Genomic DNA, 105,754 nt, shown 5'->3' with positions numbered 1-105,754 from the left:
TAATGCCGATCAGTTAAGAATATTTTCATGATCGGTTGACCGATCTTTTAAAGGCTTCAAAATCCGATATCAGAAACTGATATCGGATTTTTTTATGTCTTTACTCACAAACCTCGATGAAACATTTAGTCATGCGGAAGACTTGAAGGCTGTCGATAAGCTTATGTCTTTTGTCGACCCTGAACTTCTTCAGCAAGCCTATACACTATCGGGCGTAGCAACTATCAGACGTCGCCGGTTACCTCTGGATTCGGTCGTATTTACTATCGTGGGTATGAGTCTTTTTCGTAATGACCCTGTCTGGGACATCGCAAATAAACTTGATATCTCATTACCAGGTAAAAATCGATTTGTTGCCCCCAGTGCGGTAGTTCAAGCTCGGCAACGACTAGGTGATGAAGCTGTCGGTCACGTCTTTAAGCTGATGGCACAACGGGCCTTTGGTGATTTTGCCTTTGAACAGTGGTGTGGTTTAAATGTGTTAGCAGTTGATGGCGTGATGTTTCGTGCTCAGGATACCGGTGAGAACCTTACTGCATTCGGTTGTGACCGTAATGCTAAAGGCGATAATCCGTATCCACAGGTACGCATGTGTAGTCTGATGGAAACCTCCAGCCACCTTCTACTGGCCAGTGAGTTTGACAGTCGGGATGTGGGGGAGATGTCTCTTGCGCAGCGGCTTATTCCTTCGGTTCCCAATAACTCTCTGACTCTTTTCGACAGAGGATATTATTCGCTGGGGTTATTGTACTTATGGATGACTAAAGGCGTTAATACGCACTGGATGCTCCCTGCCCGTAAAGATCTACAGTACACAGTAAAACACCGACTAAGCGAACATGATGCTGTTATCACTCTCAAGACTTCGCCTCAGGCTCGGAAAAAATTTGATGGTCTACCAGAAACCATCGACGCGAGGCTAACCAGTTACAAAGTAGACGGGAAAAGCTACCATGTGCTCAGTTCAATGGTCGATGTATTGCAGTTTCCCTACGAAGAAGTTGTTGATGTGTACGTTCAACGCTGGGAAATAGAGCTAGGGTTCAGGGAAATGAAACAGACGCTAAATCAGGCCAAGCTAACACTTCGTAGCAAGAAACCTGAGATGGTACGACAGGAGCTCTGGGGACTACTACTGGCCTACAACCTGATTCGGATGATTATGCTGGATGCCGTTAAAGATATGCCTGAGCTATCCCCATCGCGGCTTAGCTTCGGCCTCTGCATGAGACACATCATCGTGTTCTTCCTAACCACTTTACCGGAAACAGTAACCAAGTTGCCCGTTCACTATGAATACCTGATGGAATCGTTAAGGATGATGAAATTACCTGACAAACGGCCTGATAGGTATTACCCAAGAGTTGTGAGGAAAAGACCGACTAAATACCCCACAAAGAAAAAAGCCAGTCAGCTTAACTGACTGGCATTAGGTATAAAACCGGCCTTTAATCTTTACTATTTTACTACTTATCTAAGTAGGTATTTAAAAACTCAAGGTATGCGTTTGAGGCTTTTATGCGGTTTTCCTTTTTAGTAAAACCATGGCCTTCATCATCAAATAACACATAGTCGACAGGCACACCATTTGCCTTTACAGCGGCAACAAGTTCATCGCTTTCAACTTGTAAAACCCGTGGGTCGTTAGCACCTTGGATCACCATTAATGGTTTAGTGATGTTTTTAGCGTGAAAGAGTGGCGAAATTGCACGGTGACGTTCGCCGTCTGTAGCTGGATCGCCCATTTCATCATACAGCGCCTTTTTAAAACTTTCCCACCATGGTGGAATCGAGTTTAAGGTTCTAACCCAGTTTGTCACACCAAAGATATTGATGCCTACTTTGAATTCTTCAGGTTCGAAGGCAAGTGCTGCAGCGGTCATAAAGCCACCGTAACTCCCTCCCATGATGCCAATTTTGTCTGCATCAACCCAATCTAGGCTTTGCAGGTGCTTTTTACCATAAACGATATCTTGTAAATCGTCAGTGCCATGTTTTTTGTCATCTAAATGGAAGAAGGTTTTACCGTAACCTGAACTGCCACGGTTATTGACTGCAAAAATGGCATAACCATGATTGACTAGATGCTGCTGCATCGCACTATAACCTGTGCGGCTTTGTCCGCCAGGGCCGCCATGCACCCAAACTAAAGCTGGTACTTTGTTGTTGCTGTTTGCTTGCTTAGGCTTGTATAAAACCCCTGGGATTTCTAAACCATCAAAGCTTTTAAAGCGCACAATTGTGCTTTCAACTAAGTCACTTTGATCAATTGCATCACTTAGTGTGTTAGTTAACTGTTTCGCTTTCGACTCACCGAGTTGCCACACAAATAAGTTGCTTGGTGAGGTATCTGAATTCAAGTAAAACGCCATGGTTTTTTCATCAGCAGAGAAGTTTACACCTCGTAAATTACCAGCAGGCAGCGATGGCATAGCAATGCCTTTACCTGTGGTGGTATCGATTATCGACACCTTAGTGCTTGCGTCCGCATTAACACCACTTACTTGATAACGGCCAGATTTAGAGAAATAAATAAAGCTCACATCCCATTCATCTTTGAGGGCAGGGCTATGCTCGCCAGTGGTTAAATCATAGCGCCAAATTTCTGCAAACTCACCTTTGGCATCGGTTGAGTAATACAGTGATTTACTGTCCCTTGAGAAGGTTTCAGGACCGAACTTGGCATCGTCGTCATGATGAGTGATGAGTTCAGGTTTAAGCGTTTTTTTGCGAGTATCAAGAATGAATACATCGCTGTCTTTGTTAGAATTGTTTTTCGATAAAGCAATAAAACGGCCATCAGGGCTGATTGCACCGACATCAAGCCCCATAGTATTTTGATAAACAGGGGTCACTTCATAGCTGCTAGTATCAACGCGGTACAGATCCATAAATTTAGCGTCGCGTTGGTTGCTGGTTATAAAGAAGTGTTTACCATCTTCAGTAAAGCCAGCAAATCCTGCACGGGTTTCTTCACCAGGGGTGAGGTCTTTAACTGTGCCATCGGTTTCGCGAACATAGATGTGATAACGCTCGTTACCCCCTGAGTCTTTAGTAAATAGCACGCGCTCATCGTTAGGGAAATAAGCGACTGCATAAGTACTGTCTTCAAAATCTGTTAAACGGGTTTTCTTGGCGGTTTTAATATCGACTTCGTACAAGCTATAAATACCGCTTTCGTCGCTGCTTATTAGTACTTTGTCGCCCTTCGGCGAAAAGCTACTGCCCATAATTGAGGTTGTATCAAAAAAGGTCTCAGCATCATATTGTTTAACTGTTTGCACTTGCTGTTGGTTGTTAGTACTGGTTGTTGATTGGTTTGACTGTGAACATCCTGCTAATGCAAGGCTGAGCGCACAAGCAATGGCTGCTAATTGGAAACTCGGTTTCATTGTAATTATTCCTTTTTATTTTTCCGCAATAGAGTCTTACTTGTTCAATTTATAAACGCAAGCCTTCGAGCGTCGATATTTGTTACAAATCGTGTAACTAAATGTGGACACTAGTGTGTTAGTATTTTTCCAGAATTAAAGTAATAATCATGATAGAAATTAAAGACCTCAATAAGCGTTTCGCTTCGGCTCAAGTTTTTAAAAATTATAATAAGCAGTTCAACGGCAAAAAAACTTGTTTACAAGCAGCTAATGGCAAGGGCAAAACAACATTACTGATGATCATTGCAGGCCTCGAAAGTTCACAATCAGGGTATGTTTTATTCAATAGTGAAACAATAGAATCTGTTCAAAATTATGTTTCGATTGCCAGTGACCGTATTGCGCTGCCCGATTTTTTAACCGCGCGACAAATTATTGAACTTAGTTGCAAGGCGTTAAAGAAAGAAATGCCAGAGCAACTTATTACTGGATTTAGGTTTGATGAGCATCTGAACACCCGTTTCAGGGCTTTGTCGAGTGGTAATCAAAAGAAGTGCCAGCTTATTATTGCTTTTTTAAAGCAAGCCCCATTTTTGTTGTTAGATGAACCGAGTGCAGCATTAGACCAAGAAAGCATTCGATTTTTACTGACTTTACTTGATGACTACCTCAATGATAAACCTAATGGGCAGATCATCATAACAAGCCATGAACCGGAGGTATTTTTACAGCACGGTTTTGAGTGTTCATCATTATGATTGACTACTTTGCCAGATACATCTCATTTCTCTCTTTTCGATATCTAGCATATACGACTACCCTTAAAAGTATGCTGTCTCAGCTAAAGAGTTTTAGCTTGCTGTTCGCACTCGTACTAGGTCCTGCATTTCTTGGTTTGGTTTTACTGTTGTTTTTAGGGCTTGGAAAAATAGTTGATAGCCATGCAGCACCCGCTTACGGTGCAAAATTAGCAGTGGTTTATCTTTTACTTGAATCGGCGATGTTATGGGCCATGACCCCAGCTATTAAAAATGCGCAAAACAGGGCATTTCAGCGCAGTTTATTTAAATCTTCTTGGCGAGTGTGTGTTGACTGCAAATTACTATTTTTAAGTAATGCTTGGCTTATTGCGAGTTTATTAATAGCAATGGATCTATCGCTAAAGCAATGGCTACAAGTGCCTCATTTCCTTTTGTTCATGTTGTTGCAATGGTTTTGCGGGGTATTTGTTCTTTATAGGCCACTTGCGCTCTTTTATAGCTTCTTAATAAGTTTTGTATTGGTACTACTGCCTGTTAGTTTAACTTTGCTGCAATACTTTTTGGGGTTTGTAGCTATTTTCTGCTGTTCGACTTTAATTCCCCCTGTGAGAATAAGTCATAAGTTAAAAGTACACTCGCTTGCCTTATTTTGGCTTAGTTACTTTTTACAGAACAGCTGGAGCTTAATATGGCGTGGCTCAGTATTGCTAGCATGCTTGCTCGCTTTATTACAGCTAATTGCAGTTCGTAGTGACTTTAGTGACTTGATACAAGCTGTGGCTTTTTCAGTATGCGTGTTGCTAGCTAGTTCATTACACTTCGATTGCTTGGCTGTTTTTAAAAAATATCGGTTGTTCTTTCAAAGCAATAACCAAGACAAGCAGTTTTACATAAGCCAGTTTTTACCCAGCCTTATATTTTTTGCTGTGGCTCTAGTGGTACTTATAAGCATGCTTGGCACTAACTTGAGTTACATCCCCATTGGGGCAGTATGGTGTGTATTACAGCAATATTTAGCGCAAAAAAAACCAGCGCATTATGCGCTGGTTTGGTTTGTTATAACAATTGGAATAATGTTTATTGCTTAAGTGGCATCCGCTTTTTTATTGCCTTCGCCACGAGCAACTTTACCAGCAACTAAGTCAGCAGGGTCAAAGTCGTCAACGTTAATAACGTCAAGACGGGCTTTTTCAACTGCGGCTAGTTTGTCGGCTTCTGCTTGGCTTAAAATGCCTGCTTCTAAGCCCATTTGCGCTACTTTATCAAGTTGGAAGAAAGGTAGTTTTACGCCTTTTTCACGGCATACCTTATTAAACAGCGGTTCAACTTCGAGTACGTCTTTAAGCGTTTGCTCTTGACGACCAACAAGATTAAGCGGCTCGTTTTTAAGGTAAATGTAGTTAGCTAAACGGTTACGAGTTTCGCTTGGTACTTGTAATAAGTGAGCAAGTTTGTGCTCAAGCTTATCAGTAGGCTTACGAACAGGACGACCGAATGGGAATAACATGATTTTTAGCATCGCACGAAGTGGTGCAGATGGCATGTTATTGATTAAGTCAGCCAGCGCGCGTTGGCAGTGGTAAAGGTGATCTTGGCAGCTCCATTGAACAAGCGCAAAATCTTCTTTTTTACGGCCTTCATCGTTGTAGCGTTTAAGTGTTGCAGATACAAGGTATAAGTAACTTAGTAAGTCACCTAAACGTGCCGAGATACGCTCTTTACGCTTCAATGAACCACCAAATACCGCCATGCTAATATCTGACATTAATGCTAATGACGCACTGAAACGAGATGCAATACGGTAGAATTCCGCTGTTTCGTCTTTGTATGGTGTGCTTGTGAAGCGAGCATTAGTAAAGGCTAACCACTTAGTACGAACTAGGTTCGAAATAGTAAAGCCAATGTGGCCCATTAACGCTTTATCGAATACTGACAGTGCTTCTTCACGGTCTTCAATCGCACAAGCACCTAGCTCAGTTAACACGAATGGATGACAGCGAATTGCACCTTGACCATAGATGATCATATTACGCGTTAAGATGTTTGCACCTTCTACGGTAATTGCAATTGGCGCACCTTGGTAACCACGGCCTAAGTAGTTGTTTGGACCAAGCATAATGCCTTTACCACCGTGAACATCCATGCCGTGAATGGTTGCTTCACGCATTTGCTCAGTTAAGTGGTATTTAATAATCGCAGAGACAACTGATGGTTTTTCACCAAGGTCAACAGCACCTGTTGACATGCTTACAGCTGCATCAGAGCTGTATGCGTAACCTGCCAGTTTTGCTAATGACTCTTCAACGCCTTCCATTTGACCAATAGGTAAACGGAATTGACGACGAATACGGCTGTAAGAGCCTGTTGCAAGCGCAATTGTTTTAATGCCACCTGTTGAGTTAGACGGCAATGTGATTGCACGACCAACAGATAAACATTCAACAAGCATACGCCAGCCTTGACCTGCCATTTTCGGGCCACCAATGATGTAATCAAGTGGCACGAAAATATCTTTACCACGAGTAGGACCATTCTGGAATGGAACATTTAGCGGGAAGTGGCGACGGCCAATTTCTACTCCTGGAGTATCTGTTGGGATAAGTGCACAAGTAATACCTGGTTCTTTGTCTTCACCGAGTAAACCATCTGGATCTTGTAGTTTAAATGCAAGTCCAAGTACAGTGGCAACAGGGGCAAGAGTGATGTAACGCTTGTTCCACGTTAGGCTAATACCGACAACCTCTTCACCGTTCCATTGACCTTTACATACAACACCGTAATCAGGGATAGCACTTGCGTCAGAACCTGCTTCTGGTGATGTTAAAGCAAAACATGGAATTTCGTGACCACTTGCAAGGCGTGGTAAGTAATGATCTTTTTGCTCTTTAGTTCCATAGTGCTGAAGTAGCTCACCTGGGCCTAACGAGTTAGGTACACCTACGATAGAAGATAGTAACGTTGATTTACTGGTTAGCTTTTGCAGTACACATGATTGTGCATAAGCAGAAAACTCTAAACCGCCGTATTCTTTTTTGATGATCATGGCAAAGAATTTGTTATCTTTCAGGTATTGCCAAACATCTTGCGGTAAATCAGTTAGTTCGTGCGTTGCGTGCCAATCATCTAGCATGCTACATACTTCTTCAACTGGACCATCAATAAACGCTTGCTCTTCGATAGTCAGTTTCGGGGCAGGGTACTGATGTAATTTGTTCCAGTCAGGACGGCCACAAAATAGATCCGCTTCCCACCATGTAGTACCAGCATCAATGGCTGATTTTTCAGTATCCGACATAGTCGGTGTTACTTTTTTAAACGCAGCAAAGATTGGTTTAATGATGTATTGTTGACGAATGCTAGTCACAGAAAGTGGCACAGCAATAAGTAAGAATAGTAGCCAACTAATTGCGCCAAACGCGCCAGCAAATGTGCCAACAAGTAAAGTCGCAATGGCAATACCTAAACAGGTATTCCAGCTTGATCTGTGGTAACTCGCAACGCTAAGCAGCACGAGTAAACCTAGTAAAAATATGAGAGTCATTGATTATTCCTTAATAGAGGTCAGACCACCTCTTTTAGAGTAGCGCTAGAACAAGCAATTATCAAGAGGGGAACAAGGATAAAACAGTAATTACTGCTGGGTTTGTTTTCGAAAAGTAGAATAGTTTTAAATTAGGTGTATAGCGTCGCTTATTGAAAGTACTTGAAGAACACAAATGAGATATAGTTTGAACCGGCATTAACGAACATTTAATGTTGAATAAACTAAGCTCGCTCTTTTGTTTTTATGTTTTATTTTTCTCTATAACATGCTAATAATATTAACGAAGTTGGAACTAAATCTATAATAAGGAAATGAAATGCTCAAAAATATAATTAAATATACATGTTTAAGTGGGTCAATAATATCATTCAGTGCTCTTGCCAATATTTATTCTCCTCAACCGCATGAAGGAGTTTATGGTGGGACTAAACCTGGTTGGGAGGCTGCAAACTATATCAAGCTACCTGAGTTTGACTTAATGGATAGTTTGAGTGGGTACAGTTCAGATATGGAGTATTATGATGATATAAATGGGTATATCATTAACTCTCATCGTAGCTCTTTGTGTAAAGGAAATACAGAATCAAGCCGTTGTAGAAAGGGGATGGTCAGATTTAAAAGAAGCTTATATTCCCCGAGTAAAACGCGTGAACATGAATTTGTGTTTAATGTGAAACCAGGCACAGAGTTTCCAGACTTTGCAATAATTTTCCAAGATTGGGTGGATTTAGACGGTATACCGACCACTGGTCATAGGCCAATCACAACTCTGAAGCTTCGCAAATGTAATGATAATAAATATTATTTACAGCATTATGATAATTCATGGCAGCTCAATGGCTCAAATCAGCCTGCAATTCCAGATAATGAATGTGGATCACCTAATAGTACAAGAACAGATACGTTACATGGAAGTATGGAAATTGATACATGGCAGGGGAGTGGTTCTAGTATAGGTAACTACTACGTTAAGATAATTACTCGAGATGATAATTCTGCCCCACAGCCGTCTGTTGAGGTGTATGTTAACGGTACATTGTTCTCGACTGCTAATTATAAAACAACATTTCCCAATACTGAGCATGTGATTATGGAAGGGTTGTATTGGAGTAAAGGATATAACTCTGAACACAATCCAGAGAAAGCATTAAGCTTAACTATGTGGGGCTTTGACTATAGTGAATACTAAGATTGGTAGAAGTATTCATTATTAATTATATAAGCCTGAGTAAATTCAGGCTTTTTAGTCTAGGCTATGTCTTGTCTTGGAATGTGTTACATATTTAGGACTAATTATGACAAATTGCCATACTAAAAATAAAGAGCGATATACATAAGCTAAAGGAGTTTATAGATTTAGCATAAACATATGCTGCGCACGAGGGTTTACAGTGGTTAAGTAGAAATTTTCATTCATGTAAAACCTTGAACAAATAAAATTACATACTACATTTTAACAAATGTAACGTTCCTACTTAAATGACTTATTATGAAAAAAGTATTTATAGCTTCTTTTATAACAATATTATCTTCTGGATGTGAGACTGTAAACCACAATAAATACATTACCGAAAGCCACATTCAGAAAAAGAAAATTGAACTTAATGAGAGTGGTTATTACCCATCATACAACTCTATAGTGTCTTTATGTAAAACAGCCGAGACAGCAAATAAGGTTTGCAATGTTCCTAGTGAGCTCTTAAGTGAGTTTTTAAAAGAGGGCTTACTTTTAACTAAAGCAAATTGTATGACCACTTTAGAAGATATTAACCAAGGAAGTAAAAACTCTCGATGGTTAAAAGATGAATTTTTGATAGGTACAGTTCTCGCAACAGGGTTAATGAGTCTAAATGGTGCATCTTCAAATTCAATAGAAAAATTAGCCCTTTGGAGTAGCTTTTTAGTTAGTTCGAGTGAATTGTACAATAACTATTACCTTCTAGGGCCCGACTCTAAAAGTGTAATAAACTTAGTTGAGAGAGCTCTCCAAAAACAAGAAGAGTATGCTTTATCATCAAGACCTGCTAGTTTTACTGCAGCCGCTAAAGAAGTTTTAAATTATTCTATTGTTTGTTCTTCTTCTAAAATAGATGAATTGGTTCAGCAATCAATGGAAAAAGCGGATATCAAAGTGCCGGAAAAAGAGTCGTATTTACAAGATTTGGGTGAAAATCTTAGGAAAGTTTTAGGCGCACCTAAATTAAACTCTGAGCAAATAAGTGCAATTTATTATCTGGTGGAGATGCAAAATGATAAATATCAGCCTAGAAATTTTGATAGAAAAATTAATTCTTTGCTAGGTGATTATGAAAATGAAATAAATAACAATGCTCAAAAATTACTTTCTATATTATCCAACTATCCTCTTGATGTGCAGGATGCTTTAAAGAATAACGCTTTGTATTGGAAAGAAGTTCAGTTGCGTTATTCTATTAATAATGAATTAGACAATTTTAATAAGTTTGTAGATTCCAATATTCCTGATGATGATAAAAAACAAAGCTTAATAGATGTATTTACTAATAATGTTTTTGATGAAAAATCAACTGAGAAGCTTACTGAGCTTTTAGATAAAACTATTCTAGCTGAGTCTGAAAAGGGTATAATCATTGAAGAGTTTAACGCTCTTTCACCTCAAGCTAAACAAGCTGTATTTCATCACAATTTAGGTGTATTACCAGTACAAGAAAAACTGAATTTACCATACAAAGTCCGTGGGTCATCTATTGTTAGTATTGAGTAGTCCTATAACTTTAAGCTCAGTGTTGAAATAGCTTAGAAAAATATACTTTGAGCTAAAATATGTTAATTGAAAGTAGAGCAGGTGAGTTGTTTGAGGGAAGATCGCTATGATGACTTTGAACCTGTTGAGTTAGAGGTGCTTTTGAGTCTGCTACTGAAAAAGTAATTTCATATGTAATAATCAAATTATCTAGAAAAGGGACTGCAATGCCCTTTTCTTATTTTAGATGTATTGCCTTTATCTGGGTATTAATAAACAATAAGCGAAATAAATGAAAAATATTATTCACTTAGGTCCTTTCTTTTCAATATCAGACCAAAACTGTGACCTGTAAATCTATGTAGGGTTATTTTATTTTTCAACCAATTGATTTTTAATTAGGTTTCTTGTTATGTGTGAGTTGCTTGGCATGTCTGCCAATGTACCAACGGATATTTGTTTCAGTTTTTCAGGGTTATTAGAGCGCGGAGGCAATACTGGCCCACATAAAGATGGTTGGGGTATTACTTTTTATGAAGGAAAAGGCTGTCGTACGTTTAAAGATCCAGAGCCAAGTTGCCAGTCTGAGATTGCCAAGCTTGTTAAAGCTTACCCGATAAAGAGTATTTCGGTGATAAGCCATATTCGTCAGGGGAATCGTGGTCGTGTGTGTCTTGAAAATACCCACCCATTTACTCGTGAGCTATGGGGACGTGAAATTACGTATGCTCATAATGGTCAACTTTCTAATTATCATGATTTAAAACCTGAGCATTATAGACCGGTTGGAAATACCGACAGTGAATTAGCATTTTGCTGGTTACTTGATAAAGTGCGAGAAAAATACCCTAAACGTCCTTCAAATATGGCATCCGTGTTTCGCTATGTGGCTAAATTTGCGCATACTTTACGTGAAAAGGGCGTGTTTAATATGTTGCTCACTGACGGTGTGTATGTGTTGGCATATTGCACTAATAATCTGCACTGGATCACTCGTCGTGCGCCATTTGGTAAAGCGACTTTGATTGATGCTGATATGGTGGTTGATTTTCAAAAAGAAACTACACCGAATGATGTGGTTACTGTCATTGCAACAAGGCCGCTCACGAACGACGAACGCTGGCAAAAAATGGAGCCAGGTGAGTTTGCGTTATTTAAAATGGGCGAATTAATCTAAGTAGCAGCGGGTTCACCCCGCGACTTTTAAAAGATAATTTACCTAAACGCAGACACCTTCTCGTGATGCAAACGCTTTTCGCGATGTAAAATCGCGACTACTTATTACTAGCTATGGCAACTAAGCGTGATGCAAACGCTTTTCGCGATGTAAAATCGCGACTACTTATTACTAGCTACGGCAACAAGACGTGATGTAAACGCTTTTCGCGATGTAAAATCGCGACTACTTATTACTAGCTACGGCAACAAGGCGTGATGTAAACGCTTTGCGCGATGTAAAATCGTGACTACTTATCATTAGCTACGGTAACCGGTGTTGTAACTGTGAATGAGTTAAGTTGTACTTGAAACTGTTCGACACCTTTTTCGCCTTTCCACATGCGAACTAGCATGTAGTCCATTTCGGGTGCAAACCAAGCAAGGGCTTGACGTTTATCGTTATCGTATAAGCGTTTTACTTTAATGGCTTCAACATTGCCAATGGGTAAAGAAATCATTTCTGTGCCAATGACTTCAAAGTCATAACTACGCAGGTTGCCTTTTTTATCTACTAAAGGATAAGAAAGCTGCGTTTTACCTTGCTTTAATTCTTCGCGAACCTGTACTTGATACGATAACGAGTCTTGGAAATTGTCTGACCAATCGAATTTCAGCGGGTATTTACTTTGGTTACTGTTCACCTGCTTGTGAACAGGATCGAATTTGAGCGTGTATTCTTTATCTGGCCCTGTTCCTGTTCGCTCCATAGCGTAGCTAAGAGGTGATATTTTATGATCTTGGTAACTAAATTCGGAGGTTTCTTTTCGGGAGTCAGAAAAAATCATCCATTCAATTTCACTATGATAGGTAAGTACATAGTTGCCATCGTTGATTTTTTTTAGCTCACGTACCGCTTTACCATGGGTTTCACCTTTACGAAGTACATCGTATTTGGCTTGGTATTGAGTGAGGTCGCCAGCTAAAACACTGGTAGGAAGTAATAAAGTGCCCACACATGCGAGTAGGGCACTTCGTTTTTTATTCTGGGTAATGTGCGCCGTGTGCAGGAAGTTTCTTTTTGTCAAAAACTGCATAATCTGCTTCCATCTTGAGTCGTTGTTCACTGAACCACTTGACCACCAAAGGATAGATTATATGTTCTTGTTGATGAACACGTTGCGCAAGCGTGTCTGCGGTATCGTTTTCGAGTACCGGTACTTTGGCCTGAAGCACAACGGGACCGCCGTCTAGCTCCTCAGTTACAAAGTGAACACTTACGCCGTGAACCTCATCTTTTGCATCTATAGCTCTTTGATGGGTATTCAGCCCTTGGTACTTAGGCAACAAAGAAGGATGAATGTTCAACATTTTTCCTTTAAATTTTTGCACTAAGCTAGGTGTTAGAATACGCATAAAACCAGCTAATACAACCAGATTTGGTTCAAAACTGTCAATAATGTCCATTAACTCAGCATCATAGGCCTCACGCGAGTCAAAATCTTTATGGCTAAGTACACGTGTTTGTATACCTGCATTTTTAGCTCGCTCAAGGCCATAAGCGTCGGCTTTATTACTAATTACAGCGGCGATGTCGGCCTTGATTTCACCGCGCGCACAAGCGTCGATGATGGCTTGAAGGTTTGAACCGCTACCAGAAATTAATACAACAAGACGACAAGGGGTCATTAGTCACGACCACCTAAAATTTCTACTTGCTCTTCGCCTGCTTTCGCATCTTGGATCTCACCGATATGCCATGCATTTTCGCCAAGATCTTTAAGAATTGTTAAGCTTTGCTCAAGTTTGTCGGCAGGAACAACTAAAACCATACCTACACCGCAGTTGAATGTACGGTACATTTCGTGAGTTGTGATGTTGCCGTTTTCTTGTAACCAGTTGAAAACAACAGGCCATTCCCAGCTGTCGCCTTTGATTACTGCTTTTGCAGACTCAGGAAGTACGCGCGGGATGTTTTCCCAGAAACCACCACCCGTGATGTGCGATAACGCGTGAACGTCAACCTGCTTGAATAACTCAAGTAGTTGTTTAACGTAAATGCGAGTTGGCTCTAAAAGGTGATCGCCAAGTGTTTTGCCTTCAAGCTCTGCGCTTGTGTCTGCACCAGATACTTCAAGTACTTTACGAATTAATGAGAAGCCGTTTGAATGAGGACCACTTGATGCAAGTGCGATTAATTGGTCGCCTGCAGCCACTTTCGTACCGTCGATAATTTTTGATTTTTCTACAACACCCGTACAGAAACCAGCCATGTCGTAATCTTCGCCGTCGTACATACCTGGCATTTCAGCAGTTTCACCGCCGATTAATGCGCAGCCAGAAAGCTCACAGCCTTTACCAATGCCAGTTACAACATCAGCCGCAGTATCTACGTCTAATTTACCAGTTGCATAGTAGTCAAGGAAAAATAGTGGCTCAGCACCTTGTACGATAAGGTCGTTTACACACATAGCAACAAGGTCAATACCCACTGTGTCGTGCTTTTTAAGATCAATAGCTAAACGTAGTTTTGTACCAACGCCGTCTGTGCCAGCAACCAGTACAGGCTCTTTATAGCCAGTTGGTAGTTCGCAAAGTGCGCCAAAACCACCGATACCGCCCATTACTTCAGGACGTCTGGTTTTTTTAACTACGCCTTTAATACGCTCAACAAGTGCATTACCGGCATCGATATCTACGCCCGCGTCTTTATAGCTAAGAGACTGTTTTTGTTCGCTCACAGGTTTTCCTCAAAAAAGTTGCATGTGGGTTGCTTAGAAACGCGCGTATTTTACAACAATTGCAATGGCGCGGCTAGTTGAAAAATCACTTTAACCGACTTGACAAGGACAGTTGTCCGCTAAAAAAGGAATTAGCTACTGGGTTTTAGGCTCTTGGTTTGCTCAGAGCCTAAAACCGAGAGCCAAATTTGGCTTAAGCTTTCGCGGTTAAAATAGCGCGAAGAGGGGCAGGGTAACCTTCGATGGTTTTGCTGGTGTCATTTGGATCTAAAAAGTCGATGAGTGATTCGTTTTCCATCCACTCGGTTTTACGTTGTTCTTCAAGCGTTGTGATTGCGCAGTCTTTAACTTGTACATCTTTAAAGCCAACACGCTCCATCCATAGTTTTAATGCTGCGGTGCTTGGAATAAACCACACATTACGCATTTTGGCATAACGGTCGGTTGGCACTAAGACTGTATGCTCATCACCTTCAACAACCAGGGTTTCAAGTACCAGCTCACCACCTGGGCGAAGCTGCGCTTTTAACTGCGCTAAAAAGTCGATAGGTGAGCGGCGGTGATATAAAACACCCATCGAAAACACGGTATCGAATGCTTTTAGTTCAGGCAGAGCCTCTACACCTAGCGGCAATAAATGCACGTTTTCATCTTGGTGATAGTGTTTAATCGCTTGGAATTGGCATAAGAATAAATCGGATGGATCAATACCCACCACAAAATTGGCGCCTTCACCACGCATACGCCATAAGTGGTAACCCGAGCCACAACCAATATCAAGCACAGTGCGGCCTTTTAACGGTTCGATATGCGGCAGTAAACGATCCCATTTCCAATCACTGCGCCACTCAGTATCAATCTCAATACCGTGTAAGCTAAATGGCCCTTTACGCCATGGCATCATGCGCTTTAATAAATGCGTTAACTGTTTTTGCTGACCTTCAGATAGCTCGTCACCGGTGCCAATTTGTACTTTATTCTGAAGGTTTACATGGTTGGTGCTTACTTCAGGTAAGTTTTTCAGCACTTTTTGCCACTTAGGTAAATCGCCGTGGCTGGCTTCTAGTTCCCAGTGCTTTAATTGACCTGGCAAAGTTTCGAGCCAGTGACTAAGCGGGCTTTGTGCAATCGCAGCGTAAAATTGGTTAAACCATTGAGACATGAAATACTCTTTTATATCGTTGTGATGATTACTTGATTGCAATCATCGAGCAGAAGTTAAAACATTGATACCACACTTGCGTTTGGCTAAAACCAATTTCACTTAATCGGTTTAAGTGGGTAGATAAATGATCAGGGCGCATGACGTTTTCGATAGCCGTACGCTTTTGGCTGATCTCAAGCTCCGAGTAGCCGTTATGACGCTTAAAATCATGGTGTAAATCAATGAGCAAATTATCGCATTGCTCATCTTCACCTTTAATTTTTTCGCTAAGCAGCAAAACGCCGCCAGGTTTTAAATTTGCGTAAATCTTTTCAAGCACCGCGTGGCGTTTTTCAGGCGGTATAAACTGTAGAGTAAAGTTCATCGCTACCACAGAGGCATTCTCGATTACTAAATCGTTTATATCACCCAGCGTGACTGTGACCGGCACGTCAGAGCGAAAACCTTGTAAATGTAATTTACAGCGTTCAACCATCGCTTGTGAGTTATCGACCGCAATGATGTTACAGTTATCGGTGCGAATATTACGGCGCATACTTAACGTTACTGCACCAAGTGAACAGCCTAAGTCGTATAGGTTTGAATTGCTTTGCGCGTACTCGCCAGCCAGCTTACCCATGGTGCTTACTATGGTGGCATAGCCTGGCACCGAGCGCTGGATCATATCAGGGAAAACTTCTACTACATGTTGGTCAAAGCTAAAGTCTTTAACCGCTTGCTCAGTGGCATAAATACTGTCTTTTTGCGTCACGTGAACAGTCTCTTTAAAAAATAATACCGCTATTTTAGCATTTTTAACTGGATAGTCAGTGATAAATTCAGTAGCTTGGCTAGAATTATCAATAACAAGTACAAAAAAGAGAAGTTTAATGACTAAAAGCAAAGTGATCAGTACCGAAGATATCTTATCAACTCTGTGTCATTCAGTAACCGGCGTATTGTCATCAGCAAGTGGTAACAATATTAGTTATTCTGCGATGGTGCAAAAAATTACCCGTACCTGTATGCGCCCAGATATTGGCTGTTTTGTATTGTTCGATGGTGGCTTTACAGGCCTAGTTGTTACTAATTTCACAGCGCAAGCAGCTATGGAAATCTACCATGACTATATGCGTAATATGGGGATGCCAGAAGATGAAATTGCGCAAAGCCATTTATCAGATGATGTTGCTAATGTATTAGGTGAGCTGATGAACCAAATTGTGGGCGACTTTACCTCTAAGGTAAGAGAGCAGCTGCATACATCAATCACTCAAAACCAACCTAAAATGATGGCGATTAACAAGCAGGTGCAAATCTCTGTTGATACTACCATGGATAGACCACAAGCTCGCCGTGTAACATTCACTACAGCGAAGCAAAATATTTTCTATCTAGAACTAGCGATGGATAAAACAGAATTCATCAAACTACATGACTTTGATATTTCAGAAGCCGTTGACCCAGATGACATCATTGAAAACGAAGCTAAACAAAAAGCTGAAAAGCAAAAAGCATCATCACAAGTTGATGACGCAGATGATGATTTTATGGCAGAGCTAGGTTTGTAACTTAACGACTTTAGCTTTCAGCTGTCAGGTAAAATAGAGGCGCGGTCTAGACCGCGCTTTTTTGTGTTTTAGAGCAATTGATAACATCTTTGTCTGGGATCCCAATTAACGTAATAGTCTCATCGTCTATTTTTTTGATTTTTGATTTAACTGTCACTGAAGGCCCTCGAGTAAAGCTTTTCACAGACTCTGGTGAAAATAAATTTAGATCATCTTTGATTAGTTTTGTTTTATGGGTATGAGAATCAAAGCTGATCATGATATCACCCTCAAAATCCATTTTTTCTGAGGATTCTACAGAAATAATAGAGGCCAAATTAGGGTTTTGTTTGAAGTAAATTTTAAAAAAGCTTCTTGCGTATGAGTTTAAATCTTCGATTAGAAGTGGTTATGTGGCTATCAACTTCTAGTATTGCATCGTCTGGTAATACTGATTTCATTTTGCAATTCCATTCACCATTAAAAAAACTATAATCTTCAAATGCATTTGCAGTTATACACTTAGAGAGTAATAAAAGCATTATCAAGATCCTATATAACATTCCATTTGTTCCTTTTTGAAAATAATACTTAATGCTTGTTAGCTTCATCTAAATGTCTAACTGCATTGAACTAAAAGCTCGTTTTTAAAGCCTACATTCATCCAATTTATGCTTTAATCACATACTCTTAAACGGATTTTATGATTGCATGAATTACTTAAAAGACTTTATAACAAAATTTGTCATAGCAATGCAAAAGCGCCCTGGTCTTATGGCAGTGTTGGCTTTTTGCAGTGGGGTTGCAAGCTTTATATTCGTTGAGCGAAAAGAGTCATTCTCGCAAGTTATTTCTATACTTTTACTTGTAAGCTGGGTTTGGTTAATTCTAGATAACTGGTTACGGGATAAAGTTGAACAGCAATTTGGTTTGGCTGTGTCTCCCAATTTTATGCGTTTTGCATTACAGGTTGTGCAGCAAGAGAGTTTGTTTTTTGCTCTACCGTTTTTTTTAGCTGTGACAACGTGGGATCACCCACAGGCTGCATTTACTGGTTTAATTGCACTGTGCGCATTTATCTCTGTTGTTGATCCGCTTTATTATAAAAAACTCGCTAAACACAGTGTGTTATTTACTGTTTTTCATAACTTTTCGTTATTTGTTGTAATCTCAGTTACTTTACCTATTTTATTCCAACTTACCACCAGCCAGAGCTTTGAAATTGCGCTCATTACAGCTGTTATCTTTACCATACCAAGCTTAGGTAACTTAATGCCTAATGCAAAATGGTGGCGTTTTCCATTACTTGTCTTGCTATTAGGAGCGCTCAGTGCAGGTTTATGGCAGTTACGTAGCTTTGTGCCGCCTGCGGCACTGCGCTTAACCGATATGAGCATGTCGTATCAGCTTGACGAACAAGCTCGTAAACCAATAGAGCCGATTCAAAAATTAACCGAGCATGCTTTACATCAAAAAGGTCTATATAGCTTTAGCGCTGTTAAAGCCCCGAGAGGCTTGAATGAAAAAATTTACCATGTATGGGTGCATAACCGTAAAGAGGTTGAGCGTATTCCATTAGAAATATCGGGTGGACGGGAAAAGGGCTATAGGGCGTGGAGTCATAAAACGAATTTCCCTGCAGATTCATCTGGCAAATGGATAGTTAAAGTGGTTACAGAATCAGGACAGCTAATTGGTCAAATAAGGTTTGAAGTTGAATAAAGCGCTTCCGATTTCACTTAAACTAGGCACTCTAGTAAGGATTTTTTCCTTCACCTACTAATACACTGAATATTCTTAAATCCAGTTCTAGTTGATGGTATTGCGGCTCCATGTGACAACATAGTTGATAAAATGCTTTGTTGTGATCTTTCTCTTTAAAATGAGCCAGTTCATGTACGACGAGCGCTTTGAGTAATGGCTCAGGTGCGCGAAGTAAATCGCTATTAATCGCTAGGTCGTGTTTACGGGTTTTACCTTGCATACGAAAAGTATGGGTACCTAACGCATTGGTGACCATATCGCCTTGTTTTTTGAACGCGGCACGGCTAAAAGGTAGGGCGTTTTTAAGATAACGCTTTTTTAGCTCAGTGGCGTAACTGTATAAGGCTGTGTCGCTGGTAATACTATGTGCATCAGGGTATTTGCCCTTGAGGTAGTTTGCAGCTTTGTTGCCATTAAATAGTTGTAACACTTGCTCAATAATATGGGGTGGGTAACCTTGAAAATAACGGCTGTAATCTTTCATATGCACTCTGAGATTAAAATAAACTGCTTTGGCTTGCTTCGCGTTCACCTATAAAAGGCGCAAGCACGGGGTGATTGTAACCTAAATCTTGGCAAAACTGTCTTGCTAAAAGTGGCGACTGGCGATTATCTGCGGTATGAAAAAATACATAAGGTGATTTACCTTCTTCGAGCCACTGGTTTATTTTTTTTAGCCAAGGTTGGTAATAGGATTTGTATTCGTGCTCTAAGCTTGCAATAACAAAACGCACCAGTGGGTTATTGTTTGTAGCGATTGCATGCACAGGTAAATGAGGCTTTTTCTTTTGCGCATCAATGAGTGCATCGGTATCGGCGGGTACAGCAAATAAAGCGCGAGTATCCATGCTTATGCGGTCTATATTATTTTCAATTAATAGCTGATTTAAACGAATTTCAGCATCTCCTTTTTGGAAAAAGGCAGGGTGACGAACTTCTACGCCGTAATTAAGCTGTTTTGGTAACAGGGCAATAAAGTTAGTCAGTAGTGGCAGGGCATTCGGGCCAAAAGCACTGGGTAACTGCAACATAATTTGCCCTGTTTTGGCAAAAATTGGCTCAAATAAGCTTAACCATGCGTTCAACTCACTATTTACATTAGTCAGTTGTAATTCGTGACTAAATCGCCGATGAAACTTAAAAGTAAATTTAAAGTCTTCGGGTACTGCATCATGCCAGCGTAACAATGACTCGTGACTTGGGTCAGCATAAAAACTGGTATTACCCTCGACTGAATTAAAGCATTGCGCATACTCACTGAGCATGTCGGCGCTTTTACAGTGACTAGAGAGTAAGTTTCCTTTCCATGCGGTGCTAGACCACTGCGGACAACCTAAGTACAGCATTAAATCAACCAATAAATTTAAATTCGGGCTAGTGTACCAAAAGAAGTGTTTACTCAGAAGTCGGGACGTATATTTAGCCCCTGACAGGCACTGCTGGCACTCGCATTTTACGATGGTTTGGGTATAATGCTCTGCCTTAAATGATTACTTTGTATAGTGGCTTTTGCTCTCAAAATAGCGAACTCTTAAGAGCAGGCGGCTATAAGTCTTTAACTGACAGGAATACTATGCGCTCTATATATTGCGGACAGCTAAATAAATCTCACGTAGATCAAGAAGTTGAACTATGTGGTTGGATCAACAAACGCCGTGACCTTGGTGGCCTTATTTTCGTCGATTTACGTGACAGAGAAGGTTTAGTACAAGTTGTTTTTGATCCTGAAGTAGAAGGATTAATGGATACTGCGAATAAACTACGTCAAGAGTTTTGTGTGCAGTTAAAAGGTGTTGTTCGCGCACGCCCTGATAGCCAAGTAAATAAAGACATGGCAACAGGTGAAGTTGAAATTTTAGGCACAAGCTTAACTATCATCAACCGCTCAGAGCCATTACCACTTGATTTTAATCAGCAAAACTCTGAAGAGCGCCGTTTAAAATACCGTTACCTAGATTTACGTCGTCTTGAAATGAGCGACCGTATTAAACTTCGTGCAAAAGCGAGCAGCTTTGTGCGTCGTTTCTTAGATGACAACGGTTTCTTAGACATTGAAACACCGGTACTGACAAAAGCAACACCGGAAGGTGCGCGTGACTACTTAGTACCTAGCCGTGTTCACAAAGGTAGCTTCTACGCTTTACCTCAGTCGCCACAATTATTTAAACAATTATTAATGATGTCGGGCTTCGATCGTTACTATCAAATTGTTAAATGTTTCCGTGATGAAGACTTACGTGCTGACCGTCAGCCAGAATTCACGCAAATCGATTTAGAGACGTCATTCATGAGCTCTGACGAAGTGCGTGCAATGACTGAGAAAATGATCCGCGAAATGTGGCAGTCATTATTAGACGTTGATTTAGGCGACTTCCCAGTTATGCCTTACAGCGAAGCAATGCGTTTATATGGTTCTGATAAACCGGACCTACGTAACCCAATGCAACTTGTAGACGTTGCTGATTTAGTAAAAGACGTTGAGTTCAAAGTATTCTCTGGTCCTGCTAATGACGAGAAAGGCCGTGTTGCGGTATTAACTGTACCAGGCGGTGCTGAGCTTTCTCGTAAACAAATCGACGACTACACTAAATTCATCGGAATCTATGGCGCGAAAGGCCTAGCATGGATGAAAGTTAACGAGCGTGCTGCGGGCGTTGAAGGCGTGCAATCACCAATCGCTAAGTTCTTAAACGAAGAGGTGATTAACCAGTTACTTGAGCGTACGAACGCACAATCTGGCGATATCATTTTATTCGGTGCTGACAAGCGTAATGTTGTAAACGAAGCAATGGGTGCACTACGTCTTAAGATTGGTGTTGATTTAGGCATCACTGATCTAGATAGCTGGAAACCTTTATGGGTTGTTGATTTCCCAATGTTCGAAGAAGACGACGAAGGTACATTGCATGCGGTTCACCACCCATTCACTGCACCAAAAGGTATTTCTGCCCAAGAGCTTGAAGCAAACCCAGCAGGTGCATTATCAGATGCATATGACATGGTCTTAAACGGCTACGAAGTTGGTGGTGGTTCGGTACGTATTCACAATGCAGATATGCAAGAAACAGCATTCAGAATCTTAGGTATCGAAGCGCAAGAGCAACAAGACAAGTTTGGCTTTTTACTGGACGCACTTAAATACGGTACACCACCGCACGCAGGTCTTGCGTTTGGTCTTGACCGTTTAGTTATGCTGTTATGCGGTACTGATAACATTCGTGACGTTATTGCCTTCCCTAAAACAACTCAAGCATCATGTTTATTAACAGATGCACCAAGCAAAGCAAATGCAGATGCATTAACTGAGCTTGCCATTGATGTTGTAGCGAAAGACGCCGAATAATTTATAATAAACTGAATTATAAGGTTTAATGAAAACCCTAAGGTGTATGCCTTAGGGTTTTTTTGTGCTTAAATGTTTTTTAAATATGTTCTTCAAGGAGTGGGCATGAGTGTAAGTGGAAGCTTCATCGGTTTTTTCATTTTGATTTTAATCCCGTTTTTTGCCGTTATTAGCTATTACTTAGGTAAACGTAAAACGACAACACCTGTAATCGTCGCTATAATCGGTGGGCTTTTAGCTTATATGTCGTTATTTGGCCTAATTTTTATTGCTGTACCGGTGCTTAAAAAAGATATTGAGATGAGCGCGTGATCAAAAGTCATTCACTTTATTTTGAACACACCTTTGAGGTTAATTTAGCGGGCCAAACGTTTTCACATTGTGAGTTTGAGCAATGTGAATTTATTGACTGTGACTTTAGCAGTAGCCAGTTTGAAAATTGTCGATTTATAGAGTGTGAGTTCAAAAACTGCAATTTAGCTGCGCTTGGTCTTAGATACACCTCACTCGAAGAGGTCAGCTTTAAAGAGTGTAAATTAACCAGTGTGCGCTTTACTGATGTTGATTGGCCGCTACTTGCCAGCCGTGCTCCAGTGAGTTTTATTAGTTGTGAACTTAGCTACAGCAGCTTTTTTGAACTGAGTTTAAAGGCTTTAAAAATGCGCAGCTGTTTTGCCAAAGATGTTGATTTTAGACATGCAGATTTATCATCTGCTGACTTTACTGATACGGATTTTCGTGACAGCTTGTTTCAACAAACTAATCTCAGTAACGCTAATTTTATTGGTGCCAGCCATTTTGCCATTGATATAACTGCTAACAACATCAGCAAAGCTAAATTTGAGCGCTATGCAGCTCTGGAGTTACTCGCAGGGCTCGATATAGAGCTGGTGGACTAAGCTTTATTACTAAGAGGGTTAAGTAAGATGATGAATTTAAGTCCTATCACCTTGGAAGGTCAATTTGTTAAATTAGTGCCGTTAACAAGTGAGCATCGCGATGCTTTAGTAAGCGCTGCTACGGATGGAAAGCTTTGGGAGCTTTGGTTTACCTCGGTGCCCAATGAAGAACGTGTTGACGATTACTTAAGTATGGCGTTTGAGCAACAAGCACTTGGTCGCGCATTACCATTTGCTGTCATCGATAAACACACAGGCACCGTGATAGGCTCAACCCGTTTTTGCAATATTGATAGTAAAAACCGACGCTTAGAAATTGGCTATACTTGGTATGCCAAGCGTTTTCAGCGTACTGGGGTTAATACTGAATGTAAAAAACTGCTGCTGACTTATGCATTTGAAACACTTAATGTGATTGCCGTTGAGTTTCGTACCCATTGGCATAATCAGGCTTCGCGCAATGCCATTGCTCGCTTGGGAGCGAAACAAGATGGGGTTCTACGTAATCACCAAATTATGGCCGATGGGTGCGTTCGTGATACCGTGGTGTTTTCAATTATTGATGGTGAGTGGCCTATGGTTAAACGCAGCTTAGAATTCAAATTAGCGCATGTTAAATATTAAAAAGGCGGCGCTAATGCTCGCTTTAACTCTTAGCGGGCAGACAGCGTTTGCTAATCAAACACAGACGCTGTTCGATACAGAGCGAGCGCGCCATATTCCGGTGACTATCACAGCAGCCGATAGCACATGCACGGTAAAGAAAAAGTGCCCAGTGGCGTTTATTGGTGCAGGGTATGGTATGGCACATACAGACTATCAATTTGCCCAGCAAGTTTTTCATCAACATGGTTATTTAACGGTTGAAGTTGCACATGAATTAAAGGGCGATCCGAGTTTAAACCTAGAGCCGCCATACATGACTACACGCATGGAAAACTGGCACCGTGGTGTACAAACCCTTGAATTTTTAGCCACAGAACTTGCAAAGCGTTATCCTGCGTATGACTTTAATCAGCTCACTTTATTTGGGCACTCAAATGGGGGGGATATTGCAGCATTGTATGCCGCTATTTATCCTGTTAAGGTTTCTAAGCTTATCACCCTTGATCATCGACGTATGCTGATACCCCGAAACAAACATATTGCTGTGCTTACGCTACGTGGTAGCGATTACCCAGCGGATGATAGGGTGTTATTAACGGATGAGGAGCTAGCTGTGTATCCTGTAACGCAAACTGTAATTCCTAATTCTCGCCATAACGACATGTATGATGGCGGGCCGAAATGGTTAGTTGAAGCGATGACAAAGCAACTGACGCTTTTCTTAGAATAAACAGTTAGGTAGAGTTAGCGCGTTATTTTCTAACGCGCTAATAGGTTATTTATTTACGAGCTCGCTAATCACCAATGGATTGTTATGAAGTGTTTTATGCACGGGGCACTTATCTGCTATTTCGAGCAAACGTTGTCGCTGTTCATCCGTAAGATCACCTACTAGCGTAATTTTACGCGTGATTGCTTCTAGCTTATTGTTGTGTTCACAATCATCGCAATCTTGGTGATAGTCACGTGTATGATTAAGCTCAACTTTAATATGCTCTAACGGTAAGTTTTTGCGGCTAGCGTACATTCTAAGAGTCATTGATGTGCAAGCGCCAAGGCCTGCAAGTAAGTGGTGGTAAGGGTCGGGCCCTAAGTTACTACCCCCTACCTTTAATGGTTCATCAGCAAGCCAAGTATGATCTTTTGTACTGACATATTGGGTAAAAACGTGATCTTTTTCTTCAACAAGTACACTGCCATTTAATAATTGAGCCGTGTAACTTTCTTTTTCATAATCAATATAACGCGTTGCCCATGATGCGATTACCCCTGCAGCATAATCAGCATCCACTTTGTTACTAAGCAAATGGTCGGCGTCATCTAAACTTATAAAACTCTTAGGATGTTTCGCTGAGGCGTAAATTTTTTCTGCCTCGCTAATATCAACGGTTGTATCGATAGGGGAGTGCATCACTAGTAAAGCACGTTTTAATTTACTTATATGGCTTCGATCATACTGTGCTATGTCATCCAAAAATTGCTTTTTAATGGTAAATTCACGACCTGCCAAGTTTACTTTTGCTTTTCCTTGGTTGTTAATTTCATCTATTTGGGCTGCAAAGTTATGACTTACATGCTGAGCATCCGATGGCGCACCAATAGTCACAATGGCTTGTACTTCATTAATTTTATCAGCGGCTGCAAGCACTGCAGCACCTCCCAAGCTATGGCCAATGAGTAACTGTGGTGCTTTAAAGTTTTCACGTAAATGCTCTGCTGCGGCGATCAAGTCTTGGATGTTGGAGGAGAAATTGCTGTTAGCAAAATCACCATCGCTATTACCTAAACCGGTAAAGTCAAAACGTAACACGGCAATTCCTTGTTGAACTAGTGCGCGGCTTATTCTGGTTGCAGCTGCTATATCTTTTCCACATGTAAAGCAGTGAGCAAATAGAGCGTAAAACTTTACATCGTTTGCAGGGTACTCAAGTTGTCCTGCAAGTGTTAGCTCACCGCTATGAAATGTTATTTTTTTGCGCATGATATAAACCCTACCTTTATTTAATATTTAAGAATAGACCCGTTGAACTTGTTTTTACTTTTGAACTTTTCCAAAATTTTTGCAGTGGTTGATCTGTATCAAAACTAAGGCGTTAACAAAACAGGAGCGGACATAAGTCCTTATGTTTTTACCTGTGTTTCTCTATCCTCGCGAAGCGCTATAATGAAGAAATGCTAAGCTTAGCACAGACTTCTAGAACCTTATTCACTGGAAAAGACAATGCAACATTTACCTACCGTTGATTATAAAGCGAGCGATGCGGCCGCTCAATTTGTTGAGTCACTAAGAAACACAGGTTTCGGTGTATTAAAAAATCACCCAATCCCTCAGTCATTAGTTGAGTCTATTTACAAAAATTGGCAAGAATTCTTTAATTCTGAGCAAAAGCATGAGTTTTTATTTTCAAAAGAAACACAAGATGGTTATTTCCCACCATCAGTGTCAGAAGTTGCAAAAGGCTTTACCGTTAAAGATATTAAAGAGTATTACCACGTTTATCCAAAAGGCCGTGTTCCAGCACAGTTAGAAGAAGAAATCCGTGAGTACTACCGTTTAGCGAATGAGTTTGCAGCGACATTATTAAGCTGGGTTCAAGCTGAAGCACCAGAAGATGTGCGCGCTAAGTTCTCTATCGACCTTAAAGATATGATTGCTAACTCTGAGCAAACACTTCTGCGTATTCTTCACTACCCACCAATGACAGGTGATGAAGAGCCAGGCGCAATTCGTGCTGCTGCACACGGTGACATCAACTTATTAACTGTTTTACCTGCGGCGAATGAGCCAGGTTTACAAGTACAAAAAACAGATGGCGGTTGGTTAGACGTACCATGTGATTTTGGTAACCTGATCATCAATATTGGTGACATGTTACAAGAAGCGTCAGGTGGCTACTTCCCATCGACGATTCATCGCGTGATCAACCCTACGGGTAAAGCGTCTACGAAATCACGTATTTCGTTACCATTGTTCTTACACCCGCGCCCTGATGTTGTTCTCTCTGAGCGCTACACAGCCGACAGCTACTTACAAGAGCGTTTACGTGAGTTAGGCGTAAAGTAATTGTTTAAATTTAAAAAGGTGGATTAAATAATCCACCTTTTTATTAAATGAGACCCTTTTAGAATTTTGCGCTCAGACCAAAATATAGATTACGTTCAGGTGCTGGCTCAAAGTAACCGCGTTGGCTCACATCTCTATTAGCATTTGCGTTAATACGTACATTTGCAAAATAATCTTTTGAGAATAAGTTACGTATCCCCGCTTTTATAGATACAGAAGGCGATAGCGAGTAGGAAGCGCGTGTGTTAAATAGCCAATTTTGTTTTATTTGTGTGTCGTTACTATTTTCGGCATAAAACCGACCGGTATAACTCGACTCAAATTCAATTCGCCATTCATTATACTGCCAGTTAATTTGACTGACCCACTGTTGCCTTGGTAAGCCAGGCATACGATTTCCGTCTACATTATCACCACTTAGTGGAGTGAAGTTATCGAATTGATAGCGAGCCAATGTCAGCGCATTTCGCCACTGCCATTGTTCATTGAGTTGCCACTCTAAAGCTAACTCGAGGCCTTTTCGGTCAGTTTTTCCTGCGTTTTCGAAAAACCTGAGGCCGTCAATTTCGTAGGGAATTATTTCATCGGTCACTTTAGTTGCAAACAAAGTGATGTCGTATTTAATGTCACTCAACTCGCCTCGAACACCTAACTCACGGCTTAAAGAATCTTGAGGTTTTAAAAATGGGTTAAAGCCTGCACCTTGTGGGTTGGCAAACTCTGTAAAGGTTGGTGATTCATAAGAGGTGGCTAAATTAGCATACCATTGATGCCTTAGACCCAGTCGATAGCTAAGCCCTAAATTGCCATTCCACTCATGATATTTACGTTGACCTGAACCAACACCACTTTGCGCTAAGTGAGCATTAATTGACATTTTTAAATCATCATAGCGTACCCCAGTGGTTAAAATTACGGCGTCGTTAAGGTGCCAATCTACAATACTAAAGGCACTCATTGACCTTGCTTCTTGTAGTTCATCAACCGTTTGCCCTGTTATTTCAGCGTTAGGGGAGACGCTAAAGCGTTGCCGGTCATCCTCTTGCTTACGTATTTCAATACCCGATGTGTGGCGAATCGGTCGTTTATTTGCTCGTAAGTCTTGGGTTATTTCAAAACTACTTCCATAAAACCAGCGATCGTAGGCAATTAAACTACTGCCAGGAAATGGCAGTTGTTGTTCAAAATCGCGATGGGTTGCAAATAGATTAATCATCCACTGGGTATTTTCGAACGAACTATCTCGTAAAGTTACACCTAGGGTTTGTTGCTCGACCTGCTGTCCGCTGTCTAATCGTTTAGCCATAAAAGTGGCTTGACGTCGATCTTCATTAACTTGGGTTCTAGTTAGCCCGCCTGGGTCTTCGGATGTTGGCATATCCATGAGTGAAGTGATTACAGTGAGTGTTTTACTGTCGTTAATATTCCAAATAAACTTACCGCGCAAAGTGGTTTTTTCAACCTGACTTTGCTCTCGATAGCCATTAAAGTTGAGATGGCTTGCACTGATATAGGCACTGCCAGTGTTGTTGCTGGTTCCTGCTTGTGCGTTTAACTTATATAAGTCATCACTACCGACATCAAGGTTTAGAGTGACACCTTTGAATGTTTCGCCATTTTTTGTACTGATATTAATTGCCCCTCCTGCGCCGTTACCGTATTGGACGGTTGCTGCGCCGCGAGTCACATGTAATTGGTCTATACCGTTAAGTTCAATATCATCTACTTGAGTTTGCCCATCGGGTAAAGTGTAGGGGATATTATCTACGTGTAATTGCATTCCTCTTACACCGAACGGTGCGCGAGAACCAAAGCCACGAATAGAAATACGTAGATTTTGCGCAAAATTATAGCGGTTTTGAAAGTACACACCAGGCACAAATTGCAGAGCTTCATCCAACTGTAAAGCTTCTTGTAGTTGAAATTCACGTTGCCCATCAACAAGTGTGACAGCTGCGGGAGTGTTGTAAAGCTCCCTTGGTAATCGTGACGCAGTGACATCAATAATTTCCAATGGCAGGGTGTGTGGTTGATTAGCTGCAAAAGCATCGACGGGTATTGACCAAGCGCACATCATCGCTGATAAATACAAAGGTGTTCTTTTATTATTAAGGGCCATGGTTGACCTCCTTTGTGTAAATCTTGTTGTATTTAGGGGGGTGATTAGCGTCGAAATTTAACGTGATGTCGTTGTAATTGACTGATGCTGGTACAGCCCATGAGTTTCATATCTCGCTCAATTTCACTTTGCATCAAACCAAGTACTCGCTCAACGCCTGGTTGGCCTGCAGCTGCAAGTGCATAAAGATACATTCGACCAATCCCAACCGCTTTCGCGCCGATCGACAACGCTTTGAGTACGTGTGAGCCTCGTTGCACACCGCTGTCAAATAACACATCAATGTCATCGCCAACCGCATCTACAATCTCAGCCAGTTGATCAAACGAGCTGCGTGAGCCGTCTAATTGCCGCCCGCCATGATTTGATACCACAATACCCGTGCAGCCTATTTCAACAGCGCGCTTAGCATCTTCGACGCTGATAATACCTTTAAGGCAAAATTGACCATTCCAATACTGGACCATATCTGCGACATCTTGCCAGTTCATTGAAGGGTCTAGCATATTGGTAAAGTAGTCACCGATTGAAGAGCTATTTCCTTTCATATCTATGTGCTCTTGTAGTTGCGGGAGCGAAAACTTTTCATGCAGTAAATAGTTTATGGCCCAGTTCGGCTTACGAATAAACTCCCACATACCAGACATAGTTAACCTGAAAGGAATTGAAAACCCTGTGCGTAAATCCCGTTCTCTATTTCCACCTGTAATTGAGTCAACAGTCAACATCATGACTTCAACACCACAGGCTTTTGCACGGTCCATCATTGCTTTGTTTAAATCGCGATTTTTATGAAAATAAAACTGATAAACTTGAGGAATATCAAAATTTTTTGCTATTTTCTCCATTGATACGGTGCCTAGGGATGACACGCCAAATAGGGTGCCAAATTTTTCGGCAGCACCCGCTACAGCATGTTCGCCTTGGTGATGATATAAGCGTTGCAATGCTGTTGGAGAACAATAAATAGGTAGTTTAATTTTTTGCCCCATAACTTCGGTGCTAAGGTCAACGTGCTGAACGCCTCTGAGTACATTGGGCACTAAATCACATTGATTAAATGCTTCAGTGTTGCGTCGCATGGTTACTTCATCATCGGCACCCCCCGCAATATAGTTATAAATAGGGCTAGGTAGGCGTTGTTTAGCTAGTTTTTCAAAATCATGATAGTTAACACATTGGTTTAAATTCATATTTATCAATTCCTTTTTATTTTCGATACTTTTTAAGGTTAGCTGTTAAGTCGGTAGTGATATAAATAAATTGATTGGCAGGTACATTGGTAAAAGTACTTACTGTGTTTGTTTTATCAGGCCATACAATTTTGATCGTGTCAGCTTGTGAGGCCTGTCCTAAACCAAAGTGCAGGGTGGAAGGGGTGCCACTTAGAAAGCTTCCGCCCGCTTGAACTTCCTGTAATTGAGTTGTTTCGCCAACAGTAACGTACACTTTAGCGCCTAGTGCGCGCGTATTTTTTGTTGTATCGCGCAAGCTAATAGAAAGGTAACTGTCTTTACTTTCATCATTATGTCGATTTTTATAGAGCAAAGGAGCCTGTTGATGATTACTAATTACAATATCGATATCGCCATCCCGATCATAGTCGACACACGCAACGCCTCGGCCAGAGAGTTGATCGCTAATGCCCCAAAGTTTACTTTGTTCTGTAAAGGTGCCATCTTGATTTGAAATGAATAAGCGGCTGTGTGTTTTTTCAAACTCAGCCATAGCGAGTTTTAGTTTTTGATAAGCGCGAGGGTTAGCAAAGCGTTTGCTTAACTGTTTGGGCAGATCAAAACCATTAACATGAAATAGGTCTAGCCAGCCATCGTTGTTAAAATCGGCAAAGCATGCTCCCCAAGCCCATAACCCTTTGTCTACACCCGCTTGTTCAGTGATATCTATAAACTGATTATTTTGGTTACTGTATAGACGATTACCTATCACTCCCCAGCTACCTTCAGGGTGACCATTTGGATCCCAAATACTGCTTACAAACCAGTCTAATGAGCCATTGTTATCAAAATCAGCTATGGCTGCGCCCATTCCATTTTGATCATGAATCGTGTGTTCATGCGTCACTTTTTCAAACCGCCCATTTTGCAGGTTTTTATAGACTTGGCTGGTTTCAAAGTCCGCAGTAAATAATAAATCTAGCCAACCGTCATTATTAAAATCCGAAAAATTAGAGGTAAAAGTAAAGTCGGTACTTCCTATCAAATCAAGCAAACCAGCTGTCTCATCTTGCGCTTGAAATGTCAGCGCATTTGTTTGGCTTGTGTTTTCCCATAAGTGATTAGGAAGCTGGCCACCAAGGCCTGGCCCACGCCAATGGTTGGTTAGCATATCGATATCCCCATCTTTATCATAGTCGGCAAAAGCGAAAGACCAGCTAGTAAGCTGGGTATTCAAACCAATATCATGACTCACTATAAAGCTTTGTTGCTGCTCATTAAGATAGAGAGTAGGGCTTTGATGGTGGGGGTGTTTGTTCACTTGACTGTTAACGGAAGGTAGGTGAGGATGAAGTAAGTTTGAGGTGAAAATATCTAAATCACCATCGCCATCAATGTCCACCATCGCTGCACCATTGGATAGCTCCTTTTGGGTAATACCCCAAGAGCGACTAATATCTGAAAAATGCCCATTACGCTGATTTTGATATAGTTTATCAGGGGCGCCGTCACCTGTAGGGAAAAAGATGTCAGGCCAGCAGTCACCATCTATGTCACCCATAGCAACGCCGCCACTAAAAAGTAGCCGTTGCGCTGATGATAGAGTGTAGTTTTGCCAAGTTATATGGTGTTGATGACTTATGCCAACATCCAGTGATACTTCATCAAAACGTTTTGCAGCATTCGTGTTTTGAGGTGCGATTGAAGCACGGGACTTACAGCCAAATTCCATATCACTTAATAATAACGCCGGCTTAATATTCGCTTTGTCGAATGACATTTGCGGCAAATTACTTTCTGTGTGAGATATTCTGCTTATTGGCTTAGGCGGCGCTGTAAAGCGTTTAAAGCGTGCGTTTAAACGGTGTATATCTGGTGCTTTATCCGTTTCCGTGGGCACCCATTGAGACATACACTCTCGACTATTGATGCAAGGGTCGGTGAGGCTATTTAAAAAGGCAATTAAATCAGATAGCTGAGCGTCAGATAAGGTAATGCCTGATGCCAGTAAGCTGACTCCTTTTTGTTGTTCATTTTGTAATTGCTCTAGTGCACGGTGAGAATTGAGTTTGCTATTTGGTAACAAGCTCGCGACATAACTTAGTTGTGGATTGTCAGCAAAGCTGTAATCAAAATTCTGCAACGACTTGGCAGGATCAAGGTGGTGCTTAATAATCGACTCTAAATTTATAAATGCACCAGAGTGAGTGTAGGGTGCTGTTACTGCAACATTTAACAGAGATGGCGTTCTAAATTTATAGCGATCGTCGTCTTTTTGTGTAACTCCTCGTCGACCGTAGTCTTCCCCATTAGGCTGTTTGCCGCGACCTACCTGTACCGCAGCAATGTTGTGAAATTTCTCGTCAGAAAAAATAGGGGGCGTGTGACATTCTATACAGCCAGCACCACCTTGTTTAGCTGACTTCAAGAATAACTGTGCCCCCCGTTTTTGGCTGGGAGTCATTGCATCACTCTCTCCGTTAAGGTAATTAAACCACGGAGTGTTAATTAATAGTTGGGTTGATTGGTAGTAAGAAATTGCGGTTGTAATATTCGCAAAGGTAAAAAGCTGCTCTGGTGCGGCATGTAAATCATTAAAGGCATTGCGAAATAGCTTAAGCCATTGTTGGTTTTTATCGTGTTGCTGTAAGCGTTTTGTTAGTTTGTGTCGGGTGTCTTCATTGGTGCTGGCAGCTGCGAATGTATAGCCTCGCATTTCATCACTTGAAACAACAGGAAAACGAGCTTGTGTTGCGAGTAAGTTTTTTCCTGCTAACTGATCTCCTTGCCATAAATTACTGTCAGGGGTGCGGTGAGGTAGAGGGGTATCCGCTATGCGAATATCATTTTCAAGTACAAAAATACGGCCATCATAAAACATGGCTTCTTTGTACAAAGAAGCATTAATAATTGTTTGTGAATGCCTTGCTACATTCGGAGCACCATCTGCTTTTGGATCTGCTGAGCGTTGCCAGTCATGCCAGCGGCCAGGGCCAATTATATCCTCATCATAGGGGGCTTCACCTATGGGTAGGCTAAGGCTGTCACCGCCAGCTAGATATGGGTGGTGACAGCTTGCACAGGCTACATCTTGATTGCCACTTAACGCTTTGCTAAAAAATAACTCCATTCCTAGTGTAAACATGGGTGTATTCAAACGAGGAGCGGTTACATCAACTGTTAACTTATAGCTCTCATTTAGGGTGTTTAGCAGTTGCTTAAGTGATTGTTCTTCTTCATTTTCTTTGTTACTTGCCGCTGAGTAATTAAACAAACAGGCTGCTGCTAAAGCGCTTAGAGTGAAAGCAATGTAATAATGTGTGTCTTTCATTGCTTACTCGCTTTGCATCACAAGATCAGTACAGCTATTACTACTAAAAAGTGCATTGTTAGCAAGGCGTATTTTTAGGCTTTTAGGTGTTGCTTGTATGTGATTTATTTTAACTTCGCCTTGATAAATGCTTTTTGTTTCACCTACTTCTACGCCAATATTCCTACAGTTAGGACTGTAATAAGCGCTATAGTGGGGTGTTTGCAACTGTTTGTTTTCAAATACTGTTATTACGCCTGTGCCACATTCAGCCATGGCATAAATATCGTCACCTTCAGAATAAACAAGCGTGCGCTCTTTTTGTTGATCCCTTATCCAATGGATATGTTTATCTGGTGTAAGAATATAAAAGCCTTCTTGGCAGCTCACACCGGTTATAGGTTTAGCCGCACCAAGCACTTTCATCGGCATTAAAATAGTGATAATTAGGGTTGTTAAATTGAGTAAATTTTTTTGAATATTCATGACGCTTCTCCATTATTTGGGTCTTTTGCCAAAACCAATCCAGCTATTAAATGTATTGGTTAGGATAATTTCATCGGCTTCAATTTTTAGCCCAATTGCAGGTAACCCTCGTGTAGCAGGACCTGACACAACCACGCCGCTATCTTTAGGATTAAAAACAGATTGGTGACAAGGGCACATGTAGTTTTTTTCATCAGCCATCCACCCGGTGACAGGGCAACCGGCATGTGTGCAAATTGCTGAATAAGCGATAACACCTTGGTCTGAAAGTTTTTTTGTTGCTGCTGAGAGTAATTCACTGGGTAACTTTTGAAGCAGTATTTGGTTGTAGCGAGAGCCATCTTTAACCACATTATTTTCAACATCGAAAGGAACAACCAGCAGAGGTTTGTCTAATTCTTTTAAATCCGACAGCTTAATAATCTGCCCACGTTTTGATTTTTGAAAGTAAGTGAGTCGATCTCCTGCTTGGGGAGGACGTCTTTCAGGTTTAGTGGTTGCATTTACCCCAGTGCTTAAAGGCAGATTAACTATTGGGATGGCGATAGCGAGATATTTTACAAAATCACGACGAAAATAATTGTCGGGGTGGTTTTGAGCTAAATCGTCATCGTTAGTTTTCTGTGTGCATGGCAAATCGATGATTTTCTTTGAAGATGCATTTTGTGTCATGAGGTACCTTTATTTTATAAAATTAGCGCCTTAGCTAGTAATACGTGAAAGCGAAAAGCATGCGGGCTTTTCGCTTAGTTGGTAAATTAATTGGGTAAAGCGAATACCCAAATCACGCCACCTTCAGGTACATCAGCAATCCACTCGCCTGATTTATCTTTCTCTGCCAGCACGCTGTTTGTCCAATGTGCATCCACACCGTAACCTGCGGTAATGGCAATGTATTGCTTCCCATCGACTTCATAGCTCACTGGTGGGGCAATAGCTGTCGAGTTAAGAGGGAACTCCCACAGCACATCGCCAGTTTGTGAATCAAACGCGCGTAAAATACGATCGTTCGTGCCTGCATTAAATACAATGCCACCAGCAGTGGATAGTACAGAGCCCCAATTCATGGTTTTGCCAAAGTCATGTTGCCAAACTTTTTTACGTGTATTGATATTCCACGCTTGTAGTTGACCAACTCCTTTTTTAGGATTGTCTAGGTAAACATCTAGATCGGGTATGTCGATACCAGCCCAGAACTGTCCTGAAGCAGGTTCAACATCATCTTGAAATTTACCAATAAAAGAATTACAAAGATTGTTGTTGGCAGGAACGTAGATGATGCCTGTTTCGGGGTTATAGGCTTCATATGGCCAGTTTTTCCCGCCCCATAGACTTGGGCAATAATCAACGCGCTTGCCTGTTACGGGCACATGTTTGTAATCATAAGTAGGACGTCCAGTTTCTTTATCTAATGATTTAAATGCGTTATTTTTTACAAACGGTTGTCCTTCGACATAGCTAATTTTCCCCTTATTGCTACGTTCTAGCCAATATAAATAACCATTACGCTGGGGAGAGACTAAGCCTTTAACCGTCTTATTACCTTTTTTGAAATTAACGAGCATAGGCGCATTCATCGCTGCCCAATCCCATGAGTCATTGTGATGATATTGGAAATGACCAACAATTTTGCCACTGTCAGGGTTCATAGCAATGGAGGAGGCAACGTATAAATTGTCCCCTGGGCGTTGATCACCTAACCAAGGTGAACCGTTACCTACTCCCCAATAAAGTACGTCCGCTTCTGGATCATAGTTACCTGGCATCCACATGCTGCCACCACCATACTTCCATGCATCTGGGCGTTTACCTTCTTTTTTCCACGTTTCGTGTCCTGCCTCTCCAGGGCCTGGTACACTGTATGTGCGCCATGCTTGTTTACATGTTTTAGCGTCCATAGCTTCCAAAAAACCACGGACACCATATTCACCGCCAGAGGGACCCACAAGAATCTTGCCCTTTACAGGTGTGGGTGCAGAGGTGATATACGCACCTGTGCTCCAGTCGCCGATTTGTGCTTGGCATACTCGCTCACCGGTTTTTGCATCAAGGGCATTTAACGTGCCATCAAGTCCTGCTACGTAAACCTTATCATCCCACAGAGCGATGCCGCGGCTAGTATTGTGCATAACAGATAAGTCATAAGGGTTATCGTGCGTATAGCGCCAAAAAACTTGCCCTGTTTTAGCGTCTAACGCAATTACATGATTGTAAGGCGTAGAAACAAACATAACGCCATTGTTTACTTGGGCAGGGGCTTCGTGACCAGAATCTAAGTTTGTTGAGTACGTCCATACTGGCTTTAAAGACTTAACATTCTTTTTGTTTATTTGCGTCAGCTTGCTATACATCCATCCTTCATAATTGCCTTTGGGTAGTAGCCAGTCTTTTGGGTCTGCTTCATTCAGCCTTTTTTGCGTAACTGGTTTATAGTTTTTAATTTCTTTTGTGAGCTTAGTTAAACTGGCCGCTGATGCGTGTGTGTTGATCAACATCCCAGTGAATATTAAACAGCAATTTAGGTAAGTCAGATTCAAATTTGTCATTTTTTTCATTGTAACCTCTGAAGGTGTTTTAGTTTGAATGACCTTAGTACCAAATTATATGCCAACAGTTTTTAGTAATTTTAATGTTGGTAACCAATTGATATTTAATCGATATTTTTATTTTGGTTGTTCTTGAGTGTATGTTTCCGTATGAAAAGAGAAACAGGTGTCGCAACATGCATGCAACAATGAGACACCTAAATAAAGAAAAATTTATAACCTGAAGAGAGGATGCTAAGAGTTTGACACTTGTCTCAAAAATAAATCAATGTGAGCGGCTTTTTTAACCGAGAGACATGTTTTTGTATTGCAAAATTATCATGAATCAAAATTAAAATAGGGTAAAAGGCGTATTGTTAGATTAAATTTCTGTGATAGTTTTAGAAACAAAGACTGAGGCTTTTATAGTTCCAGCCTAATGCTGCTACTTAAATTGCCCGACAACAATAGAACGGAGTAGCAAGGTGATGAAACACACTCCACACCCTATGGACGTTAGTAGTGCTCAGTCGTTTATGTCCACAGAATTTCAACTACGTAACATTCAACCATCTAAATATATCGCGCGATCATGGAAGCGAAGTTTGCTCAATTATGGCTTAGACCCTTATGCGTTTAATGAAGTTGAGGTGCTTTCTTCCAGCGAAATGCGATCGCAACTCCAGCTCAGAGAGACCTTTTTAAATACGGGGAAATGCGGCCTTGTTGGTTTAGCTAATCGTATTGCTGATGTAGGTTACTCTGCAATTTTAACTGATGCCACAGGCTTAACCTTAGCAACGAGTTTATCTACTCAAGAGGAAAGTTTGAGTAAGCAATCAGGCCTACTTATTGGTGCAAGGTGGGCTGAAAACCAAGTAGGTACAAATGGTATTGGCACATGTCTTATTGAAAAAGCCCCTTTGATCATTCATAAGGCTGAACATTTTTATGCAAGTCATAAAGAGTTAAGTTGCTCCGTTACACCTATTTTTGATCCCATGGGAGAGTTGCTAGGTTGCTTAAACGCGTCGTGTATTGGCGCTGACCAAAATAAGCACCATCAGCTCATGACACTCAAAATGGTGATGTTATATGGGCGCATGATTGAAAATAGCTATTTGCATACAAGCTATAAAAACCAACTTATATTAAGTATAAAGTCGGCTGAAAGTTTTTTTGATATCACCCAAGAGCAACTCATCGCGATTAATGAGAAAGGTACAATTATTGGTGCAAATCACGCGGCATTTTTTTGTTTTATGTCTCATTTTCAATCGCATCAATCGTTGCTAGGTATTAATGTTGAGCAATTTATTGGTTTGTCTCTTGATAGTTTATTAAGTAAAACAAATGGAGGAAATAATGCGGTTAATGTGCAACTTCCATTGCTGTCAGAAAACGTCGAAATAACCTTAAAGGTGCCAAAAAGTAAGGCATTGCCATTGGCACAAGCAGAGCCAAAAGTGCAGAGTAAAACATTCACTAAACATCCGCCGATTAATGAATTGAATGGTGAAGATGCCTCTATGCAGCAGCTTGTTCGTCGAGCACTTTTGGTCGCTGATAAAGACATACCTATTATGATTACCGGTGAGACAGGAACAGGCAAAGAGGCGTTTGCGCGCGCTATTCATGAATCGAGTCCTCGTGCTGATAAAGCATTTGTGGCGCTAAACTGTGCCGCGATACCTGAAACATTAATAGAAAGTGAGCTGTTTGGTTATCTCGGCGGTAGCTTTACGGGGGCACACAAAAAAGGTATGAAAGGTAAGCTTGAGCAGGCAAATGGCGGCACACTTTTCTTAGATGAAATAGGTGATATGCCGGTACAACTTCAAACTCGGCTATTACGAGTTTTAGCTGAGCGCGAAACTATGCCTCTTGGGGGGATTGAGCCTATCGCATTAGATTTACAAGTGATTTCTGCAACACACCAAGATCTAAAAACACTTATTGAATTAAAAGAGTTTAGAGAGGATTTTTATTATCGTCTTAACGGTATGGTTTTAAAGTTACCAGCACTTCGAGAACGGTCTGATAAATCGTTTATTATTGATAACATACTCGAACGAGAGTGCATGGCGGTGCATGGTTTAAGCATAGCCGATGATGCAAAAAGAGCGCTCGAATCTTATTTTTGGCCTGGCAATATAAGACAACTGATCAGCGTAATTAAGTATGCGGTAGCTGTGTGTGAAGGAGCTGAAATAACCATTAATTGCTTTCCAGATGATTTAATCGAACACTTTTCTTCACTTACAGATCATAAAACGGCGGGCTCTTTTAAAAAGGAAAAAGCCTTAGCTAAATTTACTGCCTGCCATGAAGAGCAGTTACTAATTGAAACGCTTAAAAAACATCGTTGGAATATAACGTCTGTTTCTGAAGAGCTTAATGTGTGCCGTTCTACAGTGTATAGAAAAATGGAAAAGTATAAGATTGTTCAGCCTAATAATGCTTGCTAAAAGTGGTTTTTGTTTGCTGTCGATGTATGTAGCAAAATGTGACAATTGACCTGCGACATTAGTTTGATTTTAAGGAATTAAACTGAATACGCTTCAATGTGTTTAAAGTAAAAAATACTTTAAAATCAATTTGTTGTTTGTTTTTATTTCAATGGCATAGTCTTTGCCATCCCTTATGTTCGAAGTACACTTCATAAGGGAAACATAATAATGAAATTAAATAAAATAGCAGTAGCAACGTCGTTGAGTTTAGCTTGTTTTAGCGCTATGAGTGCAGAAAAGTGGCTAGACCGAATTGAATTGTCTGGTGGCATTATGCAAAGTTGGCAAACTGGGATGGAAGTTGAAGGGGCGGCCGCAGATCCAGGCAATGCTAAAACTGACTCAGGGTTTCATCGCTTACGATTTGGCCTCAATATCAATGCACAAGTCACGGAGCAACTTTCTATTTTTGCTGAGCTTGCTGAAGAGCCAAATGATTGGAATGATGGCAGCGCGAGTATCAGTCAAGATTTAGCGTGGATCCAATACCAGATTAATCAAAATGTAGGTGTGAGGCTTGGTAATGTTGTTTCGACCACACAAAACTTTTTGCGTTATTCCGATGGCGCATCAGTGCAAACTAATCCGTTTGTGGGAAATAGTCTTGTTGATATGATCACTGCCGAAGAAGGTATCTGGTTTTATGGTGTACATGAATTAAATAATGGCAGTACAGTAACTTGGGATGGAACTATTTCAGTACCTGATTTTTTTGCAGATTTTTCAGATAATCGGGGGTACAACCTTGGCTTACGTGGTACTTATAATTTAGCTAATGGCCTATCGTTTGGCGCAGGTGTTTTTTCTACCAATCATGAAATAAGTGCGGTTACAGGCAAATCTGCGGGGTCGTTAATTGCGGTTGGCGACGGTGATAATTATCAGTTTGCCAGCACAGCCCCTAATGCACGAGCTACACATCCTCTCATTGTGCCTGGGGTAGATGCGTTTATATGGCAAGCTGACATTCAATACATGACTGACTCTATTTTACTGCATGCTTTGTATGGTCGAGCCGAGGACGATGTTAGTTGGGCTAATGGGCAGGGTAGTTTTCAGACTAGTTACATTGAGCAAGAGTCAGAAATGCAATTTTGGTCTATTGAGGGTCGATATACTTTTAACAAGCATTTTTATCTAGCCGCTCGCTATGCTGAGTCTGACAACGAAAGTGGCAATATCAACAATAATAATACCGCGACTCGACTCCAAGTTGGAGGAGGCTGGTGGATGAATGATTCCACCTTATTCAAATTAGAGTATGTTAGACAGGAAGAAGAACAATTTTCAGGGGGAGGAACGGCGTTATTTGGGGTTGGCGACGGTACAGAATGGGATGGTGTTATTGTCGAAGCATCAGTTAGCTTTTAAGCTTAAGTGAATGGCTTTAATGATTCCGTATTAGCCGCAACATGTGTTGCGGCTTTATTTTTTGATAAATTAACTTAGATTAGTTCTGCATATACACGACGTGTGTTTGCGTAAATTCATACAAACCGTGTTTGCCATCAGCGCCACCAATTCCTGATTTTCTGGTACCTGCATGGAAGCCTTGTATAGCTTCAAAGTTTTCTCTATTTATATAGGTTTCACCATAATTAAGTAATTCTATGGCACGCATAGCTTGGTTAAGGCTTTGAGTATAGACAGAAGAAGTGAGTCCGTATTCTAGTGAGTTTGCAAGTTCAATGGCTTCTTCTAAACTGCTAACGATTTGAATGGGCAGTACAGGACCAAAAATCTCTTTGCGCATAATTTCCATATCGGCATGGCAGTTAACCAACACAGTGGGTTGGTAATGGTAGCCACTGTCGGTGTCGGCTACCTTTGCGCCAGTTGCCACTTTTGCACCCTCTGCAATAGCTTGTTCAACCATACTGGCTACTTTATTTAAGCAAGATTTATTAACCAGCGGGCCCATTTCGATATCAGGGTCTAGTTGTGGGTCGCCATAACGTGTTGATGCCATTGCATCGGATATTTTTCTAATAAACTCATCAGCAACCTTCGCGTGTACATAAACAAGCTCGGCGCAATTACATACTTGTCCTGTGTTAGTTATACGTGATGCTTTGATGGCACTTACAGCAAGATCTATATTGGCATCATCAAGAACAATTGCGGGGGCTTTCCCCCCAAGCTCTAAGTTTACTTTAGTGATATTTTTTGCTGCGGCAGACATAATAACAGAGCCCGTTTCTACACTCCCTGTAAAGCTAATCATGTTTATATCTTCACTAGAGGAAAGAGCTTGGCCAACATTTCGCCCTGATCCGCATACCACATTAAACACACCTTGAGGTAAACCAACTTCATCGAGGAGCTGGGTGAATTCAAAGCAGTTATTGGGGGTTTCTTCACTCGGTTTGATGACAATGGTATTCCCAGTAATTAAAGCGGGTGCCATCTTCCTTACAATGAGAAAAAAGGGGAAATTCCAAGGTAAGATACCGGCAACAACACCTAGCGGCTTTCTGAATAGAAAAATATTTTCTCCTTTTCTATCACTGGTAATTATCTCGCCTTCGATATGTCTAGCCCAACTAGCCATATAATCGAGGTAGTCGGCAGTGAAGTTGACTTCTACCCTCGCTAGGCTCAATACTTTACCCTGTTCTTGGGTTATCACAAGCGCGAGCCGATCAATGTTTTGCCGTATTTTTTCAGCAATTTTATGAAGGTATTGCGCACGCTCAATTGCGGGTCTACTTGCCCACGCTGGTTGTGCTTGTTTTGCTGCATTGATGGCTTGTTCTACTTCAACCTTGTCTGCGCTGGGAACTTTAGATAATACGTCTCCGTTAGCAGGGTTCATTACTTCAATATAGTTGGCTGAATGCTGCACAAACTGGCCATTGATATAATTTTGATATACTGGAATATTAGACATAGGTGATTCTCTTAAATTAGATAAAAAAGCTTCTGACACATGGATTTAGCTAAAACGGTTGTGTCGTGCAAAGGGCATTCAGCAATCTGCGCACCATGTTTAATTATTTTGTGTTAGTAACTTCAACTATATGATTTTTAGAGTTTTTTATAATAGCCTAGTGAGGACTTCACCGATTCACAAAGATACACCTTGCAGCAGGTGTAGCACTGCACATGTAGCATTTGTTTCACATTACCTTTGGAAAAATACACAAGGAGTGCAGCCCTAAATTTGTGCCTCAGATGCTAAAGCTACTTTCGTGCCCAAATTCCCTTTAATAAAATAATTCCATGCATTATTGACTATCCTAGGTATAATGCGCGCACTTCGGCAATTCAGCTGATTTTTTGAATTTGAGAGACACTATGAGTTTTGATGGCTTAGGATTATCACAGTCTTTAGTTGATGCGGTTTTAGAAAAAGGTTATGAAACACCTACGCCTATTCAAACACAGGCAATTCCTGCAATTATTGCTGGCCGTGATGTTATGGCAGCAGCGCAAACAGGAACGGGTAAAACAGCAGGTTTTACATTGCCACTCATTGAGTTATTAACAAAGGGTAAAAAAGCAGGTGCAAACCGTGCGCGTGCACTTGTTCTGGCTCCAACACGAGAGCTTGCTTTACAAGTGAGCGAAAACGTCGAGCAGTACGCTAAGCATTCAAATGTAAGCTCATTTGTTGTTTACGGCGGTGTTAAAATTAATCCGCAAATGATGCGTTTACGCAAAGGCGTTGATATTCTTGTCGCCACTCCAGGTCGCTTGTTGGATTTACATAACCAAAATGCGATTAAATTTGATGATTTAGAAGTGCTTATCCTCGACGAAGCAGACCGTATGCTCGATATGGGGTTTATTCATGATATTAAGCGCATCATTGCTAAATTACCTGTAGAGCGTCAAAACCTGATGTTTTCTGCGACCTTCTCAGATGAAATCCGTGCGCTGGCAAAGGGTTTAATTAACGATCCGGTAGAAATTTCAGTTGCAGCAAAAAATACCACTGCAAAAACAGTGACGCAATCAGTTTATGCTGTTGATAAATCAAGAAAAACAGCTTTGCTAAGCCACTTAATTCGCGCCAATGATTGGCAACAGGTGTTGGTGTTTAGTCGTACGAAACACGGCGCTAATCGTTTGGTTAAGCAACTTGAGCGCGATGATATCAGTGGTGCAGCTATACATGGTAATAAGTCCCAAGGGGCGCGTGTTAAAGCACTTGAAGGTTTCAAAAGTGGTGATGTAAGAGTATTAGTTGCCACTGATATCGTGGCACGAGGCTTAGATATTGTTGAGCTACCTCATGTAGTTAACTACGACTTACCAAATGTATATGAAGATTATGTTCATCGTATTGGTCGAACGGGTAGAGCTGGCGCGTCGGGACATGCAATTTCATTTGTAACCGCTGATGATGCAGATGACCTTTATGGTATTGAACGTTTTATTGGGCAATTAATTCCGCGTGCTACAGAGTCGGGTTTTGAGCCAACTAAGCCTGTTGCAGAAAGACCACTTGATACACGACCAATAAAGCCTAAAAAACCAAAGAAACCAAAAAAGCCGAAAAGCCCAGATCAAGAGCAAACACAAAAGCCAAAACCTAAAACGGCAAAGCGGCCACAGCAAAATAAAGGGCAACAAGGCACAAATAAACCAGCAGGTGGAAAGTCATTTGCGGCTAAAACTCAAAGTAAAAAACCTTTTAACAAGCGAACACGCGTGTCAGGCACTGCACATTCTCGTAAAAAGTCGACTGGCGAATAATATGACGATGAACCTTGAAGTGAACTTCAACTCACTTCAAGGTATTAATTCAAGGTATTAAAAGGGTTATTAAATTACTTTAATCACTGCATTTTTATCTAATCGTGATTTTGGTAATGCCGCGTTGTAATCTTGTTCAGGTTCATGGTAGCCGATAGCAAGGGCTACTTCACAAACATACCCGTCTAACTCATCAGCGAATAACTCACTCAATAGCTCTTTATCAACACCTTCCATCGGCGTTGAATCAATACCTAAACGGGCCACAGTGTGCATAGTATTACCCAAAGCAATGTAAGTTTGTGACTTTGTCCACGCAGCATTATTACCTTGTTCATCGGTGTTTAAATCGACAAAGGCAAACGCCCCAAAGGCTTGCTCTTTATTGTCTGCTTTAGTACGGCCGTTAGCGATATCAGCATCAATGACTTTTTCATAATCTTCACGTTTATAGCTTGGATTATAGGCAAATAAAATGGTGTGTGATGCCGCTTTAGCATGCACCTGATTAAATTGAAACTTATTAGCAAAACTATCGTGAAGGCGTTGCTTTGCTTGCTCAGACTCAATGACAACAAATTTCCAAGGTTGAGAATTTATTGATGAAGGCGATAAACGTAACGCTTCTAAAATAATGTTTAAATCTTCTTGGCTAACGTGTTTTGATGCATCGTAGCGTTTACTTGTATAACGGCGTTGTAAGTCAGAAATAATAGGGTGTGTCATGTAATTGCTCCCGCATGTATAACATTAGATGCAGTGTACGCTTTGCATACTTTACGATAAAGCGCATAATCAAATAAACATTATCAAAAAATTTTAGTTAATATGCAGGTTGAAGATCTCAAATTAGTCCTCAAGGTGGCGGAGTTTCGTAGTATAACCCGAGCTTCGGCTAAGTTAGATATGCGCGCTGCGACGGCGAGTGCTGCAATAAAGCGAGTAGAGGCAGCCCTTGGCGCAGAGCTTTTTGTTCGTACCACTCGTCACTTAAGATTATCAGCCGCGGGAGAGCGTTTTTTACCGCAATGCCAACAAGCATTGGCGACACTTGAGCAGGCAACACTTGCGCTAAAAGGCGAGCATGATGAAATAGAAGGAGAACTAAGGGTTGCACTTTCTTCTGATTTGGGACGCAATATTATTATCCCTTGGTTAGATGAGCTTTTGGATGAGTATCCCAAACTCAGCATGCGACCGCACATCAGTGATAGTAATGTCGATTTTTATCGTGACTCCGTTGATTTTGCGCTTAGGTATGGCTCACCATCAGACTCAAATCTATATGGGTTTAAAATATGTAATGTGCCAAGGCTGTTATGTGCAACACCAGAGTATATTGCTGAATATGGCGCGCCGATACATCCCGATGAATTAAATCTGCATCAAGGCCTATTTTATCAACTGCAAGATATCATCAATAATGTCTGGGAATTTACCAACGGAACCGAGCGTTTTAAGGTGAAAATGCAAGGCCGCCGTGCGTCTAATGATGGTGACCTAGTAAGGCGTTGGTGCGTGGCCGGTAAAGGCCTTGCTGTGAAATCATGCATAGATATCAGTGATGATTTATTAACAGGGCGGGTCGTACCTATTATGCAAAATTACCCGCACCTTTGTGCAGAGCTTTGGTTAATTTGCCCAAGCAGGCAATCAATCACACCTGCTGTTCGTTTAGTGAGAGATATATGTCGAGAAAAAACGAAGGCGATTCTCAATCAACTGATTGAAAAAGGCATTTTAGATAAGCAGGTACTCGATAACTAATTATTTTAAGTATAGAATAACTGGGCTTATTTGTCTTTATGATTAAGCAACATTCTCAGGGCGGGGTGAAATTCCCCACCGGCGGTATACTTAACGATGTTAAGTGAGCCCGCGAGCGCTTTAACCTTTGGTTGAAGGTCAGCAGATCTGGTGAGAGGCCAGAGCCGACGGTGATAGTCCGGATGAAAGAGAATATAGTTAATCTATAAAACAGTAATTGGCTGCCCTCGGGTGGTCTTTTTTGCTGTGCCTTTCAATGTCCTGAATCTTTTCATATTTAATTTAATAGGTATTAAAAATGATGATTCAGTCTTCTTTACTAAGCCAGTTCGGCGAACCACTTGAACGCGTTGAACGTGCTATTGCTGCATTGCAGCAAGGTGAGGGCGTGCTTGTGGTAGATGACGAAAACCGTGAAAATGAAGGTGATTTTGTGTATTCAGCACAGCACCTAACAACCGAGCAAATGGCTATGATGATCCGTGAAGGCAGCGGTATTGTGTGTCTTTGCATGGGCGATGAGCGTGTCAAACAGCTCGACTTACCGCAAATGGTTGAGCATAACACCAGTCAGAACAAAACTGCGTATACTGTCACTATTGAAGCCAAAACGGGCGTGACAACAGGCGTGTCAGCGGCTGATCGTGTCACCACAATTAAAGCAGCCACAGCAGAAAAAGCAAAACCAGAAGATTTATCTCGTCCAGGCCATGTGTTTGGTTTACGTGCGCAAACAGGCGGGGTGCTTGTTCGTAGAGGTCATACCGAGGCGTCAGTCGATTTAATGCAGCTAGCGGGTTTAGCGCCTTTTGGAGTTATTTGTGAGTTAACAAACCCAGATGGCTCAATGGCTCGCTTACCAGAGGTAAGCACGTTTGCCATTGAGCACGCTATGCCTGTCGTCTCGATTGAAGACTTGGTAGCCTATATCGAGCTTAATCAAAAACAGGCGTGCTAAAATTAAAAGAAGCCACTTACGGTGGCTTCGTCTCTATTGAAGTTGCTTAATAGCGTTTTTTGCACTTTCACTTTCAGGATCTAACTCAAGGGCTCTTTTATAACTGATGAGCGCTTTTTGCTTTTCCCCAACAGCTAAATAGGCTTCACCTAGGCTGTCATGGGTATTGGCAGAGTCGGGATAATGCTGACTATTGAGTTCAAATACTGCCACCGCTGCATTTAATTTATTCATTTGCATTAATTCATAGCCAAAGTAATTAATCGTTCGCTCACGAGGCGTTTTATGATGAGTGACGAGCTCTGCATATTTTTCTTTTAGTGCAGCAATACCGCCATCCTTAAGTGCTTTGTATAGTATGCTATCAGCATGCTCAGTAGCCGCTTCATAAGGCTTTTCGTAATAAATATTGAGAAGCCCATTAGTCATGGGGGTTAATGGTGCACCACCTGTGTTATTTAAAATAACGATTAGGAGTTTATCTTCAATAACTCGGCTAATAAACGCATTAAAGCCATTAATACCACCGCCATGCTGTATTTGAGTCAACGCTTTACCATATTGATCTTTATCTAACTTTTTAACCTCCCAGCCGAGTGCATAATCTCGTTGGTTAGATACTTGGTACATTTGCTTTTTATATTCAGCATTCAACAGTTGGTTAGAGTAAAGAGCTTGATCCCATTTTACTAAATCACGTGCGGTTGAGTACATTGCACCTGCAGCATAAGGAATGGACATATCTAGATAGTCAGTGTTGCTATAACCTGCTAAGTCATTAGCATAACCCGATGCACGATATTTTATAATTTTACTGTGTGAATCGTAGCCTGTATTAGCCATATTGAGTGGTGTTAGAATATTTTCCTGCAAGACATCTTGGTAGCGTTTCCCTGTTATTTTTTCGATGACTGCCCCTAAAATAAAATAGCCTGAGTTGCTATAGCGAAATTGGGTGCCAGGCTCAAACACTAAATCATCACTACATAACAGACGAATAAACTGATCAACACTATATGGGTTTCTGCTGTATTTTTCGCCAAAGTCTTTTGTTTGTGTGTAATTACCAAGACCTGATGTATGGTTAAGTATTTGACGGATAGTTATTTTCTTAGCGGAATCTTGCCTATAATCGGGTAGGTAGGTTGCTAATGGTTCGTCAAGCTTGAGTTTGCCTTGTTGAGCTAGTTGTAGAATTAGCATCGCTGTGAATTGTTTTGTAATTGAGCCAATCCTAAACTTACTGTTTTTGCTATGTTTTATATCCCATTCGAAGTTGGCATAACCATAACTTTTTTCAAAAAGTATTTTGCCTTCTTTAGCAACTAAGACGTTACCATTAAACTGTTTATAATTATGAAACTCTTGAATAAAGTCAGCCATTTGCTGTGCTTTTTCTTTACTAAAAGCAAGGTTTGCAAAGAGTAATACAGATACCAGCATTAATGGCTTTAAATAGTTCTCTAATGTTTTCATTTTTTTCCCTTGTTGTGATTATTGTTCTATTTTATTTTTTAGGTTTAACTCCTTGTTTTTCATCTATTGAAAGTGTTTTTTACTATACGATTGATTAACTTTTATACCGTACCTGAGTTTTGGTGTTATGTCGCATTTATTTCTCTTTATATGACAAAACGCTTGGCAAGAAACTTACCAAGCGTTTTAGGTTGGGATGAGAAAGGTTAGTGACTGCTTGTATGTAACTCAGCTTCAGGTGCAGCCTTTTTACCTTTTAACTTGCTAATTAAGCGCTTAAAGTCTTCCAGCGCCACGTACTGACATGGAATTAAGATAAGTGTGATCACCGTGGCGAACAACACACCAAAAGCGAGTGAAACCGCCATAGGGATGACAATTTTCGCTTGTAAGCTTGTTTCCATTATAATCGGTAAGACACCGATAAATGTGGTAATTGAAGTAAGTAGTATTGCTCTAAAACGACGAGCACCTGCTTGCATGACAGCTTCTTTTATCGCAACTCCTTCGGCGCGCGCTTTATTAACAAAATCAACCATAACCAGCGAGTCATTCACCACCACACCAGCAACAGCGATGATACCGAATACCGATAGGCTACTCATGGTCATGCCTAAAATCATGTGACCGAACATGGCACCTATCACACCAAAAGGGATCACCGACATAATAATGAACGGCTGTGAATATGAACGCAGTGGAATGGCTAACAATGCAAAGATAATCAGCATTGATAAAGCAAAATCACGTATTTGCTCTGCAACGCTGTCCATTTCTTCTTGAATGCGACCGGCTACGTTACTTTCAACTCCAGGGTAGCTTTTCAGTAGGCTAGGTAAGTATTCATCGCGGATTTCTTTCGCAATGGCAAATGGTTCTGCTTGGTCTGTGTTAACTGCGGCCCATACGTTTACAGTACGTTTGGCGTTTTCACGACGAATACGGTTTACACCATCAACAATATTTACTTTTGCGACTTCTGCAAGAGGAACTTCTACACCGGTTGGTGTAATGATCCGTGCATCTGTGATGTCACTTACCGCGTTACGAGATTCACGAGGGTAGCGGATCATCACTTTAATCTCTTCACCGTCACGTAAAATACGTTGTGCTTCAAGACCGTAGTAGCTAAAGCTGACTTGTGATGCAACGTCTGATAATGTTAAACCAAGACTGTAAGCTAGCGGTTTAAGCTCAAGTTGTACTTCATCGGTTGCTGATTGCAGTGAGTCATTAACATCACCGACACCTTGCATACCATTAAGCTTTTCTTTTAGTTTAGCGGCCACTTCTTTTAACTTGTTGATATCTTTACCTTCTAAGCGGAAGCTAACATCGCCATCATCACGACCGCCATTCATGATACTGTCTTCAATGTTTAATGTTTTCACGCCAGGCAGAGGCGGCATTTGCTCACGCCACATTGCACTTAATTGGAAGGTATCAATAGGGCGTAAGTCCGGTTCAACTAAAATAGCCATAATGCGTGCACTTGTACGACCGCGCAAACTAACTGATAAGTCGCGGATCATCGCTTGACCATATTGCTCTTCAAGTTGCTTATCGACATCTAAAATTAGTTTTTCAATAGTTTGAGCTGTCTCAAGAGTTGCTTGTTCAGAAGATGACAAGTTCATTTCTATAGAAATTCGTGGAAAATCATGTGGGATCTTAGGGTTCGCCACAAATTTTACTAATCCACCTGCAAACATACCGCCGCTGACAATCAATACACATATAAAGCCTACGATCACGGTATAACGGTAGTGTATGCAGTGACCAATAAATGGTGTGTAGTAATTATCAATAAAACTTTTTAAACCATTATCCATACCTAAACGTAATCGATGTAACGGGTTTTTAGGATTCGCTGGTTTATTTTTCATTGCTGCTAAGTGAGCAGGTAAAATCAGTTTTGACTCAATCAAAGAGAAGATTAAGCACAGGATAATCACACCACCAATGGCTTTAGAGAAGGCAGACCCTGGGCCTGATGCGAGTGTTTGTGGTAAGAAGGCTGCAATTGTGGTTAGCACACCAAAGGTGGCAGGAATGGCAACGCGTTTAACGCCACGTACTACGTTATCAAGGCTGTGGCCGTGTTTTTCAATTTCAGCACTGGCCGATTCACCGACTACAATGGCATCATCAACCACAATTCCCAACACCAGTATGAATGCAAATAAAGAGGCTAAGTTGATGGTGATATCTAAAAAGCCCAAAGGCATCATTAAAAATGCACCAAGGAATGAAACAGGCAGACCCATCATGACCCAAAATGCTAAGCGTAATGGTAAGAATAGGGCAAGTACTACCATAACTAAAATACCACCCCAAACCATGTTGTCGATCATCATGTTCAGACGACCTTCAAGGTAGTAAGTTAAATCAACAATAGGCGATAGTCTTACACCAGCAGGTAATTGTGGGGCTTTATCTGCAAGGTATTTTTTAAGAACAGCGGCAACTTTGGTTATATCTTGATCTTTGGAAGCATTTATTTCGAATGCTAGTGAGTTTTTGCCATTGTACTTAGAATATTGTAAGCCTTCTTCAAAGCCATCATTAATCGTTGCCACGTCGCCTAGTAATACTTGCGCGCCATCTGGTAGGTGTAATAAAGGCAGGTTTTCGAACTCTTTACCACGATACGCTTGGTTTTCAACTCGCATCGAAATATAACCATTTTCAGAGCGAATTTGACCTGCGGACATATTCGCTGAGAAACTACGCACTGCGGTTGCGATATCACGGAAAGTTAAACCATATTCGCGTAGTTTATCAGGGCTAATTTCAATGCCAATTTCGTAGTTTAAACCACTATAAAAGTTGACTAAGTTGATTTGCGGTAAAGCTTGTAGCTCGTCTTTTATATCATTGCCTAGCTCTTTGAGTTGGTAGTTGCTCATATCGCCATACAGCGCAAGGATCATAACCTCTTGCTCAAACTTGTCGCGGCGAACAATTGGGCGTTCCATCTCGGCAGGGAAGGTGTTTATTGAATCCACCTGCATCTTGATTTCATCAAGCACTTCTTGCGGGTCGTATTTTTCTTCTATTTCGACCCATGCTTGTGAAAAGCCACGATTTGAATAAGTGATTAAACGCTTTATGCCTTCGAGCCCTTCTAAAGACTCCTCGACCTTAATGGTAATACCTTCTTCAACCTCTTGTGGCGCAGCACCTGGGTAAATTGCTTGAATGCTGATCCAATTACTTTCGAATTGTGGAAACATTTGTTTTCGAACTGACATCGCAGTAAGCAAGCCGCCCACTAAGATGAAAATCATCAGCAGGTTTGCCGCAACAGGGTTACGAGCAAACCACGCTATCAGGCCTTTTTCTCTGTGTGTGGTCATGGCCTTATTCCTCTTTAAGTGCTAATTGTGTTGTCGGTACACTCAATTCAGCGTTATCGAGTTTTACAGCCATGCCTTCTGTGGGGTACTCAAGTGCAGAGGTAATTAACTTTTCACCATTAGCCAAGCCATTATCGGCGATCACCATGCCATTTTGCTCACGCACGATATTCAGCGTTTTGAATGTCAGTGTTTCGCCATCTTGTAGTACAGCGACTTTTTTATCTTTAACTAAGTGGTGCGGTACGACAATCGCGTTATCGAGGGCACGGCCTTCAATCGTCGCATTAATATAAGAGCCAAAGCGTAAAGGTTGCTTTTGCTCATAAGGCGTTGCGACTTGAGCAACTAAGTAGTTCATACGGCTACGTTGGTCAACAACACCTTCGCTGCGAACAATAGTTGCTTGCCATGTTGTTTGTTTACCTGCAAATTCAGCACTGATTGACACATTTGCACCAATGCCTTGGTTGTTTAGATATTGCAAGTCTTTATCAGCAACTGGAAGACGAACCTCTGCTATAGAGGTTGAGCTTAAGCTACCAAAGCTACTGCCAGGGTTTACCACACTGCCTAAGCTAATTAATCGCTCGTCGATAATGGCATCATAAGGTGCTTTAATGTAAGTGCGCTCTAAATTACGTTTTGCACGTTTTACACTCGCTTGTGCAGCGCGGTAGCTTGCTAATTTTTCAGCAAGCTGAGGTTTGCGTAAATATAACTTTGACGGAATAACTTGGTTTGAGTCACCTTTGATGCGATCCCATTCAGCTTGCGCTACAGATACCTGCGCACGTTCAATTTCAAGGGCCGAACTTGCTTGAGCAAGGCCGGCTTCTGCTTCGATTAGTGCTGCTTCGTAATCATTTGGATCAATACGTGCTAGAATGTCGCCTTGCTTAACAAATCCACCTTGTACAAATTGCTCAGACAGTGACACAACTTGGCCACTGACTTGTGCGACTAACTCCGTGTGGTTTTTTGGCTTCACAATTCCATGTGATTTTACATCGAGCGTAATAGCATCAAAGTTCAATGGTTTTATTGATACAAGCGGACGGTTGTCTTGTTCTGGTTTTTCGACCGGCGCTTGCTTCATCGAAGCAAACGCAAAAGCCATTCCTAGGCCACCGACTAATACGGCGATAGGAAGAATGATTTGTTTTTTACTAGCCACGGGATAGTCCCTCACGGTTGACGGTAATTAAAATAAACTTGATAGGCTAAGCATACGCAATAAAGTGTTTACAAGGCGTTTGAAGATGTAACAAAGCATTGCACATATTACAAAGACGCTACAAAGGTTCTATAAGGGGTACTCAATGACAGATAAAATGACGTGTAGATTAGGCTGTGGCGCCTGTTGTGTTGCACCCAGTATTAGCTCACCGATCCCAGGAATGCCTAACGGGAAAGAAGCGGGAGAGCGCTGTATTCAGCTTGATGATAACAACCTATGTAAATTATTTGGTGATGCCTCAAGGCCAAAGGTATGTAGTGACTTTTCTGCCACCATTGATGTGTGTGGCACGACTAACGAACAAGCATTGTATTTAATTACTGAACTTGAGCAGATGACTTAGTTTTGCTTAAAATTTTATAAAATCGCTGTCTAATTAAAAAGTTGTGCTTTAATAGATAACAATTCTATTTGCATGAAAGAACCTCTAGATGCCAGCGTTAGAAATTATACTATTAGTTATCTTTCTTATATTCCCCGTTATAGATTTAGTATTAGAAAAATATAAATCGAATAATAAAAAGTTTGAATATTGTAAAACATCAGCAGTACTGTGGTGCCTGACAGGGTTGGTAATTTTCTTTTATTATCAAGGTGAACTATCAGTAACCCATCCATTTATCTTGCCGAACACTCTATGGAAGACTGTATTTGCTGGCACTCTTATTCTTTTATTTATTATCTATATGATTTATGTGATGTACACAATTGTGCAAAGTGAAAAGATAAGGAACGACATTGCAACTTCTTTAGAGCATAGCGGCGACTCTCTTAATGATTTAATGCCGGAGTCTCGTTCAGAGCTTTTTATGTTCACCTTTATTGTTTCAGTGACAGCGGGCGTATGTGAAGAACTTATTTTCCGTTGGTATTTACTAAGCGTTATTGAATTACACAGCAATTGGGTTATAGCAGTTATTGGCAGCAGCATGGTTTTTGGATTATGGCATTTTTACCTAGGCTGGAAGCATGTAATTAAAACTGCATTAATAGGTTTAGTGCTTTGTGGTTTATATCTTTATTTTGAAAGTATTTTCTTCGTTATTTTGATTCATATATTGATGGATGTGTATTCAGGGCTAGTTGCTTACTTTGCAAGGAGAGAGTTGCCAAGGAATGCTGATTAAACAACAATGCCAATCAAATTGACTGGCATTGTTGTTTTTGATTACCAAGTATAGGTAGCACTAAGAGTATATTGCTCGCCGCGCCCTGGGGTACCTGGGACTTCTTCAAAAGATTCATCCCAAATGTTGTCAGCAGCAAAAGTAACAAATACATTTTCAAACTGAGCAGGAGTAAACTTTAGCGTTAATTGAGTAAAGAAGGCTTCATCGTCAGAGTTACGTAAGCGGTTACTATGTTGCTTACGCCATTCGTTATCGATACGCAGCTCAAGTACATCCATAGGCTGCCATATAGCGCCAAGTGTTACACGGTGGTCAGGGTAGTTAAGTGCATAAAAGCTGGCATCAATATCAGCCGTGCCATAGTCTTCGGACTTTTCTAAATAGGTGTAGCTGGCAATTAGCTCTGTGTTTTCAAACGATTTATTCGCCAAAAACTCAACGCCTAAGGTGTCTATATCAACTGGGTTTGCAAAACGGGCTGAGGTTGCATCAAAGCGATATGTCCAATCGGTAAGGTTTTTATCTTTACGATAGAAGATAGCTGAATCTAAACGCCAAGATGACTGTTCAATCAATAAACCTAGCTCAAGGTTATCGGTCGTTTCGCGCTCAAGATTGTAGTTACTTCTAAATAATCCGCCCGTTTCACTGCCACCAATTGCGGTGTAACCAGGTACTTGTGTTGCTTCGGCGTATGATGCGTACCAAGTATGTTCACTGCCATTTTGATTAACCACTTTAAGGCTGGCATCGGCAATAAAAGAGGTATCTGAGCTATCACGGTTAGTATCATCAAATGCAGCACCAACACGAACAGTAAGTTCTTTGTTAGATGCAAGGGCAGTCTTGTACTCAGGCAAGATACTTAGTTTCGTGTAATTGCGTGAGGTAAAGTTGTTTTCAAGAGATGTTGATTCAATTGAATCAGCAATAAATTGCCCAGCATAATTAATTGCATAGTGATTATTTAAGCGGTGAAGCCCAGAAAGTGCCAATGATTTAACCGTGGTTTCATGAAATGCTTCAAATATAGCTGGGTTTTCACGAGACAATATGTAATGGTCGTTATGTTTACGATAATAACCTGTTACTTCAAAACTATTGTTCTCACCATACATTTGTTTATGGTTTAGCACCAATAGCTTGGTTTCAAGATCTTCGGTTTCGTTAAAATTAAATGGCGTGTAAAGGTTCGGCCAACCAAAAAATTTCTCTTGGCGTCCGAACATTAAATCAGTTTGTGATGAGTCACTGGCAAGTTGAATGCGCGCTGAGGCACGCTCAAAGTCGTGATCGCCATTATCAATTGAGCCATCACTTTGTGAGTTTGAATACTCACCTTCAAACCCTAACCGCCAATCCGGCATAGTTTCAAGCTTTTGGCTGTGGGCAGCATGAATGCTTAATAAGTTAAAGTCATTTGTGCCAGTGCCAAGTGAAACACTCCCAGTGCTTGTAATAGGGCGCCAGCCAAATGAAACTGTACCAACAGAGCTGTTCATGCCATACAGTGCGTTATCAGCACCTGTTAAAATGGCAGGGCCGGTAAGCATTTGTGGCGCAACAGGAATTTCAGCGAAGTAGTGACCCGATTGTGGGTCGAATAAGGTACTACTGCCAACACGAAAGCCGGTATTTTCGAAAATACCACCACGAATGGTTACATCAGCTTGTGCTTCAGCCATGTTGCGCGATTGCAAATCTACACGGGGGTCATATTCTAAATTTGAGATAGGCGCATCAAAAGTGCCGACAGGTTCCTTATTTGCGGTTGCTGAGACTTCAACGGTGATTTGTTCAATATTGTTTGCGTCTTCTGCTAGCACTGAGCAAGTGACGAATAAAGCGGGAAGTGTAAGCTGTACTGCGCGTACCATCTAAAACTCTCTTGAATGTATTTGATTTACCTAGGGCAGTGAACACTATAGGCGCTCACTGCAAAATTGCGGCTATTGTATCTGAATCACTCAGTTATACCACTCCAACCAGATTTCAATAGGTAATAAAAAGCCATGCTGGGGGTCACTTCAGGGCGCGATCAACTAAAATGGCGTTTAGTTTTAGTAAACTTACTTTGTATTTCTGTGATTTGATTTTTGGTCTTTCTTGCGGGGAAAGTGTTTTCTAAAAAGATAGGGCGCTGCTAAACAATAAGCGCCACCCCCTAAGTAAAAAAGGAGATTAAAGACATATGATAAGGGGTTCGTCGAGAAAAAATAAATGTCAGAGTCGGTTCGGTAATCTGTAGGAGTCAAAATATAACCTTCATAGATGAATCTTATAGCAAGAGTTATTAAGGTAACTCCCGTGACCCATAAAAATAATGTAAAGGCGATTTGATTCAGTAGTACTCTAGTATCACTGATATCAGCATACTTTACTTTTAACTTTCTTTTATTTTTTAACCGCATCATATTTGCCAAAAAAAGTGATGATGAGCGCAATAAAAATGCCTATAAAACCAATGACTGAAAAAGCTAGGCTATATTCAGTTTTAATATTAAAAATATTAAGTAAGCTCGTTATTAACAATAGAGATATACCAACGATTTTTAAAATCGTCTGTGTTTTATTTAAGCAAAACCATGCGTGACAAGAGGGACATTGATTTTCAATAAAGAGGCTGTTTTTGTTAACCTTTTTTATATCTTTAGTCGCTATTTTAGTTTTACAGTTTGGGCAAGTTAATTTCATTTTATTCCTTTTTGGGTCTTTTTCTCTAAGACCTCTAATTCCATTTAGAGTTACTTTCAGCATCATAGCAAACTTTAATCATCACAAACAAAAAAGCTCACAATTCGTGAGCTTTTAAACGATGTGTTAACACTTTACTGCTGCGGTTTAGGTGGGAAGTTACTTAGAATATTAGCAACTGTCTCTTTAATTATCTCAGTGCGTTTTTCAGGTGTTTGGTTCTTTTGCAAACGACCTTCTTTTGCACCACGCCAAACTAGTTGGTTAGAAGCGCGGTCTACCACGTCTAAAATCAGTGTGCCTACTTCATACTCGCGAGTAGTTGTTTGCGTGTTGTAACCCATGCCCCAATAGTTCCAGCGTGCGCCGTAACCGACATTAAAGGTATCAACGTCGATTTTTTTATCAACCGATGCATGGTAGTTAATAAGTACATCTGCTTGTGCCATATCAACAAGTTTCATACCGCTTTTTTCAAGCTCAGCATTAACGGCTTCACGTACACGTTTTTCCATTAACGGGCTAATTTGGTAGTTTGCAACATTCTTAGTTAGGCTCGCGTTAGGAACCCAAGAGAAAGTTTGATAGTTGCTAAAGTCTGCTGATTTGTCGTAATCCCAATCAGGGGTTTTGGCGCAAGCCGCTAAAAGTAATACAGCCGTGGCGATTAATAAGTTTTTCATACTGTTTGCTCCTTGGCAAAATTTCCACTACTTATTTGATAACATAACACAAAAATAATTCAACTGAATGATTATTTATTTACTATGGCACATTTCAAAAAAAGTACTGTAATTGATTGTAAATGCTGTCATCCATGACATGTTGTATTAAGTACTGTGTTCTACTTCGATCCAGTCTTTTTCGTCTACCCAGTTTTGCGCGCCATCTTTTACTGTACGAATAGGTACAATGTAGTCGCAACTTACTTGTGGTTTAACAGAAGCAAAAATCGGCACAAAACCAAAGCTCAGAGCCGTTTCGATAATTGCTTTTTGGTTTTGTGGGTCGATATCTGCCGCTTCATCAATATAAATAGGAATACGATACAGGTTTTGTTCTTGATCACTTAATAGATAGCGAATGAATAGCATGCCGCATAATAGTTTAATAGTGATACGTGTACCGTTAGAACCTGCTGAATCGATTTTTTCGAAGTGCTCAGTGTCACCCGCACGATTCACCACTTCAAAACGAATATCGAATAAGTCGGTCAGTGTTAAACCGGCTTTTTCTGAAGCAAGCTTAATTAAATGATCTTTTGCTTCGTTTACCGCAGATTCGCTATAAGGCTCTTGGCTTAATAAATCGAGGGTATCGCCTTGCTCAAACTGATTTGAGGTACTGATAATGGTATCAATGCTATCAACCAGCATCTTGCGCGGAATAACATTAATTTTGAATGCTTGAAGGTTAGAGATTCGGTGTTGGCTAATCCCTTTATTAAAGCTATTCATTTCGCGGCGTAGGCGGTCTAAGTCTTCGCGCAAGCCTTTAATGGTGGCGGCGACTTCGGTTAACGCAACACGACCTTGACGCTCAACGGCATCACGCTCGTTATCAATGTTATGAAACGCGCTAATAAGCTTTTCGTATTTAGTAAACTCATCGTTTTCGTTATCAAATTTAGTAATACCCGCATTGTAAATATGCATGTAGGTGTTACGTACGTTGATATCAAAGTTACGTAGCTCTTGGCAGTCTTTGTTAAAGTGATGGATGAGATCGCTTAAGTTATCAAAATCAATACTGATTTCAATCATGTATGGAGTCACTTTGCCAGAGTAAAAATCAAGCGTGTGATCGATACGCTCAGATTTAACTTGGCGTAGGCGGTCAGCTTGGCGCGCAAGCAAATCTTTTTTCGACTTGATAATTGAACGACGGTCGCTAATTGAGCCACTGTTCTTTTGAATGTCTTGCAGGTAGTCGTCAACTTGTTCGCGCTCTGAATTTAATTGCTCTTTTAGCAAAGTTTGCGCATCGACTGATTGCTGCATCACTTCAAATTGTTCAAAGCGTTTTAAGGCTTCTTCAGAGGCCATTAGTTCATCATATAAGGCATCTTTTTCTTTTTGCTTTTCGGCGACATTAGCAGCCACTTCGCGCTGTTGTTTAAACTCTTTTAGTGAGTTTTCAAGGGCGGCGAGTTGCGCGGTTAGTTGCTCTTTATTTTCACCTGTTTGCATTTGCACAGGACTTAGCTTTTTAAGTTTAATGCTTGCGCCAGGAAGAGTCAGTACACCGCCTTTCACATTTGCCGATAACTGCTCTAAAAATTCACCAAAGGCATCTTCGTCTGTGATCTCAACATCACCATTGCTGGTGGTGGCAAATGATAAGATATCAGGGTTTAGAATACGCGAAATCTCTTCAACTTCTTTCAAAGATAAATCTTCACGCATACGGGTGAATAAATTGAACTCGAGGTTCTTCAGCTGTAGTTTTAAGCTCTTAATTTGCTTTTGTGTTTCGCTAATACGGTAATCTAGCGTGTGCAAGCTTTGACCTTGGGCACTGCTCAATGAATGCGATAGCGATTCATAATCTTGCTTAAGCTGCGTAAGGCTTACTTTTAAAGTGGCCTTGTTAACTAGTTCAAATTCAGATTTAAGCGCTCGATAGTCTAAAAACCACTGTTCAATTTGAGTTTGTTTACGCTCAATATCACGGGATTGCTGAATATACAGCTGCTGCTTTTGGTCAAACTCATGCTTTTCGTGCTCGATATCTTCAAGGGCTATATTCAGCTCAGTGAGTTGCTCTTGTTGATAGGTTTCAAAGTCAATCAGTGCTTGGTCAATTTTTGGCGCATAGGCTGCAAGTTTGCCTTTTAAAACCGTTTGGTTTTCAAGCATAGATTCAAGGGCGGCGATTGGCTCTTGCATTGACTCAAGGGCTTTTAATTCACGTTTAGCGCGATTCACTTTATCGAATGAACGTCGCCACACTTCATAAAAATCGACCCGTGAGTTTGACATATGACGTTCAAAAACACGTAGCATAAAGCGCTTAACATCACTGGCACCTAATTTATGCAAGTTAAGGATACGGCGGAAAATCTCTTTGTAAATCGCTGAGTCTTGTACGTTATTAAGTGGGATCATCTTTAAATTGATATCGCCATCAAACGGGGTTGCGCCACCAGTAAGTAGGGCGTTTAGCTCTTGCGCTTTTAATTCAATTGGATTGAAACCTTGCTCTTTTAAGTGATTAAAAAGCTTGGTGAATTTTACAATGGTTTTGCCTTGGGTGTAGTGCTCAAGGTCTAATTTACCTTGATAGCAAAAAAACTGATGCGCATAACCGGCAATTTTACCAAGGCCAGCAACACCAATCACTACAGGGCCATTAGGTAAATCGGCTTCGAGTAAAATATAGGATTGATCTGACGAAAAGTAGAATTTTCGGGTTTCGTCTAAATCGTGGCCATCCCATTCTGTTAGGCGTAAATCATTAATCAGTGGAAATTGCAGGGCATTAATCACCGAGCTTTTACCAGTATTATTGGGTGCACAAATTGAGCTGCTTTTATCCAGAGGGATCACGCATTTTGCATAGCCAGCGGTATTTAAAAGCGCAAGTTTGCTGAGTCCGTAAAGGCTTTGGCTTTGCATTATTCGTCCTCTCCTAGGTAGGTTTCTTCGTTTACTTCCATTAATGCATCGATATAACGATAAATAGGTGCTTGCAACATAAAGCCGTTTTCTACTTCGCGAGCAAGGCCTAAACGCACCATGCGAAGGTACACGTCTTTACGTAAATCTGAGCCTGAGAAGATTTCTAATTGATCAAACAAGTGTTTGTTGATTTGCACTAAGGTTTGCATTAGTTCAAGGTCGTTTACCTCGTCAAACAAGGCACGCATTGGATCTTTACCGGTATTGGCATAGTGCTCAATCAAGATGTAGATAGTCAGTGCGATGGCACGCGAAATTTTCCCCATGTTTGGGGTGCTTTCGTCGCTGCCAAAATAGTAAAAGCCACGGCTATCATGTTGTAGGTCATGGCCAAGGGCATTAAATAACGCACGGTAAGCGTCAATGTGTTGATCAAGCTCTTGCCACATCAGCGTGTCTTGTTCGCTAATGTGGTAGCCTGATGTGAGCTTTTTATTAATAGCTTGCAGATGTGTTAAATCATCTAAATTAATATCTGTCATGGTTATTGCTCTGTTGCTTTTTTATCGTCAGCAATCGATGAGTTAAATGGGTAAAGAGAGAAGTGTTGCTGGGCAATTTTTATTTTTACTTTCTCTTGGCTTTGGCTGATTTCAAGGTCGCCATCGCTAATTAATTTTTGATACAAGAACAGCATTTCGTCTGCTTCTAAATCTGGGTAGCTTTCATCTAAGAAATTAAGCAGCGGCTGAGCTTTTTTGCTGGCTTTTTTGAAGCGTTTTTTAAATTGTGTTTTAACGTCGTTGTAATCAGGGATATGCGGGCTTTGATAGGCAGGCACGTCATCATGTTCAGGAAGCTGATATTCATCGTGTTCAAAGTCAACTAAGCCTGCCATATAGGCCACGATATGACGTTGTTGCCCAAGTGAAAAACGCTGTGCGTCTGAGACAAAGTTAGGCTGTACTGCACTTAACATGTTATCGACGCCATTTTTACGCACTAAACCAAGCACTTTGGCCGCTTGGCGAGTAATTAGGTTGTTGCGTCGTAACTCTTCACGCAGTGGCATCAACATATCGGCGCTTTTGCGTAAACTTTCACGGCCAACTAAATGCATTTCTAGAATACGGGTACGTAATTGCTCAAGCATCCGTTTGTCTTGATATGACTTACCAAGACGGTCAATTTGCTCGATTTGCGCGCTAATTTGCGCTTCGATGGTGTTAAAGCACGCGTGGAAGTCACCACGAATATCAACCATTTCAAGCATAGGTTCAATGTATTCATCAAACGCTTCGATTACTGCTTGATAGCGTTTTTGCAAAGATTGCACGGCGTTGTCAGCTTTCGCTTGCTCAACAATGTTTAAAATCGCATTTTCATTATGGGCAAACAACTTCATTATTTTGCGTACCCGATCATCCATAATCCGGCTGAAACGGCGAAGCTCGTCGTAATCTTCTATTTCACCCGCTTTGGCAAGGCGGTTGCCTAGGCGCGCTAAGTCATCAACTAATACGCTGATTTCTTGGGCAAGACCCAAATGTTCTTCTTGCAATAAAAAGGTCGCAAAATCAGCGATAGCACGGTTGATTTCTAATTGTGACGACTTCGCAAGAGGAATAATGATATCTTGATTTAATAAACGATTTGTTTCTTTATAAATACGTTCATTTGACCAGCTTGGCTGTTTTTGTTTTATCGCATTTTGTACGTCTTTTAAGCTGAAATCAGCCATCTTAAAACGTTTAAATAATAGTTCTAACACCCCCCAATGCTCTGTAAGGGTATTTAATAACTTTTTAGCTGGGATCATATGGCTCCAGTAAATCAAAATTTTGGTGTTAGCGTTTAGTAGTAATTTATCTAATTGAGAATAGTTTTATGACTTAGATACTGCTAGAATCCGCGCCGAAACACTCGAATTACAATTTTTACATTATTATAAAGGTTGTTCAAACACCATGGTAACCCCACTTATCCTAACCCTGATAGCGGTGGCATTTTTGCTTATCGTTATAGAGGATATTATCCATGTAAACAAGGCCAAAACGACGCTTTTTTTTGGCACTTTATGCTGGATTATCTTGTTTATCTCTCCAATTCATGGGCAAACCCCAGAAACTATCCAACATCAACTTGATCATAATATTTTAGAAATAGCGACGTTGTGGTTATTTCTTATGGCTGCAATGACCTTTGTCGCTTATTTAAACTCGAAAGGGTTTATTCAAAATATTGTGCATAAAATTATGCCAAATCAAATCAGTGAACGGAAGCTGATGTTTTTGATTGGTGGTTTTGCGTTTTTATTTTCATCGATTTCAGACAACATAACCGCGACTTTAATCTCGCTTGCGGTGGTGATGTCACTGAAATTAGACCCTAAAAAATTAATAAAATATGCCACCTTAATTGTATTTAGTGTGAACTCGGGTGGGGTATCGCTTATTACAGGTGATGTAACGACCTTAATGATATTCCTCGATGAAAAAGTCACTATTGGTAACTTGTTATTACTTATTGTGCCTTCGCTTGCAAGCGTCGCATTACTGGCTGTGATGTTATCAGCAGGAATGTCAGGTAATGTGGTATTTGAAAAGCAAATGGCTCGTCGTATTGAAAAAACCGACATTACCATTGCGGTTATCTTTTTCTCGACCATTATTGCCACCTTAACTTTGAGCGTTCTTTATAGTGTGCCACCGTTATTAACCTTTTTATTTGGTTTATCATTAATGTTTTTGGTTGCGCAATTTTTGATGCGCAAAAAAGACGTAAACAAAAAAATCATCGACTATATTCGTGAGATTGAATACGACACACTGTTGTTCTTCGTTGGGGTATTACTGTTAGTTGGTGCACTGAAAGAAGTGGGTGTGTTATCTCAATTTACACATTTATATGAGCTTATGGCTCCTGAGTATGCGAATTACTTAATGGGCTTGTTGTCGGCTGCGGTTGATAACGTGCCACTAACAGCTGCATTACTCAAAGCCGACATTGTTATGAGCCCTCAGCAATGGCTGTCATTTACTTATGCAACAGGGGTTGGTGGTTCAATGCTTATTATTGGGTCTGCCGCGGGTATTATTGCGATGAGTAAAGTCAAAGCATTAACGTTTATGAGTTATTTAAAAATGTCGCTGTATTTATTAATAGCCTATACAGCGGGTTATTATGGCTCACACCTAGCGGGAAGTTTTATTTAACACTTGACAGCTAGACGTCTAAACGATAACTTTCAAAGCCTGCTTTTAACAGCAGGCTTTGTTATTTTAACCAAGTGTTAACTTAACATTCAGAAGAGGTGCGATACTTAGGTAGTTAATGTGAGGTGACGAACGCCAATGACCATTAATGAGGGAAGTACTCGCCGAGAAAAATAGCTGGACGTCACGGTTATTTTTCGGTTTATGGGGCTGAATCCTCAAAACTGTCACCAAACTAGGTGGAGAGCTTCTGGCATGGACTACTCTTTATTTTCAAAGCACCCCCTTGCCGAGTTCTTCTTGAATTTCTGTGGATAGTTTTCCACAAAAGGAGACGACATGAATACCCAATTAGCCGCCAACACAAAATCAGATTACGTTGTTGCAAAATTTGGTGGCACCAGTGTAGCTAATTTTGATGCTATGAGCCGCTGTGCAGAAATTGTATGCGCGGATAATCAAGTACGTATTGTTGCTGTTAGTGCCAGTGCGGGCGTTACTAACCATTTAGTTGCATTGTGTAAACGTGATTTGAGCGCGGCTGAGCGCGATGAACACATCACGGGTGTTATTGCTATTCAAGAGAATATTTTAGCTGAGCTATCGCTTGATGCCGATTTAGCTCATGGCTTTAATGAGACTTTAAGAGCATTTCAGGTACTTGCTACTGAAGGGATTAAATCAGCGGCAGAGCAAGACGAGCTGCTAAGTTTTGGTGAGCGCTTATCATCGTATTTATTTACGCAAGTGTTGCGTGGCCAGGGTTTAGATGCGGTGCGATTTGATGTGCGTAAAGTATTAAAAACAGATAGCCAATTCGCTAAAGCCACTCCAAACATTGCTGCAACAGCTGCTGCTGCAAAAAAACATTTAGTGCCATTGTTAGCTGAGCAAGTTGTAGTAACACAAGGGTTTATTGGCAGTGATGAATATAACCAAACAACTACTTTAGGCCGTGGCGGCTCAGATTACAGTGCGGCATTACTGGCTGAAGCAATCAACGCAAAGAGTGTGCATATTTGGACGGATGTGGTGGGTATTTTCAGTACTGATCCGCGTTTATGTGTAAAAGCTACACCTATTGCAAGGCTTAGCTTTGATGAAGCCGCTGAAATGGCTACCTTTGGGGCAAAAGTGCTGCATCCAGCTACTATTTTACCGGCAAGCCGCAGCCATATTAGTGTGTTTGTAGGTTCAAGCCGTGAGCCACAATTAGGCGGCACATGGATTGAAAAAGAAAAGTCAGAGCAGCCAGGTATCCGAGCAGTCACGCAGCGTAAAAACCAAATTCTTTTAACGGTTAAAAGCCCAGAAATGCTTCTTGCGAGTGGTTTCTTAGCGCGTGTATTTACTATCTTAAGTGAATTTAATATTTCGGTTGATTTGGTTACTACCTCAGAGATCAGTGTTGCAATCACGTTAGATAACGCACCGAATGCATCACGTCCTGAGCTGGATCAAGCTTGTTTAGATAAGCTTTCTGAGTTTTGTCATGTGTCGGTTGAGAATAACTTAACGCTGGTGGCTCTAATTGGCTCTGAGATTCAACTGCGACAACAAGAGACCAACTTAATGCAAGTATTGAGTGATTTTAATATTCGTTTAATTTGTCATGGTGCAAGTAAACATAACCTGTGCTTTTTGGTGGAGCAGAGCGAGTCTGACCTTGTTGTTCAAGCTATTCATAGTCGATTATTAGAAAGCCAAGTCGCGGCATAGGTCGTTAAAGTTAATAAAAGAGCACTGCCAGTCAGTGCTTTTTTGTGCCACCACGCTTATGTCAAAATCATTCAGTGTGTTACTTGAGGCCGTGAGGTTATGTTTTTCGATTTCAGTAAACACATTCGGGCTCAAAAGTTTAGCGATAGGTTGCGATGTTGCTTTGGCAAGCGCTTCTTTTAGTGTCCAAATTCTAAAAAAACATCCAGCTTGCTCATTTATATCGCTAAAGCCACTTATTAAATTAACTTCATTGCGATCGTAAAAATGTTTGGCGAGCTTCACAAAAGGGCGTGTTTTCGAACAGTGTTCGATATCAAAACCAAATTGATCTTGCTCGGGGTTAAGCGCTGCACCAATAAAACCACGGGAATGTGATAAGCAAGCCCAAATTGGTTCACTTAAAGGCGAGTGAAGCTTCAATTTGTTGTCTACGTCATCAAATTGGCTCGAAATTGCGCAAAGTGGTGTGTTTTTAAGTAAAGGATTGCTGCGTTTTAATAAATACTTAAGCACTAAGCGCGTGGCAATATACTCTTGCTTAGCGGCTGGCATTTTGCGCTTTGTAAGTACACTAAGCTCGAATTCACTGAGTAACCTTTCAATGGGCAGGGAGCTGATATTGATACGTGAAGCATCCATAAGTACAACTTGTTTATCAGTTGAACTTAGCCCTGAATCAATTTTTAAGGTGTTAGAAAAATAGTGACTGCTCATGGTTTGTGGCTTTTACGAAACCCTACAATTAGATTTGTTTATTTTTACAGCAAATGCTCTTGTATGGGCACGAACAAACGCAAATTGTTTACGCAGTTGACTGTAATTATGGTTTAATGAGGAAAAATAATAACAGAAATGTAGATGTATGGCACAAGTTCGTGATGGCTTCCAAAGTCGTATTGGTTTTGTACTTGCCGCTTCTGGTGCGGCAGTAGGTTTAGGTAATATTTGGGGGTTCCCAACGCAGGCGGCAAACCATGGCGGCGGTGCATTTTTACTTGTTTATTTTATCGTTATTTTCTTATTAGCACTTCCAGCTTTGTATACTGAGCTGTATTTAGGCCACCAAGCGCAGGCAAACCCAGTTAAAGCGCTATCAAGTGCATGGCAAGACACCGCACCCAAAGTGGGAGCTGCAGCTGGTTATATAGGCTTGTTTGGCGCTGTTGTGATGCTGAGCTTTTATTCAATCGTTGCTGGTTGGATGCTCGCGTACGCACTCGAGCCAATTGCCAACTTTTTTGGTCTGACTGAGTTAAGTCACTTTTTACACAGTGATTCAATGGCACGCAACTTTGTGTTTACGCCATTGATGCTTATTCTAACCGCAAGCATTATTTTAAAAGGGGTTAAATCAGGTATCGAAACTTGGTCACGCCGCTTAATGCCATTATTGCTAGTGTTATTAGTGGCGTTAATTGGCTACATAGGCACTCTTGACGGTGCAATGGATGGTTTTGCTGCTTATTTAGTGCCTGACTTTAGCCAAATTCTTGATGCGAACCTAATTATTGCTGCAATGGGGCAAGCGTTCTTTTCATTGTCGCTAGGCGTCGGCTGTATGATGGTATACGGCTCATATTTAAAGCCTGATGCGAACTTACCAAAACTAACAGGCACCGTTGCATTACTTGATACGGGTGTGGCATTTTTAGCGGGTTTATTGATTATTCCGGCTATTTTTGTTGCCCAGCATAACGGCGTAGAAGTGTTTAGCGGTGGTAAGTTGGTAGGCGAAGGACAGTTGATTTTTGCTATTTTACCTGAGCTATTTAGCACCATGGGACAAGTAGGCTTAGTGGTTGGTTTATTATTTTTTGTGTTGATGTCGATTGCATCGGTGACTTCAACCATTTCATCAACCGAAATTCCAGTCGCATTTTTAGTTGAAAACCATAGTATTGAGCGTAAACAAGCAACCTTATTTGTTACCTTAGTGGTGTTTATTGCTTCATCGCTGATCATCCTTAACTTTGATTGGTTATTTGGCTTAGTGATTATGGTACTAACGCAGTACCAATTACCCTTGATGGGACTATTTTATTTTATTACCGTTGGCTGGTTATGGCAGCGTGGAAATAAATTGCATCAAGTATCGAGTGGCCCACATTATTGGTTTGCTCAGTACATTCGCTTTGTGTGCCCGTTATTGATGACGGCGGTATTTGTGAACGTGGCGTTGTTGCAATAAAGTATCGAGTTGCAAGTTAATAAGTAAAAAGGCGTGGGGTTTAAATCTCACGCCTTTTTTAATTTAAGGTGCTTTTGCCTTATATAACTTCGTTAGTTAATGGTAAACCTTGGCTAAGTTCGTTGGCGCTTTGTAGTGTAGTGCAAGCAATTTCGCTAAGCGCTTCTTGAGTGAAAAAACCTTGGTGCCCAGTAACAAGCACGTTTGGAAAACTAACCAAGCGAGAAAAAATGTCATCCTGCATGATTTCTTCGCGATGATCTTTAAAGAAAAGCTCTGACTCTTGCTCATAAACATCAAGTCCTAGGTGACCGAGTTTTTTGGACTTAAGTGCTTGAATACATGCTTGTGTATCGAGCAGTGCACCACGAGAGGTGTTAATCAGCATGACACCGTCTTTCATTTTTTCAAATGCTTTGGCATCAATTAAGTGATGAGTATGTTCGTTTAGTGGGCAATGCAAAGAAATTACATCACTTTGCGTGAGCAGTGTATCTAAGTCGCAAAGTGTGTAATCGCCTTTTTTAGCGACAGGATCGCACACCAACACTTTTGCACCGAAACCATTTAATATATTCACTAATGCTAAGCCGATTTTACCGCAACCTATAATACCAATGGTTTTTTGAAACAGGTTAAAACCCAACAGGCCATTTAAGTCAAAATTTCCTTCGCGTACTCGGTTAAAGGCTTTATGAGTTTTTCGGTTGAGTGTTAGCATAAGTGCTACACAATGCTCAGCAACGGCCTCAGGGCTATAAGCTGGGACACGACAAACCTTGATGTTGTGCTCTTTTGCGGCTGCTAAATCAACATTATTAAAACCCGCACAACGTAATAATATGGCTTTAATACCTAAAGTGGCCATATTGGCTATGACATCTTTATCGACAGTGTCGTTTACAAATACGCACACTGCATCAAAACCATGGCATAAAGGTGTTGTGGTACTGTTGAGAGATTGCTCAAAATAACTGAGCGAAACCGAATCAGCGTATTCAGTTAGATTCCTTTCAAAAAACGGTTGTTCATACTTTTGCGCACTGAATAAGGCCAGTTTCATCATTTAAATTACTCTCTATCACCATTTTGAGGGCTTCAGGTTTAGTGCGCGGGGCATATCGCGCAACAAGTTGACCCTCTGAGTTTATAAGAAATTTGGTGAAATTCCATTTAATTGCGCGGTTTTGCGCAATTCCGCGGGTATGGCATTTTAAATAATTAAATAACGGATGCGCCTCAGGCCCATTGACTAATACTTTATTAAAAATAGGAAAGCTAACATCAAAATGCTGTTGGTAAAAAGTCTGTAGCTCCTGCCCATCTAACGGCTCGTTATGACCAAACTGATTACAGGCGAAAGCAAGCACTGTAAATCCGCGCCCTTGATACTCATTATAGAGTTTTTCAAGGCTGGCCATTTGCATTGAAAAGTTACATTTACTGGCGGTATTTACGATAAGTGCTGTTCTTCCTTTTAACGATTCAAGGCTGAAATTTTCACCGGATGTAAGCTGGGCATTGAAACGATATATACTATCCATGTTTTACCTGTGTGTTTTTAAACGATTTAAATGAACTTTTTTTCATTCGCTTTTTAGTTATTCGATTGAGATAATGAAATTGTTACTAATTTATCACTCAAATAGGTCAGTTTTATGTCAATGAAAGTCGCCTTCATCGGATTAGGTGTAATGGGTTACCCTATGGCAGGTCACCTTGCCAACGCAGGTCACAACGTGACCGTTTACAACCGCACTACAGCAAAAGCGCAAAAGTGGGCTTCAGAGTATCAAGGGCAATATGCTCAAACGCCTAGTGAAGCTGCAAAAGGCGCTGAAATTGTATTTATGTGTGTGGGTAATGATGATGACCTACGGTCAGTTGTTTATGGCGACAAGGGTGTGCTTGCGGGCATGGAGTCTGGGAGCTATTTAGTTGACCATACAACGACTTCGGCCGAGGTAGCGCGCGAAGTGGCGACTCAAGCGAAACTACAAGGTGTTGCCTTTTTAGATGCGCCAGTTTCTGGCGGTCAAGCGGGAGCAGAGAATGGTGTATTAACCGTGATGGTCGGTGGCGACGAGACTGATTTTAATGTTGTTCAGCCTGTTATGGCTGCCTTTAGCCGCTTTAGCCAATTATTAGGTGAAGTAGGCTCTGGCCAGCTTTGTAAAATGGTTAATCAAATTTGCATTGCAGGTGTGGTACAAGGTTTAGCGGAAGGCTTGCACTTTGCTAAACAAGCGGGTCTCGATGGTGAAAAAGTGATCGAAACTATTTCAAAAGGTGCTGCAGGCTCATGGCAGATGGAAAACCGCTACAAAACTATGTGGGCGGGTGAGTACGAGTTTGGGTTTGCTGTTGATTGGATGCGTAAAGATTTAGGCATTGCGCTTGATGAGGCAAAGGCAAACGGCGCAACCTTGCCGATGACAGCCACGGTTGATCAATACTATGCTGATGTACAAGCGTTAGGTGGCGGCCGCTACGACACCTCAAGCTTGTTGGCACGTATTGAAGCGTTACATAAAAAGTAACGTGATATTGTTTATAAAAAACGCGACAAAATGTCGTGTTTTTTATTACATGCTTTGTGCGTAATTGTACAACGCTTTTAAAATATGCAGGTTTTTTTCGTTATCATCATTTTCATGAGCAAGGTTTTCAAGGGTGATCATAAAATCTTGCGCACTAATTGATGGACTATCTTCACCGTGCATGAGCTTGTTTTGACAGTATTGACGCCATGTAGCCAGCTCATCTTGGCTAAGAGTTTGTGGCCAGTTTCGAGCGCGGTATCTAAATAGTAAGGTGGCAAACTTTTTGTCATCGAAATTAAGCTGCATCGAGGCTAATTGCTCGGGACTTGCATCGCGAATAATGGCAAACTTGGCTTTATCTGCATTGCTCGTAAAGCCATCATAAAGTTGGTAGTCAGGGTTTTGGTTTTCACTAAAATCACGCTGCTCATTAAAGACCTCGGTTACTTTGTCGCGAAGTTCAGTATTCGCTTTTAAGATAGCCAAGTTTTGTAGGCACTTTTCGCGATCAATGCCTAAACGCGCTGCGTTTTCAGGTAACAAGGTTTTTGCTGGCGCAAGAATAGGGCATTTATTTAGGTGTACGAGCTTTAAGCCTACCGGTGCTTCGTCTTCACCAAGGTCACTGTGTTTGGTATAAAGCCGAGTGCGTAACTCCTCGACCGACAAATCTAATAACACCTGTGGATCTTCAGTTAAGTTAAAGCAAATAATGGCATTTTTGTTCACCGGATGAAAGCTCATAGGTGCAATCCAGCTAGTGCAACCTTGGCTTGCAGGGATGCGTGATGAGGTATGCACCAGTGGTGTCATGTTAAATACATCGACTAAATCAGCGAGCGCTTTTTTAGAACGTAAGCCGAAGAAAAACTGATAAAGCTTAGGCTGTTTTTCTTTTATAAGTTTCGCAAGCGCAATCGTTGCTGTTACATCACTCAATGCATCGTGAGCTGCGGCATGTTCTATGCCATTGGCAACGGTTAAGTGCTCTAGTTTAAAACTAGGCGTGCCGTCTTCTTTAAGCGGCCATTCAATACCCTCAGGGCGCAGTGCGTAACATGCACGTACTAAATCAATAATATCCCAGCGGCTGTTGTTATTTTTGTACTCACGCTCGTATGGGTCGTAAAAGTTACGGTATAGACTATAACGGGTTACTTCATCATCAAAGCGAATACTGTTGTAACCCGCTACACAGGTATTAGGTTGGCTAAACTCGGTATGAATTTTTGCCATAAACTCAGCTTCAGGCAGCCCTTTTTGCATTGCAATTTGTGGCGTGATACCTGTGATCAAACAGGCTTCTGGATGCGGTAAGTAATCTGCCGCGGGTTTGCAATATTCAATTAACGGTTCACCAATAATATTTAAATCTAGATCAGTGCGGATACCTGCAAACTGACTTGGGCGATCTTTTTGCGGGCTAGCCCCAAAAGTCTCGTAGTCGTGCCAGTAGATTGTTGGTTGGTTTTCGTAGTATTTTGGTTCACTCATTCTGTCTCTTAGCCCTTTAAAATCATAGGTTTTGGCTGTTTTGTTCTTTTTTGTTATCTATTCGAATACGTTACAATATCTGCATGGTGTGTATAAATTTTTTGCTAAGTGTGTATAAAGTATTAAATGGTAATCAGCGACACTAAATTAAGAAAGCTGCTATATAAAAACCAAACACCACAAGTATTATCGCATAGAGATAGTTTGAGTGTAAGGGTATCAGCTAAAGGTGTAATTACTTGGCAGTATCGTTGCCGAGTTGATGGAAAACAAGTAATTATATCGTTAGGTCGATATCCTAGGCTGAGCATTAAAGAAGCGCAAGAATACATATCTTTATTTCAGAACTGGCTAAGTAAAAAGAAAGATCCTCGTAGAGAGCCTAAGTTAATGTAAAGAGCCTACCGACATTAGCAAATATTCATTTGAATGGGTCAAATATTTTGACATGGTAAAACTCAAAGGGACTGCTAATCAGCAGGAACAATGCTAACACGCTTAAAATCAATTTTAGGTTGGGCTGAAAAGCGTGGCTTAGTAAAGCCTTTTAATCCGGTGTTAAATTTAAATGTAAATGATATAGGTGAACAGGCGAGTGTCGGTCAACGCGTTTTACAGATAGATGAAATAGCTAAACTTTGGTTTCATATTGAATCAACTAGAGCAACCCTTGCAACTAAGTCTTGTTTGCAGCTTATATTCATAACAGGGGGCCCGTCAGTCTGAGGTTCGCTTAGCTAAGTAGGAGCATTCTGATTTTGAAAATGATGTTTGGACGGTACCACCTGGAAATTCAAAAACAAATTAAAAAAGCTATAAGGCGCCCAACTTCTAACTTGATGAAAGAAATCCTGAACAGGCTTTCAACAGTTTACGGGAACTTTGAATACATGATACTAGGCAGTAACCCACGTAAACCGATGATCACACATAGCATTAACCGCTATTGTTGTCGTGTTTGGGAGCACTTATTTGAAAAATACAACATGGCTAAATTTATACCACATGATGCGCGCAGATCATTATCCACATTACTCCGTGAGCATGGTGTTGCGCCACATGTAACAGAAAAGATGCTCGGACATACAATGCGTGGAGTAATGGCAATGTATAACAAGCATGACTGGATGAAAGAATAGGCAGAAGAATATGAGTTATATTGCCAGCTTGTAGATAAAGCAATAGAAATTGAACTTGCTGAAAGTTAGCTAGCATGAAAGAGTCGTATCTTTTTGCAATACATTATTGAGTGTTGCTTTTATAAAATAATACGAATTGCTTACTTCTTGTTTACAAAGGTAAATGTTGCTGGAATTATAGGAAGAGTAATTTAACTGGTCTTTATATGGGTTTTAAAGAATTAAATGAAAATACAAATTTTGGGTATATCATTATTTTTATTAACGGCATGCGCTACTACATCAACGGGGCCAACTCCAGCTGGTGATAATAAGTATGTTATGTCACGCCAAGAGGGAGCATTCCCTACTGGTGATGAACCTCTCCTCCAAGATGTTTTACAAGAGGCGAATCGGTTTTGTGAGAGTCTCAGCAAGAAGATGGAATTACTCAACTCAACCGAGAATTCTGGACCGTTTGTTATGGGTAATTACCCAAGAGCAACTATTACATTTAAATGTGAATGATATTGTTGGTGTATGTGCGTTGAAAACTAAATAATAATGGGTGGACTAACTTTAGTTAGCCGTTATTTCGTATTATGCAAACTATTGTGTATTCATTTTTTAATATGTGCTAACCCTATCGCTCGTTTTTGTCCTGAGACAAAGTTAGAAACACTGCATTTTAGTAGTATTGGCAATTCGTTAAGAAGTTTGTTACAAATGAGTCATTCAGAAAAGCGAGCGACGCTGTGGTAGAAAAACGCGCGATTAGCTCGCTATAAACATGTTAGGTTACAAGGAAAGTCAGGTGAATGAGTTACCTTATACTAAAGAGCTGTTAACCATCGCTCTTACAGCGTTATTTAGTTTTGCGATATCGTACGCTTTTTTTAAAAGACAAAATATTTTAGAGAAAAGTAAAATACTGCATGATACTGCTTCTGTTACGGTTATTAAGTATATAGATGAACTAATACTAATACTCTCTGAATTATCGTATACATCGAATAAAGCTGATGAAGATAAAGTAAGAGCAAACCTTATTGATACAATTAAAAAGCATCAAGATATTACAACAACAAGATTACTTTTAATTGAAGATGAGAAATTAGTTAACGACTTTGACTTGTTTTTAAATGCATGTTCAGTATATAGCCAGCGAACAGGATTCTCAATGGCTAATGATTTGCCTGTTACTTTTATTACTGTTCCAGCAAGTACTGTTTTAAAAAAGTTATTATAAAATGTTATAACCTAATACATATGAGCCTAAACTCTGCCAATAGGTACTAGTATTTTATTTGACCTTTTTTATATGGTGACGGTCAATTCTAAATCAATAAACAAATTCGTTTACTTCGTCTGTCAATTTGGCTGTTAAGCAAGTAGCTTACGGCAAACACATGTAGGGCTCTCTTTTTGCGATCTTATCGCCGCTAGGTTTTTCTCATATCTTTTTGAAGTTGCTGGAGCGCTAGACATTCATTGGTTGACCTATTTATGGCACTGGACTTCCCCTGAACAACTAGACATCTAGGACTCTTGTTAATTTATTTTCATTAAGCAAAATCATAAGGAACTTGATTATGCATCACCAATCCAATTTTATATCACCTTGCTCTTTTTAGACTTGGCCGCAAAACAAAAGCTAAGTTCGACTATATTCACACTACACCTACCTTAATTGTCAGAATTATGGCGCTGAGCTTTAATGGCTAATAGATAAAAGGCTGACCTTCGGATAAAAGGGTAGGTGGAGTGAGTGTTTTTTGTTCTCAATAAGCTTGTAAAACAACCAGTAGGTTGTTTTTTATGCTTATATAGGTAGCTGAGCGAATAGTTTTTATTCAAAACTATGTAATGGCTCAAAATTTGCTTGTAAATCGCATCTTTATTTATACCTAAATATGAAGGAACAAAAAAATGACTTTATCTACTTTATTACTATCTACCTTATCTTCAACTGCTTTACCTGCACAGTCTTTTGATACAACTAAACTTCAAGGTAGCGGTGGGATTGTTATATTAGTACCAAAAAAAGAAAGATTACAAGGTTCAGGTGGAATCGTTATATTAGTACCAAAAAAGAAAGAAAACTAAGCACTTATAAGATAAAGCCAGCTCAAATGCTGGCTTTATCTTATCTTTAGGATTATGATTATGCACATCATTTATAGGATGTGCCATGCAATATTTAGTTGATTTATATAATGAATTACTTGTGGCTACAGCTGCACACAAAGCTTTTTCAGTTCAAGTGATTATTGCGCTTTGTTATACAGCAGCTCTTGTAAATTCATTTTACCGTGCTTACAAACACAAAGAGTGTTTTAGTGATTTTCTCTCAATAGCAGTAGTTTCATCAAAATATTTGGTTACTTCACTCCTTATGGAAAAGGTTTTACTTTTCATATCTAATGGTGGCAGTGGCGAATTTGCTCAAAATATCTATCTCGCATTAGCGGCGTTTAATGTTTTAAGTGTGATCGTGTTGTATAAATTACATACAAAATTTAGTTACGTTTTGGGCGAGTTATTTTTTTGCATAATGAAGCTTACATTACTACTTGCATCAGCCCACTTTATCTTATGGTTTAAACTTGTAGTGCTGTTTATTCAAGAAGAGCACGCTTACATACACTACATTTACAGCTTTATCGTATTATACGTAAGTATCGCACTTGCAATTGTGATGCTTTTTCCTCGCTTGCTTAAAACTAAGCTAAAGGTTTTAGTCAGTCCGAGCTGGCCCTGATAGATAAATATGTATAAATGATAACTTTGTTATATATCAGCTTTCTACTTTCATTTATAATGCTTTTTACTGATATGTTGAAAGCTAACTTTGGGTGTATAGTAACATTCAGTTTACCGAGGGACCGTAATGCTTGAACTTATATACATAGCCATTGCCGTTTTAGCCATCATGCTGGTTGCCAGTATTTGGTTAATTTCGCGTAAGGGCATTTTTGAAGATCAGATAAGAACAAAGTCTGTTGAAGCTGTTTGGTGTACCATTCAAGCTGAGAATGAAACAGACCTAAACCGTGCTATTAAACTTTTTAATAAAGCTGAGCAACTCAAAGGCGAAATTGCGGGGCTGATTGGTCAGTCGCCAGACTTAGAGCAATTGTCATTGGCGGATAGCTGCTGCAATTTGGCAGATAAAGAGCTGAAAGACATGTCGTTAGGCGAGTTACAGCGATATTATGATCAGCAAAATAACATCGCTAATATCTATAACGAGTTATACAAAGGTAGAAATTAAAAGCCAGATTATTTGATCTGGCTTTGTATTTTGATTTCGTTTTCTATTTGCTTAACTTGAATTTTTGCTAATTGGTTAAGCGCTTCTTGTGTTTGATTATCACCTTTTATCAATCCTGCTGTTGATAACTTTTTAATGCTTTTAATAATGCCATTATTAACCGCTTGTAATAAATCACCATCCAGCGTCATCGTATTTTGGTTATGACCATTTAATACAAAATCAAAACTTGTGTCTGTCATTTTACATGCGGTATCAATGACTTCGTAGGGTGGAGTTGCACTGTCAATGCAGTGATCGCAAAACCCAGATTTTAATGATAAGTAGTGTTCCAATTCAGTATTATTTTTCACTTCACATAGCTTACATAAGCGTTGAAAAATCTCGCTTATGCGCTGCTGCTCAGTGTTGAGTTTATAATTGAACATGGCAGCTCCTTGCTTGTTTTTGCCTATCTTAAACGACTTTTAACTAAATCGCATTGATAAAGCGATGATTGAACTTACTTTTTTACGAAACAAACAATGCTATTTGATGATATAACCCTATTCCGACTAGTACATTAAACGGAAACGTAACCCCTAAAGAACTAAGCATTGCTAAGCCGATATCAGCATCTGGAATCGCTGCTTTTATTGCTGCTGGCGCTGCTATGTAAGAAGCACTCGCAACTAGGCTACCTAATATAACAATGGATCCTAGCTCGAGCTGCAAAGCGGTGGCGACAAAAACACCTATTGCACCTAGTAGGTTAGGGGTTATGATAGCGAATAGCGCTAATCGCCATTGATGCCAAGGGATTGGGCGTAAAGTTTGCGCTGCCATTAAACCCATTTCAAGTAAGAATAGCGCCAGTACTACTTTGAAGCTGTTAGTTAATAAGCTTGTAACTTGGCTTCCTTCTTGGGTGCCGTACATCATACCAATGATCACGCCGCCGACGAGCAATATCACGCTTTTGTTGGTGAGAGTTTCATGCCATAGGGCTTTAAGTGATAAGTTTTGCCCAGAGCCATTACCTAAGCGGCGATAAAGTAATAAACCAACGATGATGGCAGGTAACTCAAGCATCACTAAATAGAGTGTTACTTCTGCACCTACATTTAACGAATTAGACTCGGCATAGGCCAATGCAACAGCGAATGTACCGGCACTTACTGAGCCGTAATGCGCAGCAATACTTGCGCTATTTGCGATTGATAAATTAAGTACATATTTTAAAACAGGGAAAAGCAGTAACGGAATACAAGCGCCAAGTAGTAATACAGAGCCCATTTCAGGTAGCAATTGCCAATGTAAATTGCCATGTAATACCATTCCACCTTTTAGGCCTATAGTCAGCATGAGTAATAAACTCAATGTTTCGTAGGTTGCTTGGGGAATTTTTAAATCCGACCTTAATAAGCCAGCGATGACACCTAAAACAAAAAACATTACAACAATATCAGGCACTTTGTTCTCCTCTTAGTTAAAGGCCGCTATTCTAGATAAAAATTGATATAGAAAATAATTAAATAGTTGATATCATCATATAGGTGATTATCTATAGGTGGTGTATGGATCTAAGGCATATCTCTTTTCGTTTATTAGAAGTGTTTATGTGTGTTGTTAAAACACGCTCGATTAGTGAAACGGCAAGGCAATTATACTTAACGCAACCTACGGTATCGCAGCAAATAAAACGCTTACAAGAAACAGTCAATGAGCCATTAATTGTTGTTAACCAACAGCGTATACATGTGACAGAAGCGGGCTTTGCACTTTTTCAGACATGCCAGCAAGTGTTTGGGCACTTTGATGATTACCGAGACTACTTAGCCGAGCTCAGAGGGGGGGAGCGTGGTCAATGCAAGATTGCCATCGTGAATACTGCGCAATATATTCTACCTAAGCTATTGGGCCCTTATAGTAATTTACATCCGCACGTTGAATTACCGCTTGAAATTGGTAATCGTGCTGAGGTGTTAGCTCGTTTTGAAAGAGGGGAAGATGATATTTATGTTTTCAGTCATCCGCCTTCGTTGGAGCACGCAAAAGCTGCGCGTTTTTTACAAAATCCACTGGTCTTTATTGCGCCAAAAAACCATCACCTTGCTTTGCAAAAAAATGTAAATCTAAAAGCGTTAGTAACGGAGCGTTTTTTATTACGAGAACCAGGCTCTGCTACGCGTATGTTATTTGAAAGTGAACTACAAAGTAGGGGCTTTGTATTAAGTAACACTGTGCAGATGGCAAGCAATGAAGCTATTCGTGTATCGGTTGGCTCGGGTATGGGCTTGGGGGTTGTTTCTCGGCATGTTTTACCTGCGCATGACACTTCGTTTTGCATCCTTAATGTGGCCGATGTTCAGATTGCAAGTCATTGGTATTTTGTTGTTAGAACTGACCGGCACTTATCGCACGCTGCAAGAAGCTTTTTAAAGTTTGCTGAGTTAAATTTAGAGCAATGCTTAGATAAAGCTTGGATAACAAATGAATTAAGTACGCTTAACGACAGCCTTGGTTATTAATAAAGCTAAAAGGCCATCATGACCACTTGGTTGCGGCCATTACTTTTGGCTTTATAAAGCCCTTTGTCTGCTTGGGCGAGTAATTCGTTAATGTTATTGCTGCCAGATTTGTGTGTAATTATTCCAACGCTAATCGATAGCTTTATTTCGTGCTGCTGATGTATAAACGTTTCACTATTAATCGCTACACGTATGCGCTCAGACAATGCTTGGCCTTTTTGTAAACTGGTGTTGGTGAGCAGTACGGCAAATTCTTCGCCTCCTATTCGTGCGATAAGATCGCCTTCCCTAAGTTGCGATTTAATTTTATTGGCAACCCATTTTAATGCTTCATCGCCAGTATCATGACCATATTGATCGTTCACTTTTTTAAAAAAGTCGATATCGATCATCAGTGCACAGAGTTCGGTTAAGTTATTGTTGGCTTGTTCTAAATAGTTATTGCTAATAGTTAAAAACGCGCGTCTGTTTAGTAAGCCTGTTAGCGGGTCTCTATTGGCCAAGTCACTTAAAATTTGCTCAGACTCTAAAAACATAAGTAAGGGCCAAATCATCGCCGTTAGTGTGGTTATCACAATATGACTCAGTAAGATGATGGCGAGTATTTGTGAGAAATCGAAAGTAAATATATTAAGTCCATCTATGACTAATAGCCCTAGCTGTAAGAGCATAATGCAAGCATGCAAAACAAAACATAGCTGTAACAGGACCAGGTGAATAATGTGCTCGACATTGAGTTTTCTTAGTGCATAAGCCGCATAACTAAAACATGCAGCAATCACTGCTGTTGTTATAAGTTGATTAACTGAGTTGCTATACAAAGGTAATAATACGATTGCACTAGCGCCCAATAAATAAGCGCACAACTTTAACTTTTGTTTTTCGGATTGCGTATACGCATGTATACCCAAAATAGCTGCTAACGGAGCTGAAATTATGAGTAAGTCTGCTATGTAATGGGTGATAAATGGCAGATCTACAAAGAGCCTTAAAGAGGCTGTAATTTGCGCTAACACAAAAATTAGGCATGAGCTTCCCCAGTACAAATAGCTAGACTGCTTTCTTAAAAAGTACAAAGACAGTAAAAAAGCACCAATTATTAGGTTCAATAAAATTGAGATACTAATAATGGTGGGTAGGTGCACCATATATAATCCTAAACTCACACATTTTTGTTTTCACATTAATTATTATGTATTAGTTGAGTTATGGCAATACGCATTTAGTTCTTACAATTTTAGACTTTCCAGTGCTGGTTTAAGGGTTGGATAATGAAAACGGTAATTATGTGCGAGCACTTTTTTGGGAAGTACGAATTGCCCATGTAGTAGTAGGTCTGACATTTCACCCATCATCAACTTTAATACCCAACCAGGCATTCTAAGCATTGCTGGTCGCGACAGTACACTGCCTAAGGTTTGGCTAAACACGTTATTACTTACGGGGTCGGGAGCGGTTGCGTTAACAGGGCCATGAATGTCTTCGTGTGTGAGTATAAATAAAATAAGCTGGATCATGTCATCAATGTGTATCCACGACATACCTTGCTGCCCATGACCGAGTGGCCCACCTAAGCCAAACTTGAATGCGGGTAGCATTTTTGACAAGGCGCCGCCTTGTTTAGCAAGCACGATGCCGGTTCTTAACAGGCATACTCGTGTTTTCTCTGATTCTGCTTTTGTAGCTGCACGCTCCCAATCACGGCACAGCACATGACTAAACTCAGGGTAGATATCATTAAATTCTTCATCAATATGATTATCATTTTGACGGCCGTAAAAACCAATTGCACTACCAGATATAAAAGTATGAGGAGGTGACTCACAGCGATTAATAGCTTTGCTAATTTGCTGTGTTAGATTGACTCGACTCTCAAAAAGTGTGCGCTTTTGTGATTCACTCCAGCGTTTATTTACAATAGGCTCACCCGCTAAATTTATCACCGCATCGATGTCTTCAAAGTCGACTTCATCGAGTGTCTGTACAGCATGTACTTGATGTGTAAGCAGCACATTTGCTTGAATTGGATTACGACTAAGTACAGTTACTTTATGATGATTAAGTAAAAAAGGGCACAAGTGTTTACCAATTAATCCCGTTCCACCGGTTAACAAAATATGCATAGCGATACCCTTTTTATAAATATGCGTGTATGTTTTTTATACATAGCACGTCTGCTTTTTGCAAATTTATACGTAAAATGACATATTTACGTTCAGTTTTCATCGTTAGATTGGTAGAAAAAATAGGTTTTATTAGCTGTTGTTTTCGCTTTGTACATTGCTGTGTCAGCATTTTTTATTAATTGTAGTGCATCACAACTATGATCTGGAGCGATTGATACCCCAATACTTAAAGAAACTTCAATACGCTGATTTGCGACTTCAAATGGTAATTTAAATTGCGCAATTAAATGAGCGATCATCGCTTCAACATAGGATGTCTTGGCTGTGTTATGCATAATAACGATAAATTCATCTCCGCCGTAGCGGTATATATCATCGTCTGCACGGGTTGATGAACTGATCCGCTTTGCCGTTTCTTTTAAGATATCATCACCCACTGCATGACCGTAATGATCATTTAATTCTTTAAACTTATTTATATCAATAAAAATAACAGCGACCTTACTATCTTCAGTACACAAATTGATAGCATCAATGAGTTGTGACTCTAGTTCTGTACGATTAAGTAATCCTGTTAAATGATCGTGATTAGCTTGGAAGGTGAGCTTTGTCGTTTTTTTATGAATGATCTGGCTCATTCGGTAAAACCGTTTAAGTAAGTAGCTAATTTCATCATGGGCAGTGTAATGTGTAGTATCTGGTTTCTCTCCTCGCTCGAGCTTCTCAGTATTGGTAATTAATAGGTTAAGCGGTTTAAATAACTTATTTCTTATATACACAGCACACAAAACGGAAAGCAAAATAAATAGCGGGATCTGGATAGAAAGAGGTGATTACTTTTCTGTTATGCCTAAACTCTTTTCGTTCGATATCGAGGCGCTGTCTTTCGTCATCTTGAAAAGTGCTTATTTTTTCACTTAGTTGATCCATTATTATTTTTCCCTGGTCACTTCGAACGACGGACATTGCTTTTTTGATTGAGGCATCGGTATTTTGTTGCGCAAGCTCTATTGTTAGTGCAAGTTCAGCAAATTTTTGCTCAACAAGTAAGCGAATGTCACTTAGTTGCTGTTGTTGTTTTTTATTATCAACAGTGAGGCTATTAAGTTCAGATAGTCGAAATTGGCTTTCTTTTATTCCAGAATAATAGGGGGCAAGATAACTTGCATCATGGGTGAGTAAATAGCCACGCTGGCCTGTTTCAGCACTAATTACATCATTATAAAGTAGCTCTGACTCATCAATAATTAAGTGGGTACGAGTAACAGCGTCAAGTTTTGAGCGGCCTTCTTGATCGAGATAAAACACGATGGAAGTATTTAGTAATAACACTAAAAACAGTGATGAGAGTAACAGAGTTAGCTTTAATTTTAGTGACATCAATAAGCCATAATAAAATGAAATGAGCTTTGTTAATGATAAAGTATTGATGATGTTAGAGAATAACGCCAATAAAAGTTTAGCTGAAGGATAAAAAGGCACCTAGGTGATGAACAAAAACAGATTTAGTGACTTTTAATTATAAAAACTAAGTATTTTTGATTGATTTGATGTGTGTTTTTCTATTTATTGGTATGCTGTTATCAAAATAAATCCAGAATTATTACCTAGGGAGTTAGGTTGAACTTTTTACGTCGATTTCATGATATTGTTTCTGATCAGACTCTTTGTTTTGAAGATAAAGTTCAGCACATCTTACGGTTTGGTTTAGATGTTTTTGCCCTCGATTTTGCTATTGTGAGTGAAGTCCGTGAACAGGTTTATACTGTATTGCATGTGGTGTCTCCCAATAATGAAATTGCCGTAGGTACTCAATTTGATTTAGAAAATACATACTGCTTACATACACTTAAGGCTAATAAAGCGTTATCATTTTATCATGCGTCAAAAACACATATCGCAGCACACCCTTGTTATATTAATTTTCAATTAGAGTCTTATATTGGTGCGCCTATTTATGTGGGAAATCAGGTTGTGGGTACGGTTAATTTTTCTGCTCCCCAGCCATCAGCACCTTTTACAAATGAAGCGCATGACTATGTTGAACTTTTTGCTCAATGGCTGGGCAGTGAATTTGCGCGAAATAATAATGCTCAAAAGCTTATCAAAAAGAATTACATGCTGGCTCAAGTTGAAGATGTTGCCAAAATCGGCTCTTGGGAATTTGATTTAATAACCAATCGTATTTATTGGAGTAAACAAACACGCATAATTCATGAAGTAGCAGAAGATTATACGCCCAACATAGAGACAGCGATTAATTTTTATAAGCAAGGTGAAAGCCGAAACGCGATTGAAAAAGCCGTGTCAGATGCGATAGAGTATGGCATTGATTGGCAAAACGAAGTTGAGCTTGTAACAGCGAAAGGTAAAACAATTTGGGTGTCGACCTTTGGTGAGGCTGAGTTTAATAATGGGCAATGTATTCGCCTAATTGGTACATTCCAAGATATCACTAAGGAAGTGCTACTACGCGAAGAGCTAAAACAGCAAAAGGCCGACGCTGAACGCATATTAAAAGACCGCAGTATCCTGCTTGCAAAAATAAGTCATGAATTGAGAACCCCCCTTAATGGTATTACAGGGATGCTGACAACCTTACTCTATGAAAAGTCAGAACAAAAGCGTGAAGAAAAGTTAAAAGTAGCATTGCGCAGTGCTGATATTTTATTGAATATTATTAATGAAGTACTGGATTTCACAAAAATAAATCATGGCGAGTTACAGTTAGAGCCAAGTCACTTCTTACTGAAAACCATTTTTATTGATTTAGTGTCGTTATATACCCCGTTGTTTGAACAAAAACAGCTTCGGTTTGATACAGACATTAATATTGATGATGAATGCTGGACGTTTTGCGACAACACGCGAATAACTCAAATAGTTTCAAATCTATTGAGTAATGCACTTAAGTTTACCGATGACGGTCATATTAGCATTAAAGCTACCACAACCTCAGAGCAAGATACTGTTGTACTTCACTTACAAGTAAGTGATACAGGGGTTGGTATGACAGAAACCTTTATGAAATCACTGTTTTCACCGTTCACGCAGGAAGTAAATAAAGAGCGCAAAAAAGGGGGCACAGGACTCGGGCTTGCTATTATAAAAGAGTTAATTGATTACATGGGTGGCACAATTAATGTGTCAAGTGAATATCAAAAAGGGAGCTGTTTTGATATTCGATTACCTTTGCAAAAAGGCACGCCACAAAATCAAAGTAACCATAGTGGCAGTGATGTTGATTTATCGTCATTAGCTTTATCGATACTGGTTGTTGATGATAACCAAATCAACCGTTTCGTGCTTTCGGCCTTTCTAGAAAAAATGGGTTTATCCGCTGATTTTGCCTGTGACGGCGTCGATGCAATTAATAAATGTAAGCAAAAACACTATAACTTAATTTTTATGGACTGTGTTATGCCATTGTTGGATGGCCTTGAAGCAACGCGCCAATTAAGAGAACTTGCTATATGTCCTACGGATAAAACCTATATTGTAGCCTTAACGGCAAATACCTCTGCTGATGATAAAGCATCATGTAAACAAGCGGGTATGGACATGTTTATTTCTAAACCCGTTAAAAACATATTCATTGAGCAAGCAATACTTGCTGCTAAAGAAAAGTTTGATTTATAAGTAAGTTACGGAATCTTGCTTTTAGGCTTATAAAATTCCACTTTCCTAATTATTTTATCTAACCTATACTGTGTTTATGTACAGTGTTTGTGGTTGTGTATGTTTGTTATTCCTATCTATATTGAAGCAGGTATTACGGGTTTTGAATCGCCTGCGGCAGAGTACAAAGAACTTGGCTTGTCGCTTGATGAGCTGCTTATTAAGCATCCCCATGCAACCTTTATAGGTTTAGCATCAGGTCACTCAATGGTAGATGCAAAAATCTTTGATAAAGACTTATTAATTGTTGATAGAAGCGTGGCTATCCAAAATGGCGACATTATTGTTGCCACTTACAATGGCAGCTTTGTGTGCAAAATTATTGATACCAATAAACGGCAATTATTATCAGCCTCAGACTTATATAAGCCCGTATCAATTTATGAAGACGACCAGTTTAAAGTTGAGGGAGTTGTAACTGCTTGCATACGAACATTTAAGAATAACAAAAGCGTAAACTCCTTATGTATGCGCTAGTTGATGCCGCCGCTTTTTACGCAAGCGCAGAGAAAGTGTTTGATCCCTCCATTCGCTATAAACCGGTTGTTGTCCTAACGAACAACGATGGCTGTATTTGCGCCGTTTGCCCAATCGCTAGAAAGCTAAATATTCCAAACTTTGCACCTTATTTTAAAGTGAAAAACTTTTTAGCTAAAAATAATGTAGTGGTGCGTTCCTCAAACTATGAATTATATGCCGATCTAAGTGAGCGTATGATGACTGTGATAAGCCGGTTTAGCGATACGCACCATGTTTATTCGATAGACGAGTCATTTTTAAAGTTTACAGGGTTTAGCAGCCTGATTACTGATTGGCATGCTTATGGTCAGCAAATAAGGCGCACAGTATGGCGAGAAACAAGCTTGCCTGTTGGGGTCGGGTTTGGCACAACGCCAACATTAGCTAAAGCTGCAAATTATGCGGCTAAAAAACTACCTGGTTTTAAAGGTGTGGCTGTTATTAATGACGAGACTTCACGTAAACACATACTCAGCCAAATGGATGTAAGGCATGTATGGGGAGTCGGCTCTCGTTTAGCAAAAAAATTTAAACTGATGGGAATAGAAACAGCACAGCAACTTGCAGATCAAAGCCCTAAAAAAATGCGTAGGTTATTTAGTGTTGTTGTTGAGCGAACGGTGAGTGAATTAAATGGTGTGGCTTGTTTAAATTGGGATGAAGTGAAGCAAGGTAAAAAAGAGGTGTTTTCTACACGTAGTTTTGGTGAGCGAGTTACAGATATCAACACATTAAGAGCCGCATTAAGTGCGCACGCAGCAATTGTTGGTCGAAAACTAAGAAGGCAGGGCTCTATAACAAAGCGTATTGTGGTATTTGCTGCCAGCTCACCACATGATAATGAGTATTATAAAAAGTCTATAATATTTGATTTTCCTACTGCTACAGCAGATACACTCGAAATCACAAAAGCAGCCTCATTAATATTAGAAAAAATATACAAAGAGAATGTGCATTTTTATCGCTGTGGAGTCGGGGCAATTGAGTTGGAATGCTCAGCAAATAAGCAGCTAGACTTATTTACTGAAAAGCAGTCTAAGCAAGCACTCATGGACTGTGTTGACTCAATTAATAGTCGATACGGAACAGGTGCTTTACAATCAGGCAGTGAGTGTTTAACGCAGAAATGGAATATGCGCCGCGCATTTTTATCACCGCATTACACAACTAGGTGGTCTGATATTCCAATAATTAATTGTGGTTAAAACATTAAAGGAATATCAAATCAGCATTTGGAAAATTAATGACTCGCGCACAGTTGACTAAAAGTAACTGTCGCTTCACAAGTAAGAGGCGTACTCGACTGCCAATGTTGTATGTCTGATTTGGCTGTGCAACCGACATCTTCGATAAGTAGCCGCTTATCTTGGCAAAGCAGTAAAGCGGCATCTTGCTCTTGAATAACAACTTTTAACTGATAATTTTTAAATGGCGTAAGCCTGCTTTTATCGCCTCTGATCGCCGTTAATAGTAATTTTTGTGGGTCAGTATATGGCTCTGAGCTAAACTTTAGTGTTCCATCCACTGCGGCAGAAATATCTTTTAATTGCGATGCAAGATCTGCCATTTCTTCAGGGTTGTAAGTATTTGCTGAACTCGCGCAAGCTGCTGATAAAACAATTGCTGTGATGAGAGTTATATATCGCATTTTAAATATTCCACGCTGTTAAGTGTCCGTGTTCATCTTTACCCGTATCCAAATTCCAGTTGCAAAGTTGAGTGCATTCTTCATCATTAAAAATATCGTTAGCGATGATGGATATAAAGTATTTAATATTTTTAATGGCTAAATCAAACACGTCATTATAGTGCATTGGACCATTAGGGGTTGCGAGGTCTTCTATAAAGCTACTGTCAACTTCATTAGCTTTAGGGTAAAGAAGGCCATTGTCAGCGGCAACATGCCTAGCCCAAGGAAACAGTCTGTATCCTTCCTCTGCGTTATTTACTACTAATTGAAAGCCACTATGCCATGCATCAAAGTTGGGTTCTGCTACTTGGGCATATTCAGTGTGTGTACTAGTTAATATGTACTGCCAAAGTTTCTTTATATCATCATCAAGGCAATTCTTTTGATTGGTGCATGAGCCAATATTTAACTCAACGCGGTCGGCAAGGCCAATTTCGCCTAGATTTAATCGCGACCAAATAAACGAATCTTGATTCATCTCACATTGTCTGTGTTCGGCCTGATTATGCTCGTACGGTCCTACTTTAAGCTCGACTACAGGGTGTATTGTTATATCTGCAGCAACATGCGACATGTAGCCACACAGCCATGCAAAGCATTTTTCTTTCGCCCGTCCCTCAAGGTTTTTACAATACTTTATGGCTTCTTTAATAACATCACCTGTGTTTTGATAATGCATTAAATCAGCCCACTTGTTTTGTGCTGCATTACCTAAGGCAAGATAAGGATAATCAGGAGACACGCAACCAAGCTCAATATATTTTTGATTCATACTTAAAATTAACTTGGCTTGATTTGGAATGTTCATCCTTGAAAGAGCATTGTTATCAGTTGCTAAATTAGCCGCCGTAATATGTGCGAATGCACCAGGCATGAGTAAATCCTTCTACTTAATTATTATATTTACAACTTATAGGAGTATGATAATTAGTCAAGTTGTGAGGGGGTTGTTTTATAATTTGGTGATCTTATAGGTGAAGTGCGGAGTCGCCTGTATTCTTGGTTGTCTTTCATTAGCTGAACTTGAAGCGTAACTCGTTCTGCCCAAGATGCGTTAGCAGCTAAGGTAGTTGCTTAAAATCAATTAGTTAACCTGTTTAATTGCTCGGGCTAGCGGCCTCTGTATGCGTAAAAAATATAATTGCTTATTGAGGCAAATTTAGGTGTAATAAATACATAATAAGCGCTGAGCAATGCAGGGAAAGCTTACATAACACTAGCTAAGCTGATTAAATTAGCGAGGAAAGTGAGAGCCTCCAAAAGCCTACTTTTTATAAGTAAAGCCATAGCATAAACAACACCAACTCTGACACACCGAGCAGGTAGCGGCTCAGTCCAACAAGCAATTATGCAATTCAAACAGCGTGTTGCAAAATACTAAAATATTATGCTTTTATATAAATTCTCTAACTATGGAGTTGTCTATGAGAAAAATACAATTGAATGTGCTTCCTAATGAAGTCGTGAAATTAATAACGGAAGAAAATCCTATATATGAAGATATAGGTATCTTAGGTGATAAAGGAGAATTAAAAGGAGTTGTTATTACTCCTGAAGCATATTCTTATTTTCTAAAAAAAGTAGAAGAAGATGAAGATAAGGAAGACTTAGAATTTTTAGATAACTTTGATAGTAAAAATGAGTTGGATTCTGCTCAAACTCTTGATGATTTCTTAAAGGATGAGGATTAATAATGCCTATTAATTATGAACACGATACTGATTATGCAAATAATAGTGAAGAAATGCAGGATGTTACTGATGCTGTTAATGCAAAAGTACAAATAACTAATAAAGAAAATGTCATGGATTTTGACGAATTTTTACTTAAAGAAGGAATTTCAACAAATGCCATTCACAGTAAAGATAGCAAATAAAGCACAAAAAGAATTAAAAAAAGTATCTCCGCCTTATCAGCAAAAAATAATAAAAGCTGTTAAAGAGTTAGCTTTAAACCCTATGCCTATTGGTGTTAAAAAACTAAAAGGCAGGCTTAATGAGTATAGGGTAAGGGTTGCTGATTACCGTATAATTTATGAGATATACGACTCTGAAATGATCATATTAGTGGTAAAAGTTGGTCACAGAAAAGCTATATATAAATAATAGATCAAGCATAACAAACTATTCAAGTAGGACTAAAGTAGCAGGCTCTTCGCTTTGCTCGATTATAACCTGCTATTTTAGCCTCTTAGTGGAGCGTTAGGCATACAGGAAATGCAAGCCATCTTTAAACTCACAAATATAGTTTTAGTATTGTCATTATTAATAAGTAGTGTAAGTCATATTATTCTGCTTGCATCAGACAGTTTGCAGTACCGAACGTTTGTATTGGTTCAAATTACTGTTCAGCTATTAGCTTGTGCCGCTGTTTGGGGTATTCAAAAGTTTAAATTATCAGCTTTTATAGTTTTCTTTTTGCTGTCTTTAGTCTTTTTGGCTATAAATAGCTTTTATATTAATTACGGTAATTTTGCTGTGCACTTTGTTGTTTTTGTTATATTTTGGCTTTGTTATGGTAGCCTAATTTATAAATTTAAAACCAGTTTTGTGGCAAAGTATGCCTAACAAGGCAATTATGCGTGGGGCATTATGTTTTAAGTGAGTATGGACGCAGAATTAAAGAAAAGAGTTGATATCATAGTTGGACTTAGCAGGCTTGCTGGGGGGATGCTTATACCAATAGGGTGCCTACTAATATTCTTCTTTGTACAAGCCGTACTCGATCCGAATGCCGTAATTGAAGTGAACGGAATTTCGACTAATGACAAAAGTATGAAAATATTGGCTGTGCTATTTACCTGTTTATTTCCAATAATAGGCCTATTTTTAGCGTTTGCACCTAGCAAATTAATGGAAAAATTGGCCGCAAAAATAATTACCCGTTTAAGTTAATTTAAACATAACAAATTAATTAAAAAGTGGATGCAAAACAGCAGGCTTGCGCTCATTTTTCGCTTAGTTTAGTCTGCTATTTTCCGCCGTTTCTTAAGGCGCTATGTGTCACTAGTATGAAAGTAATTGATTCTGAAAATTGGGCTTGGTTTCTGTTCGAGCATGAAGGTGGTTTGTACCTGGATGCAAACTGCAATATGAGCGCGTTTGGCTATACGTACATGATTCGGCTAAATGAAAAGGAACAGGCGCAGTATACAGATGGAGGTCGGGAGTACCTAAATAAACTAGCTCACGATATTCATTACTCAGTTCCAATTGCCAAAGATACATCGTCAATCTACAAAGGCCGTGATGTATCAAATGAGTTAACAGAGTTAGCAACTGAAGCTGTTAAATTGTGGCGCGAGGGCAGCAATGAAAGTTAAACACATAACAAACAAATGCTGCATCGACCTTCGGGCTGGACGCGCTAACGCGTCGCTGCTTTGGGCGTTATGTAAATAAGGATGAAAACCATTGAAAAGAGTATACCTGCCGATATTGATTCTTTCTGTAGTAATCATCTTTGGAGCCTGGAATATAAGTAAATCAAGGACTTTTCAGGTGTTTGGAGAGATAGCCGCAAAGGTCGAAACCAATGAAAAGATTATCGCATTGACATTTGATGATGGTCCTTGGGGGGCGAAATATACCACTCAAGTGTTGAATATCCTTGAAGAACATGATGTGAAGGGTACGTTCTTCCTCAATGGGTCGGGAATTCAACAAAACAAGCAGCCGGCTATAGATCTGGTTAACGCAGGTCATCAGATAGGCAATCATTCGTACAGCCATAAAAGAATGATGTTAATGGGGTTTGATGAAGTGAGGGAGGAAATCGACTCCACCACAGCTTTAATCCGCCAAGTTGGATTTAAGGGTGAGATATACTTTAGGCCTCCATATGGTAAAAAGCTTTTTGTTCTGCCTTATTATTTGAAGTCGGAAGGAGTAAAAACAATCACATGGAATGTTGAGCCTGAAATCTATCCTGAAATTGCGAGAAGTTCTGCGTCTATCGCAGAGTATGTTGTTAAATCTTCTACTCCAGGTTCAATTATTCTTTTACACGTTTTGGGATCTAAAAACAAAGAGTCGCGAGACGCTATAGGGCCAATAATTAAGGGACTGAGAGCAAAGGGCTACAAATTTGTTACGGTCTCACAGTTGTTAGGGAAAAATGCATAACAAACGCAAGCAGCCGACTCGCTTCGCTCCTGGCTGTTGCAGGCGTTACCGAATAAATACTTTATTTGTCGAAAAACGCACTGAAGTGGTCGTCTGCTCCTCGCTCAAACTTATCTGTTGGGCAAAATTCCAACCTCATTGTTAAAAGCATAAGGTTGTATATGACCTGCCACAATCCATTGCCTGTCTCTTGCAAATTATTTATCCGAGAAGCTTTTATGAAATTCTATTGTGAGGAAGGTAGGAAAGGTGCCATTAGCTATCTTCCTATATATCCCCCAATCAACACCTAATCGAAAAATAAATTTAGTTAAGTATGATGCGATAAATGTGCGATATAAATAAAAGAACACAGGGTTAAGGTGCGATAAAGTAAATAGGTAAGTTAACTAACTTGTTGAATAGAGTGTAGAAAAATGGTCGGCATAGCAGGATTTGAACCTGCGATCCCTGACCCCCCATGATTTACCAGTATAACTATTAAACTATATGGATTTAAACAATAAATATATATTTTTACTGGTTTTTTATACAGTTAAAATTGCACTTTTTCTCATTTTTATAGTTTAGTAAATTCAAGTGCTTAGAGCCTTGTTACAAATGCTACACACTATAAAATATAATTAAATATAGGTGTGCCATGAACCTTGTAGGGTGATTCTAAAAACTCTATATTAGGAACTGAATTTAAAAGGAATTTAATATCAGACAGGAAATACAAGAAGTAACAGTCCAAGAGATGGAAGATGATCTGTTTGCAGTGACAGGTGACCGTGGTTTAGCAAAAGCACAGGCACAAGTATTCGCAATACATTATCGTGGTGAAATTATTGATTGTGTTAGATAACAGCGTGGCACAATTTCAGCTGATGACTTAATTTATTCACGCCATATTCGCTGGGAACATATGAAAAAGCGCGCTGAAAAGTTGGCTGGAAATATGTCTAAGTCAGGACGCGGAAAAACCTAAAGATACGGCTGCTCATCATATAGTACCTTGGAACGATATGCGTGCAGCTCGTTCACGACTGAGATTAGCTGCTTTTGGTATAGACATTGATCACGAAGCGAATGGTGTTTATTTACCTCGGTTTCAAAAGCATGTCCTAGTGGATATTCTTTCAGATGCCTACTCACATTCAAAGATTCACATAGGTAAGTATTACTTTAATGTAGAGTTTTTACTTAATGAAACAATTGCGGATGATTTAGGTCGGCAAGGTCTTATTGAAATATTGCGAGAGATAGGGGAGGAGCTTGTTGACGGTACATTCCCTATTACCAAACCCTTAACTCAGGCTAATGTGTAATGACAGATAAATTTAACAAAGTATTTAGTGTTAGTGTCGATCCTGATGAATTCTTACTGCTCAACGAAACAGGCTTCGAGCAAGCAATTCAGTTAACAGAAGGACAATTGTTGCTGTTTGACGGTAGCAGCATGAAGGAAAGCTGGAGAACCTTAGGCGTAGATTGGTTACTTGAACCGAGTGCGGTTAATCAAAATTTATCTAAACCAGATATAGCTGGATTAGGCGCATCAACTTTTGTTGTATCTCCAAAATTTTCACATTTATTTTTAAATAATTTTGGCAAGAATATTGAGTTACTTGTATGTAATTTAGATGGTGAACAATGGATTGCATTTAATGTAGTCGGTTTTGACAAAGCGCTTAATGAAGACCTTACTATCCGTAACATGAGAAACGGTAAGCCAAGTAGGGTAAGGAAATTTAAGAAAATGGTGTTCACAAAAAGTGCCATTGAAAACCTAGAGCTATTTAGAGTACGCGAAGTCGGTTTGCAATACTTCACAACTGATGCGGAAAATAGCTTATATACATTCACTAAAAAGCATAACGTTAAAGGGTTGCACTTTAATGAAGTTGAAGTGGTTTAGTTTTAAAAACACAAACTTTGCTGTCTCTTGAATACAAGTCTAACTCAAGAGGCTTTGCTAAATCGTAGCCCTCAAAGAGGGCTTGTAACTTAAGCCATCCTTGTCATCACTTTTCCAGACTTTATGGTATCCTTCAACCAACGACCGGTGCTTGTAATATGTGATGATAGCTAACGCATCTTTTTTTGTTGGTGATCGGTTTGCTGGTTAATAGGTGCCAGCTTAAATTATTTTTAATGTTTCCTTGCTCCGCACAACTTACATAATAAATTCGCAGGGATTGCCTTCATATTTTAAGGAACTTTGAGCATTACGGTACAAACTGTTAAACGTGAAATAAAATCAGGGACACATCCGCAAAAAATATTACAAAGCAAAGATACTAACTGGACTGGTGTATGAATGTTTATAGATTAAAATCAATGGTTAATAGCTATGAAGTCATTGATTTAGATATTTTTGAATTTGCTGAGATAATTGGAGATGAAGATTTATCCTTGGTTAGAAGCCAGCCTAGAACGAACGAAAGCTTGTTAAATACTTGGGTGACACCTTCATGCTCATTTAGTAAAGAATACAAACAAGCTGGACAACATCCAGATATCTCTTTTTGGGGAACTTATCTTGTAATGTCAGCGGGTGCCAAAAATGAAATGTATGAATTGCTAAGCGACTTTGGAGAGTTTTTGCCTTTAAAAGTTGAAGGTGTTGATTTTTACCTTTTCAATTGTTTAACCTTTGGCCTCGAGGATAAGCAATTATGTATATTGAAATACACTGAAGGTCTTGAAGATGGGCTTGAAAGCCTTGCCTTTGATACTCAAGATGTTCAATTAAAACCAATTTTCAAGTCAAAATTACAAGGTTCTAGAACACTGTTTGCTAATGAAGATTTTAAGCAATGTTATGAGCTAAATAACTTTTCTGGTCTTAGATTCGATACTGAGCTCTTAAATATATTTTAGTTAATTTAAAAGACGCTACCTATAGGTTAATCAACGTATTATTTTAAAAGCTGAGGCATTTATTAAAGGCAATGTCTTTATGTAAGTACACCTAAATGTTCTCAGCTTTTAATGTGACCATCCTTTAGGGAGCTTTTTAAATAGCTCTACATCAATTAGTTAGGTACTAATAACCCTAATTTTAACCCCGCCATTACTCTTAAACATAATATCAATACTGATAAAATTTAAATGAGTCTATAAAGGAAGGTAACGAAGAATTGTGAAGGATGAAGTTTATTGGAATAGATTTCAATTTAGAGAATAGAGTGTAGAAAAATGGTCGGCATAGCAGGATTTGAACCTGCGACCCCTGACACCCCATGACAGTGCGCTACCAAGCTGCGCTATATGCCGACGTTGCGAGCTATAGTACGGCTTTTTTTATAAAAATCAATACACCTTAGGTTTGTTTGCCTGTTTATTGTTCATTATTGCACGATTGCACGATTGCACGATTGCACGATTGCACGATTGCACGATTGCACGATTGCACGATTGCACGATTGCACGATTGCACGATTGCACGATTGCACGAGGTTTATTATGAGGGGCATTGGCTAGAGGTTAATCTAGCCATTGGTTGATCTCTTTATACATTATATCGCGTATAAGGGGTTGGGCTTCAGCGTTAGGGTGCAGGTTGTCATTTTGCATGAGCTCAGGGCGAGCAGCTATTTCAAGCATGAAAAATGGTAACAACTCAGAGTTTGTTTCATCTGCGATGGTTTCAAAGCTGCCAGTAAACAGTTTGGTATAACGTGGCCCATAATTGGGTGGAATATGCACTTCCATAATGGCTGTATTAGCCCCCGCTTGTTGGCTTTTGCTGACTAAATCGCGTAAGTTAGCTTGTAAGCGCTTGATTGGAAAGCCACGTAGTCCGTCATTTCCGCCAAGTTCAATAAGTACATGGGTGGGTTCGAACTCGTCAAGTAGGGCATCGAGTCGTCTAAGAGCGCCACCTGTGGTTTCACCGCTAATACTGGCGTTAACAAGATACACAGATTGATCTTTTTCATCGTATTTATCTTGTAACAATTTAACCCAGCCTTGCTCTTGTTTAAGGCCATATGCGGCGCTTAAACTGTCACCTAAAATTAAAATTGTGTTGTCAGCTGCTGCCGTAAGTGGTTTGATTACTAACAGTAAAACGAATATAAAACGTAGGATTGGATACATCATATGTCAGCGCTTTCTCAATTAAACATTATTCAAGTTAAAGGACTTTCTAAAACGGTCACCACGGTTGAAGGCGACCTAACCATCCTCAGTGACATCAGCTTTAATGTCAAGTCAGGTAACTCAGTCGCAGTGGTGGGTACTTCAGGTTCGGGTAAGTCAACATTACTAAGCTTACTTGCAGGGCTTGATCAGTCAACGCAGGGGAGTATCCACCTTGATGGCTTAGCGCTGCATGAATTAGATGAAGAAGCCCGTGCGGCATTACGGGCAGAAAAAGTGGGCTTTGTATTTCAGTCATTCATGTTAGTACAAAGCTTAACTGCGCTTGAAAATGTTATGCTACCCGCCGAGCTTGCGGGTAGTTCAAATGCAAAAGAGCAAGCGCTTGCACTACTTGAAAAAGTGGGGCTGAGTCATCGAGTGGGGCATTACCCATCACAATTATCTGGTGGTGAGCAACAACGTGTAGCTATTGCGCGTGCGTTTATAGGAACGCCTAAAATTTTGTTTGCTGATGAGCCATCAGCCAATCTTGATAGTAAAAATGGTAAGTTAATCGAATCACTTTTATTTGAGTTAAATAAAGAACATGGAACAACGTTAATTCTGGTCACACACGACGAGCAGTTAGCTGAAAAGTGCCAACAAATTTTACACATTGAAGCGGGAAAACTGGTAACAGTAAAAGAGTCAGAGGGAGTGCAAGCGAATGTGGGCTAAACTAGCACTTAAACTGTTTTCACGTGAATTTAAACGCGGTGAATTAACGGTCATTAGTGCAGCTATTGCCTTGGCCGTACTGACCGTTTTAACGCTGTCTATGGTTACCGACCGAATAGGACAGAGTATTGCACAAAAAAGCAGTGCTTTTATCGCGGCGGATCGCGTCCTTGCCAGTAATCATGAATTACCTGTTGAGTTTTTAGAGAAAGCGCAAGCAGAAAACCTGCGCACCGCGAAAATCACTTATTTTGATACCATGCTGTTTGCCAATGATGAAATGCAATTAGGCTCAGTTAAGGCTGTATCAAACACCTATCCCCTTAAAGGGCAACTTAAAGTAAAAACTAGCTTGTTAGGAGAGGCATTTATTACCGATAAAGTACCAAACCGTGGTGAGGTTTGGCTTAGTGAGTCGGTATTTTATGCATTGAACATACAGGTTGGTGACAAGGTCGAGTTAGGTGCGGCTACTTTTGTGGCAAGTCATGTAGTAGCTGAAGAGCCAGATGCGCCATTTAATGTCTTTTCTAGTAGTCAGCGTATTTTAATTAATCAGCAAGATATTGCCAGCACTCAAGTTATTCAACCTGGGAGTCGTGTTTTTTATCGCCAGCTTTATGCCGGTGATGAAGAGAGCATAAACACGTTCTATGCTTGGTTAAAGCCCCAAATGAAAGAAAACCAGCAATGGTATGGTGTTAAAGATAGACAATCGCCCATTGCGAATAGCCTAAATCGTGCTGAGAGCTTTTTATTATTAGCTGGTTTACTAGGAATTATATTAGCGGCGGTGGCTATTGCTGTATCTGCAAAACGCTATTGCGAGCGTCAATATGACCCTGTTGCGATGATGAAAACGTTGGGGGGCAGTCGTGCCACAATCCGTAAAATTTACTTGCTGCATTTGAGCTTAGTCTGCTTTATGTCTGTGGTTGTTGGGCTGGTTGTTGGTTTTGCGCTGCAAAGTATTGCTAGTGATTATTTAGCACAGTCGATGGGCACAGCACTACCTGCTTCAAGTATGAAACCTTGGTTGATTGCTATTGGTACAGGGGTTATTTGCGCGGTAATGTTCTCAATTAAGCCCTTGCTAGATTTGTTTGATATTCCGCCACTTCGCGTACTACGCCGTAATTTGGGAGATCGTTTACTTGCCAGCAAGGTTCACTTGGCAATGTCTGCACTAACTGTGTTTTTATTAATGTGGCTATTTAGTAATAATATTAAGATCACAGCTATCTTATTTATCTCGACAACGGTACTGATTGCGCTTTTATTTGGTTTATCCAAACTCATTTTTGGTGGTGGTCGTAAACTAGGACTAAGCCCTGGTAATAGTTGGTCGCTTGCGATTGCTTCAATTCAAAAACGTGCTAATGCTAATGCAGTACAGCTGATAAGTTTTGCCCTTGCTATTAAGTTATTGTTGTTTTTAATTGTGCTTAAAAATGACATGATTTCAGATTGGCAGTCGCAGCTTCCAGTCGATGCGCCAAACTCGTTTTTAGTGAATATTACAGAGCAAGAACTTGAACCCATTACCTCTTTTTTAGCAGAGCGCGACATGCCCACCTCTGATTTTTACCCGATAGTACGAGGCCGTGTTAATGCAGTGAACGGTGAGCTAGTTGCGCGTGAAGTATCACAGCAAGATAACGAGAAAAAAGATGAAGAGGCACGCTCAGGTATCGGCCGTGAATTAAACCTTACTTGGCGAGAAGACTTACCTGCTCAAAATGAGTTAATAGAGGGTCAGTGGTTTACACAAAACTCAGTGGCAGAGGCCTCGGTTGAGGAGTCTATGCTTGAACGCCTTGATGTAAAACTAGGTGATACATTAACGTTTTTGATTGGTGCGCAATCGTTCGATGCAAAAATTACCAGTGTACGTAAAGTTAACTGGACCACATTAAAACCAAACTTCTTTATTATTTTAAGCCCAGATGTACTTGAGAGCTTCCCAGCAACGTATATTTCGTCGGTGAGTGTTAAAGAACATCAAAAGCGGGAATTTAATGAGCTGATGCGCCAATATCCAACGGTTAATGTGATTGATGTTGAAAGCTTTATTAAACAGATCCGTTCAACCATAGAGCAGGTATCTCTTGCGATTGGTTTTGTATTGTCTATTGTAGTGGTGTGTGGTGCTTTAGTACTTATATCTCAGGTGCAAGCGAGCTTGGGCGAACGGATGCAAGAGATTGTTATATTAAGAACTCTCGGTGCAAAAGGGCGGCTTATTAAAAATGCCACCTTGTATGAGTTTTTATTATTAGGCTTAACCGCGGGTGGGGTAGCTGCCATTGTGAGTGATATTGCTTTATTAATAGTACAACAGCAAATGTTTGACCTTGCCGGTAAATTACACCCTCATATTTGGTTAATTGGCCCTATTGTTGGTGGTGTCTTTGTAGCTAGTTTAGGCTATTTGATGATAGCGCGAACAATGCGTAAAAATACACAAGGGTTACTGCGTGCACTAGGGTGATATAAAGCTCAATAATGTTTATAAAATGCCCGTGTATACGGGCTTTTTTATGTTTTGCAATTGGTTACTGGTAATTTATACAGTGCTCTGGCATTATTAAGGCTATTGAATAAAGAAAAAAATGGGTCAGTTAGTTGGCAATTATTTTAGGAATTGATCCTGGTTCACGTTTAACAGGTTATGGCGTAATAGCACACCAAGGCGCTAAATTTACTTATTTAGGGAGTGGTTGTATTAAGCTAGCTGAGCATGATTTTCCTGTGCGATTAAAAATGATTTACCAAGGGATCAGTCAGTTAGTTGAGCAATTTTCGCCCGATAGTTTTGCTATCGAAAAAGTATTTATGGCTCACAATCCAGATTCAGCTCTTAAATTAGGTCAAGCTCGTGGTGCGGCGATTGTTGGTGCATCTATGGCTGAACTTCCGGTATTTGAATATTCGGCACGACAAATAAAGCAAGCGGTGGTAGGCAATGGCGGTGCCGACAAATCACAAGTACAGCACATGGTTAAAAATATTTTAAAATTACCAGGCACACCACAAGCCGATGCGGCTGATGCATTGGCTATTGCTATTTGTCATGCTCACTCAGAACAAAATTTAATAAAACTTGCGGGCAGTGCGAGCAAGACCGTAAGAGGACGATTAAGGAAGTAATATGATAGGCCGATTGAATGGTTTGCTAGTTGAAAAGCAACCGCCTGAAATTTTAATTGAAGTAAGCGGCGTAGGTTACGAAGTACAAATGCCGATGACCTGCTTTTATGACCTCCCTGCGGTTGGTGAGCAAGCTATTATATACACTCACTTTGTGGTGCGTGAAGATGCGCAGTTGTTATTTGGTTTCAATAACAAAACAGAGCGTGCGTTATTTCGAGAGCTTCTAAAAGCCAATGGTGTGGGTCCAAAGCTTGGCCTTGCTATTTTGTCGGGTATGTCTGCACAGCAGTTTGTGACATGTGTAAATAACGAAGATGCAACAACGCTTGTTAAACTTCCTGGTGTGGGTAAAAAAACAGCAGAGCGTTTAGTACTTGAAATGAAAGATAGGCTAAAAGATTGGGGTAATGACTTATTCACGCCATTTAGCGATAATGCCATTATTGAGCCTGCAAGTAATGATACGCTTGTAGCCAACAACGCAGCAGATGATGCTGTGTCAGCACTTATTGCCCTTGGTTATAAACTGCCGCAAGCGCAAAAAGCAGTAAAAGCGGTAAATAAACCAGATATGACGACTGAGGTTCTTATAAAAGAAGCTCTAAAATCGATGTTGTGAGTAAACCATGATTGAAGCAGATCGCTTAATAGATGCCAGTGAGCAAAGTAATGAAGACAGTGTTGATCGAGCTATACGACCAAAACTATTAAACGATTACACAGGTCAGCCACATGTTAAGCAACAAATGGAAATTTTTATCGAAGCTGCTCGTCATCGTGGTGAAGCGCTCGATCATTTGTTGATTTTTGGTCCGCCAGGTCTTGGTAAAACCACACTTGCAAATATTGTTGCCAACGAATTGAACGTTAATATTAAAACGACATCTGGTCCTGTGCTTGAAAAAGCAGGTGATTTAGCTGCGTTGTTAACGAACCTTGAAGAAGGTGACGTACTCTTTATTGACGAAATACATCGTCTAAGCCCACAAGTCGAAGAAATCCTTTATCCTGCGATGGAAGATTATCAACTCGATATTATGATTGGGGAAGGCCCTGCCGCGCGTTCAATCAAACTCGACTTGCCGCCATTTACTTTAATTGGCGCAACAACACGCGCAGGCTCTTTAACATCACCACTTAGAGACCGTTTCGGTATTGTGCAGCGTTTAGAGTTTTATTCAGTTGAAGATTTATCAAAAATTGTAGCGCGTTCAGCACACTTTTTAGATTTAACCATGTGCGATGAAGGCGCAGCAGAAATCGCTAAACGTTCACGTGGTACACCACGTATTGCTAATAGGTTGTTACGTCGTGTACGTGATTACACTCAAGTGAAATCTGACGGCAAGGTTAACGCCAATGTGGCAGAACAAGCGCTTGATATGATTGATGTAGATAAAAGCGGGTTTGATTACATGGACCGTAAATACTTGCTTGCTATCATCGAAAAATTTATGGGTGGCCCAGTTGGGCTTGATAATTTAGCGGCGGCCATTGGCGAAGAAAAAGAAACCATAGAAGATGTGATTGAGCCCTTTCTAATTCAGCAAGGTTTTATACAACGTACTCCCCGTGGAAGGTTAGTGTCCGATATAGCCTACCTTCATTTTGGACTGACTCCAGACAAATAAAAGCTCAGCCTCGCATATGCGGGGTTTTTTAATCTTGAAACAAATCTAAAAAGGAGCCTAAAAGGGGCAGTGAACATTATACCAATCCGCAATAATACTTAATCATTTTGAGGGATTAAACCTGTCGCTACCGGCGTTAAAAATTTCTGATTTAGAACAACTAAATAACGAAATTTTTGCCTTGCTATCAACGAGGTTTTATTGCCTCAAAATAGACCACTTAATTAAGCGAATTGGTATTATCCCTCTATATTGCTAACGCAAATTATTTTAGATGCAGAATCTAACAAGCATCATACCTTCCTGCTATTTAATTCACATACAGTTAAGCTAATTTTCGGTAATGTCTTTTCGTTTTGTGTAGGCAAAAAAAAGCCCGCATAACGATGCGGGCAAACAACAAGTTGAAGGAAGTAATTCAGGGAACTACAGCCAGCTTAAAAAGGTTTTATCCAAGTTAAGCTAACTAGGCAATACGAAATAATCATATTGCAAAAAACGGAGCTTAATGAAAGAAGCTTTCAAAGGTTGTTAGCTCGGTATGTGGGTATAATACGTAACTGTGAGTTTTTCTTCAAACTAGAAAAATTTTATTTTCAGATAAAAAAAACTAATAGCAGCGTTATTTTCTATTGTTTTCTTTTTGTTCGCTTATTCGTTGTTAGTTTTATAAGTTGATGAATAAAAAGATTTTTATAATTAACGCTCATTTTGTTCAGGATTAGTTTAAGTATTCTGTGCTAGGTTGGTGAATAGTGTTTTGGGTGTTTATGCGCATAATGTGAATAAACGCCGTATTTTACCAAGTTTAGTTATATTTTTAAGCACCGTGTAGATGCATTTTAGTTTTAAAAGGGAAGTCCTGCTTTTGGAGTCGTGAACAAAATGGTTAAAAAATAACTAAAGCATTTGCTTTTCACCGTTATTTGTAGCTATTTCACAGCAAGGGCGTTGTCAGTTCATAACTGACTAGATACACTAGATGTAACTTTTGACCATTATGATGGTCAACTAACACAAGTGTAATAAGTATAACAAATTATATAGAAATCTATTTTAGGAGTTTAACGTGGGATCAGGGCTTAATTTTTTAGATCTTATTCTAGAAGCCAGTGTACTTGTCCAATTAGTTATGTTGGCATTAGTCGGTATGTCGGTCATGTCATGGGCAATTATTTTTCAACGTAAAAAAGCGATTTCTGATGCACAAAATGGCGCTAAGCGTTTTGAGCAAAAATTTTGGTCTGGCGTTGACTTAAGTAAACTATATAACGAAGTTTCAGCAAGACCTGGCGGCACAACTGGTGTTGAATCATTATTTGTTGCTGGCTTCAAAGAATTTGCACGCCATAAAAAAACAACATTCCAAAGTGCTGGCATCGTTATGGAAGGTACGCATCGTTCTATGCGCGTCGCCTTATCTCGTGAAATAGAAAAATTAGAATCAAGCTTATCGTTTTTAGCAACGGTAGGTTCTATTAGTCCATACATAGGTCTGTTTGGTACTGTGTGGGGTATTATGAATGCATTTATTGCATTAGGCGAAGTTAAGCAAGCTACATTACAAATGGTTGCACCTGGTATCGCAGAAGCACTGATTGCAACGGCAATGGGTTTATTTGCGGCAATCCCAGCGGTTATCGCTTACAACCGTTTTGCAAATAAAGTTGAAAAGCTTGAGGGTAATTACATTAACTTCATGGAAGAGTTTGCCAATATTTTACACCGCCAAGCAGCTGCGCAAATAGAGGCTAAAGCGAATGTATCAGCGTAAAAAACGTCGCCCAGTAGGTGAGATAAACGTAGTACCTTACATTGACGTGATGTTAGTACTGCTTATTATATTCATGGCAACTGCGCCGCTTATTACTCATGGCGTAAAAGTTGATTTGCCGAAAATGGAAGAGTCTGATCTTGTTGATACAAAAGATACGCCGCCTATTATTGCGTCAATTGACGCTGAAGGTAAGTATTATGTAAGTATCGGCACAGATCCAGAAGCTCCTATGGAAGCGTTGGACGTTGCAGCGGTAATTAAATTACAACTGCAAAAAAATCCAGATACGCCAGTGATGATCAAAGGTTCGGGCAAAGTTTCTTATCAAGAAGTACTGCTGCTTATGGACTTTTTGAAAAACGCCGGTGTGCCGTCAGTGGGTTTAATGACTGAATCGTTTGAGGGTTAGTATGCGTGCATCAGTAATTAAATCGCTTCTTTTGCACCTTGCTATTATCGTTTTTTTAGTTGCGTCAGCTAATTTCCACATGCCTGCACCTAAGGTGATGGAAGTGACACTGAACACTGCTTTGCCTGAACCAGAAAAAGCAGTATCGGCGGTGACTGTTGATCAACAAAAGGTTGAACAAAAGATTGCCGAGCTTAAAAAGCAAGAAGAAGCCAAAAAGCAAGCGGAAGCAAAACGACTTCGCGACCTTGAGCGTCGTGCTAATGATGCTCGAAAACAACGAGAGGCTGAAGACCGTCGTCTTAAAAAGCTAGAACAGCAACGCCGTGCTAAAGAAAAAGAAAAAGCAGAGGCAGAAGCTCAAGCTAAAAAAGCGCGCGAAATTCAAGAAAAAGAGCGAGCGAAAGCTAAGCAAGCTGAAAAGCAAAAGCAAGAAGCGGAAGCCGCAGCAAAAGCAGCTGCAGATAAGCGTAAAGCTGAAGAAGAAGCGCTGAAAAAAGCGGAAGAAGAGCGTAAGCGTAAAGCGGCAGAAGCAGAAGCTGAGCGCAAACGTAAAGAAGCTGAAGCCGAGCGCAAACGTCAGCAAGCGCTGCAAGAGCAAATGCTTCAAGAGCAGTTAGCAGCTGAGCAAGCTGCACGAAATAAAATTCGTCAGCAACAAGTTGTTAGTGAAGTTGATAAATACAAAGCGTTAATTATGGCGCGTATTCAGCAAACTTTACTTATCGATGAAAAGATGAAGAATAAGCAATGTCGCGTTAATATTCGACTTGGCTTTAATGGGCTTGTAACACAAGTTACGTCTCTTGGTGGCGATAAGTTGGTATGTGAGGCCGCGTTACGTGCTGTACGCATGGCTGATACATTACCAGTTTCACCAGATAAAGATGTGTTTGAGCAACTGAAAAATATTAACTTAACAATTAAGCCTGAATTCTAAAGGAATGATATGTTTAACCAGATAAAAACTGTATGTTTTATTGTATTACTGGGCTTTCATGGCATTGCCAGTGCTGCACTTGAAATAGTGATTACTGAAGGTATTGACGGCGCGCGTCCAATTGCAGTCGTACCATTCAAATATCAAGGTGTAGGTCCTATCCCTGAAAAATTAAGCGCTGTTATTTCTGCGGATTTAATGCGCAGCGGTAAATTTAAACCTATTGATGTATCAACCATGCCACAGTTACCAGGTAAAGATGCCGATGTAGATTATGGCGCATGGGTAAATAAAGGCGTTGAAGCCGTACTGGTTGGTCAAGTAGAGCAGCAACCGGGTGGACGTTACTTAGTAAAGTATGAATTAATTGATGTAATTCGCGGCCAAATTACTGGCGGCCAAACAAAAATGATGGCTAACGGCAAGTTAATGCAAAGCCAAGATCATGTTTTAGATGCCCGTGAGAGTGTTATTTCAGAAAGTGGTTTTCGCCGTTATGCACATCGTATCAGTGATGTCGTTTATGAAGCACTTACAGGCGAAAAAGGGGCGTTTTTAACTAAAATTGCCTATGTTATCGTTCGTGAAGATGATGCAAAACCATATCAATTAGTTGTTGCAGACTACGACGGTTTTAATGAACAAGTATTACTACGTTCAAAAGAACCATTAATGTCGCCAGCATGGTCGCCAGATGGAACTAAGCTTGCTTATGTAACATTTGAAAACCGCCAAAGCCAAATTTATATTCAAGACTTATACTCAGGTAAGCGTGAGTTAATTACAAGCCACCAAGGTATTAACGGTGCACCTCAGTTCTCACCTGATGGTAAACAGCTATTATTAGTGCTTTCTAAAGACCGCACAGGTGCCACAGAAGTCTATTTACTTGACTTAGCAACTCGCCAAGAAAGACGTTTAACAAACCATCGTAGTATAGATACTGAGCCATCTTGGTTCCCAAATGGACAAGATATTGTCTTTACGTCTGAAAGGGGTGGTAATGCTCAGATTTATAAGTTAAATTTAAAAACAGGCAGGGCTAAACGAATGACGTTTGATGGTGATATGAATTTAGCAGGTTCGATTTCACCTGACGGAAAAGAACTGGTGATGGTAAATCGTACTAATGGACAATACCATCTTGCTAAGAAAGAGCTAGCTACAGGTGCGTTCCAGGTACTAACAAGAACACGTCTGGATGAATCACCGAGTATCGCACCAAACGGCTCGATGATTATTTATAGTACGCTACATAACAATAAGCAGGTTCTGGCTTTAGTCTCTATGGATGGTCGCTTTAAGGCACGTTTACCTGTGCTTGACGGACAAGTGAAGGCACCAGCTTGGTCGCCTTACTTACAGTAATTTTACTGGTTTACTCAATATAGGAATCAATTCAATGCAACTTAATAAAACACTAAAAGGCCTGCTAATTGCTGTGCCAGTGATGACATTAGCAGCGTGTAGCTCTTCTTCTGATCTTGACGAAGGTGCTGCAAACCAATCTAACCAAGGTGCGGTTGAGCAAACAACCAACAATGATACAGTTGAAGTTGCAACGCTTACTCCTGAGCAACAAGCTGAAGAAGCACTTCGTGAGAAGTATGAAGCTTTACGTCAAGAGCAAATCATTTACTTTGGTTTTGATAACGCAAAAATCCAAAGCAAATACGCTGAGCTTTTACAAGCACACGCTGAATTCTTAGTACAAAATCCTTCTGTTAAAGTATTAATCGAAGGTCACGCGGATGAGCGTGGTACACCAGAATACAATATTGCTCTAGGTGAGCACCGTGGCCAAGCAGTTGAAAAATACCTACAAAGTCTAGGTGTATCTGCTAGCCAAATGTCAGTAGTGAGCTACGGTGAAGAGAAGCCTATGGTTAAATCTCGCACTGAAGAAGCGTTCGCTAAGAACCGTCGTGCAGTATTAGTTTACTAAGAAAGAGACATTATGAAGCCGAAAATTATTTTGGCAGCAATGATCTTAAGCGGGAGCACTCAGTTATGGGCTGCTCCCGCTCCTGTTTCAGAAGCTGCAAGCTCGCAATCGAGTATCGAGAAACGTTTATCTGCATTAGAGAATATGATGAAGTCTCGCAATTTATTACAAGCTGAACTTCAACAACAGCTTAATATTTTGCAAGACGAAGTAAGTCAGGTACGTGGTATTACAGAAGAGCAAAGCTATAAGCTCGAGAAAGTTTTACAGCGTCAGCGTGAGTTGTATCAAGAAATTGAAAACCGTGTCAGTCAGGCTTACTCTCAACCGGCCGTGACTCAAGCTCCATCTACTGATGTTAATGCTTCTCAAGCAATCAGTTCAGATTTATCTGAAAACGAAGCTTATGAGCGTGCTGTAGCGCTAATAATGAAAGATAAGCGTTATGAACAAGCGATCCCTGAATTTCAAAACTTCTTAACGACGTACCCTAATTCAGTCTACGCTTCAAACGCACACTACTGGTTAGGTCAGCTTTTAACTATTCAAAATAATCCGACAGGTGCAACTGAGCACTTTAAAGTGGTTGTAAATGAATACCCAAATTCTAACAAGCGTCCTGATGCCATGTTAAAATTAGGAAATCTGTTAGCGGATCAAGGTTTAGCTGAACAAGCACTAAAAACCTTTAATGATTTAATTAACCAGTACCCAAGTACGACTGCTGCAAAATTAGCCACAGAACGTTTGTCGCAAATGTAGATTTGACCTGATTAGACTGCTTTTTGATATAAGCGGTCTAAAATTAGGCAACTAGACATAAAAACTTAAAAAAAGAGATATTTTCTGTTGCACTCAGCATTTAAATAAGTATTATAAGCGCCCGCAGCAGGCGATTGGTAACAACAGCCAAAGTGCGGCAAAAAGAGCGGGTCATTAGCTCAGTTGGTAGAGCAGTGGACTTTTAATCCATTGGTCGATGGTTCAAGTCCATCATGACCCACCATTCTTTTTTGAATGGTAATCTTTAATCGGCGGATTTACGTATTGCTTTTATAAAGCAGCAGAGCGGGTCATTAGCTCAGTTGGTAGAGCAGTGGACTTTTAATCCATTGGTCGATGGTTCAAGTCCATCATGACCCACCATTCTTT

General features: G+C 40.2%; 99 protein-coding genes, 3 tRNA genes, 1 pseudogene and 2 riboswitches. Of the genes and pseudogenes, 60 read left to right on the top strand and 43 right to left on the bottom strand.

The window, feature by feature from the left end:
- The first annotated feature begins 94 nt into the window (after positions 1–94).
- Positions 95–1,423: an IS4 family transposase gene (locus PAARA_RS12760; RefSeq protein ID WP_062567086.1), complete on the top strand. Its 1,329-nt coding sequence runs from the start codon at positions 95–97 to the stop codon at positions 1,421–1,423.
- Between the two features lie 43 nt (positions 1,424–1,466).
- On the opposite strand, the gene PAARA_RS12755 is transcribed toward PAARA_RS12760, so the two are convergent.
- Positions 1,467–3,392 carry a S9 family peptidase gene (locus PAARA_RS12755; RefSeq protein ID WP_062569389.1) on the bottom strand — a complete coding sequence of 642 codons (1,926 nt, stop codon included), beginning with the start codon at positions 3,390–3,392 and terminating at the stop codon, positions 1,467–1,469.
- A 149-nt stretch (positions 3,393–3,541) separates the two neighbouring features.
- On the opposite strand from PAARA_RS12755, the gene PAARA_RS12750 reads away from it, so the two are divergent.
- Positions 3,542–4,132: an ABC transporter ATP-binding protein gene (locus PAARA_RS12750; protein ID WP_062569388.1), complete on the top strand. Its 591-nt coding sequence runs from the start codon at positions 3,542–3,544 to the stop codon at positions 4,130–4,132.
- Positions 4,129–5,223 (top strand): DUF6136 family protein, encoded by a 1,095-nt coding sequence (locus PAARA_RS12745; RefSeq protein ID WP_062569387.1) that lies wholly within the window; start codon positions 4,129–4,131, stop codon positions 5,221–5,223. The genes PAARA_RS12750 and PAARA_RS12745 overlap by 4 nt, the downstream gene beginning before the upstream one ends.
- Here the strand turns inward: PAARA_RS12745 and fadE are convergent.
- Complete coding sequence (gene fadE / locus PAARA_RS12740; protein ID WP_062569386.1) at positions 5,220–7,676, bottom strand: acyl-CoA dehydrogenase FadE; 2,457 nt, start codon at positions 7,674–7,676, stop codon at positions 5,220–5,222. The genes PAARA_RS12745 and fadE overlap by 4 nt on opposite strands.
- 319 nt (positions 7,677–7,995) lie before the next feature.
- Between fadE and PAARA_RS12735 the strand changes: the two genes are divergently transcribed.
- From PAARA_RS12735 to PAARA_RS12725, 3 genes are all read left to right on the top strand, one after another.
- Complete coding sequence (locus tag PAARA_RS12735; protein ID WP_062569385.1) at positions 7,996–8,868, top strand: hypothetical protein; 873 nt, start codon at positions 7,996–7,998, stop codon at positions 8,866–8,868.
- Positions 8,869–9,168: 300 nt separating this feature from the next.
- On the top strand, positions 9,169–10,422 hold the full coding sequence (locus PAARA_RS12730) for a hypothetical protein (protein ID WP_062569384.1): 1,254 nt from the start codon (positions 9,169–9,171) through the stop codon (positions 10,420–10,422).
- A 391-nt stretch (positions 10,423–10,813) separates the two neighbouring features.
- The gene (locus tag PAARA_RS12725; RefSeq protein WP_062569383.1) at positions 10,814–11,578 is read left to right on the top strand and encodes a class II glutamine amidotransferase; all 765 of its coding nucleotides are present in this window, start codon (positions 10,814–10,816) and stop codon (positions 11,576–11,578) included.
- Between the two features lie 289 nt (positions 11,579–11,867).
- Here PAARA_RS12725 and PAARA_RS12720 read toward each other — a convergent pair whose 3' ends face one another.
- The 5 genes from PAARA_RS12720 to cmoA form a co-directional block, all read right to left on the bottom strand.
- Positions 11,868–12,653: a DUF3108 domain-containing protein gene (locus PAARA_RS12720; RefSeq protein WP_083515312.1), complete on the bottom strand. Its 786-nt coding sequence runs from the start codon at positions 12,651–12,653 to the stop codon at positions 11,868–11,870.
- On the bottom strand, positions 12,598–13,245 hold the full coding sequence (purN, locus tag PAARA_RS12715) for a phosphoribosylglycinamide formyltransferase (protein ID WP_062569381.1): 648 nt from the start codon (positions 13,243–13,245) through the stop codon (positions 12,598–12,600). The genes PAARA_RS12720 and purN overlap by 56 nt, the downstream gene beginning before the upstream one ends.
- On the bottom strand, positions 13,245–14,297 hold the full coding sequence (gene purM / locus PAARA_RS12710) for a phosphoribosylformylglycinamidine cyclo-ligase (RefSeq protein ID WP_054551593.1): 1,053 nt from the start codon (positions 14,295–14,297) through the stop codon (positions 13,245–13,247). Before purM ends, purN begins: the two co-directional genes overlap by 1 nt.
- Positions 14,298–14,490: 193 nt before the next feature.
- Positions 14,491–15,459, bottom strand: coding sequence for a tRNA 5-methoxyuridine(34)/uridine 5-oxyacetic acid(34) synthase CmoB (gene cmoB, locus PAARA_RS12705; protein WP_062569380.1), 969 nt, complete (start codon positions 15,457–15,459; stop codon positions 14,491–14,493).
- A gap of 28 nt (positions 15,460–15,487) precedes the next feature.
- A complete protein-coding gene (cmoA, locus tag PAARA_RS12700; RefSeq protein WP_062569419.1) occupies positions 15,488–16,213 on the bottom strand; it encodes a carboxy-S-adenosyl-L-methionine synthase CmoA in 726 nt (241 codons plus the stop codon).
- 118 nt (positions 16,214–16,331) lie between these two features.
- Here cmoA and PAARA_RS12695 point away from each other — a divergent pair, with 118 nt between their 5' ends.
- The gene (locus PAARA_RS12695) at positions 16,332–17,012 is read left to right on the top strand and encodes a DUF3334 family protein (protein ID WP_062569379.1); all 681 of its coding nucleotides are present in this window, start codon (positions 16,332–16,334) and stop codon (positions 17,010–17,012) included.
- A 46-nt stretch (positions 17,013–17,058) separates the two neighbouring features.
- On the opposite strand, the gene PAARA_RS12690 is transcribed toward PAARA_RS12695, so the two are convergent.
- A complete protein-coding gene (locus tag PAARA_RS12690) occupies positions 17,059–17,271 on the bottom strand; it encodes a hypothetical protein (RefSeq protein ID WP_157066202.1) in 213 nt (70 codons plus the stop codon).
- Between the two features lie 431 nt (positions 17,272–17,702).
- On the opposite strand from PAARA_RS12690, the gene PAARA_RS12680 reads away from it, so the two are divergent.
- Positions 17,703–18,713, top strand: coding sequence for a DUF5924 family protein (locus PAARA_RS12680; RefSeq protein WP_062569376.1), 1,011 nt, complete (start codon positions 17,703–17,705; stop codon positions 18,711–18,713).
- Positions 18,714–18,744: 31 nt separating this feature from the next.
- Here the strand turns inward: PAARA_RS12680 and PAARA_RS12675 are convergent, their stop codons facing one another.
- Together PAARA_RS12675 and PAARA_RS12670 are read right to left on the bottom strand one after the other, a co-directional pair.
- Positions 18,745–19,239, bottom strand: a complete 495-nt coding sequence (locus PAARA_RS12675; RefSeq protein ID WP_062569375.1) for a M48 metallopeptidase family protein — start codon at positions 19,237–19,239, stop codon at positions 18,745–18,747.
- A 13-nt stretch (positions 19,240–19,252) separates the two neighbouring features.
- A complete protein-coding gene (locus PAARA_RS12670) occupies positions 19,253–20,101 on the bottom strand; it encodes a DUF72 domain-containing protein (RefSeq protein WP_062569374.1) in 849 nt (282 codons plus the stop codon).
- A 227-nt stretch (positions 20,102–20,328) separates the two neighbouring features.
- Here PAARA_RS12670 and aspS point away from each other — a divergent pair, with 227 nt between their 5' ends.
- The 5 genes from aspS (at position 20,329) to PAARA_RS12645 (ending at position 24,333) form a co-directional block, all read left to right on the top strand.
- On the top strand, positions 20,329–22,098 hold the full coding sequence (gene aspS / locus PAARA_RS12665; RefSeq protein ID WP_062569373.1) for an aspartate--tRNA ligase: 1,770 nt from the start codon (positions 20,329–20,331) through the stop codon (positions 22,096–22,098).
- A 105-nt stretch (positions 22,099–22,203) separates the two neighbouring features.
- The gene (locus tag PAARA_RS12660) at positions 22,204–22,410 is read left to right on the top strand and encodes a hypothetical protein (RefSeq protein ID WP_062569372.1); all 207 of its coding nucleotides are present in this window, start codon (positions 22,204–22,206) and stop codon (positions 22,408–22,410) included.
- Entirely contained in the window at positions 22,407–22,997 is a 591-nt protein-coding gene (locus tag PAARA_RS12655) for a pentapeptide repeat-containing protein (protein WP_420806956.1), read from the top strand. The genes PAARA_RS12660 and PAARA_RS12655 overlap by 4 nt, the downstream gene beginning before the upstream one ends.
- A 27-nt stretch (positions 22,998–23,024) precedes the next feature.
- Positions 23,025–23,621 carry a GNAT family N-acetyltransferase gene (locus PAARA_RS12650; RefSeq protein ID WP_245219953.1) on the top strand — a complete coding sequence of 199 codons (597 nt, stop codon included), beginning with the start codon at positions 23,025–23,027 and terminating at the stop codon, positions 23,619–23,621.
- A gap of 13 nt (positions 23,622–23,634) precedes the next feature.
- Positions 23,635–24,333, top strand: a complete 699-nt coding sequence (locus PAARA_RS12645; protein ID WP_420806955.1) for an alpha/beta fold hydrolase — start codon at positions 23,635–23,637, stop codon at positions 24,331–24,333.
- Between the two features lie 45 nt (positions 24,334–24,378).
- On the opposite strand, the gene PAARA_RS12640 is transcribed toward PAARA_RS12645, so the two are convergent.
- Positions 24,379–25,584, bottom strand: a complete 1,206-nt coding sequence (locus PAARA_RS12640) for a bifunctional alpha/beta hydrolase/OsmC family protein (RefSeq protein WP_062569369.1) — start codon at positions 25,582–25,584, stop codon at positions 24,379–24,381.
- Between the two features lie 240 nt (positions 25,585–25,824).
- Between PAARA_RS12640 and PAARA_RS12635 the strand changes: the two genes are divergently transcribed.
- Complete coding sequence (locus PAARA_RS12635) at positions 25,825–26,667, top strand: isopenicillin N synthase family dioxygenase (protein ID WP_062569368.1); 843 nt, start codon at positions 25,825–25,827, stop codon at positions 26,665–26,667.
- 58 nt (positions 26,668–26,725) lie between these two features.
- On the opposite strand, the gene PAARA_RS12630 is transcribed toward PAARA_RS12635, so the two are convergent.
- The 6 genes from PAARA_RS12630 to PAARA_RS12605 form a co-directional block, all read right to left on the bottom strand.
- Positions 26,726–28,786, bottom strand: coding sequence for a TonB-dependent receptor family protein (locus tag PAARA_RS12630; RefSeq protein WP_062569367.1), 2,061 nt, complete (start codon positions 28,784–28,786; stop codon positions 26,726–26,728).
- Positions 28,787–28,830: 44 nt separating this feature from the next.
- A complete protein-coding gene (locus tag PAARA_RS12625) occupies positions 28,831–29,979 on the bottom strand; it encodes an alpha-hydroxy acid oxidase (RefSeq protein ID WP_062569366.1) in 1,149 nt (382 codons plus the stop codon).
- A gap of 16 nt (positions 29,980–29,995) precedes the next feature.
- On the bottom strand, positions 29,996–33,292 hold the full coding sequence (locus PAARA_RS12620) for an FG-GAP-like repeat-containing protein (RefSeq protein ID WP_062569365.1): 3,297 nt from the start codon (positions 33,290–33,292) through the stop codon (positions 29,996–29,998).
- A 3-nt stretch (positions 33,293–33,295) separates the two neighbouring features.
- Complete coding sequence (locus PAARA_RS12615) at positions 33,296–33,757, bottom strand: hypothetical protein (protein ID WP_062569364.1); 462 nt, start codon at positions 33,755–33,757, stop codon at positions 33,296–33,298.
- Positions 33,758–33,769: 12 nt separating this feature from the next.
- Positions 33,770–34,429 (bottom strand): QcrA and Rieske domain-containing protein, encoded by a 660-nt coding sequence (locus tag PAARA_RS12610; protein ID WP_062569363.1) that lies wholly within the window; start codon positions 34,427–34,429, stop codon positions 33,770–33,772.
- 86 nt (positions 34,430–34,515) lie between these two features.
- Complete coding sequence (locus tag PAARA_RS12605; RefSeq protein ID WP_083515314.1) at positions 34,516–36,303, bottom strand: PQQ-dependent dehydrogenase, methanol/ethanol family; 1,788 nt, start codon at positions 36,301–36,303, stop codon at positions 34,516–34,518.
- Between the two features lie 467 nt (positions 36,304–36,770).
- Between PAARA_RS12605 and PAARA_RS12600 the strand changes: the two genes are divergently transcribed.
- Together PAARA_RS12600 and PAARA_RS12595 are read left to right on the top strand one after the other, a co-directional pair.
- Entirely contained in the window at positions 36,771–38,750 is a 1,980-nt protein-coding gene (locus PAARA_RS12600) for a sigma-54-dependent Fis family transcriptional regulator (RefSeq protein WP_062569362.1), read from the top strand.
- A 210-nt stretch (positions 38,751–38,960) separates the two neighbouring features.
- On the top strand, positions 38,961–40,163 hold the full coding sequence (locus PAARA_RS12595) for a hypothetical protein (RefSeq protein ID WP_062569361.1): 1,203 nt from the start codon (positions 38,961–38,963) through the stop codon (positions 40,161–40,163).
- A 79-nt stretch (positions 40,164–40,242) separates the two neighbouring features.
- Here PAARA_RS12595 and aldA read toward each other — a convergent pair whose 3' ends face one another.
- Positions 40,243–41,682, bottom strand: a complete 1,440-nt coding sequence (aldA, locus tag PAARA_RS12590; protein WP_062569360.1) for an aldehyde dehydrogenase — start codon at positions 41,680–41,682, stop codon at positions 40,243–40,245.
- 407 nt (positions 41,683–42,089) lie between these two features.
- Between aldA and PAARA_RS12585 the strand changes: the two genes are divergently transcribed.
- Complete coding sequence (locus tag PAARA_RS12585; protein WP_062569359.1) at positions 42,090–43,493, top strand: DEAD/DEAH box helicase; 1,404 nt, start codon at positions 42,090–42,092, stop codon at positions 43,491–43,493.
- Between the two features lie 69 nt (positions 43,494–43,562).
- Here PAARA_RS12585 and PAARA_RS12580 read toward each other — a convergent pair whose 3' ends face one another.
- Positions 43,563–44,219 (bottom strand): nitroreductase family protein, encoded by a 657-nt coding sequence (locus PAARA_RS12580; RefSeq protein WP_062569358.1) that lies wholly within the window; start codon positions 44,217–44,219, stop codon positions 43,563–43,565.
- A 102-nt stretch (positions 44,220–44,321) separates the two neighbouring features.
- On the opposite strand from PAARA_RS12580, the gene PAARA_RS12575 reads away from it, so the two are divergent.
- On the top strand, positions 44,322–45,260 hold the full coding sequence (locus tag PAARA_RS12575) for a LysR family transcriptional regulator (RefSeq protein ID WP_062569357.1): 939 nt from the start codon (positions 44,322–44,324) through the stop codon (positions 45,258–45,260).
- Between the two features lie 47 nt (positions 45,261–45,307).
- A riboswitch (FMN riboswitch) is annotated at positions 45,308–45,458 on the top strand.
- Positions 45,459–45,564: 106 nt separating this feature from the next.
- Positions 45,565–46,218, top strand: a complete 654-nt coding sequence (ribB, locus tag PAARA_RS12570; RefSeq protein ID WP_167346342.1) for a 3,4-dihydroxy-2-butanone-4-phosphate synthase — start codon at positions 45,565–45,567, stop codon at positions 46,216–46,218.
- 33 nt (positions 46,219–46,251) lie between these two features.
- On the opposite strand, the gene PAARA_RS12565 is transcribed toward ribB, so the two are convergent.
- The 3 genes from PAARA_RS12565 to PAARA_RS12555 all read right to left on the bottom strand — a co-directional run bounded on the left by PAARA_RS12565 (position 46,252) and on the right by PAARA_RS12555 (position 52,230).
- Complete coding sequence (locus tag PAARA_RS12565; protein WP_062569356.1) at positions 46,252–47,694, bottom strand: serine hydrolase domain-containing protein; 1,443 nt, start codon at positions 47,692–47,694, stop codon at positions 46,252–46,254.
- 206 nt (positions 47,695–47,900) lie between these two features.
- Positions 47,901–51,053 carry an efflux RND transporter permease subunit gene (locus tag PAARA_RS12560; protein ID WP_062569355.1) on the bottom strand — a complete coding sequence of 1,051 codons (3,153 nt, stop codon included), beginning with the start codon at positions 51,051–51,053 and terminating at the stop codon, positions 47,901–47,903.
- Between the two features lie 4 nt (positions 51,054–51,057).
- Entirely contained in the window at positions 51,058–52,230 is a 1,173-nt protein-coding gene (locus PAARA_RS12555; protein ID WP_062569354.1) for an efflux RND transporter periplasmic adaptor subunit, read from the bottom strand.
- A 157-nt stretch (positions 52,231–52,387) separates the two neighbouring features.
- On the opposite strand from PAARA_RS12555, the gene PAARA_RS12550 reads away from it, so the two are divergent.
- On the top strand, positions 52,388–52,636 hold the full coding sequence (locus PAARA_RS12550; RefSeq protein ID WP_062569415.1) for a YkgJ family cysteine cluster protein: 249 nt from the start codon (positions 52,388–52,390) through the stop codon (positions 52,634–52,636).
- 88 nt (positions 52,637–52,724) lie between these two features.
- Positions 52,725–53,420 carry a CPBP family intramembrane glutamic endopeptidase gene (locus tag PAARA_RS12545; protein WP_062569353.1) on the top strand — a complete coding sequence of 232 codons (696 nt, stop codon included), beginning with the start codon at positions 52,725–52,727 and terminating at the stop codon, positions 53,418–53,420.
- Between the two features lie 41 nt (positions 53,421–53,461).
- On the opposite strand, the gene PAARA_RS12540 is transcribed toward PAARA_RS12545, so the two are convergent.
- The 6 genes from PAARA_RS12540 to PAARA_RS12510 all read right to left on the bottom strand — a co-directional run bounded on the left by PAARA_RS12540 (position 53,462) and on the right by PAARA_RS12510 (position 61,556).
- Positions 53,462–55,300, bottom strand: coding sequence for a TonB-dependent receptor plug domain-containing protein (locus PAARA_RS12540; protein ID WP_062569352.1), 1,839 nt, complete (start codon positions 55,298–55,300; stop codon positions 53,462–53,464).
- 517 nt (positions 55,301–55,817) lie between these two features.
- Entirely contained in the window at positions 55,818–56,183 is a 366-nt protein-coding gene (locus PAARA_RS12530) for a hypothetical protein (protein ID WP_245219951.1), read from the bottom strand.
- Between the two features lie 68 nt (positions 56,184–56,251).
- Complete coding sequence (locus tag PAARA_RS12525) at positions 56,252–56,800, bottom strand: DUF4136 domain-containing protein (RefSeq protein WP_062569349.1); 549 nt, start codon at positions 56,798–56,800, stop codon at positions 56,252–56,254.
- A gap of 147 nt (positions 56,801–56,947) precedes the next feature.
- Positions 56,948–59,734, bottom strand: coding sequence for an AAA family ATPase (locus tag PAARA_RS12520; RefSeq protein ID WP_062569348.1), 2,787 nt, complete (start codon positions 59,732–59,734; stop codon positions 56,948–56,950).
- Positions 59,734–60,279, bottom strand: a complete 546-nt coding sequence (locus PAARA_RS12515; RefSeq protein WP_062569347.1) for a condensin complex protein MksE — start codon at positions 60,277–60,279, stop codon at positions 59,734–59,736. The genes PAARA_RS12520 and PAARA_RS12515 overlap by 1 nt, the downstream gene beginning before the upstream one ends.
- Before the next feature lie 2 nt (positions 60,280–60,281).
- Positions 60,282–61,556, bottom strand: a complete 1,275-nt coding sequence (locus tag PAARA_RS12510; RefSeq protein WP_062569346.1) for a hypothetical protein — start codon at positions 61,554–61,556, stop codon at positions 60,282–60,284.
- A 148-nt stretch (positions 61,557–61,704) separates the two neighbouring features.
- Between PAARA_RS12510 and nhaD the strand changes: the two genes are divergently transcribed.
- Both nhaD and lysC read left to right on the top strand, forming a co-directional pair.
- Complete coding sequence (gene nhaD, locus PAARA_RS12505) at positions 61,705–62,952, top strand: sodium:proton antiporter NhaD (RefSeq protein WP_062569345.1); 1,248 nt, start codon at positions 61,705–61,707, stop codon at positions 62,950–62,952.
- Positions 62,953–63,037: 85 nt separating this feature from the next.
- Positions 63,038–63,210, top strand: a riboswitch (Lysine riboswitch).
- 81 nt (positions 63,211–63,291) lie between these two features.
- Positions 63,292–64,671: a lysine-sensitive aspartokinase 3 gene (gene lysC, locus PAARA_RS12500; protein WP_062569344.1), complete on the top strand. Its 1,380-nt coding sequence runs from the start codon at positions 63,292–63,294 to the stop codon at positions 64,669–64,671.
- Here lysC and PAARA_RS12495 read toward each other — a convergent pair.
- Entirely contained in the window at positions 64,648–65,388 is a 741-nt protein-coding gene (locus tag PAARA_RS12495; protein ID WP_062569343.1) for a 4'-phosphopantetheinyl transferase family protein, read from the bottom strand. The two genes, lysC and PAARA_RS12495, sit on opposite strands and share 24 nt — an antisense overlap.
- Before the next feature lie 148 nt (positions 65,389–65,536).
- Here PAARA_RS12495 and PAARA_RS12490 point away from each other — a divergent pair, with 148 nt between their 5' ends.
- Complete coding sequence (locus PAARA_RS12490; RefSeq protein ID WP_062569342.1) at positions 65,537–66,862, top strand: sodium-dependent transporter; 1,326 nt, start codon at positions 65,537–65,539, stop codon at positions 66,860–66,862.
- A 79-nt stretch (positions 66,863–66,941) separates the two neighbouring features.
- Here the strand turns inward: PAARA_RS12490 and PAARA_RS12485 are convergent, their stop codons facing one another.
- A complete protein-coding gene (locus PAARA_RS12485) occupies positions 66,942–67,925 on the bottom strand; it encodes a 2-hydroxyacid dehydrogenase (protein WP_062569341.1) in 984 nt (327 codons plus the stop codon).
- Positions 67,891–68,406 (bottom strand): glutathione peroxidase, encoded by a 516-nt coding sequence (locus tag PAARA_RS12480; protein ID WP_062569340.1) that lies wholly within the window; start codon positions 68,404–68,406, stop codon positions 67,891–67,893. The genes PAARA_RS12485 and PAARA_RS12480 overlap by 35 nt, the downstream gene beginning before the upstream one ends.
- Before the next feature lie 114 nt (positions 68,407–68,520).
- On the opposite strand from PAARA_RS12480, the gene PAARA_RS12475 reads away from it, so the two are divergent.
- The gene (locus PAARA_RS12475; RefSeq protein ID WP_062569339.1) at positions 68,521–69,402 is read left to right on the top strand and encodes an NAD(P)-dependent oxidoreductase; all 882 of its coding nucleotides are present in this window, start codon (positions 68,521–68,523) and stop codon (positions 69,400–69,402) included.
- Positions 69,403–69,447: 45 nt separating this feature from the next.
- Here PAARA_RS12475 and sbcB read toward each other — a convergent pair whose 3' ends face one another.
- Complete coding sequence (gene sbcB, locus PAARA_RS12470) at positions 69,448–70,899, bottom strand: exodeoxyribonuclease I (RefSeq protein ID WP_062569338.1); 1,452 nt, start codon at positions 70,897–70,899, stop codon at positions 69,448–69,450.
- Positions 70,900–71,025: 126 nt separating this feature from the next.
- On the opposite strand from sbcB, the gene PAARA_RS20810 reads away from it, so the two are divergent.
- The 8 genes from PAARA_RS20810 (at position 71,026) to PAARA_RS12445 (ending at position 75,291) form a co-directional block, all read left to right on the top strand.
- Positions 71,026–71,295: an Arm DNA-binding domain-containing protein gene (locus tag PAARA_RS20810; protein WP_245219949.1), complete on the top strand. Its 270-nt coding sequence runs from the start codon at positions 71,026–71,028 to the stop codon at positions 71,293–71,295.
- 90 nt (positions 71,296–71,385) lie between these two features.
- Positions 71,386–71,625 carry a hypothetical protein gene (locus PAARA_RS20805; RefSeq protein ID WP_245219948.1) on the top strand — a complete coding sequence of 80 codons (240 nt, stop codon included), beginning with the start codon at positions 71,386–71,388 and terminating at the stop codon, positions 71,623–71,625.
- A gap of 38 nt (positions 71,626–71,663) precedes the next feature.
- Entirely contained in the window at positions 71,664–72,038 is a 375-nt protein-coding gene (locus PAARA_RS20800; RefSeq protein WP_338053564.1) for a tyrosine-type recombinase/integrase, read from the top strand.
- Between the two features lie 225 nt (positions 72,039–72,263).
- Positions 72,264–72,545: a hypothetical protein gene (locus tag PAARA_RS12460; RefSeq protein WP_062569337.1), complete on the top strand. Its 282-nt coding sequence runs from the start codon at positions 72,264–72,266 to the stop codon at positions 72,543–72,545.
- A 286-nt stretch (positions 72,546–72,831) separates the two neighbouring features.
- Positions 72,832–73,266 carry a hypothetical protein gene (locus PAARA_RS12455; protein WP_062569336.1) on the top strand — a complete coding sequence of 145 codons (435 nt, stop codon included), beginning with the start codon at positions 72,832–72,834 and terminating at the stop codon, positions 73,264–73,266.
- Between the two features lie 680 nt (positions 73,267–73,946).
- The gene (locus tag PAARA_RS20550; protein ID WP_157066201.1) at positions 73,947–74,123 is read left to right on the top strand and encodes a hypothetical protein; all 177 of its coding nucleotides are present in this window, start codon (positions 73,947–73,949) and stop codon (positions 74,121–74,123) included.
- Between the two features lie 85 nt (positions 74,124–74,208).
- Positions 74,209–74,778, top strand: coding sequence for a hypothetical protein (locus PAARA_RS12450; protein WP_062569335.1), 570 nt, complete (start codon positions 74,209–74,211; stop codon positions 74,776–74,778).
- A gap of 129 nt (positions 74,779–74,907) precedes the next feature.
- Positions 74,908–75,291 (top strand): hypothetical protein, encoded by a 384-nt coding sequence (locus tag PAARA_RS12445; protein ID WP_062569334.1) that lies wholly within the window; start codon positions 74,908–74,910, stop codon positions 75,289–75,291.
- Between the two features lie 8 nt (positions 75,292–75,299).
- On the opposite strand, the gene PAARA_RS12440 is transcribed toward PAARA_RS12445, so the two are convergent.
- Positions 75,300–75,719 carry a hypothetical protein gene (locus tag PAARA_RS12440; protein WP_062569333.1) on the bottom strand — a complete coding sequence of 140 codons (420 nt, stop codon included), beginning with the start codon at positions 75,717–75,719 and terminating at the stop codon, positions 75,300–75,302.
- A gap of 82 nt (positions 75,720–75,801) precedes the next feature.
- Positions 75,802–76,743 carry a sodium-dependent bicarbonate transport family permease gene (locus PAARA_RS12435; RefSeq protein WP_062569332.1) on the bottom strand — a complete coding sequence of 314 codons (942 nt, stop codon included), beginning with the start codon at positions 76,741–76,743 and terminating at the stop codon, positions 75,802–75,804.
- Positions 76,744–76,847: 104 nt separating this feature from the next.
- Here PAARA_RS12435 and PAARA_RS12430 point away from each other — a divergent pair, with 104 nt between their 5' ends.
- A complete protein-coding gene (locus tag PAARA_RS12430; protein ID WP_062569331.1) occupies positions 76,848–77,801 on the top strand; it encodes a LysR family transcriptional regulator in 954 nt (317 codons plus the stop codon).
- Positions 77,802–77,806: 5 nt separating this feature from the next.
- On the opposite strand, the gene PAARA_RS12425 is transcribed toward PAARA_RS12430, so the two are convergent.
- The 4 genes from PAARA_RS12425 to PAARA_RS12410 all read right to left on the bottom strand — a co-directional run bounded on the left by PAARA_RS12425 (position 77,807) and on the right by PAARA_RS12410 (position 81,307).
- On the bottom strand, positions 77,807–78,949 hold the full coding sequence (locus PAARA_RS12425; protein ID WP_062569330.1) for a sensor domain-containing diguanylate cyclase: 1,143 nt from the start codon (positions 78,947–78,949) through the stop codon (positions 77,807–77,809).
- Between the two features lie 81 nt (positions 78,950–79,030).
- Positions 79,031–79,924: a TIGR01777 family oxidoreductase gene (locus PAARA_RS12420; protein ID WP_062569329.1), complete on the bottom strand. Its 894-nt coding sequence runs from the start codon at positions 79,922–79,924 to the stop codon at positions 79,031–79,033.
- A gap of 92 nt (positions 79,925–80,016) precedes the next feature.
- On the bottom strand, positions 80,017–80,706 hold the full coding sequence (locus tag PAARA_RS12415) for a GGDEF domain-containing protein (protein WP_062569328.1): 690 nt from the start codon (positions 80,704–80,706) through the stop codon (positions 80,017–80,019).
- Positions 80,690–81,307, bottom strand: coding sequence for a CHASE3 domain-containing protein (locus PAARA_RS12410; protein WP_157066200.1), 618 nt, complete (start codon positions 81,305–81,307; stop codon positions 80,690–80,692). Before PAARA_RS12410 ends, PAARA_RS12415 begins: the two co-directional genes overlap by 17 nt.
- A gap of 240 nt (positions 81,308–81,547) precedes the next feature.
- On the opposite strand from PAARA_RS12410, the gene PAARA_RS12405 reads away from it, so the two are divergent.
- The 3 genes from PAARA_RS12405 to PAARA_RS12395 all read left to right on the top strand — a co-directional run bounded on the left by PAARA_RS12405 (position 81,548) and on the right by PAARA_RS12395 (position 85,329).
- Positions 81,548–83,566 (top strand): ATP-binding protein, encoded by a 2,019-nt coding sequence (locus PAARA_RS12405; protein ID WP_062569326.1) that lies wholly within the window; start codon positions 81,548–81,550, stop codon positions 83,564–83,566.
- Between the two features lie 99 nt (positions 83,567–83,665).
- Entirely contained in the window at positions 83,666–84,082 is a 417-nt protein-coding gene (locus PAARA_RS12400; RefSeq protein ID WP_062569325.1) for a LexA family protein, read from the top strand.
- Entirely contained in the window at positions 84,070–85,329 is a 1,260-nt protein-coding gene (locus PAARA_RS12395) for a Y-family DNA polymerase (RefSeq protein ID WP_062569324.1), read from the top strand. The genes PAARA_RS12400 and PAARA_RS12395 overlap by 13 nt, the downstream gene beginning before the upstream one ends.
- Before the next feature lie 35 nt (positions 85,330–85,364).
- Here the strand turns inward: PAARA_RS12395 and PAARA_RS12390 are convergent, their stop codons facing one another.
- Complete coding sequence (locus tag PAARA_RS12390; RefSeq protein WP_062569323.1) at positions 85,365–85,772, bottom strand: hypothetical protein; 408 nt, start codon at positions 85,770–85,772, stop codon at positions 85,365–85,367.
- Between the two features lies 1 nt (position 85,773).
- Positions 85,774–86,688 (bottom strand): zinc dependent phospholipase C family protein, encoded by a 915-nt coding sequence (locus tag PAARA_RS12385; protein WP_062569322.1) that lies wholly within the window; start codon positions 86,686–86,688, stop codon positions 85,774–85,776.
- A gap of 550 nt (positions 86,689–87,238) precedes the next feature.
- Here PAARA_RS12385 and PAARA_RS12380 point away from each other — a divergent pair.
- The 9 genes from PAARA_RS12380 to PAARA_RS12340 all read left to right on the top strand — a co-directional run bounded on the left by PAARA_RS12380 (position 87,239) and on the right by PAARA_RS12340 (position 91,838).
- Positions 87,239–87,505, top strand: coding sequence for a hypothetical protein (locus tag PAARA_RS12380; RefSeq protein WP_062569321.1), 267 nt, complete (start codon positions 87,239–87,241; stop codon positions 87,503–87,505).
- 2 nt (positions 87,506–87,507) lie between these two features.
- A complete protein-coding gene (locus tag PAARA_RS20545) occupies positions 87,508–87,690 on the top strand; it encodes a hypothetical protein (RefSeq protein ID WP_062569320.1) in 183 nt (60 codons plus the stop codon).
- Entirely contained in the window at positions 87,662–87,919 is a 258-nt protein-coding gene (locus PAARA_RS12370; RefSeq protein ID WP_062569319.1) for a type II toxin-antitoxin system RelE family toxin, read from the top strand. Before PAARA_RS20545 ends, PAARA_RS12370 begins: the two co-directional genes overlap by 29 nt.
- A 111-nt stretch (positions 87,920–88,030) precedes the next feature.
- Complete coding sequence (locus tag PAARA_RS12365; RefSeq protein WP_062569318.1) at positions 88,031–88,381, top strand: hypothetical protein; 351 nt, start codon at positions 88,031–88,033, stop codon at positions 88,379–88,381.
- Positions 88,382–88,420: 39 nt separating this feature from the next.
- Positions 88,421–88,708: a hypothetical protein gene (locus PAARA_RS12360; protein WP_062569317.1), complete on the top strand. Its 288-nt coding sequence runs from the start codon at positions 88,421–88,423 to the stop codon at positions 88,706–88,708.
- A gap of 116 nt (positions 88,709–88,824) precedes the next feature.
- Positions 88,825–89,136, top strand: a complete 312-nt coding sequence (locus PAARA_RS12355) for a hypothetical protein (RefSeq protein ID WP_062569316.1) — start codon at positions 88,825–88,827, stop codon at positions 89,134–89,136.
- A 91-nt stretch (positions 89,137–89,227) separates the two neighbouring features.
- On the top strand, positions 89,228–89,938 hold the full coding sequence (locus PAARA_RS12350; RefSeq protein ID WP_062569315.1) for a polysaccharide deacetylase family protein: 711 nt from the start codon (positions 89,228–89,230) through the stop codon (positions 89,936–89,938).
- A 1,007-nt stretch (positions 89,939–90,945) separates the two neighbouring features.
- Positions 90,946–91,248, top strand: a complete 303-nt coding sequence (locus PAARA_RS20795) for an AHH domain-containing protein (protein WP_062569314.1) — start codon at positions 90,946–90,948, stop codon at positions 91,246–91,248.
- A complete protein-coding gene (locus tag PAARA_RS12340) occupies positions 91,248–91,838 on the top strand; it encodes a hypothetical protein (protein WP_062569313.1) in 591 nt (196 codons plus the stop codon). Before PAARA_RS20795 ends, PAARA_RS12340 begins: the two co-directional genes overlap by 1 nt.
- Positions 91,839–91,943: 105 nt before the next feature.
- On the opposite strand, the pseudogene PAARA_RS20790 reads toward PAARA_RS12340, so the two are convergent.
- Positions 91,944–92,121 (bottom strand): annotated as a pseudogene (locus PAARA_RS20790) (IS4 family transposase); the annotation flags it as partial.
- Between the two features lie 115 nt (positions 92,122–92,236).
- On the opposite strand from PAARA_RS20790, the gene PAARA_RS12335 reads away from it, so the two are divergent.
- On the top strand, positions 92,237–92,803 hold the full coding sequence (locus PAARA_RS12335; protein ID WP_157066199.1) for a hypothetical protein: 567 nt from the start codon (positions 92,237–92,239) through the stop codon (positions 92,801–92,803).
- A 319-nt stretch (positions 92,804–93,122) separates the two neighbouring features.
- Here PAARA_RS12335 and PAARA_RS12330 read toward each other — a convergent pair.
- Positions 93,123–93,199: transfer RNA gene (locus tag PAARA_RS12330), tRNA-Pro, on the bottom strand.
- 210 nt (positions 93,200–93,409) lie between these two features.
- Positions 93,410–94,027 (bottom strand): arylesterase, encoded by a 618-nt coding sequence (locus PAARA_RS12325; protein ID WP_062569311.1) that lies wholly within the window; start codon positions 94,025–94,027, stop codon positions 93,410–93,412.
- On the opposite strand from PAARA_RS12325, the gene PAARA_RS12320 reads away from it, so the two are divergent.
- From PAARA_RS12320 to PAARA_RS12260, 13 genes are all read left to right on the top strand, one after another.
- On the top strand, positions 94,028–94,747 hold the full coding sequence (locus PAARA_RS12320; protein WP_062569310.1) for an ABC transporter ATP-binding protein: 720 nt from the start codon (positions 94,028–94,030) through the stop codon (positions 94,745–94,747). It abuts the gene before it with no gap.
- Positions 94,737–97,238 (top strand): ABC transporter permease, encoded by a 2,502-nt coding sequence (locus tag PAARA_RS12315; RefSeq protein WP_062569309.1) that lies wholly within the window; start codon positions 94,737–94,739, stop codon positions 97,236–97,238. Before PAARA_RS12320 ends, PAARA_RS12315 begins: the two co-directional genes overlap by 11 nt.
- A gap of 134 nt (positions 97,239–97,372) precedes the next feature.
- On the top strand, positions 97,373–97,897 hold the full coding sequence (gene ruvC, locus PAARA_RS12310) for a crossover junction endodeoxyribonuclease RuvC (protein WP_062569308.1): 525 nt from the start codon (positions 97,373–97,375) through the stop codon (positions 97,895–97,897).
- 1 nt (position 97,898) lies between these two features.
- Positions 97,899–98,519, top strand: coding sequence for a Holliday junction branch migration protein RuvA (gene ruvA, locus PAARA_RS12305; protein ID WP_062569307.1), 621 nt, complete (start codon positions 97,899–97,901; stop codon positions 98,517–98,519).
- 7 nt (positions 98,520–98,526) lie between these two features.
- On the top strand, positions 98,527–99,531 hold the full coding sequence (gene ruvB, locus PAARA_RS12300) for a Holliday junction branch migration DNA helicase RuvB (RefSeq protein ID WP_062569306.1): 1,005 nt from the start codon (positions 98,527–98,529) through the stop codon (positions 99,529–99,531).
- Positions 99,532–100,600: 1,069 nt separating this feature from the next.
- Positions 100,601–101,305: a protein TolQ gene (gene tolQ / locus PAARA_RS12295; protein WP_062569305.1), complete on the top strand. Its 705-nt coding sequence runs from the start codon at positions 100,601–100,603 to the stop codon at positions 101,303–101,305.
- Positions 101,292–101,717, top strand: a complete 426-nt coding sequence (tolR, locus tag PAARA_RS12290; RefSeq protein WP_062569304.1) for a protein TolR — start codon at positions 101,292–101,294, stop codon at positions 101,715–101,717. The genes tolQ and tolR overlap by 14 nt, the downstream gene beginning before the upstream one ends.
- 1 nt (position 101,718) lies before the next feature.
- Positions 101,719–102,657, top strand: a complete 939-nt coding sequence (gene tolA, locus PAARA_RS12285) for a cell envelope integrity protein TolA (RefSeq protein ID WP_062569303.1) — start codon at positions 101,719–101,721, stop codon at positions 102,655–102,657.
- Positions 102,658–102,666: 9 nt separating this feature from the next.
- Positions 102,667–104,025, top strand: coding sequence for a Tol-Pal system beta propeller repeat protein TolB (gene tolB, locus PAARA_RS12280; RefSeq protein WP_062569302.1), 1,359 nt, complete (start codon positions 102,667–102,669; stop codon positions 104,023–104,025).
- A gap of 34 nt (positions 104,026–104,059) precedes the next feature.
- Positions 104,060–104,602, top strand: a complete 543-nt coding sequence (pal, locus tag PAARA_RS12275; protein ID WP_062569301.1) for a peptidoglycan-associated lipoprotein Pal — start codon at positions 104,060–104,062, stop codon at positions 104,600–104,602.
- Positions 104,603–104,614: 12 nt separating this feature from the next.
- On the top strand, positions 104,615–105,364 hold the full coding sequence (ybgF, locus tag PAARA_RS12270) for a tol-pal system protein YbgF (RefSeq protein WP_062569300.1): 750 nt from the start codon (positions 104,615–104,617) through the stop codon (positions 105,362–105,364).
- A gap of 168 nt (positions 105,365–105,532) precedes the next feature.
- A tRNA-Lys gene (locus PAARA_RS12265) sits at positions 105,533–105,608 on the top strand.
- Positions 105,609–105,672: 64 nt separating this feature from the next.
- Positions 105,673–105,748: transfer RNA gene (locus tag PAARA_RS12260), tRNA-Lys, on the top strand.
- Positions 105,749–105,754: the final 6 nt, after the last annotated feature.

Origin of the sequence: Pseudoalteromonas arabiensis (assembly GCF_001550155.1) — a bacterium.
In the GTDB taxonomy this organism is placed as follows: domain Bacteria; phylum Pseudomonadota; class Gammaproteobacteria; order Enterobacterales; family Alteromonadaceae; genus Pseudoalteromonas; species Pseudoalteromonas arabiensis.
This window is presented reverse-complemented; position numbering and strand designations above follow the sequence as displayed.

What these genes read in the sequence shown, in the direction of transcription:
- PAARA_RS12430 (WP_062569331.1), top strand. Translation starts at nt 76,848, where the DNA reads ATGGATCTAAGGCATATCTCTTTTCGTTTATTAGAAGTGTTTATGTGT.
- aldA (WP_062569360.1), bottom strand. Translation starts at nt 41,682, where the DNA reads ATGTCTAATATTCCAGTATATCAAAATTATATCAATGGCCAGTTTGTG.
- tolB (WP_062569302.1), top strand. Translation starts at nt 102,667, where the DNA reads ATGTTTAACCAGATAAAAACTGTATGTTTTATTGTATTACTGGGCTTT.
- cmoB (WP_062569380.1), bottom strand. Translation starts at nt 15,459, where the DNA reads ATGTCTCAATGGTTTAACCAATTTTACGCTGCGATTGCACAAAGCCCG.
- PAARA_RS12445 (WP_062569334.1), top strand. Translation starts at nt 74,908, where the DNA reads ATGCTTGAACTTATATACATAGCCATTGCCGTTTTAGCCATCATGCTG.
- tolA (WP_062569303.1), top strand. Translation starts at nt 101,719, where the DNA reads ATGCGTGCATCAGTAATTAAATCGCTTCTTTTGCACCTTGCTATTATC.
- aspS (WP_062569373.1), top strand. Translation starts at nt 20,329, where the DNA reads ATGCGCTCTATATATTGCGGACAGCTAAATAAATCTCACGTAGATCAA.
- PAARA_RS12410 (WP_157066200.1), bottom strand. Translation starts at nt 81,307, where the DNA reads ATGTCACTAAAATTAAAGCTAACTCTGTTACTCTCATCACTGTTTTTA.
- sbcB (WP_062569338.1), bottom strand. Translation starts at nt 70,899, where the DNA reads ATGAGTGAACCAAAATACTACGAAAACCAACCAACAATCTACTGGCAC.
- ruvB (WP_062569306.1), top strand. Translation starts at nt 98,527, where the DNA reads ATGATTGAAGCAGATCGCTTAATAGATGCCAGTGAGCAAAGTAATGAA.
- PAARA_RS12365 (WP_062569318.1), top strand. Translation starts at nt 88,031, where the DNA reads ATGCAAGCCATCTTTAAACTCACAAATATAGTTTTAGTATTGTCATTA.
- PAARA_RS12485 (WP_062569341.1), bottom strand. Translation starts at nt 67,925, where the DNA reads ATGAAACTGGCCTTATTCAGTGCGCAAAAGTATGAACAACCGTTTTTT.
- fadE (WP_062569386.1), bottom strand. Translation starts at nt 7,676, where the DNA reads ATGACTCTCATATTTTTACTAGGTTTACTCGTGCTGCTTAGCGTTGCG.
- PAARA_RS12360 (WP_062569317.1), top strand. Translation starts at nt 88,421, where the DNA reads ATGGACGCAGAATTAAAGAAAAGAGTTGATATCATAGTTGGACTTAGC.
- PAARA_RS12560 (WP_062569355.1), bottom strand. Translation starts at nt 51,053, where the DNA reads ATGACCACACACAGAGAAAAAGGCCTGATAGCGTGGTTTGCTCGTAAC.
- PAARA_RS12725 (WP_062569383.1), top strand. Translation starts at nt 10,814, where the DNA reads ATGTGTGAGTTGCTTGGCATGTCTGCCAATGTACCAACGGATATTTGT.
- PAARA_RS12475 (WP_062569339.1), top strand. Translation starts at nt 68,521, where the DNA reads ATGTCAATGAAAGTCGCCTTCATCGGATTAGGTGTAATGGGTTACCCT.
- PAARA_RS12670 (WP_062569374.1), bottom strand. Translation starts at nt 20,101, where the DNA reads ATGCTGTACTTAGGTTGTCCGCAGTGGTCTAGCACCGCATGGAAAGGA.
- PAARA_RS12380 (WP_062569321.1), top strand. Translation starts at nt 87,239, where the DNA reads ATGAGAAAAATACAATTGAATGTGCTTCCTAATGAAGTCGTGAAATTA.
- PAARA_RS12340 (WP_062569313.1), top strand. Translation starts at nt 91,248, where the DNA reads ATGACAGATAAATTTAACAAAGTATTTAGTGTTAGTGTCGATCCTGAT.
- PAARA_RS12620 (WP_062569365.1), bottom strand. Translation starts at nt 33,292, where the DNA reads ATGAAAGACACACATTATTACATTGCTTTCACTCTAAGCGCTTTAGCA.
- PAARA_RS12420 (WP_062569329.1), bottom strand. Translation starts at nt 79,924, where the DNA reads ATGCATATTTTGTTAACCGGTGGAACGGGATTAATTGGTAAACACTTG.
- PAARA_RS12575 (WP_062569357.1), top strand. Translation starts at nt 44,322, where the DNA reads ATGCAGGTTGAAGATCTCAAATTAGTCCTCAAGGTGGCGGAGTTTCGT.
- PAARA_RS12515 (WP_062569347.1), bottom strand. Translation starts at nt 60,279, where the DNA reads ATGACAGATATTAATTTAGATGATTTAACACATCTGCAAGCTATTAAT.
- PAARA_RS12690 (WP_157066202.1), bottom strand. Translation starts at nt 17,271, where the DNA reads ATGATCAGCTTTGATTCTCATACCCATAAAACAAAACTAATCAAAGAT.
- PAARA_RS12735 (WP_062569385.1), top strand. Translation starts at nt 7,996, where the DNA reads ATGCTCAAAAATATAATTAAATATACATGTTTAAGTGGGTCAATAATA.
- ruvA (WP_062569307.1), top strand. Translation starts at nt 97,899, where the DNA reads ATGATAGGCCGATTGAATGGTTTGCTAGTTGAAAAGCAACCGCCTGAA.
- PAARA_RS12730 (WP_062569384.1), top strand. Translation starts at nt 9,169, where the DNA reads ATGAAAAAAGTATTTATAGCTTCTTTTATAACAATATTATCTTCTGGA.
- PAARA_RS12395 (WP_062569324.1), top strand. Translation starts at nt 84,070, where the DNA reads ATGTATGCGCTAGTTGATGCCGCCGCTTTTTACGCAAGCGCAGAGAAA.
- PAARA_RS12400 (WP_062569325.1), top strand. Translation starts at nt 83,666, where the DNA reads ATGTTTGTTATTCCTATCTATATTGAAGCAGGTATTACGGGTTTTGAA.
- PAARA_RS12425 (WP_062569330.1), bottom strand. Translation starts at nt 78,949, where the DNA reads ATGGTGCACCTACCCACCATTATTAGTATCTCAATTTTATTGAACCTA.
- PAARA_RS12695 (WP_062569379.1), top strand. Translation starts at nt 16,332, where the DNA reads ATGACTAAAAGCAAAGTGATCAGTACCGAAGATATCTTATCAACTCTG.
- PAARA_RS12565 (WP_062569356.1), bottom strand. Translation starts at nt 47,694, where the DNA reads ATGAAAACATTAGAGAACTATTTAAAGCCATTAATGCTGGTATCTGTA.
- PAARA_RS12585 (WP_062569359.1), top strand. Translation starts at nt 42,090, where the DNA reads ATGAGTTTTGATGGCTTAGGATTATCACAGTCTTTAGTTGATGCGGTT.
- PAARA_RS12370 (WP_062569319.1), top strand. Translation starts at nt 87,662, where the DNA reads ATGCCATTCACAGTAAAGATAGCAAATAAAGCACAAAAAGAATTAAAA.
- PAARA_RS12520 (WP_062569348.1), bottom strand. Translation starts at nt 59,734, where the DNA reads ATGCAAAGCCAAAGCCTTTACGGACTCAGCAAACTTGCGCTTTTAAAT.
- PAARA_RS20550 (WP_157066201.1), top strand. Translation starts at nt 73,947, where the DNA reads ATGACTTTATCTACTTTATTACTATCTACCTTATCTTCAACTGCTTTA.
- PAARA_RS12630 (WP_062569367.1), bottom strand. Translation starts at nt 28,786, where the DNA reads ATGGCCCTTAATAATAAAAGAACACCTTTGTATTTATCAGCGATGATG.
- PAARA_RS12580 (WP_062569358.1), bottom strand. Translation starts at nt 44,219, where the DNA reads ATGACACACCCTATTATTTCTGACTTACAACGCCGTTATACAAGTAAA.
- PAARA_RS12605 (WP_083515314.1), bottom strand. Translation starts at nt 36,303, where the DNA reads ATGACAAATTTGAATCTGACTTACCTAAATTGCTGTTTAATATTCACT.
- PAARA_RS12745 (WP_062569387.1), top strand. Translation starts at nt 4,129, where the DNA reads ATGATTGACTACTTTGCCAGATACATCTCATTTCTCTCTTTTCGATAT.
- PAARA_RS12680 (WP_062569376.1), top strand. Translation starts at nt 17,703, where the DNA reads ATGAATTACTTAAAAGACTTTATAACAAAATTTGTCATAGCAATGCAA.
- PAARA_RS12625 (WP_062569366.1), bottom strand. Translation starts at nt 29,979, where the DNA reads ATGAATTTAAACCAATGTGTTAACTATCATGATTTTGAAAAACTAGCT.
- PAARA_RS12760 (WP_062567086.1), top strand. Translation starts at nt 95, where the DNA reads ATGTCTTTACTCACAAACCTCGATGAAACATTTAGTCATGCGGAAGAC.
- nhaD (WP_062569345.1), top strand. Translation starts at nt 61,705, where the DNA reads ATGGTAACCCCACTTATCCTAACCCTGATAGCGGTGGCATTTTTGCTT.
- PAARA_RS12595 (WP_062569361.1), top strand. Translation starts at nt 38,961, where the DNA reads ATGAAATTAAATAAAATAGCAGTAGCAACGTCGTTGAGTTTAGCTTGT.
- tolR (WP_062569304.1), top strand. Translation starts at nt 101,292, where the DNA reads ATGTATCAGCGTAAAAAACGTCGCCCAGTAGGTGAGATAAACGTAGTA.
- PAARA_RS12615 (WP_062569364.1), bottom strand. Translation starts at nt 33,757, where the DNA reads ATGAATATTCAAAAAAATTTACTCAATTTAACAACCCTAATTATCACT.
- PAARA_RS12650 (WP_245219953.1), top strand. Translation starts at nt 23,025, where the DNA reads ATGATGAATTTAAGTCCTATCACCTTGGAAGGTCAATTTGTTAAATTA.
- PAARA_RS12495 (WP_062569343.1), bottom strand. Translation starts at nt 65,388, where the DNA reads ATGAGCAGTCACTATTTTTCTAACACCTTAAAAATTGATTCAGGGCTA.
- purN (WP_062569381.1), bottom strand. Translation starts at nt 13,245, where the DNA reads ATGACCCCTTGTCGTCTTGTTGTATTAATTTCTGGTAGCGGTTCAAAC.
- PAARA_RS12635 (WP_062569368.1), top strand. Translation starts at nt 25,825, where the DNA reads ATGCAACATTTACCTACCGTTGATTATAAAGCGAGCGATGCGGCCGCT.
- PAARA_RS20800 (WP_338053564.1), top strand. Translation starts at nt 71,664, where the DNA reads ATGATGTTTGGACGGTACCACCTGGAAATTCAAAAACAAATTAAAAAA.
- PAARA_RS12640 (WP_062569369.1), bottom strand. Translation starts at nt 25,584, where the DNA reads ATGCGCAAAAAAATAACATTTCATAGCGGTGAGCTAACACTTGCAGGA.
- PAARA_RS12460 (WP_062569337.1), top strand. Translation starts at nt 72,264, where the DNA reads ATGAAAATACAAATTTTGGGTATATCATTATTTTTATTAACGGCATGC.
- PAARA_RS12385 (WP_062569322.1), bottom strand. Translation starts at nt 86,688, where the DNA reads ATGCCTGGTGCATTCGCACATATTACGGCGGCTAATTTAGCAACTGAT.
- PAARA_RS12750 (WP_062569388.1), top strand. Translation starts at nt 3,542, where the DNA reads ATGATAGAAATTAAAGACCTCAATAAGCGTTTCGCTTCGGCTCAAGTT.
- PAARA_RS12480 (WP_062569340.1), bottom strand. Translation starts at nt 68,406, where the DNA reads ATGGATAGTATATATCGTTTCAATGCCCAGCTTACATCCGGTGAAAAT.
- PAARA_RS12610 (WP_062569363.1), bottom strand. Translation starts at nt 34,429, where the DNA reads ATGACACAAAATGCATCTTCAAAGAAAATCATCGATTTGCCATGCACA.
- PAARA_RS20545 (WP_062569320.1), top strand. Translation starts at nt 87,508, where the DNA reads ATGCCTATTAATTATGAACACGATACTGATTATGCAAATAATAGTGAA.
- PAARA_RS12525 (WP_062569349.1), bottom strand. Translation starts at nt 56,800, where the DNA reads ATGAAAAACTTATTAATCGCCACGGCTGTATTACTTTTAGCGGCTTGC.
- PAARA_RS12440 (WP_062569333.1), bottom strand. Translation starts at nt 75,719, where the DNA reads ATGTTCAATTATAAACTCAACACTGAGCAGCAGCGCATAAGCGAGATT.
- PAARA_RS12550 (WP_062569415.1), top strand. Translation starts at nt 52,388, where the DNA reads ATGACGTGTAGATTAGGCTGTGGCGCCTGTTGTGTTGCACCCAGTATT.
- PAARA_RS12545 (WP_062569353.1), top strand. Translation starts at nt 52,725, where the DNA reads ATGCCAGCGTTAGAAATTATACTATTAGTTATCTTTCTTATATTCCCC.
- PAARA_RS12645 (WP_420806955.1), top strand. Translation starts at nt 23,635, where the DNA reads ATGCTCGCTTTAACTCTTAGCGGGCAGACAGCGTTTGCTAATCAAACA.
- PAARA_RS12355 (WP_062569316.1), top strand. Translation starts at nt 88,825, where the DNA reads ATGAAAGTAATTGATTCTGAAAATTGGGCTTGGTTTCTGTTCGAGCAT.
- lysC (WP_062569344.1), top strand. Translation starts at nt 63,292, where the DNA reads ATGAATACCCAATTAGCCGCCAACACAAAATCAGATTACGTTGTTGCA.
- PAARA_RS12660 (WP_062569372.1), top strand. Translation starts at nt 22,204, where the DNA reads ATGAGTGTAAGTGGAAGCTTCATCGGTTTTTTCATTTTGATTTTAATC.
- PAARA_RS20805 (WP_245219948.1), top strand. Translation starts at nt 71,386, where the DNA reads ATGCTAACACGCTTAAAATCAATTTTAGGTTGGGCTGAAAAGCGTGGC.
- PAARA_RS12390 (WP_062569323.1), bottom strand. Translation starts at nt 85,772, where the DNA reads ATGCGATATATAACTCTCATCACAGCAATTGTTTTATCAGCAGCTTGC.
- PAARA_RS12755 (WP_062569389.1), bottom strand. Translation starts at nt 3,392, where the DNA reads ATGAAACCGAGTTTCCAATTAGCAGCCATTGCTTGTGCGCTCAGCCTT.
- PAARA_RS20795 (WP_062569314.1), top strand. Translation starts at nt 90,946, where the DNA reads ATGCGTGCAGCTCGTTCACGACTGAGATTAGCTGCTTTTGGTATAGAC.
- PAARA_RS12510 (WP_062569346.1), bottom strand. Translation starts at nt 61,556, where the DNA reads ATGATCCCAGCTAAAAAGTTATTAAATACCCTTACAGAGCATTGGGGG.
- PAARA_RS12675 (WP_062569375.1), bottom strand. Translation starts at nt 19,239, where the DNA reads ATGAAAGATTACAGCCGTTATTTTCAAGGTTACCCACCCCATATTATT.
- PAARA_RS12540 (WP_062569352.1), bottom strand. Translation starts at nt 55,300, where the DNA reads ATGGTACGCGCAGTACAGCTTACACTTCCCGCTTTATTCGTCACTTGC.
- PAARA_RS12320 (WP_062569310.1), top strand. Translation starts at nt 94,028, where the DNA reads ATGTCAGCGCTTTCTCAATTAAACATTATTCAAGTTAAAGGACTTTCT.
- PAARA_RS12450 (WP_062569335.1), top strand. Translation starts at nt 74,209, where the DNA reads ATGCAATATTTAGTTGATTTATATAATGAATTACTTGTGGCTACAGCT.
- PAARA_RS12720 (WP_083515312.1), bottom strand. Translation starts at nt 12,653, where the DNA reads ATGCAGTTTTTGACAAAAAGAAACTTCCTGCACACGGCGCACATTACC.
- PAARA_RS12325 (WP_062569311.1), bottom strand. Translation starts at nt 94,027, where the DNA reads ATGATGTATCCAATCCTACGTTTTATATTCGTTTTACTGTTAGTAATC.
- PAARA_RS12315 (WP_062569309.1), top strand. Translation starts at nt 94,737, where the DNA reads ATGTGGGCTAAACTAGCACTTAAACTGTTTTCACGTGAATTTAAACGC.
- ybgF (WP_062569300.1), top strand. Translation starts at nt 104,615, where the DNA reads ATGAAGCCGAAAATTATTTTGGCAGCAATGATCTTAAGCGGGAGCACT.
- PAARA_RS20810 (WP_245219949.1), top strand. Translation starts at nt 71,026, where the DNA reads ATGGTAATCAGCGACACTAAATTAAGAAAGCTGCTATATAAAAACCAA.
- pal (WP_062569301.1), top strand. Translation starts at nt 104,060, where the DNA reads ATGCAACTTAATAAAACACTAAAAGGCCTGCTAATTGCTGTGCCAGTG.
- PAARA_RS12335 (WP_157066199.1), top strand. Translation starts at nt 92,237, where the DNA reads ATGAATGTTTATAGATTAAAATCAATGGTTAATAGCTATGAAGTCATT.
- PAARA_RS12490 (WP_062569342.1), top strand. Translation starts at nt 65,537, where the DNA reads ATGGCACAAGTTCGTGATGGCTTCCAAAGTCGTATTGGTTTTGTACTT.
- PAARA_RS12530 (WP_245219951.1), bottom strand. Translation starts at nt 56,183, where the DNA reads ATGATGCTGAAAGTAACTCTAAATGGAATTAGAGGTCTTAGAGAAAAA.
- PAARA_RS12600 (WP_062569362.1), top strand. Translation starts at nt 36,771, where the DNA reads ATGAAACACACTCCACACCCTATGGACGTTAGTAGTGCTCAGTCGTTT.